The 100,649-nt window shown below is 44.0% G+C and carries 92 protein-coding genes, 2 tRNA genes and 1 pseudogene (1 of these 95 only partly in view); 36 read left to right on the plus strand and 59 right to left on the minus strand.

Annotation, left to right across the window (positions count from 1 at the left end; genetic code table 11):
- The 3 genes from LFX17_RS17515 to LFX17_RS17525 all read right to left on the minus strand — a co-directional run.
- On the minus strand, positions 1-637 hold the 5' portion of the coding sequence (locus tag LFX17_RS17515) for a SpoIIE family protein phosphatase (RefSeq protein ID WP_238747529.1). Its footprint begins 2,531 nt before the window's first position; the window shows 637 of its 3,168 coding nt (coding positions 1-637); its start codon is at positions 635-637; its stop codon lies beyond the left edge, outside the window.
- Between the two features lie 197 nt (positions 638-834).
- Entirely contained in the window at positions 835-2,295 is a 1,461-nt protein-coding gene (locus tag LFX17_RS17520) for an NAD-dependent succinate-semialdehyde dehydrogenase (protein WP_240009266.1), read from the minus strand.
- 104 nt (positions 2,296-2,399) lie between these two features.
- Complete coding sequence (locus tag LFX17_RS17525) at positions 2,400-4,220, minus strand: GMC family oxidoreductase (RefSeq protein WP_238747531.1); 1,821 nt, start codon at positions 4,218-4,220, stop codon at positions 2,400-2,402.
- A 119-nt stretch (positions 4,221-4,339) separates the two neighbouring features.
- On the opposite strand from LFX17_RS17525, the gene LFX17_RS17530 reads away from it, so the two are divergent.
- The 4 genes from LFX17_RS17530 (at position 4,340) to LFX17_RS17545 (ending at position 9,060) form a co-directional block, all read left to right on the plus strand.
- Positions 4,340-5,773 carry a flavin-containing monooxygenase gene (locus tag LFX17_RS17530; RefSeq protein WP_238747533.1) on the plus strand — a complete coding sequence of 478 codons (1,434 nt, stop codon included), beginning with the start codon at positions 4,340-4,342 and terminating at the stop codon, positions 5,771-5,773.
- On the plus strand, positions 5,760-6,791 hold the full coding sequence (locus LFX17_RS17535) for an alpha/beta hydrolase (protein WP_240009267.1): 1,032 nt from the start codon (positions 5,760-5,762) through the stop codon (positions 6,789-6,791). Before LFX17_RS17530 ends, LFX17_RS17535 begins: the two co-directional genes overlap by 14 nt.
- A gap of 104 nt (positions 6,792-6,895) precedes the next feature.
- Positions 6,896-8,224, plus strand: coding sequence for an alkaline phosphatase D family protein (locus LFX17_RS17540; RefSeq protein ID WP_238731384.1), 1,329 nt, complete (start codon positions 6,896-6,898; stop codon positions 8,222-8,224).
- A gap of 11 nt (positions 8,225-8,235) precedes the next feature.
- Complete coding sequence (locus LFX17_RS17545; RefSeq protein WP_238747838.1) at positions 8,236-9,060, plus strand: alpha/beta hydrolase; 825 nt, start codon at positions 8,236-8,238, stop codon at positions 9,058-9,060.
- Between the two features lie 7 nt (positions 9,061-9,067).
- On the opposite strand, the gene mtnP is transcribed toward LFX17_RS17545, so the two are convergent.
- From mtnP to folE, 7 genes are all read right to left on the minus strand, one after another.
- A complete protein-coding gene (gene mtnP, locus LFX17_RS17550; protein WP_118954580.1) occupies positions 9,068-9,931 on the minus strand; it encodes an S-methyl-5'-thioadenosine phosphorylase in 864 nt (287 codons plus the stop codon).
- A gap of 95 nt (positions 9,932-10,026) precedes the next feature.
- The gene (locus tag LFX17_RS17555) at positions 10,027-11,595 is read right to left on the minus strand and encodes a methyl-accepting chemotaxis protein (RefSeq protein ID WP_238747537.1); all 1,569 of its coding nucleotides are present in this window, start codon (positions 11,593-11,595) and stop codon (positions 10,027-10,029) included.
- 135 nt (positions 11,596-11,730) lie between these two features.
- Positions 11,731-12,843, minus strand: coding sequence for a poly(ethylene terephthalate) hydrolase family protein (locus tag LFX17_RS17560; RefSeq protein WP_238747539.1), 1,113 nt, complete (start codon positions 12,841-12,843; stop codon positions 11,731-11,733).
- A 99-nt stretch (positions 12,844-12,942) separates the two neighbouring features.
- On the minus strand, positions 12,943-13,779 hold the full coding sequence (locus LFX17_RS17565; protein WP_238747541.1) for a bifunctional helix-turn-helix domain-containing protein/methylated-DNA--[protein]-cysteine S-methyltransferase: 837 nt from the start codon (positions 13,777-13,779) through the stop codon (positions 12,943-12,945).
- Positions 13,780-13,981: 202 nt separating this feature from the next.
- Entirely contained in the window at positions 13,982-14,755 is a 774-nt protein-coding gene (locus LFX17_RS17570) for a cobalamin-binding protein (RefSeq protein WP_238747543.1), read from the minus strand.
- Positions 14,756-15,065: 310 nt separating this feature from the next.
- A complete protein-coding gene (acs, locus tag LFX17_RS17575; RefSeq protein WP_238731389.1) occupies positions 15,066-17,030 on the minus strand; it encodes an acetate--CoA ligase in 1,965 nt (654 codons plus the stop codon).
- Between the two features lie 236 nt (positions 17,031-17,266).
- Entirely contained in the window at positions 17,267-17,818 is a 552-nt protein-coding gene (gene folE, locus LFX17_RS17580) for a GTP cyclohydrolase I FolE (protein WP_118954575.1), read from the minus strand.
- Between the two features lie 186 nt (positions 17,819-18,004).
- Here folE and LFX17_RS17585 point away from each other — a divergent pair, with 186 nt between their 5' ends.
- A complete protein-coding gene (locus LFX17_RS17585) occupies positions 18,005-19,267 on the plus strand; it encodes a glycosyltransferase family 4 protein (RefSeq protein ID WP_238747840.1) in 1,263 nt (420 codons plus the stop codon).
- A 129-nt stretch (positions 19,268-19,396) separates the two neighbouring features.
- Here LFX17_RS17585 and LFX17_RS17590 read toward each other — a convergent pair whose 3' ends face one another.
- The 4 genes and pseudogenes from LFX17_RS17590 to LFX17_RS17605 all read right to left on the minus strand — a co-directional run bounded on the left by LFX17_RS17590 (position 19,397) and on the right by LFX17_RS17605 (position 22,741).
- A complete protein-coding gene (locus LFX17_RS17590) occupies positions 19,397-19,585 on the minus strand; it encodes a DUF1289 domain-containing protein (protein ID WP_238731390.1) in 189 nt (62 codons plus the stop codon).
- A 5-nt stretch (positions 19,586-19,590) separates the two neighbouring features.
- Positions 19,591-21,378 (minus strand): annotated as a pseudogene (locus tag LFX17_RS17595) (cation:proton antiporter domain-containing protein).
- A 275-nt stretch (positions 21,379-21,653) separates the two neighbouring features.
- Positions 21,654-22,199, minus strand: coding sequence for a hypoxanthine phosphoribosyltransferase (gene hpt, locus LFX17_RS17600; protein ID WP_238747545.1), 546 nt, complete (start codon positions 22,197-22,199; stop codon positions 21,654-21,656).
- On the minus strand, positions 22,196-22,741 hold the full coding sequence (locus LFX17_RS17605; protein ID WP_238747547.1) for a SixA phosphatase family protein: 546 nt from the start codon (positions 22,739-22,741) through the stop codon (positions 22,196-22,198). The genes hpt and LFX17_RS17605 overlap by 4 nt, the downstream gene beginning before the upstream one ends.
- A gap of 47 nt (positions 22,742-22,788) precedes the next feature.
- On the opposite strand from LFX17_RS17605, the gene LFX17_RS17610 reads away from it, so the two are divergent.
- Complete coding sequence (locus LFX17_RS17610) at positions 22,789-23,463, plus strand: hypothetical protein (RefSeq protein WP_238731393.1); 675 nt, start codon at positions 22,789-22,791, stop codon at positions 23,461-23,463.
- 144 nt (positions 23,464-23,607) lie between these two features.
- Here the strand turns inward: LFX17_RS17610 and LFX17_RS17615 are convergent, their stop codons facing one another.
- The 7 genes from LFX17_RS17615 to LFX17_RS17645 all read right to left on the minus strand — a co-directional run bounded on the left by LFX17_RS17615 (position 23,608) and on the right by LFX17_RS17645 (position 30,734).
- Entirely contained in the window at positions 23,608-24,192 is a 585-nt protein-coding gene (locus LFX17_RS17615; RefSeq protein WP_238747549.1) for a hypothetical protein, read from the minus strand.
- A 25-nt stretch (positions 24,193-24,217) separates the two neighbouring features.
- Positions 24,218-25,654 (minus strand): M43 family metalopeptidase leptolysin, encoded by a 1,437-nt coding sequence (locus LFX17_RS17620; RefSeq protein WP_238731395.1) that lies wholly within the window; start codon positions 25,652-25,654, stop codon positions 24,218-24,220.
- A 109-nt stretch (positions 25,655-25,763) separates the two neighbouring features.
- Complete coding sequence (locus tag LFX17_RS17625; protein ID WP_238731396.1) at positions 25,764-26,882, minus strand: quinone-dependent dihydroorotate dehydrogenase; 1,119 nt, start codon at positions 26,880-26,882, stop codon at positions 25,764-25,766.
- A gap of 26 nt (positions 26,883-26,908) precedes the next feature.
- Positions 26,909-28,030, minus strand: a complete 1,122-nt coding sequence (locus LFX17_RS17630) for an ABC transporter permease (RefSeq protein ID WP_238747551.1) — start codon at positions 28,028-28,030, stop codon at positions 26,909-26,911.
- Positions 28,027-28,983 (minus strand): ABC transporter ATP-binding protein, encoded by a 957-nt coding sequence (locus LFX17_RS17635; RefSeq protein WP_238747553.1) that lies wholly within the window; start codon positions 28,981-28,983, stop codon positions 28,027-28,029. The genes LFX17_RS17630 and LFX17_RS17635 overlap by 4 nt, the downstream gene beginning before the upstream one ends.
- 67 nt (positions 28,984-29,050) lie before the next feature.
- Complete coding sequence (locus tag LFX17_RS17640) at positions 29,051-29,782, minus strand: SDR family oxidoreductase (RefSeq protein WP_238731399.1); 732 nt, start codon at positions 29,780-29,782, stop codon at positions 29,051-29,053.
- Between the two features lie 61 nt (positions 29,783-29,843).
- The gene (locus LFX17_RS17645; RefSeq protein ID WP_238731400.1) at positions 29,844-30,734 is read right to left on the minus strand and encodes a fructosamine kinase family protein; all 891 of its coding nucleotides are present in this window, start codon (positions 30,732-30,734) and stop codon (positions 29,844-29,846) included.
- 111 nt (positions 30,735-30,845) lie between these two features.
- On the opposite strand from LFX17_RS17645, the gene LFX17_RS17650 reads away from it, so the two are divergent.
- Both LFX17_RS17650 and LFX17_RS17655 read left to right on the plus strand, forming a co-directional pair.
- A complete protein-coding gene (locus tag LFX17_RS17650; protein ID WP_238747555.1) occupies positions 30,846-31,775 on the plus strand; it encodes a glycosyl hydrolase family 18 protein in 930 nt (309 codons plus the stop codon).
- A gap of 193 nt (positions 31,776-31,968) precedes the next feature.
- Complete coding sequence (locus LFX17_RS17655) at positions 31,969-33,384, plus strand: hypothetical protein (RefSeq protein ID WP_238731402.1); 1,416 nt, start codon at positions 31,969-31,971, stop codon at positions 33,382-33,384.
- On the opposite strand, the gene LFX17_RS17660 is transcribed toward LFX17_RS17655, so the two are convergent.
- Complete coding sequence (locus LFX17_RS17660; protein WP_238731403.1) at positions 33,377-34,360, minus strand: GlxA family transcriptional regulator; 984 nt, start codon at positions 34,358-34,360, stop codon at positions 33,377-33,379. The two genes, LFX17_RS17655 and LFX17_RS17660, sit on opposite strands and share 8 nt — an antisense overlap.
- A gap of 156 nt (positions 34,361-34,516) precedes the next feature.
- Between LFX17_RS17660 and LFX17_RS17665 the strand changes: the two genes are divergently transcribed.
- On the plus strand, positions 34,517-34,906 hold the full coding sequence (locus LFX17_RS17665; RefSeq protein ID WP_238731404.1) for a DUF1304 domain-containing protein: 390 nt from the start codon (positions 34,517-34,519) through the stop codon (positions 34,904-34,906).
- A gap of 135 nt (positions 34,907-35,041) precedes the next feature.
- Here the strand turns inward: LFX17_RS17665 and LFX17_RS17670 are convergent, their stop codons facing one another.
- The 8 genes from LFX17_RS17670 to LFX17_RS17705 all read right to left on the minus strand — a co-directional run bounded on the left by LFX17_RS17670 (position 35,042) and on the right by LFX17_RS17705 (position 44,782).
- Entirely contained in the window at positions 35,042-35,863 is an 822-nt protein-coding gene (locus LFX17_RS17670; protein WP_238747557.1) for an NADH-quinone oxidoreductase subunit B family protein, read from the minus strand.
- Positions 35,860-37,269: a hydrogenase large subunit gene (locus LFX17_RS17675; RefSeq protein WP_238747559.1), complete on the minus strand. Its 1,410-nt coding sequence runs from the start codon at positions 37,267-37,269 to the stop codon at positions 35,860-35,862. Before LFX17_RS17675 ends, LFX17_RS17670 begins: the two co-directional genes overlap by 4 nt.
- Entirely contained in the window at positions 37,270-38,478 is a 1,209-nt protein-coding gene (locus tag LFX17_RS17680; protein WP_238731407.1) for a proton-conducting transporter transmembrane domain-containing protein, read from the minus strand.
- Positions 38,475-39,095, minus strand: coding sequence for a formate hydrogenase (locus tag LFX17_RS17685; protein WP_218739467.1), 621 nt, complete (start codon positions 39,093-39,095; stop codon positions 38,475-38,477). Before LFX17_RS17685 ends, LFX17_RS17680 begins: the two co-directional genes overlap by 4 nt.
- 16 nt (positions 39,096-39,111) lie before the next feature.
- Complete coding sequence (locus LFX17_RS17690; protein ID WP_238731408.1) at positions 39,112-39,999, minus strand: NADH-quinone oxidoreductase subunit H; 888 nt, start codon at positions 39,997-39,999, stop codon at positions 39,112-39,114.
- A complete protein-coding gene (locus LFX17_RS17695; protein WP_238747561.1) occupies positions 39,966-41,687 on the minus strand; it encodes a proton-conducting transporter transmembrane domain-containing protein in 1,722 nt (573 codons plus the stop codon). Before LFX17_RS17695 ends, LFX17_RS17690 begins: the two co-directional genes overlap by 34 nt.
- Before the next feature lie 21 nt (positions 41,688-41,708).
- Positions 41,709-43,652, minus strand: a complete 1,944-nt coding sequence (locus tag LFX17_RS17700; RefSeq protein ID WP_238747563.1) for an alginate export family protein — start codon at positions 43,650-43,652, stop codon at positions 41,709-41,711.
- A gap of 161 nt (positions 43,653-43,813) precedes the next feature.
- A complete protein-coding gene (locus LFX17_RS17705; RefSeq protein WP_238731411.1) occupies positions 43,814-44,782 on the minus strand; it encodes a sodium-dependent bicarbonate transport family permease in 969 nt (322 codons plus the stop codon).
- Positions 44,783-45,461: 679 nt separating this feature from the next.
- Between LFX17_RS17705 and LFX17_RS17710 the strand changes: the two genes are divergently transcribed.
- From LFX17_RS17710 to purT, 3 genes are all read left to right on the plus strand, one after another.
- A complete protein-coding gene (locus LFX17_RS17710; protein ID WP_406600509.1) occupies positions 45,462-47,093 on the plus strand; it encodes a helix-turn-helix domain-containing protein in 1,632 nt (543 codons plus the stop codon).
- Positions 47,094-47,259: 166 nt separating this feature from the next.
- Complete coding sequence (locus LFX17_RS17715) at positions 47,260-48,423, plus strand: FecR family protein (RefSeq protein ID WP_238747566.1); 1,164 nt, start codon at positions 47,260-47,262, stop codon at positions 48,421-48,423.
- A 108-nt stretch (positions 48,424-48,531) separates the two neighbouring features.
- A complete protein-coding gene (purT, locus tag LFX17_RS17720; RefSeq protein ID WP_118964605.1) occupies positions 48,532-49,695 on the plus strand; it encodes a formate-dependent phosphoribosylglycinamide formyltransferase in 1,164 nt (387 codons plus the stop codon).
- On the opposite strand, the gene LFX17_RS17725 is transcribed toward purT, so the two are convergent.
- Positions 49,692-52,115, minus strand: a complete 2,424-nt coding sequence (locus tag LFX17_RS17725) for a 1-acyl-sn-glycerol-3-phosphate acyltransferase (protein ID WP_238747568.1) — start codon at positions 52,113-52,115, stop codon at positions 49,692-49,694. The two genes, purT and LFX17_RS17725, sit on opposite strands and share 4 nt — an antisense overlap.
- A 107-nt stretch (positions 52,116-52,222) precedes the next feature.
- On the opposite strand from LFX17_RS17725, the gene LFX17_RS17730 reads away from it, so the two are divergent.
- Positions 52,223-53,014: an LIC13411 family adhesin gene (locus LFX17_RS17730; RefSeq protein ID WP_118954547.1), complete on the plus strand. Its 792-nt coding sequence runs from the start codon at positions 52,223-52,225 to the stop codon at positions 53,012-53,014.
- Between the two features lie 4 nt (positions 53,015-53,018).
- Here LFX17_RS17730 and LFX17_RS17735 read toward each other — a convergent pair whose 3' ends face one another.
- Positions 53,019-53,390: an LIC13410 family lipoprotein gene (locus LFX17_RS17735; RefSeq protein WP_118954636.1), complete on the minus strand. Its 372-nt coding sequence runs from the start codon at positions 53,388-53,390 to the stop codon at positions 53,019-53,021.
- Positions 53,391-53,518: 128 nt separating this feature from the next.
- Between LFX17_RS17735 and LFX17_RS17740 the strand changes: the two genes are divergently transcribed.
- Positions 53,519-54,493: an NAD-dependent epimerase/dehydratase family protein gene (locus LFX17_RS17740; RefSeq protein WP_238747570.1), complete on the plus strand. Its 975-nt coding sequence runs from the start codon at positions 53,519-53,521 to the stop codon at positions 54,491-54,493.
- On the opposite strand, the gene LFX17_RS17745 is transcribed toward LFX17_RS17740, so the two are convergent.
- Entirely contained in the window at positions 54,490-54,936 is a 447-nt protein-coding gene (locus tag LFX17_RS17745) for a MarR family winged helix-turn-helix transcriptional regulator (protein WP_118954545.1), read from the minus strand. The two genes, LFX17_RS17740 and LFX17_RS17745, sit on opposite strands and share 4 nt — an antisense overlap.
- Before the next feature lie 38 nt (positions 54,937-54,974).
- Positions 54,975-55,460 (minus strand): glutathione peroxidase, encoded by a 486-nt coding sequence (locus tag LFX17_RS17750; protein WP_118964607.1) that lies wholly within the window; start codon positions 55,458-55,460, stop codon positions 54,975-54,977.
- A 177-nt stretch (positions 55,461-55,637) separates the two neighbouring features.
- Here LFX17_RS17750 and LFX17_RS17755 point away from each other — a divergent pair, with 177 nt between their 5' ends.
- The gene (locus tag LFX17_RS17755; protein ID WP_238747572.1) at positions 55,638-56,393 is read left to right on the plus strand and encodes a type 1 glutamine amidotransferase domain-containing protein; all 756 of its coding nucleotides are present in this window, start codon (positions 55,638-55,640) and stop codon (positions 56,391-56,393) included.
- A 47-nt stretch (positions 56,394-56,440) separates the two neighbouring features.
- Positions 56,441-58,237 (plus strand): monovalent cation:proton antiporter-2 (CPA2) family protein, encoded by a 1,797-nt coding sequence (locus tag LFX17_RS17760; protein ID WP_238747574.1) that lies wholly within the window; start codon positions 56,441-56,443, stop codon positions 58,235-58,237.
- A gap of 317 nt (positions 58,238-58,554) precedes the next feature.
- On the opposite strand, the gene LFX17_RS17765 is transcribed toward LFX17_RS17760, so the two are convergent.
- From LFX17_RS17765 to LFX17_RS17790, 6 genes are all read right to left on the minus strand, one after another.
- A complete protein-coding gene (locus LFX17_RS17765) occupies positions 58,555-59,349 on the minus strand; it encodes an LA_1326/LA_4305 family lipoprotein (RefSeq protein WP_238747576.1) in 795 nt (264 codons plus the stop codon).
- 150 nt (positions 59,350-59,499) lie between these two features.
- A complete protein-coding gene (csrA, locus tag LFX17_RS17770; protein ID WP_238731422.1) occupies positions 59,500-59,754 on the minus strand; it encodes a carbon storage regulator CsrA in 255 nt (84 codons plus the stop codon).
- A complete protein-coding gene (gene fliW, locus LFX17_RS17775; protein WP_118954539.1) occupies positions 59,755-60,207 on the minus strand; it encodes a flagellar assembly protein FliW in 453 nt (150 codons plus the stop codon). It abuts the gene before it with no gap.
- 52 nt (positions 60,208-60,259) lie between these two features.
- Positions 60,260-61,525 (minus strand): flagellar hook-associated protein 3, encoded by a 1,266-nt coding sequence (locus LFX17_RS17780; protein ID WP_238731649.1) that lies wholly within the window; start codon positions 61,523-61,525, stop codon positions 60,260-60,262.
- A 39-nt stretch (positions 61,526-61,564) separates the two neighbouring features.
- Positions 61,565-63,475 carry a flagellar hook-associated protein FlgK gene (gene flgK, locus LFX17_RS17785; protein WP_238747578.1) on the minus strand — a complete coding sequence of 637 codons (1,911 nt, stop codon included), beginning with the start codon at positions 63,473-63,475 and terminating at the stop codon, positions 61,565-61,567.
- Positions 63,476-63,506: 31 nt separating this feature from the next.
- On the minus strand, positions 63,507-64,034 hold the full coding sequence (locus LFX17_RS17790) for a flagellar protein FlgN (RefSeq protein ID WP_238747580.1): 528 nt from the start codon (positions 64,032-64,034) through the stop codon (positions 63,507-63,509).
- A 361-nt stretch (positions 64,035-64,395) separates the two neighbouring features.
- Between LFX17_RS17790 and LFX17_RS17795 the strand changes: the two genes are divergently transcribed.
- On the plus strand, positions 64,396-65,445 hold the full coding sequence (locus tag LFX17_RS17795; RefSeq protein WP_238747582.1) for a M23 family metallopeptidase: 1,050 nt from the start codon (positions 64,396-64,398) through the stop codon (positions 65,443-65,445).
- A gap of 73 nt (positions 65,446-65,518) precedes the next feature.
- Here the strand turns inward: LFX17_RS17795 and LFX17_RS17800 are convergent, their stop codons facing one another.
- On the minus strand, positions 65,519-65,815 hold the full coding sequence (locus tag LFX17_RS17800) for a DUF1905 domain-containing protein (protein WP_238747584.1): 297 nt from the start codon (positions 65,813-65,815) through the stop codon (positions 65,519-65,521).
- 83 nt (positions 65,816-65,898) lie between these two features.
- Positions 65,899-66,996: a hypothetical protein gene (locus LFX17_RS17805; protein WP_238731426.1), complete on the minus strand. Its 1,098-nt coding sequence runs from the start codon at positions 66,994-66,996 to the stop codon at positions 65,899-65,901.
- Here LFX17_RS17805 and LFX17_RS17810 point away from each other — a divergent pair.
- Positions 66,995-67,591: a hypothetical protein gene (locus LFX17_RS17810; protein ID WP_238731427.1), complete on the plus strand. Its 597-nt coding sequence runs from the start codon at positions 66,995-66,997 to the stop codon at positions 67,589-67,591. The two genes, LFX17_RS17805 and LFX17_RS17810, sit on opposite strands and share 2 nt — an antisense overlap.
- A 200-nt stretch (positions 67,592-67,791) precedes the next feature.
- On the opposite strand, the gene LFX17_RS17815 is transcribed toward LFX17_RS17810, so the two are convergent.
- Both LFX17_RS17815 and rocD read right to left on the minus strand, forming a co-directional pair.
- Positions 67,792-68,121: a hypothetical protein gene (locus tag LFX17_RS17815; RefSeq protein WP_238731428.1), complete on the minus strand. Its 330-nt coding sequence runs from the start codon at positions 68,119-68,121 to the stop codon at positions 67,792-67,794.
- Positions 68,122-68,150: 29 nt separating this feature from the next.
- On the minus strand, positions 68,151-69,389 hold the full coding sequence (rocD, locus tag LFX17_RS17820; RefSeq protein WP_238747586.1) for an ornithine--oxo-acid transaminase: 1,239 nt from the start codon (positions 69,387-69,389) through the stop codon (positions 68,151-68,153).
- A gap of 164 nt (positions 69,390-69,553) precedes the next feature.
- Here rocD and LFX17_RS17825 point away from each other — a divergent pair, with 164 nt between their 5' ends.
- Genes LFX17_RS17825 through LFX17_RS17835 form a run of 3 tightly spaced genes read left to right on the plus strand, consistent with a single transcriptional unit; the run spans position 69,554 to position 70,927 of the window.
- Positions 69,554-69,928 carry a TRL-like family protein gene (locus LFX17_RS17825; protein ID WP_238731430.1) on the plus strand — a complete coding sequence of 125 codons (375 nt, stop codon included), beginning with the start codon at positions 69,554-69,556 and terminating at the stop codon, positions 69,926-69,928.
- A gap of 6 nt (positions 69,929-69,934) precedes the next feature.
- On the plus strand, positions 69,935-70,522 hold the full coding sequence (locus LFX17_RS17830; protein ID WP_238747588.1) for a hypothetical protein: 588 nt from the start codon (positions 69,935-69,937) through the stop codon (positions 70,520-70,522).
- 18 nt (positions 70,523-70,540) lie between these two features.
- Positions 70,541-70,927 (plus strand): DUF423 domain-containing protein, encoded by a 387-nt coding sequence (locus tag LFX17_RS17835; protein ID WP_238731432.1) that lies wholly within the window; start codon positions 70,541-70,543, stop codon positions 70,925-70,927.
- On the opposite strand, the gene LFX17_RS17840 is transcribed toward LFX17_RS17835, so the two are convergent.
- Together LFX17_RS17840 and LFX17_RS17845 are read right to left on the minus strand one after the other, a co-directional pair.
- Positions 70,924-71,253: a hypothetical protein gene (locus LFX17_RS17840; RefSeq protein ID WP_167450730.1), complete on the minus strand. Its 330-nt coding sequence runs from the start codon at positions 71,251-71,253 to the stop codon at positions 70,924-70,926. The two genes, LFX17_RS17835 and LFX17_RS17840, sit on opposite strands and share 4 nt — an antisense overlap.
- The gene (locus tag LFX17_RS17845) at positions 71,246-72,850 is read right to left on the minus strand and encodes a carboxypeptidase M32 (RefSeq protein ID WP_238747590.1); all 1,605 of its coding nucleotides are present in this window, start codon (positions 72,848-72,850) and stop codon (positions 71,246-71,248) included. The genes LFX17_RS17840 and LFX17_RS17845 overlap by 8 nt, the downstream gene beginning before the upstream one ends.
- 24 nt (positions 72,851-72,874) lie before the next feature.
- Between LFX17_RS17845 and LFX17_RS17850 the strand changes: the two genes are divergently transcribed.
- Both LFX17_RS17850 and LFX17_RS17855 read left to right on the plus strand, forming a co-directional pair.
- Positions 72,875-72,946: transfer RNA gene (locus LFX17_RS17850), tRNA-Gly, on the plus strand.
- Positions 72,947-73,255: 309 nt separating this feature from the next.
- Positions 73,256-73,870, plus strand: coding sequence for a DUF6935 domain-containing protein (locus LFX17_RS17855; RefSeq protein WP_238747592.1), 615 nt, complete (start codon positions 73,256-73,258; stop codon positions 73,868-73,870).
- Positions 73,871-73,984: 114 nt separating this feature from the next.
- Here LFX17_RS17855 and LFX17_RS17860 read toward each other — a convergent pair whose 3' ends face one another.
- Positions 73,985-74,182, minus strand: coding sequence for a hypothetical protein (locus tag LFX17_RS17860; protein WP_135572957.1), 198 nt, complete (start codon positions 74,180-74,182; stop codon positions 73,985-73,987).
- A 60-nt stretch (positions 74,183-74,242) separates the two neighbouring features.
- Positions 74,243-75,301, minus strand: a complete 1,059-nt coding sequence (gene lpxD / locus LFX17_RS17865; RefSeq protein WP_238731435.1) for a UDP-3-O-(3-hydroxymyristoyl)glucosamine N-acyltransferase — start codon at positions 75,299-75,301, stop codon at positions 74,243-74,245.
- 284 nt (positions 75,302-75,585) lie between these two features.
- On the opposite strand from lpxD, the gene LFX17_RS17870 reads away from it, so the two are divergent.
- Together LFX17_RS17870 and LFX17_RS17875 are read left to right on the plus strand one after the other, a co-directional pair.
- Positions 75,586-76,518 carry a ferredoxin reductase domain-containing protein gene (locus LFX17_RS17870; RefSeq protein ID WP_238731436.1) on the plus strand — a complete coding sequence of 311 codons (933 nt, stop codon included), beginning with the start codon at positions 75,586-75,588 and terminating at the stop codon, positions 76,516-76,518.
- 226 nt (positions 76,519-76,744) lie between these two features.
- Positions 76,745-76,960: a transcriptional coactivator p15/PC4 family protein gene (locus LFX17_RS17875; protein WP_118954526.1), complete on the plus strand. Its 216-nt coding sequence runs from the start codon at positions 76,745-76,747 to the stop codon at positions 76,958-76,960.
- 21 nt (positions 76,961-76,981) lie between these two features.
- Here LFX17_RS17875 and LFX17_RS17880 read toward each other — a convergent pair whose 3' ends face one another.
- Positions 76,982-78,601, minus strand: coding sequence for an anti-sigma factor antagonist (locus tag LFX17_RS17880; RefSeq protein ID WP_238731437.1), 1,620 nt, complete (start codon positions 78,599-78,601; stop codon positions 76,982-76,984).
- 187 nt (positions 78,602-78,788) lie between these two features.
- Here LFX17_RS17880 and LFX17_RS17885 point away from each other — a divergent pair, with 187 nt between their 5' ends.
- From LFX17_RS17885 to recR, 5 genes are all read left to right on the plus strand, one after another.
- Positions 78,789-79,208, plus strand: a complete 420-nt coding sequence (locus LFX17_RS17885) for a nucleoside deaminase (RefSeq protein ID WP_406600540.1) — start codon at positions 78,789-78,791, stop codon at positions 79,206-79,208.
- A 35-nt stretch (positions 79,209-79,243) separates the two neighbouring features.
- Positions 79,244-79,327 (plus strand) — tRNA-Ser (locus LFX17_RS17890).
- 10 nt (positions 79,328-79,337) lie between these two features.
- Positions 79,338-80,813 (plus strand): DNA polymerase III subunit gamma/tau, encoded by a 1,476-nt coding sequence (dnaX, locus tag LFX17_RS17895; protein WP_238747594.1) that lies wholly within the window; start codon positions 79,338-79,340, stop codon positions 80,811-80,813.
- A gap of 4 nt (positions 80,814-80,817) precedes the next feature.
- Positions 80,818-81,165 carry a YbaB/EbfC family nucleoid-associated protein gene (locus LFX17_RS17900; protein WP_238731440.1) on the plus strand — a complete coding sequence of 116 codons (348 nt, stop codon included), beginning with the start codon at positions 80,818-80,820 and terminating at the stop codon, positions 81,163-81,165.
- Positions 81,158-81,751 (plus strand): recombination mediator RecR, encoded by a 594-nt coding sequence (gene recR, locus LFX17_RS17905; RefSeq protein ID WP_255717858.1) that lies wholly within the window; start codon positions 81,158-81,160, stop codon positions 81,749-81,751. Before LFX17_RS17900 ends, recR begins: the two co-directional genes overlap by 8 nt.
- Positions 81,752-81,759: 8 nt before the next feature.
- On the opposite strand, the gene LFX17_RS17910 is transcribed toward recR, so the two are convergent.
- The 5 genes from LFX17_RS17910 to LFX17_RS17930 all read right to left on the minus strand — a co-directional run bounded on the left by LFX17_RS17910 (position 81,760) and on the right by LFX17_RS17930 (position 87,790).
- On the minus strand, positions 81,760-83,334 hold the full coding sequence (locus LFX17_RS17910; protein WP_238747596.1) for a hypothetical protein: 1,575 nt from the start codon (positions 83,332-83,334) through the stop codon (positions 81,760-81,762).
- A gap of 3 nt (positions 83,335-83,337) precedes the next feature.
- A complete protein-coding gene (locus LFX17_RS17915; protein WP_238747598.1) occupies positions 83,338-84,186 on the minus strand; it encodes a transporter substrate-binding domain-containing protein in 849 nt (282 codons plus the stop codon).
- A gap of 63 nt (positions 84,187-84,249) precedes the next feature.
- Positions 84,250-85,629 carry an OmpA family protein gene (locus tag LFX17_RS17920; protein ID WP_238747600.1) on the minus strand — a complete coding sequence of 460 codons (1,380 nt, stop codon included), beginning with the start codon at positions 85,627-85,629 and terminating at the stop codon, positions 84,250-84,252.
- Positions 85,630-85,734: 105 nt separating this feature from the next.
- Positions 85,735-86,988, minus strand: a complete 1,254-nt coding sequence (gene serS / locus LFX17_RS17925) for a serine--tRNA ligase (RefSeq protein WP_238731444.1) — start codon at positions 86,986-86,988, stop codon at positions 85,735-85,737.
- Complete coding sequence (locus tag LFX17_RS17930; RefSeq protein WP_238747602.1) at positions 86,981-87,790, minus strand: TatD family hydrolase; 810 nt, start codon at positions 87,788-87,790, stop codon at positions 86,981-86,983. The genes serS and LFX17_RS17930 overlap by 8 nt, the downstream gene beginning before the upstream one ends.
- Before the next feature lie 119 nt (positions 87,791-87,909).
- Here LFX17_RS17930 and LFX17_RS17935 point away from each other — a divergent pair, with 119 nt between their 5' ends.
- Genes LFX17_RS17935 through LFX17_RS17945 form a run of 3 tightly spaced genes read left to right on the plus strand, consistent with a single transcriptional unit; the run spans position 87,910 to position 89,786 of the window.
- Positions 87,910-88,929 (plus strand): M23 family metallopeptidase, encoded by a 1,020-nt coding sequence (locus LFX17_RS17935; RefSeq protein WP_238731446.1) that lies wholly within the window; start codon positions 87,910-87,912, stop codon positions 88,927-88,929.
- Positions 88,930-89,277 (plus strand): bactofilin family protein, encoded by a 348-nt coding sequence (locus LFX17_RS17940; protein ID WP_010573154.1) that lies wholly within the window; start codon positions 88,930-88,932, stop codon positions 89,275-89,277.
- A complete protein-coding gene (locus tag LFX17_RS17945) occupies positions 89,274-89,786 on the plus strand; it encodes a YaaR family protein (protein ID WP_238747604.1) in 513 nt (170 codons plus the stop codon). Before LFX17_RS17940 ends, LFX17_RS17945 begins: the two co-directional genes overlap by 4 nt.
- Before the next feature lie 366 nt (positions 89,787-90,152).
- On the opposite strand, the gene LFX17_RS17950 is transcribed toward LFX17_RS17945, so the two are convergent.
- The 4 genes from LFX17_RS17950 to LFX17_RS17965 all read right to left on the minus strand — a co-directional run bounded on the left by LFX17_RS17950 (position 90,153) and on the right by LFX17_RS17965 (position 94,615).
- Positions 90,153-91,028, minus strand: coding sequence for a ParB/RepB/Spo0J family partition protein (locus tag LFX17_RS17950; protein WP_238731448.1), 876 nt, complete (start codon positions 91,026-91,028; stop codon positions 90,153-90,155).
- 2 nt (positions 91,029-91,030) lie between these two features.
- Complete coding sequence (locus LFX17_RS17955; protein ID WP_118954512.1) at positions 91,031-91,792, minus strand: ParA family protein; 762 nt, start codon at positions 91,790-91,792, stop codon at positions 91,031-91,033.
- Positions 91,770-92,534, minus strand: coding sequence for an RsmG family class I SAM-dependent methyltransferase (locus LFX17_RS17960; protein ID WP_238731449.1), 765 nt, complete (start codon positions 92,532-92,534; stop codon positions 91,770-91,772). Before LFX17_RS17960 ends, LFX17_RS17955 begins: the two co-directional genes overlap by 23 nt.
- 626 nt (positions 92,535-93,160) lie before the next feature.
- Complete coding sequence (locus LFX17_RS17965) at positions 93,161-94,615, minus strand: M20/M25/M40 family metallo-hydrolase (RefSeq protein ID WP_238731450.1); 1,455 nt, start codon at positions 94,613-94,615, stop codon at positions 93,161-93,163.
- A 155-nt stretch (positions 94,616-94,770) separates the two neighbouring features.
- On the opposite strand from LFX17_RS17965, the gene LFX17_RS17970 reads away from it, so the two are divergent.
- The gene (locus LFX17_RS17970) at positions 94,771-95,499 is read left to right on the plus strand and encodes a hypothetical protein (RefSeq protein WP_238731451.1); all 729 of its coding nucleotides are present in this window, start codon (positions 94,771-94,773) and stop codon (positions 95,497-95,499) included.
- Positions 95,500-96,414: 915 nt separating this feature from the next.
- On the opposite strand, the gene mnmG is transcribed toward LFX17_RS17970, so the two are convergent.
- Positions 96,415-98,322, minus strand: a complete 1,908-nt coding sequence (gene mnmG / locus LFX17_RS17975; RefSeq protein WP_238747606.1) for a tRNA uridine-5-carboxymethylaminomethyl(34) synthesis enzyme MnmG — start codon at positions 98,320-98,322, stop codon at positions 96,415-96,417.
- Between the two features lie 141 nt (positions 98,323-98,463).
- On the opposite strand from mnmG, the gene LFX17_RS17980 reads away from it, so the two are divergent.
- Both LFX17_RS17980 and LFX17_RS17985 read left to right on the plus strand, forming a co-directional pair.
- On the plus strand, positions 98,464-99,387 hold the full coding sequence (locus tag LFX17_RS17980) for a branched-chain amino acid transaminase (RefSeq protein WP_238731453.1): 924 nt from the start codon (positions 98,464-98,466) through the stop codon (positions 99,385-99,387).
- Positions 99,388-99,392: 5 nt separating this feature from the next.
- The gene (locus LFX17_RS17985; RefSeq protein ID WP_238731454.1) at positions 99,393-100,331 is read left to right on the plus strand and encodes a hypothetical protein; all 939 of its coding nucleotides are present in this window, start codon (positions 99,393-99,395) and stop codon (positions 100,329-100,331) included.
- The last annotated feature ends 318 nt before the right edge of the window (positions 100,332-100,649 follow it).

A 100,649-nucleotide genomic window follows, 5' to 3' on the forward strand; every position in this document is an offset into this window, starting at 1 on the left:
TATCCAAAACGGTTTGATACAATTCTCTCGAAACCGCTCCGTCTCGACTCATTGCATTCAGAATTCCCGGGAAAAGAGTGACTAACGTCAAAGGAATGAGAATAATACCCGTGATGATTCTTTCCTTACCCTTGAGTTTCACCATTCTCCAGACGCCGATCCCCATAAAGATGAAGGTATAAAGAATGATGACCGCCGAATAAATTTTATAAAAGTAATTGATCTGAAAATCCCAGTAATGCCCCGAAAAGTAGAACACTCTTTTGGCGGGAAAGGATTCATACAAATACCACGCGCAAATGAAAAGAACTCCCACTAATGCGATGGAAAAAACCGGAATCACGATCTTCCTGGAAACCGGTTCCGGATAGTGAAGAAAGAACATGATCAAAAATAGAAATCCGAAAAACGGAGAAGGAATTACGATCCACCGATGGAACACGGACCATGGTCCGTAAAAAGGAAATCCCACCATGTAGCCGAGATGAAATATCCCGAGACAAAGCAAACCGATGCTGACATATATCGTGCCCGATGCCTTTTCCTGGATGGAGAAGAAAAAGAAGGTTGTGAACCCGATAAAGAGGACTCCGATCAACGAAGCCAATGAAAAGTAATTTAAATAAATCAGATCCATAAGACAGGCACTCTAAAAATCGCTTAAAATTATTATCGTCAAGCAAAAAGGAAATTTGAACTCGTATATCGTACGTTATAGATTCCGAATCATCAAAAACTTCTGTACAAAAACGAAAGTTCGGAAGGAAATCATCGAAATCGAATGTTGCTCTGCATAAAGAGATGCCTCACAAACGAACTGTGATTGTTTGCTACTCAAAAACCACCGATACAGACATATTTGACGTTAAGATATTCATGAATTCCGTATTTTGATCCTTCCCTACCGAAACCCGATTCCTTAACTCCTCCGAAAGGAACTTGTTCGCTGGAAATCAACCCTTCGTTGATCCCCAACATACCCGATTCGATCCTTTCCGAGAGAAGACGAATCTTTTTATAATCGTTCGAATACGCGTATGCAGCTAGCCCGGAAGGTGTAGAATTCGCGATTCGAATCGCTTCTTCTAAGGAATCAAAACGATATACCGGCGCAATGGGACCGAAAATCTCTTCCCGCATCGAAAGAGAATCTTTACTCACATCGGAGATAACCGTTGGAGAGAAAAATAATTTACCCGATTCGATTCTATTCCCGCCTAGCAGAAGTTTTGCGCCGGTCGCCTTTGCATGCTCAACGTGATGTCCCATTTTAAGAACCGCCGCTTCGTTGATGAGCGGTCCAACGTTTACGTCCTTTTCCAACCCATTGCCGGTCTTTAATTGTAATACGGCTTCTGAAAACAAACTTATAAACTCGTTATAAATTCCTTTCTGAACCAGAAATCGATTCGCACAAACGCAGGTTTGACCCGAGTTTCTAAATTTGGAAAGAATCGCACCTTTGACCGCCGCTTCCAAATCGGCGTCGTCGAAAATCAAAAACGGGGCATTCCCTCCCAATTCGAGGGATAAACGTTTCAAAGTTTTGGAACTTCTTTCCATGATCAATTTTCCCACTCGAGTCGAGCCGGTAAAACTGATCTTCTTCACATCGGGATGATCGATCAGAGTGTTCGCGATTTCTTCCGGATAACCCGTGAGAACTTGAAAGGCGCCTTCCGGAATTCCGGCTTCCTGCGCAAGCGCCGCTAAAGCTAAAGCGGAGAATGGCGTGAGTTCGGAAGGTTTGCTGATCACCGTACAACCCGCGGCCAACGCCGCCCCGGCTTTGCGCGTGATCATCGAGGAAGGAAAATTCCAAGGAGTTAAAATTCCGCAAACTCCCACGGGAAGTTTTAAGACTTCGATCTTCGTATCGGTTCTATGACTCGGAATAATATCGCCGTATGTTCTCTTCGCTTCTTCGGCAAACCATTCCAAAAAGGAAGAAGCGTAATCGATTTCACCTCTGGATTCGCTCAAAGGTTTTCCCTGTTCCAGAGTCATGAGAAGCGCGAGGTCTTCCCGATTCTTTTTCATCTTATCGGCCCAGTTCCGAATCAGAACCGCACGTTCCTTTGCCGGTCGCGCGGACCAATCGGAAAAAGCCTCCTTGGAAGTTTCGATCGCTTCCAACGTTTCCTTTTGTCCCAAAGAAGGAACGGCGCCTAACATTTCTAAGCTGGCGGGATTTTGGACCTGAATTTTCAGATTCGGATTTCCCTCGTTCCAAGAACCGCGCCAATACGCTTCCTGTTTGAATAATTCTTGTCTATGCAGAAATTCTAAACTCAAAATCGGACCTCGTCTTCATCTTCGTTCTGAAAACGAGGAAATGAAAGAAGAATATACCGCGCATTCGGAATTTTTTGAAACGAACTCGCGATCTTCGAATTGGGTTATTTACGTATCTTGTTTCCTTTCACGCCGTTTGAATTCCGTTTTTGTTTGGCCGTCGATTTCGATTTAGAATTTGGATCGGACCGCGACGCGGTTTGTTTTTTCGAAGCGGACTTCTTTTCGCGAGTACTTAGAATCGAAGAGATTCCGAATTCTTTCTCGAAACGATATTCTATCGGTTGAAATCCTTCCTTCGGAGGAATTAAGGACATCGCTCGTTCGGTGATCGCCGTAATCGAAAGACTCGGATTGACTCCGAGATTGACGGTGATCATCGAGCTGTCGCAGATTCTTAAATTTTGATAACCGAAGACCCTGTTTTGAAAATCGATCACTCCTTCCTTTTCGGAATCTCCCATAATACAACCGCCCATGATATGCCCTGTAATCGGAGCGTTTAACAGAACGTCGTTGATCGAACTTCTCGGAACTCCTCCGGTCTTTTGTGCGATTTTTCGTGCGGTATCGTTCGCGATCGGAATGTAAGAAGGCGTTTTTTCTCCTTCGGTCAAAGCGGAACTCATCGTCTTTTCAAACGGCCAAGCGAATCGTCTGGTCCGAACCAAACGAATCTTGTTATCCAACGTCTGCATCACCAAAAGAATCAAGGATCGTTTTGCAAAACCGAAAGGCCAGGAAGCTTGAAAGAAATACAACGGATTCGTAAATAAGGTGAGAAAGTATTTAAGTGGCCTGGGAAATTTTCCGCCGCCGTCGGTAAGTACGGATGCGATCGTTCCGAAAAAATCCGAACCTTTCGGATAGCGGACCGGCTCCATGTGGGTATGTTCGTCCGGGTGAATGGAAGAAGTGATCGCAACCCCTTTTGAATAATCCACTTCCTTTGTAAAATTAGTAATCGCTAATACGGTTTCGCTATTCGTTCTCACGCTGTCGCCTAAGACATCGGAAATCCTCGGCATCTTTCCCATTTGTTTCATCTTTAAAAGCAGACCGACCGTTCCCATCACGGCCGCGGAAAGAATTACGTTTTTTGCATAGAATTTCTTTTTCGGAAATCCGAAAAGACCCGTCGTAGATCTGGTTTGAATTTGATATCCGAATTCCCCCGTGGCTGCCGGGTCGGGAACGCCGAATCCGTTCAGAGGAATCAGAGAATCGACTTTGGTTTCCGGAAAAATTTTTGCTCCCATCTTTTCGGCAAAGTAGAGATAATTCTTATCGAGCGTATTCTTTGAATTGAATCTGCAGCCCACCATACAACCGCCGCAGTGATTGCAGGTCACACGATCCGGACCTTCCCCTAAGAAATACGGATCTTTCGTAAACTTACCCGGCTTTTCTCCAAAAAAAACTCCGACGGGCGTTGGACGGAATGTTTCCCCTCTTCCCATCTCTTCCGCGATTTCCTTTAAAATAAAATCGGATTCGTAAAGCTGAGGATTTTGAGTGACGCCTAACATGCGTGATGCGACCGAATAAAACGGGAGCATTCCTGACTTTCCGCCCATTTTTTTAAAAGCGGGAGAATCTAGAACCTTATCCCCGGGCACATAAAGAGTATTCGCATATACTAAACTACCGCCGCCGACTCCCGCACCGCTAACAAGAAAGAAATCCTTCAAAAGATTCAAACGTTGAATTCCGTAAAAACCGATACGGGGCATCCAAAGATATTTGTTAAGCGACCAGTTTGATTTCGGAAAATCCTCGGATCTCCATCGTTTTCCCGATTCAATTACAGCAACGGAATAACCTTTCTGACTCAAACGCATCGCCGATACGCTTCCACCGAATCCGCTGCCTACGATCACATAATCGAAATCATAGTGAACATTTGTTCTCTTCTTCTGTTCCATAAGGATTCCTTCCTATTTCCGCGAATTATAAATTCAAAACATTTTTTAATTGACTGCGTTATAATTTAAAAGCTGTATCATAATTCCTAACGTATCATCCGTAAAAAGAGGAGAAGGATATGTCTTCATTGCCGAGTGTTTGTGTGATCGGAGCGGGTTCAAGCGGTATAGCCGTTTGCAAGGCTCTCAAAGAGAAAGGGATTCCGTTTGATTGTTACGAGGCAGGAAGCGAAGTAGGGGGCAACTGGAGATTCAACAACGACAACAAGATGAGCAACATCTACAAATCTCTGCATATCAATACGCATCGTGATCGTATGGAATACAGAGATTATCCGATGCCACGCACATATCCGGATTATCCGGGTCACCAAAAGATTCTGGAATACTTTATCGATTACGTGAATCATTTCGGATTTCGTAAGAACATTCACTTCAAAACTCCCGTTGTTCACGTCGAACGTCAAGAAGACGGGACGTGGTTGGTTCAAACAGGAGACGGAAAACAAAAGTATTACGACGCGCTCGTAGTATCGAACGGCCATCACTGGTCGCAACGATGGCCCAATCCTCCATTCCCAGGCAAGTTTACAGGAAAGATCATTCACTCGCATTCTTACGTTGATCCGGATAATCCGATTAAATTAACCGGAAAACGAGTCGTCGTTCTCGGTATGGGAAACAGTGCGATGGATATCGCCGTGGAGCTTTGTCGTCCCGGCGTGGCATCGAAGGTTTTCTTAGCGGCGAGAAGAGGCGCTTATATTATTCCGAATTACCTTTTTGGAAAACCGCTAGACAAGTCCACCGAACTGATTCCGGTTCATACACCGTTCTGGTTGAAGAGTTTTATCATGGGACTCGTATTACGTTTCGGAGTAGGAAACGTGCAGGACTTCGGTTTACAAAAACCGGATCACAAGCCGGGAGCGGCCCATCCTACGATTTCCCAGGATATTCTCGTTCGATTGGGGAGAGGAGACGTGACTCCGAAACCGAATATAGAATCGTATAACGGCAATAAGGTTCGTTTTGTCGACGGAAGCGAAGAGGAAGTCGACGCGGTCATTTATTGCACAGGATACGACGTGAAGTTTCCTTTCTTCGACGAAAAATTCCTTTCCGCAAAGGACAACCACATTCCGCTCTTTCACAGAATGATAAAACCGGAATACAACAATCTTTTCTTTGTCGGCCTGTATCAGCCTCTGGGTGCGATTATGCCTCTCGCGGAATTTCAGGGAAAATGGATCTCCGAATATTTAACCGGAAACTACGTATTTCCTTCCACGGAGGAAATGAATCAATCCATCGAAAAATACGAATCGGCGATGAAGAAACGTTATGTGGCATCGACAAGGCACACGATGCAGGTGGACTTTGAGGACTTCTTATACGATATGAAATCGGAATTGAAACGAGGAACCAAACGCGCTTCCAAAAACGGAAACAAACTTTCGGTAGAAGCGATCGCACAGCACAAATCCGCTTCCAAAAACGGTGTTTCCTCCAACGGATTCAAAAAGAAAACCCGTGCTCTTGCGAAAGTTTGAACGATTCCTTTTAAAATGGATTCTACGTTTACCGGAAACTTTTCTTCGGAAAATTTCCGGCGGAACGATTACAAAGCGGGGAAGAATTCTCGACGCGAAAATTCAAATCTCCCTTTTTCTCGCTCGTATTAAACCGAAAATCGAAACCCTTGCTCCGAAAGAAGCAAGAATCTTCTTTAAAAATTCCATGTTCCTCTTTGATCTGGAACCGGAACTTGGAGTTCAAACAGAGAATCTCATAATTCCGGTCGGGGCCGAAATTATCAAAGCTCGATCGTATCGATCGAATTCATCCGCCGAAACAAAGCCCGCGATCGTTTATTTTCACGGAGGCGGTTTTGTCATCGGCGACTTAGAAACGCACGATCCCCCGTTGCGTTATATCGCAAAAAATTCCGGAGTTACCGTGATCGCGGTCGATTATCGTTTAGGACCGGAGCATAAATTTCCAACGGCGGTCGAAGATTCCTTTGTCGCTTATCAATGGATCGTGAAAAACGCAAAGACATTGAAAATTCTCCCTAAAAAAATCGCGGTCGGCGGCGACAGTGCGGGAGGAAATTTGGCCGCAAACGTTTGTATACTTTCTAAAAGGAAAAAAATACGATCCCCGTTTTTTCAGCTTTTGATTTATCCGTATTTGGATCTTTTTCGAATGAGCGGAAGCAGATATGAATTCGGAAAAGGGTACGCATTGACCAACGACCTATTGGATTTTTTCAACACGCATTATCTTCATTCGCCTCCGGAAGGAAAAAAAATCGCAGCATCTCCGATTCTTCATAAAAAAATTACGGACTTTCCACGCACGTTCGTTCAGTTAGCCGGCTTCGATCCTCTGCAAGACGAAGCGATCGAGTTTATAGAAACTTTAAAAAAGGCCAAAGTTCCGGTTGAATTTCAGATGTACGAAACATTGGTTCACGGATATTTCAATTTTGCCGGATTGATCCCGGACGCAAAGAAAGCGCTCGACGGCGCGGTTTTGTTAATCCGAAAAGGATTCGGGATCAAATAAAAGCGGATTCTTGTTAAGGCAGAATCGTTTTTCTTTTTATAAAAACTTTATCTTGAATTTTTAAACGGTTCAACAAAGGTAATTGATCCAAGGCAATTCCGTTTATGAAATTTCGAATTCTTAAAAACCCATCCATTCTTCTTTCTTTTTTGATCGCTTGCGTTTTTCCTTTGAGCGCGGAACCCGCAAACATCGTTTCCGGACCGATCCTCGGGTATTCCACTCTCAAAGAAGTTCTCGTTTGGGTGCAGACGGATCGAAAATCCATCGTAACATTAGAATATTCTGAAATTGGAAACCATAAAAACAAATTCATCTCCGAAGAAATTCAAACAAATGCAAAAACTGGTTTTGTCGCAAAGTTGATCGCGGACAAAGTGATTCCGGGTAAAAGGTATCAGTACAATTTACTCGTAGACGGAAAACGAATCGAAGCGAAACATCCGCAAATATTTCAGGCTCAACCCTTTTTTGCAGCCGGACAAGATCCTCCGTCTTTTTCCTTTGCGCTGGGAAGTTGCGCCTATGTCAACGAAACCGAATACGATGTTCCGGGCAAACCTTACGGCGGGGAATATTTTATCTACAATTCCATCCTTTCAAAAAAGCCGGACTTTATGCTTTGGCTCGGAGATAATATTTATCTGCGGGAAACGGATTGGGATTCAAGAACCGGGTTCTTTCATCGGTATCGACATCAGCGCGGAATTGCCGAACTCGCGCCGTTCTTTGCGTCCGTTCATCAATATGCGATCTGGGACGATCACGATTACGGCCCGAACGACGGAGATTCTTCCTTTTGGATGAAGGAGACCGCGGAAGAAATGTTCAAACTTCATTGGGGAAATCCGAATTATGCAAAAGAAGGAATTTACGGCTCCTTTACGTGGGGAGACGTTCAATTTTTTCTTTTGGATGACCGCACGTTTCGAACGGCTAACAATAATAAGGTGGTTGGTCCGAGACAGATTCTGGGGGAAAAACAATTTCAATGGCTCGTCAACTCTTTGGCTTTTTCAAAAGCCTCGTTCAAGTTTGTTGCGATCGGAGGACAGTTCCTCAACCCGAACGCGGTTTATGAAAACTACGCGACATATCCCGAAGAGCGAAATAAAATTCTTTCCGCAATTCGGGATTTGAAAGTGAAGAATCTGATCTTTTTGACGGGCGACCGCCATCATACCGAACTCAATCTTCTTAAGGAAGAAGGTGCGGAACCGATCTATGATTTTACCGTTTCGCCTTTGACGTCGGGCTATTATTCCCCGATCACCGAAAAGAATTCCTTGCGAGTGGAAGGAACTCTTGTGGATCGAAGAAACTTCGGAATGATTTCCGTCTCCGGAAAACGGGGAGAAAGAAAGCTTACATTACAAATTTTTGATGCAATGGGTAAAGAAGTCTGGAAAAGGGAAATTCCTCCGAGTCCTTGACCTTGAGCAGTATGAAACCTTCCATGAATCTGATTTTCTTATTTTTATTCGGTTTTATCTTTTTCGTTTTGTTTCTGATTTGGTGGAATCAGGACAAGCTCGTCTTTTTTCCCGAAAAACTTCCGAACGATTTTACGTTTCGTTTTCCGGAGGCGTCTCAAGAAATCAAACTTCAAACACCGGACGGCGAAACGAGTTACGCCCTTTACTTCGAGGCAAAAAAAAACGACTCGCAAAAAACGATCTTATTCTTTCATGGAAATGCGGGGAGCCTCCGCACTTGGGGCGGAATCTACGAAGACTTTCTTCCTTTGGGATGGAATATTCTGGTTACGGATTATCGGGGCTACGGGAAAAATACCGGAACGATTTCGGAAGCCTCGATGAACGATGACGCCGAACTTTGGTTGCGTTATCTTCTCGAAGAACGAAAAATCCCACGGACTTCGCTTATCATTTACGGACGTTCGATCGGAACGGGAGCGGCTTGCGACCTGGTCTCCAAAAATCCGGATCTTCCTTTGTTTCTGGAAACTCCGTTTACGGATTTACCTTCTCTCGCAAAACAATATTATCCGTTTTTAAAGCCTTGGATGCTTCGGTTTCAATTCAAGAATTTGGAAAAATTGGAATCGGTCCGATCCAGGATTCGGATCTTTCACGGAACGGAAGACGAAATTATTCCGTTCTCAAATTCGGAAATCATATTCAAAAAGTTGAAAGAACAAAATCGGGACGTTTTGTTATATGCGATTCCGAACGGCTCGCACAACGACTTGACCGTTTTTCCGGAATATCACCAGGCTTTGAAAAAAAGCCTGGATGAAATTCGGTAAATCCAGATCAGAAATATTCGGGGAAAAGAACTTTAAGCTTTTTAACGGTTTCCGGATTTCTTTTTTCGGGAGCGGTGATGAGAGAATACTTCGTGCTGTTCTTCAAAGTCAGATCGTCTCCGTTTCCGATCACGTGAATGAGTTCCGCTAAAAGTTTTTTCGCGGTTTCGGCGTTCTTGCTCAAATTCGCGATCACCATTTCAACGGTAACGGATTCCTCCCCTTCTCTCCAACAATCGTAATCGGTGGACATACAGATCATCTGATATGCGATCTCGGCTTCACGCGCCAGTTTCGCTTCGGGAAGAACGGTCATATTGATGATATCCGCTCCCCAAGAACGATATAAATGCGATTCGGCTTTTGTGGAGAATAACGGCCCTTCCATACAAACGAGAGTTTTGCCCGTATGAATTTCCAAACCGATCTTCTTTGCTGTTTGTTCGATTCGTTTGCCGAGGTTGTGGGAAAACGGTTCCGCAAAAGGAGCATGAGCGACGACTCCGTTTCCAAAGTACGTCGAGTTTCTGAAACGAGTGCGATCGATGATCTGAGAAGGAAGAACGAAGTCGAGAGGTTTGATTTCTTCTCTTAAGCTTCCCACGGAACTGAATGCTACGATTTCTTCCACACCGAGTTGTTTGAGCGCGCAGATGTTCGCATGATTCGGAACTTCCGGAGGAGAAAGAAAATGTCCGATTCCGTGTCTCGGTAGGAATGCGATGAGTTTTCCTTTGTATTTACCGATTTTGATTTTATCGGAAGGTTTTCCCCAAGGAGTATCGGGATAAACTTCTTCGATCAACTCCATTCCATCCAGGCTATAGAGTCCCGTTCCGCCTATGATTGCCGCTTTAACATTGTGAGACATGAGTCCGTTCTCCTAAAGAAAGTATAATTTCTTCAAGGACAGTTTCGGAAAACGGACCTAAATTGTAAATCGGAAGTGATTCAAACGAAGCGGATTTAGACCACGCTCAAAGCCTTCAAATCTCTGGATTGCGTTTTGATCTGAAGAACTCCGTCCTGAATCTTACCGGATTCCTGTGTGATTTCGTTCACTTCTTTTTCCAATTCGAGCATCGCCTTCATCATTTCTTTCTGACCGGTCATCTGCTCTTCGGTGGAATAATAAAGTTCGTCCGATAATCGTTTTACCTTTTCCAGATTTCGAACGAAGTTTTGAACGATTTCCGTTCCTTGTCCGTAGAGAATATTCATCTCTTCGATTTTGGAAGCGGTCACGTTGATCTTGACGCTTTGACTTTGGGTCAGCTGTCCCGTATCCGCGGAAGCTCGGTTTGCGTCCTTGATAAAATCAAGAGATTCTTCGACGACCTTGGAAATCATCTTCGCGTTGTTCGCCGTGAACTCGGCGAGCTTGGAAACTTCTTGAGCGACTACGGCAAATCCTCGTCCGGCCGCGCCCGCACGGGCCGCCTCGATCGATGCGTTCAAGGAAAGAAGATTCGTTTTATCCGCAATCTCTCCGAGAATCCGGTTGATCTCGTCGACTCGATGAAACGAGTTCGAAATGTTCTTTAAGAACTCGCTTGTTTTGTCCACGGATTCCTTCACGAAATCCATCTCCGCCTTACTTTCTTTCGCGATCGTATCGAGACCTTTGGAGTGTTCCGAAATCTTCGCGATCAATTCCAAAAGAAGCTGAGAATTCTGATTGAGTTCGATCAAGTTCTCGTTTTGAATTCGGATCGAATCGGCATTGTTTTCGGAAGCCTTCGACAAAGATGCGATCACTGCATTCACTTCCTCCAGTGAAGCGGCCTGCGATTCCATCTTCGCACTGGTTAAACTCGTAAACTCGGAGAAATTACTCACGGAAACTTCCAAGGTTTCAGCGGAAGAATGAATGACTTTCCTGTTGTTCTCCAGCTTGGTAAGAAATTCGCGATTCTCCTTAAAATAAGAAGAAGCCTCTTTATACAGACTGTCAAAAAGATTCATCAGACGATACAGGATGAAACTTACGCTCGACATGAATATGATCTTAGTGATTTCCGCGCTGAGTTTTACATAACCCGGGGTCATGTTGATCGTGTTGTCTTCCGAAAATTTTAAACCGTGTAGAACCGAATTCGTCAAGCCGATCGAATAGCCGATCGAACAGAAAAGACCGACGATGATCACAAAGTTCGGACTTCCGAGTAAACCGGAATAGGCGATGATAAAATAATATACGGAATAAAGAATCGCGTTTTTCAAAACGGGAGCGACGATTTCCGCAGAAACCATTCCGTCCAAAAGAATCGTGGCACTCAATAAAAGAGAATCGAATATAATGAATATCTTATGAACGATAGGATAGATGTTGAACTTTTTGTAGACGATAAAGCCTATGATCGTATAAACGAACATAAACCCTGCCGCGGAAGAATGAATGATTCGAATCGTGGGGTGAAGCGCTTTTAAACTCGAAGCCAAGGAAAGAAGCATCATAATCATAATTCCCATTCTGGAATAATATGTGAGCGCCTCTCCTTTCTTACGAATGGATTCAATGGACTGCTTGGACATAGACCAAACGTGTACAGAATTTGATTAAAGTAAATGAAAACTGAATTCTAACTTCGAAATGAAATCACCGTATTATAAAAGGACAGATTCGTGTTTCCCTTGAATGAACTTCTGACACCGTTTCGAAATTTAGATTTACAATCTAGGATTGTTTGAGCTCGAAAATGGTTGGGAGAAAAAACTTTCTGGGTGCAATGGTGCCGGAGCATCCGTCACAGTCATCGTTTTGACTGCCCGTCCGTCAGGATAAATACCCATATTCTTTTGATTCGCCGAACCGTTCCCTAAGGCTACGTCCTTTGCCGACGCTGAACCCGTATAAGTATATGTAGCGAGTGCGTCGAGTTGTCTCCAAATTCCATAATAATCAAGAACGTCTAACGCGCCCAAACCGATGACCGTATTCTTGATCGGAGTATAATGATCCGCATCGAGAATCGTTCCGTTGTACGTTTCGGAATAAACGATTTCAAAGTCCTTTTCAGCCGCTGCGATTCCGATCTGATTGAAGATGTCGATCGCCATTCGATTGTCGACAACGCTGTCGTTATCGTAAATCTGCACGATCATTTTTGTCGCATTCGTAAACTGCGCGAGCTGCGCGTTCGTGATCGAAAAAGAATACCAAGGCGCTAGAAGAAATACGAACGAGCCGTTCGCGCCCCACCCCTTTTGAACGATTCCCTGATGCGCCAAATAGGGAGTCGCTCCTCCCCCGTAGGAATGCCCCATATAACCGACCCGAGTCGTGTCGATTATATTCGAAAATTGTGAAACTGCAAAATTGATTCCGTCCAACATATATTTATAATTTTCGGTGGGAGGTCTTGTGTCGGATATATAAATCGGAAACACGACGACATATCCTTTTGATACGTATAAATCGATCAACGGATAATACGCTTCCGCGGAAGGAGCGCTAAAACCGTGCATTAAAAATAGAACCGGCGCTTTAGAGGACAGATCTGACGGATAATAAACGCAAACATTTCGTGGAGCGCTCGGATTCGGCAAAGCGGTAACGGAAACAGTATGAGTGCCTCTCGCGCCATACCCTTGCGAAATAGGTGGAATCGGTCCGCTTCGCGAAACTGGAGTGACCGCACACGTATCGATCAAATATGGATAACTCAATATTAGAAGAATTTCCATCCAAGAATCGAGAGCGTCTTTTTTCAGCTTCTCGTTAAAATCGACTTTGCAAAACGTAAAAGTGAGAATGAGAAACGCAACAAACAAACGATTCATAAAAAGTCCTACGAGAGTTCGGTCTTACATCAAAGATTTCGCGATTCCTGTCCTTTGTCCAAAACTATATCCGAATCGTTTCGAAAGAATTCTAAAAATTTAGGAGCGAAGTTTCGTTTGACTCGCTTCCCAGCCGATCATCGCCATTTTCCGTTCGGCACCCCAGCGATATTCTCCGATTCCACCGGTGCTTTTAATCACGCGATGACAAGGAATCAAATAGCCGATCGGATTTTTTCCGATCGCGGTTCCTACCGCCCGGGACGCGCTTTCCTGACCGATCGATTCGGCGACCTCCGCATACGAAACCAATTTTCCTTCGGGGATTTTTAAGAGCGCTTCCCATACCTTGATCTGAAAATCGGTTCCTTTCAGATGAAGTCGGATTTTTTCCTTTTCGAGTAACGTCTGATCGAAAAATCGCACAACCCGATCCTGATTTTCGTCGGTCTGTTCCGTAAGATCGGCTTGTTTCCATTGTTCTTTCAACTCGAAAACTATTTCACTTTTTGGAATATCATAAAAATATAAATTACAAATTCCTTTTTCCGTAGAGGCAACGACATAGTTTCCGAAAGAGCTTTTCTGAAAGCTGTATCGGATTTGAAGTTTCTCTCCGCCGTTCTTGAATTCTCCCGGAGTCATCCCTTCTATCTTTACGAATAAGTCGTGCAACCGACTTGTGCCGGACAACCCGGTTTTAAACGCCGCGTCGAACAAAGTGGATTGCGGTTTGGAAAGAATCGACTTCGCATTTTGCAAGGTCAGGTATTGCAGAAATTGTTTGGGACTCACTCCCGCCCATTCGGTAAATAATCTTTGAAAGTGGAACGGGCTTAAGTTGACGGACTTTGCGATTTCATCCAATTCCGGTTGAGAAGTCGCATGCTTTTGTATAAACTGGATTGCAGTCGCGATTTTTTCGTAGTGATCCATAAACCTAATCGTATTCCAAGTCCTCTATTTTAAAAACCCGATCCTTGCTGTTTTTCTTTTTTGGGGAGAATTTTATTGCCCGTTTTACCCTGATTATTCCGTAAAAACGGATTCGTATGAGTTCCCACATATTTTGTTGAGCAAAATAATTGCCGTTTTACGGACCAAAATTGTAGTTCTCACAAAATTCCGAAAAAATCCATCAAGAATGGATCAGCTTTACCAATTGATCGATCCCTTCTTCAAAAAGAGCCGGTCCCGGTTGAAGTATGATCGAAGGATCAACCTCATACACTTTTCGATTGATAATCGCATTGGTAGTTTGCCATTCGGGATGATTTTGGACCCAATCGAAGTTCATCGGTTTACCGCACCAAGATCCGATATACACGTCGGGATTGGACGCGGCCACGGCCTCCGCCGTGATAATTCTATCCTTTGCCAACGACTTGGTTTGAAGTTCGGCAAAACAATCCTTACCGCCCGCGATTTCAATGAGTTCGCTCACCCAGGAAATTCCGGTGATGATCGGTTCGTCCCATTCTTGAAAAAATACATTCGGCCGATTTTCCGATTTGTTTTCGTTTTTGATTCTTTCCAACTTCGATTTCCAACCGTCTACCAAGGTTTGCGTTTCCTTTCCCTTTCCGACGATCGAGCCGAACAACAACATTGTATTCAAGATTTCGTCTAACGTTCTCTGATTGGTTATAAGAACGTTGAGACCTTCGGCGATCAGATCTTTCGCAAGATTGGCCTGTATATCCGAAAACCCGACGACAAGATCGGGATGAAGATCCTTAATTCGTTTCACGTTTCCGTTGATAAACGCGGAAACTTTCGGCTTTTCTTCTTTAGCTCGAAGAGGTCGAACCGTATACGCAGAAATTCCCACAATACGATCCTCTTCTCCGAGCATATAAAGAAGCTCGGTCGTTTCTTCCGTTAGGCAAATGATTCGTTGAGGGCCGATCAATGGTTTAAACGTTTCCTTATACTGAATTTATTTGATTCGGATTTTCGATCCTGGAAAAGAATCTTTATCGATTGGAGAGTTGAATTTCGGAAAAATGTGGGAACTCCTGCACTTTCTTAAGAGTTTTGTTAGAGTTCCCACAGATTATGTCCTTCAAAAAGATTTTCGATCCTATCCCTTGCGACGCGTTTTTACGAAGGAGTTCCTACAAATTATGTCCGCTCGAACGGATTCGTTGCTAGAACCGTTCTCATCTTTTTCGAAGGAGTTCCTACATTTTCCAAGACAAACGAAAAAATTTTTACGCGCTTCAGCTGTGAAATTTCATTTTGTCTTCGATTAGTTTCTGAACTACGGACGGATCGGCAAGAGTCGAAGTATCACCGAGACCTTCGAATTCTCCCGACGCGATCTTTCTCAAAATTCTCCGCATAATTTTTCCGGAGCGGGTTTTCGGAAGTCCGGGCGCCCAGTGAATCACATCCGGTCTTGCGATCTTGCCGATCATCTTTTCGACCATCGCAATCAGATCTTTTTTCAGAGCGTCATTGGTCGTGACTCCTTCCTTCACCGTAACGTATGCGTAAATTCCCTGACCTTTGATCTCGTGCGGAAATCCCACGACCGCGGCTTCGGCGACGGACTTGTTTTCGACAAGAGCGCTTTCGACTTCCGCGCTTCCAATCCTATGACCCGAAACATTGATCACGTCGTCCACGCGTCCCGTGATCCAATAATAACCGTCCTTGTCCCGTCGCGCTCCGTCTCCGGTAAAATAATATCCTTTGAACTGGGAGAAGTACGTATCAAAGAATCGTTTCGGATCTCCGTAAACTCCGCGCATCATCGAAGGCCAAGGAGCTTTGATACAAAGATTGCCCGAGACTTCTCCCTTTCCGGTGATTTCGATTCCGTCGTTGTCGACGAGTACGGGTTGAACTCCGAAAAAAGGTAAGGTCGCCGAACCGGGTTTTTGCGGGATCGCGCCGGGCAACGCGGTAATCATGATCGAACCCGTTTCCGTTTGCCACCAAGTATCTACGATCGGACATTTTCCTTTTCCGATATTTTTGAAATACCATTCCCAAGCTTCGGGGTTGATCGGTTCTCCAACCGAACCCAAAAGACGCAAAGAACTCAGATTTCTTTTTTGAATCGGCTCGAGACCTTCTCTCATCAAAGCGCGAATCGCGGTCGGAGCGGTATAAAAAATATTCACACCGTATTTATCGATGACATCCCAAAATCTTCCCGCATCGGGATAGGAAGGAACGCCTTCAAACATAACGGAAGAAGCTCCGTTGGAAAGAGGACCGTATACCAAATAGGAATGACCCGTGACCCAACCGATGTCCGCCGTACACCAATACGTGTCTTCCGGTTTAATATCGAATACGTAATGAAACGTTAGATTCGCTCCGAGAAGATAACCTCCCGTAGTATGTAGAACACCTTTCGGTTTTCCCGTGGAACCGGAAGTGTAAAGAATAAACAAAGGATCTTCCGCATCCATCGGCTCAGGTTTACAATACGCGGGAAGTTCCGGATCACCGATCAAAAAATGATACCAGTGATCCTGACCGTCCTTCCAAGTCAGACCGGATTCGTTTCCGGTGCGTCGAACTACGATCACGGTCTTTACGTTTTCTTTGGATTTTTCCAAAGCGAGGTCCACATTCTTTTTAAGTTCTACCTGTTTTCCTCCGCGATAACCTCCGTCCGCCGTGACAATCAACTTCGGTTTGCAATCGTCGATTCGGCTTTGCAACGCTTCGGGAGAGAATCCCCCGAATACGACCGAGTGAATCGCACCGATCCGAGTACATGCAAGAATCGTAATAGCCAATTCGGGAATCATCGGAAGATAAACGAGAACCCGGTCTCCCTTTTTTACTCCGTAATTTTTCAGAACGTTTGCGAGACGATTCACTTCGCGATAAACGTCGTAATACGTTAGAACTCTGGTTTCGGAAGGACTGTCACCTTCCCAAATGAGTGCGGCTTTGTTTTTAAGAGGGGTCTCGATATGGCGATCTAAACAGTTGTAGGAAACGTTCAGTTTTCCGCCTTTAAACCATTCTACTTTTGCGTTTTTAAAATCATGACTGAGAACTTTGGTCCACTTTTTAAACCAAGTCAATCGATTGGCTTCTCTCGCCCAAAACTTGTTGGGATTTTCGATGGATTCTTTATAAAGTTTCTTATAGTCTTTGAGGGAGATGTTCGTATTCTTTTTAAATTCTGCGGATGGCGGAACGACTCTTTCTTTTGCCATGACTTCCTCCGGATTCGGTAAAGAATGTTTCTTTTTTTTTCTCTGTCTACCAAATTGCGGAAAATCGAAGCAACACCGTTGCTCCTCTGCGCTGCGACGGTTACAATCTACCTTTGAAGTCTATTGAGGCCAAAGTCAGTTTATATTGACATCGAAGGACTTCGTGCTTCGCCTTCGCTCTTCACGAGTCCTTAATCTCGCGTTCGGAGCAACACTGTTGCTCCTCTGCGCTGCGATTAGGTTGAACCGGTGCGGATGAGATCCAAGAATTCGGAGCGAGTCACCATATTTTCTTTGAACGCCCCCAACATGCAGGAAGTAAAAAGTTCGGAGTTTTGTTTTTCGACTCCTCGCATCATCATACAAAGATGTTTCGCTTTGATGACGACGGCGACTCCTTGCGGTTCGAGAACGTCTTGAATCGCGTAGGCGATCTGTTCGGTAAGACGTTCCTGAACTTGAAGTCTTCTGGCAAACACGTCCACGATTCTGGGAATTTTACTGATCCCGATGATCTTTTTATTGGGAAGATAAGCCACATGAGCTCTTCCGTAAAAAGGTAAAAGATGATGTTCGCAAAGAGAATACATTTCGATGTCGCGCACGAGAACCATACCGTCGGTGGGTTCTTCAAAGATGGCGCCGTTGACGATCTTAGTGATATCCGCGTGATAACCGGACGTCAGAAAATCGTACGCTTTTTTAACGCGTTTCGGAGTATCGAGAAGACCTTCCCTATTCGGATCTTCTCCGATCGATTTTAGAATGTTTACGATGTTATCTTCCAAGTTAAACTCTCTTCATTCAATTTCCCGTTTTCCGCCGGGAGTCTTTCATTAGATTCCTTTCGGAGAATTTCGGAATTTTTTTTTTCGAATCTCGGATCTATTCCCATTCTCGAAAGTGGCTTCGGAATCATCCATCGGATTTTCATTTTCTTGCAGATTTCCAACACTGGTGAATCCTGTCCGATCATGGGAATCCGAAAAAAAGAAGGAACAATCAACGCCAATTTGGCGATCGGATTGGACGCGCGTATGATCGCACATTCCGGAATCGGAATGAGAATCCGGGGCCTTCTAAAATATCTCGGACCTGCTGCGGCTCAGGAAAATCTGCGGATTTATTTATTCGGGGACGTAGCAAAGATTCGCAACGAAGGAATTCCCTGCCATGAGATTTCGAGTTTGTCCGACTCCAATGAGAATTCAGGGACAAACCAAACCGCAACCGACGCCGCAAAATCGAATGTAAACAAGACGCAAAAAAATTCGGCGACTTCTTCGAAAGCAAAAGAGTTTTCGTATCCGGTCGTATCGTATTCTACTCCTATTTATTCTCTGAAGGAGTTTCTCGGTCATCCTCTTATGGGGAGAATGGATCTTCTGGACATTCCCCACTTCAACGCGCCCTTACCGTATTTGAAAAAGTCGATCGTAACGATTCACGATATCATTCCCTTTCGGATGAAAGAGTTTCACTCGAGCCTCTTTAAGCGGGCTTATATGCAGATCGTATTTCGTTTATTGAAATTCTTTGCAAAAAAGATCGTCTCCGTCTCGGAATATACGGCTCAAGATTTGGAATCCGTTTTTCGTTTTCAGAAACGAGAAATCCGGGTGATTCACAACGGGATCGACGATTCGGTATTTTATCCCGCTTCCGCAGCCGAAAAGAAAACCTTTCTCAAAAAATATAAACTCAAAGAAGGATACCTTCTCAGCGTTGGAATCGGCAAAGGTCACAAGAATTTGAATTTCGTTGCGAACGTTTTAAAACCGTTATGGGATTCAAAACTACTGAAAACCAAATGGGTGTTAGGCGGTGCTTCGGGAAAAATTCCGGATTATCTGCAACAAGACGTAGCCGGTTACGAAGAATTCATTTTTCCCATGGAACGTTTGTCTTTGGACGAACTTCGTTGTCTGTATTCCTGCGCGGGACTTTTGATTTTTCCTTCTAAATACGAAGGCTTCGGCTTTCCTCCATTGGAAGCGCAGGCCTGCGGTTGCCCGGTCGTTTCCTCAAACGCGAGCGTTTTGCCGGAGATATTACAAGAAAGCGTCTCGTATTTTTCCCCCGTCCAACGGCGGGAACTCGAAATTCTTCTGAAGGAATTTTTAAAAGGTCGGAACTACGGCAAAACTTGGGTCGCAAAAGGCAAAAAGAACGCCGCACGATTCTCGTGGAAGAAGGCCGCAAACGAAACGTTAAAGATTTATAAAGAACTTCTTTGAGGCGAGGCAGGAGTTCCTACACTTCGTTTTCGAAAACTGTCCCGACAAAAACATCCGAAAATGATTTACAATTCGACTTCATTCAAAATGAAAACGCCGAAACGACGAACCCCATTCTTCATTTAAAAGTCAGCGAAACTGCTTTTTCTTTGAAAGGATTTCTTCTTTGCGTGCTTTGAGTTTTAAAAAGAGATCGTCCCTTTCCGCATCGGAATAACGCGTCCAATTCCCGATCTCTTCGATGGTTCTGAAGCATCCTTCGCAAAAACCGGTTTCAAAATCCATCGTGCAAATTTTATTACAAGGCGAACGAACCAAAATTCTTACTCCCCTTTCACTTTAGACTTGGAAGCCGCCTTTTTCCCAGCTGGTTTTTTCTTTTTGGATTGGGTCGAGGCGATCGCTTGAATCACGGATTATTCGACTCCGTTCTTCGTATGGTCCACAATCGTTTTCATTTCCTTAAATAAGGACATACCGCTGATTCTTCCCGGAACGATAACGTGAGCCGCACCGCTTTCCACTAAAACTTCGGCCTCTTGCACATCGTCCGTGGTAAGAATGATCGAAGGTTGTGTATGATGACAAATCGACTTGAGAGATTCCAAAAGTCTTCTGTTGGTAGTTCCTTTCAGAATCATATCGGAGATTGTGCAAATCACATAACGTGCGTCTTCGATTCCCAAGTGATGCAGAGTTTCCGGGTTTGCAAGATCTCCGTACGCCCAGCGAATTCCTTTCGCTTCCAAAGACTGGCGAAACACGGGGTTGAAGTCCACGATGAGAATTCGATTCAACCATTCCGGTTTCTCTCGTTCGATTCCTTCCAAAAGTCCTTGTGCGATTCTAAAATAACCGAGAATGACGATATCTCGTTTCGGTTGTCCCGTGATATCCGATTCGGTTCGATCCTCTTCGTCTTTTTCTTTGAGTCCGACGATTGCCAACATCTTCAAAATAAATCTGGAAATCGGATCGTTAAAAAGAATGATATAAGTCGAAACGACGGACGCAAGAATCATCGAAGTTAAAACGGTGGATTCCAATTCTTTGCTGATATGTCCGTAGCCCATTCCCAACGCAAGAATGACCAGAGAGAACTCGCTGATCTGAGCGAGATTCAAGCCGGTTACGATTCCCGCGCGTAGACCCTTTCCGGAAAAATAAACCGGAGTCGCGACCGTGATGACTCTGCTGAAAACCACGAACACGACCGCAATCAATGAAATCGTAATGATCTGAAGAGAAGGAATCGGGATCTTCATACCCAGCGCTACGAAAAACAAAGTGATAAAGAAGTCTCTGATTCCGGAAAGTTTTGCGATGACGTCCGCGCCGTACGGAAACGCAGCGATGCTGACTCCGGCGATCAAGGCGCCCATTTCTTTGGAAAGCCCCGCGCGCTCCGCGAGACCGCAGAGTAAAAAACACCAAGCGATCGAAGTGATCAAGATCAACTCCGGTTTGGAGGCCGCCGCTTGAAACAATTTGGATAAAAAGAATCTACTGATAAGAAACGCGACACAGATTAGAACCAAACCGATCCCGAGCGATCCCGCAATCTTGAGAATCTGCGGATCTTGTAAGTTCGGTTGGACTCCCATAAAGATAATGGCCCAAATATCCTGAAGAACCAAAACTCCGATCGTAAGCCGACCCGCGATCGTACTCACTTCGAATTTATCATGAAGAAGTTTGACCACGATCATCGTGGAACTGATGGCGAGCGCGATCGCAAAGTATAAAAGATCGAACTTTCCCGGCGAACCCGCGAGAATTCCTTTAAAGAATAAAAGACCGAATAATACACAAAAGACGAATTGGCTGATCCCGAGAATGAACATGGATTTTCCCATGCGCGCCAATTCTTTGAGGTCGATTTCAAGACCGATAATGAACAACAAAAGAATCAAACCGATCTCCGAGATCAACTCGATGCTCTCTTCGTTGACCACAAGACCGAAACCCAAGTTCGGCCCGAGCAAAAGTCCCCCGGCCACATAACCCAGAATCAATGGTTGTTTCGTAACTCTGGCAATATGAGAAAAGAATGTAGCGAAGATGATGCTCAACGCAATATCGTTCAAAAGTGAAAGGGAATGATGCTCCATTTACGGGTATCCTAAGGCTGATTTCTTTGTGTTTACTTCTAGTTTCGGAAACAATCTCTCGATAGTTTCTTATAAAACGCCCTATGTACAAAAATAGGAAAGAATCACGGAGCAAAAAACGTTTTTTTTAGCGATTCCTTAAAAACATGAATCGAATCGGAATGATTTCGTGTAATTTTCCGAATCGACATCGACTCGAATCGTTTGCGGAAATGAAAGAAAAGCGTACAAGAATAAATCGGTTCCGTTAAATTTCCGGCATTCTGACTTAAAAATTAAACGGAAATATCGCCCGGTTCTAAAACGTGAATGTCCGGAAGATTTCTGTATTTTCCGTCAAAATCCAAACCATAACCGACGACGAACTCATCCGGGATTCTCCAGCCTACATATTTCACCGGAAATTCTAAGATGTTTTTTCTTTCTTTCAAAAGAAGAGTTACTATTTCAAGACTTGCCGGATTACGCGTAAAGATATGACGTACGAGATATTGAAGCGTAAATCCCGTATCTAAAATATCTTCCACGAGAATGACGTGACGATCGGAGATGTCGACGCTGATGTCTTTTAACAAATCGATTCTTCCCGTGGAAACGGTTCCGGAGTACGACTTCGCTTGAATAAAATCAATCTCTAGAGAAAAAGGAATCGCTCTTGCCAAGTCCGTGAAAAAGAACACTCCGCCGTTCAAAACACAGATCAAAATCGGATTTAGTTTTTTATAATCTTTTTCGATTTCGGAAGCGAGCGCCTTGACTCGTTGCGAAATTTCTTCCTGAGAAAAACGCGTGCGCAGAATATCGGCTCCGGCTCGATTCATCCCGGTACCCAGAAGCGAATGATTTTTCCGGGAACCTTTCCCAATTCTTCCCATGAATCCGTTTCCACTTGTATACTTAGAAAGCCGGAGGTCGGGAACTTATAAAACACGGATTCGGAAAGCGATAAGTCTTCCGTCCCTCGAATGAGTCGATTTGCAATCTCTTCAATCCCTGGATTATGACCTAACAAAACAACATTCTCCAATCGAGAGTCCAACTCTCTAAGTTTCTGGAGAATGTCTTCGCTATCGGATTCGTATAATTCTTCTGTTGCTATCATTTCGGAAGACAGCTTTCTATTCTTAGTTATACTCTTATAAGTGTCCAGAGTCCTTTTAGAATCTGAAACTAAAAATAGATCCGTTTTGAATTCTATCTTTTCCAAATACTTCCGAAGAGCGCGAGCGTTTTTCTTTCCTCGTTCGGAAAGAGGTCTTTCGTGATCGGACTTGAACTCGGTTTCCCAATCCGATTTAGCGTGTCTGATTAAATGAATTTGTTTCAACGAACTTTGTCTCTCGCTTTCCCATTTTCCGGTCAACTTAATTTCATTGACAAGATCCAAAAGAAGACTGTAATTATGGGGCTATGAAACATGTCTTTGCGTTAGCAGGTATTGCTTTGCTCGTTTTACTGCCGGCCGTGTTAGGTGCACAACTAGCTGGTCCTCCCGACGAGGAAAAAGCGAAGAAAGACGTTCAAATTTATTGGCTGAAAAAGAATGCGGGCGATAAAATTCAATCCATCGAGAGCAACGGTGAGCCGGTTCTTATCGAAAACGCAAAACCGAATGTCGATATCTTATACAAATTTCCATTTTTAGTTACCGCAAAACGCAAAGATGGTAGCGTAACGCGTACCGAAGTTGGCGCGAATTACGTTTTTGTTCGCACAAAAGGCTGGCTGTTTTCCGAATTGGGTTTCGGTAAGAATATCGTATTATCCGATCCCGGCAGAGAATCTCCTGATAAAGAAGTCGCGCTGAAATTGATCGAAGAAGGTCTGTTATCCGAGCGATGGAAAGGAAAAATAATCGAAAACCTAAAGATCGGAGATCCGATGGCGGGCAGCGATCTGGAAACGTATTGGTATCGTTATGCGGGTGAATACGAGGTTGCAGACTATAACACCCGTTATACGTGTACCGGAATGATCGTTCGTTTGTTTAAGGAAGAAGCTTCCGCAAACGATTGGAAATTGGATTGGAAAGAAAAGGGAATTTGTAGACAAAGCGCTGGAAATTCAAACGAACCTTCTCCGTGAAAATAGGAATCGGTTCGTTCTAAGAATATTTCTTGATTCGATTTTACGATCGATTTTCAAATCGGTTTCCGCAATTCACCGAAACCGATTTTTTTCGAATTCTTATCAGAGCGCGTTTTACGGATCCTTCACGATCAAATTCTTTTAAGGATTTTTTGTGGAAGGTCCGGACTTTCTGAAATTCTGATTCTCTCTAAGCTTATCCAAGCTTTCCTTTTTCAATCGATCAACAAAACGAATCGAACCGACTTTTCCCAATCGAAGTTCTTTCAACGTATTCTGAATCGAAGATCCGATTCGTTCATGAGTAGAATACTGTTTTAGAAAATTCTCCGTTTGAGCCTTATCCAAAAAATAATACGTTTTACCGTAAGAGAACACGGCCGAATTTCGAATCGAAGGATGTGCGTTTTCGTTCGAAATCGTCGATTCCAAATGATTCTTTGCGGAATTTCCTCCGAAATCGGCGATCAGTTCGTTGATCTGAGAAATCGCATATACTCGCAGGTCCGGATCTTTTGAAATTGCGATCAAGTATTCCTGAGGATTCGGATTGATCGCGAAGATTTCGCGAATCAAAGTTTCTTTGTCGATATGTCCGGTTTGTGTGGCGATCTCTTTGATCTTATTGTATTGAGTTTGATCCAAGGTTTGCGCTTGAACCGCCGAAGAAATCCATAGTAGTAAGAACGTGATTGAAAAAATAACGCCGTTGGTTTTGAGTTTCATAAGCCGATCCGTTAATTCCATTTTCTTAATATACCAGTGGATGAGAACGAAGTACCCATCCTTGTTCCCCGGTTAACTGAGTTTGATTGATCGCCGGATTTCCGGCCCAAAACATAAGATTGAGTCCGCCGCTGTTGAAAAATCCGTCCCCTAAACATTCTCCCAAGCCTACGAGATTATTCCCGTTTTGATCCCTGCATTCCGGGGTTTCTGGTAAAGGGTCCAAAGTGTATCGTCCTTTCACCACGTCCTTTTCCACCGGATGATAAAGACCTAAGAAGTGCGCACCTTCGTGTGCGATCGTTTTTGCGAGAAAAACTTGATCGGCCGAACAAGTTAAATCGGAGCCGACCGCTCCGCAGCCGGAAGCGGTTCTGTGATTTTCGATAAACACGACCATTCCCGATTTCGGAGTTCCGGCCACCGGAATCCCGGGAATACCGGAAGAAATTCCTAAGATGCCTGCAGGAGCGCTGCTGGAAACGGTATAATCTCGGGTGATATAGATGTTTAAAGAATTCGCGTCTTGAACGCCGGAAGGATTGGTTCTATAAAGAGATCCCAATGAATTAGCGACGTCTCCATAATCGTCCGTGATATTCGCAATCGTAAGATACGACGCACCCGCAGCGGCAACGGACGCAGTCACGCTTACGTCGATTTTAACGGTATTCTGTGCGTAAATATCTTTTACGGTTTGAATCATCGTCGTCATAGCGGCCGTAGTCGGGGTTGTAACCGCTCCGGGAATAAAAATCAGATTGATGTTCAACTTCTTACGAGATTGCCAAATCTTACTCAAACCGGAAGCCGCGCTTCCGAAAAGTCCGTTCGGCTCGGCGCGAAATTTATATTCTTCACAGGTTTGAACCGTATTGTTCGTGACTCTTCGAGTTGTGATCGACGGACTCGGAATGCTCGGTAAAATAAAATCGGTTCCTAAGAGATTGGTAGTAAAGTTATTGTACCCCGAACTGGGAGCGTAATATCCAGGCGTCGCGCCGATCGGAAATGCGGTCGTTGCGGACCGATATCCGGCGGATTCGCTTTTCCCGTTGTCTTGGATTAAATTACCGGTTGCCGTTTCCCAAAGAGGATAGATAAAACGATTCGGATTGGACGAGAACGCGTGGTTTTGTTCCGTATAAACGATTCCCATCGGATTATTTTTTCCGATGCCGGGAAATTTAACCGTACCAACCAGATAGGCCGTTCCTCCGTCCGCATAAGCGCCGCTTTCCGTTAATAAGACTTGGCTCAAGGTAGAAGTGGAAACGCTGAAGTTCGGTGCGCTTCCGCTCGTGCGGACGTTTTCCGCGGGATCGCAATAATAAAGAGCTTCGTTGATCGCATAAAGACCTAAAAGAAGTTGTAAGTTTTTGGCGGTATCGTCGTCTTTTGCGGGACAACCCCACATCAAAGAACAGAGAATCGAAACTATAACTAAAGATCTTCCCAACATATTCCTTCTTTCCTACGGTCTTTTAGAAAGCCCTAATATTCTAAAACAATCAATTCGTTTATCGTTCTTTATTTCAATCAAAAGGAAAGAATTCGGGAACGATCACAAACTATTTCGAATCGAAACGGAGTTCTTTTTCCTTTCCTACCAAATCCGACACCGATTTTAGATCCTGTTTTTTTAGGAACTGATCCAAAAATTCGAGAATTCTCAAAGGTAAAAAGGGCCCTTGATAAATATAACCGGTATAAATCTGAATTAGGTCAGCGCCCGCGAGAATTTTTTCAAGCGCCGCTTTTCCCGAGTCGATACCGCCGACTCCGATGATCGGAATTCTTCCTTTTAAAATTTGATAAGCGACTCGAACGAATTCAGTTGATCGCTTTTTTAGAGGAAGGCCGGAAAGCCCGCCTTCCTTTTCCACATTCGGATATCGCTTCAGGGAAGATTTATCGATCGTAGTGTTCGTCAAAATCACGCCGTTCAATTTCAAACTCAAAGAGGTTTCGAGCAACGCTTCCAAATCCTTCGTTTCCATATCGGGCGCGAATTTCACGAACAACGGAATTTTAAAATTCTCACCGAGTCCGTTTCGAATCCCTTGAATCAATGAAACGAAATTCTCCTGTTTTTGAAAATTGCGTAAACCCGGAGTATTGGGAGAACTGATATTGATAACCGCATAATCGCCGTAAGGCGAAAGCTTCTTCAGAGTATAAACGTAATCTTCGATCGCTTTTTCTTCGGGAACGATTTTCGTCTTTCCTGCGTTTATGCCGCGAATCTTTCTTTTTTTCTGGGAAGAAATCGTTTTCTCCGCCAAGTCCGCGCCGGGATTGTTAAATCCCATTCGATTGATGAGAGCTTGATCTTCCGGATAACGGAACACTCTGGGTTTCGGATTTCCGGGTTGGCCTTGGCCGGTGATCGTTCCGATTTCGACGTGACCGAAACCCATGCGAGAAAGAAACGGATACAGTTCTCCCGTTTTATCAAAACCCGCACCCATTCCCAACGGATTTTCAAACTCGATTCCAGCAACCTTCGTTTTTAAACGATCGCTTTTATACGAAGTCGTCAATTCGATCATAGGTAAAATGCCGGGAAGCTTATTGCTGATCCCGAGAAGCGTCTTTGCAAGATCGTGTGCGGTCTCGGGATCCAAAGAATGAAAGAACGGTTTCAGAAACGTCGAATAGGCGGCTTGTCGAAGAAAAGAAGAAAGCATCTCTGAAACTTTTTAATCCGCATTGGTCAAGACCAGCGAAAAATTCTAATTCCCGCAAAAAGAAAAATCACTCCATATACGAATAGCGAAAGCGCGGCCGGCAAGACGAAAGCGAATCCCGCTCCTTCGATAAAAACCGCACGCAACGAATCGGCCATCAACGTTAAAGGAAGATTTCTGATAAACGGCAAAACCGCTTCCGGAAAATTCTGATAGGAGAAGAAGATTCCGGAAAGAACCATCATCGGAAACGTCACAGCGTTCACGAGACCGTTTCCTACTTGAGAACCGGCGGCTCTCGATCCGACAAACATTCCGATACAAGCGAATGCAAAGTTACCCGAAAGATACACCAAAAGCGCGGCACCGATCGATCCTTCCAACGCATTTTCGAACGTGGAAAGCGTGAAGCCGAGCAAAATCGCGGATTCGACCGCAGTCACGATCAAACGCGTAAAAAAGAAAGAGAGAAGAAAATACAACTTGTTCATCGGTGTTGCGGACATTCTTCTCAAAAGCTTTTTCATCCGCATCTCGATCAAATTCCAGCCGACTCCCCAAAGACAAGAGTTCATCACGCCCATCGCGATCATACCGGGAACTAAGTAATCGATGTATCGCGTACCCTTGGATTCCAATCGTTCTATCTTGGAGATGAAACCGGTTTCGTTCGATCGAATCTTGGAAAACAAAAGAAGATAATCCCTCTGTCCGTTCGGATTTTCTCCGTCAAAGGAAAAATGAACCGTTCCATCCTGAGTTCGTTCGACGATTACGTTCAACTTTCCTCGTTTGAGATCGCGGATCGCGTCTTCTTTGGAAAGAATCACGAATTTCAAAGAAGGGAGTGAGCCCGGATTGGAAACGGAAGAATTTTTCTCTTGATTTCGAGTCGGCTCTGAAACCGCTCCGGAAAAACCGTTTTGCGGGTTTTGAACGTCGTTTGCACTCAGCATTTTTTTAAGTTCTTCTAGTTGATAAGAATTTTCTAATACTGCGATTTTAACTTCTTCCGAGCCCTGTCCCGCGAAAGCGACTCCTAAAACTCCGGCCATTGCGATCGGAAATAAAAACGCCCAAAATAAAATTCCGGGTTCTCTGAAGAATTCCTTCAGCTGAATGCCGACCAATTGAAATATCTGTTTCATCCTTCCAACCCTCTTCCGGTCATACTCAAGAAAAGATCGTCCAATGTCTTTTTATGACATTCTAACGTGTTTAATTTTTTACCAGATGAGCCGATCGCCTGCATCAATCCGGGAAGATAATCCGCGATCGCGGAAACATAAATTCGCGCTTCGGACTTCGCTTGATCCCAGAAAAATTTATATCTTCCTTTTTCGGGAATCCAAGATTCGGGGTTAGAACCGTCTTCCATGGAAAACCGGATGATTTCTCCTCCGTCCGTCCTGCCGAGAAGATCGGAAAGCGTTCCCTGATCCAAAATCTTTCCTTTATCCATGATGATGATCCGTTCGCAAAGCGTCTCAGCCTCTTCCATGTAATGTGTGGTGAGAATCATCGTGGTTTTGTTTTCGCGAAGACGATCGAGAATTTTCCAAACGTCCCGTCTCGCTCCGGGATCCAGTCCGGTTGTGGGCTCGTCCAAAAAAAGTATTTCAGGATAATTTAATATGGAAACTCCGAGCGCAAGCCGTTGTCTTTGACCGCCGGAAAGATTGCTGACGTACGCCTTTCGTTTTTCTTCGAGATTGATCAATTCGAGAATCTCGTTGATTCTTTCCTTTTTACTTTTGTAAAAAGTCCCGAAAAGATCGAGGGTTTCCTGGACCGTAATCCGATCCATAAAACGCGTTTCCTGAAGCGCCAAACCGATCTTGGATCGAAGAAATGTTTCGTTTTGTTTCCAAGTCGTTCCGAGAATCGAAATCGAGCCGCCGTCCGGTTTTTGAATTCCTTCCAACATTTCGATCAAGGTCGTTTTACCGGCGCCGTTCGGTCCGAGCAAAGCGACAAATTCTCCCTTAACGATTTGAAGACTTAGATCGTTAACCGCGACCGTGTTTTTAAATCGTTTGACCACGTTTTTGACGTCGATCACGGTTTCCGTAGAACTGTTATGATTTGTATTCCGGTTCAAGAGATGTCCTTTTCATACTACATTCTAAATTTTGAATTCGTTTGTGCGAACTTATGATTACGATTCCTTATGCGTTTTTAATCATTCTATAAATCAAAGAAGGAAAAAGTCGGAGTGCGACTCCTAAATACTTTACGACGCCGATTCCGATATACGTTCGATTCTTTTCAAGTGCGGCGATAAACTCGTCCGCAAGGGCGGAAGTGGTCAGTTTATTTTTTCCCCTGCCCGCTGTCATCGGAGTATCCACCTGTGGCGGAAGCATTTCGATCACTTTGATATTGGTTCCTTCGAGTTGGTAACGGAGCGCTTCGGTGAACATATGTAAGCCGGCCTTGGTTCCGCAATAAAGCGGTGCCGATCGTTTCGGAACGAGCGCCAGCCCCGATGTTACGTTTACGATCGCCGATTCGGAATGCGTTTTTAAAACCGGAATTAAAACCGAAATCAATCGGACCGGAATCGTTAGATTCGTATCGATTTCTTTTTGGATAAACTCCGTTTGATCCGGATCTTTGGAAAAATCCGGATTGTATTGAATGCCCGCGTTGTTGATCAAAATATTAAGCGAAGAATATTTTTTACGGATCGTCGATACGAGTTTTTCGAAGTCCGACGGTTTGGTGAGATCGCATCGAATCGTTTCGATCCCGGGAACGGAGGATAACTTAGAAAGGGAATCCTTGTTTCTTCCCAAAGCAAGAACCGTATTTCCCAAACCCGCAAATCGTTTTGCAAGTTCCAAACCGATTCCGGAAGTCGCGCCGGTGATTAAAATCGTATTTCCAGAAAGTTTCATGATCCGCTTATCTTTGTTTCGCAAACGGATCAAGCAAGCAATTCGCGGTTTTTAAACGGAATTAGCTCTTACCGTAATAACGCAGAATTTGTCGAAGTGAGGAAAGGTAAGAAGGACCGAAAAGATTGATATGAACTAAGATCGGATACATCTGCCAAAAAGGAATTCGATCCTTTAAATGATCCGGGTCGTCGATCCCGCACGAAGAAAGAATCTGCTGCATCTCCTCCAAGTTCAAAGAACTTCCGAAAAGATTCAACATCGCAAGATCCTGTTCGGGATGAGAGAATGCGATCGAAGGATCGATCAAATACGAATGTCCGTTTTTGCCCGTCAGAATATTTCCGGACCAAAGGTCTCCGTGAATCAAACGGGGTTTTGCCTGATTGAGATTCCATTCTTCCGTAAACTTTTCGAATACGTCCCTTACGTTTTCAAAATCCTTCGTCGTAATCAGTTTTCGGGAAGAAGCCAACTCGAGCTGCGTTGTTAAGCGACTTTCCCAAAAGAATTCGGAAAAGGTCGGGTGCCATCGATTCTTTTGCGGAAGGGTTCCTATAAAATTATTCCGTTTCCATCCCCAGGAATTCGAATCCTTGCGGTAGAGAAGTTTTAGACTTCGGATTAAATCCTCGCGGGTTCCCGAGGCAGAACCCGATTCGACGAAATCCATAACCAACAACCAGGCATTCCCCGCTTGTACGATTCCATAACATTCGGGAACTCTTACGCCGATTCTATAAAGTTGTTCCAGGGATTCTTTTTCGGTTTCCGCCATATCGCGGTTTTTGATGACCTTAACCGCAAAGGAGTGATTCGGAACGGTAGCGAGATAGATTTCATTGAGGCTGGAGGAATGAAAGGTCACTCTCGGTTTTTGACCGGAATTTAAAATTCCGAGCCTTTCCAAGCCTTCGCAGATCGCTTCTTCTAAACCCGCTTTGATAACCACAATTTCGCTTCCTCCCGGATGACTCCGGTCCTTTTCATCTGATTAGAAAATCGGTCTGAAAGGTTCCCGGATTGATTGAAATTTACAAAATGGTTTTATAATCCGTAAGACGTGAGCATCTTCAGAATTCTTACCGTACTATCCTTGTTTGTCGGAAACGCACTTTGGGCACAGGAAACATCGAATCATTGGAATTACGTTTTGTTTACAACGATAGAAACGCGTTCATCCTCTTACTGGACGGAGATTCTCTCCAAATCACATACCATTAGTTATACAGGGAATACCATATTATCAGATGGGACGTTGAAAGCGGCGAGGCTGCCGCAAGATTTCGTATCCTTATCGAAGAATTATAAAATTCGACTGATTCCTCTGATCACGGCCGTTTCTAAAAACGGTTCGAGCTTTCTTAAATCGAATGCGACGATAGAAGTTGCGATTCGGAATATCATCGATGTCTTACATTCAAATCCGCATTTGGCGGGAATTCATTTGGACATAGAATCCATTCCTAAATCGGAAATCGCTTCGTATAAACAGTTCCTGAGAATCTTAAAAAAACGTTTCCCCAAGGATCGGGTAATCACAATCGCTGTTTTTCCGCAGATCGACTTTCCAAATCCAAACTATGCGATTCATTCCGATCTCTTTCAAGAAAAAGCGATCGATGAATTTGTACTAATGAGTTACGATTACCATTCTCCGCAAACGTCACCTGGTCCGGTGACTTCCTTATCTCTTACGAAAAAGAATCTGGAATTTTTATCCGAACGAATAGACCCTTCTAAACTCTGGTTAGGGCTTCCTCTATACGGTTATTTTTGGAATCGAAACGGTAAGGTAAGAATTCTCACACAAAAGGATTTACAAAACGGAAACAACGATCTCGAAATCGAAAAGCACGAAGACGGTTTTTTGATTTTAAAGAATTCGTCCGGAACCGGCGCCATCACCGATTTAAAAACATTAGAAAAATATAAAGAACTGGTTCGATCGTTTCGACTCAAAGGGACCGCGTTCTGGAGAATCGGTTTTTAAGTTTGGAATAGAGTCGGCAGGCTCTTCAACCTCGAATTCATCTCGTAGTTTTCTTCCGACTTTCTGTGCTTTCCGAAAACTTCGGGCTCATTTTTAATTTCCGGTTTCTTTCAAATGGATTTACGATTTCCATTCTATTCTTACAATGGAAATCGGGATTCTTTTGAAAGGAATCATTTAAAGAGGTTTTTTCGTGCAGGAAGTTCATCGATATTTGGATCAATATTTGGAAGAGAATATTCTTCAATCGGAAACGATTCATCGAATGAAACACGTCATCCATGAATTCAGCGTTCGAGCGCCCAAGGTTTTAGTGACGAAGTGCATCGATGGACGCGTGCACGGAAGCAAACTCAAAGGTTATCCGGTGACTACGATTCGTTTCGGAAGAACGGACGGAAACATCGTTTCGACGAACCTCAACAACTTCTGGTTTTGGAACCGCATCGATCGACTGATCAACGACGCTGCCTGCAACACTCCGAATACTCCCGCTTTGTTTATCGCATATATGCACCGATCCGATCTCCCCGGACTCGGCTGCGCGGCCCACAATCACGACGACCAAGCCGCGAGAAAAGCGATTCAAGAACAGACGCAAGCGGTTCGGAAAATGTTTCGAAAAGACAGACTTTATGTGATGGAAGGAATCACAAACACGGACTCGATGGCCGAAACTCTCATCTTCGAAGACGGAACCCGTTTGGATACGACCGAGTTCATCGACAACTTCGACTTCAAACATCCTTCCGATATCTTTCATAAGGCTTTCTTAAAATATCCGATCAAAGACCCTGCGACTGCAAGATACGTAGGTTTTAAAACTCCCGAAGAATTGTTCGAGGAACCGGAGTTTCGTTTTTTCAACGATTTTCAAACCGCGCTTTGTATGAAGTCGTATCTCATCCGTGAAACCGCTTCGATCGTCGTTTCGGACGATTTCGAATCGCAAAAGCTGATTCAGCCGGAATTATTCCACGCGTTGATTCAAAAACTTTTTTCAGTAAAAGACCTTCCCCCTCTTTTGATTCCGGCGCTTTTGTATCAATCGATTTGGAATATCACGTATTCTCTAAATCAAAGACGCAAGTTGTCCTTTTTAAACGAAGAGGAAAAATGGAGGATCTTAGACCACGCGGAAGAATTGATCTGCTACGGCGACGGCTTTGAACTCTTGCAAAGAAACAAAGCGATTCTCGTTAAAACCGGAAGAGGAAACGATACGGACGCGCTAAACGTTGCGAGAAGGGTTTTGGAAAAGAATCGTTCGAAACAACCCGCAACCGAACCGATCTTAATTCATCTCAACGTGGAAATTTCGGGAGAACTTTCCGCTTGGGAAGATATCAACGAGAACATCGCTTCTAAGATCAACACCTTGCTGCGAAACTTGGAAGTCGTCTTTCAAGACGTGGAAACGATCGTACTGACTACGTATTCTTATCGGGATCAAAAACGTTTTTATCCCATACGCTCGAAAGACGATCCGAGAATCACATATCCGGTCGATATCCTGGAAGGAATCAATTCCGAAACCCTGTTTTCATCGATGGGTTTGAAATCCAGAGAAGCCATTTATTCGATGGAAAGAATGGGAAAGTTCATTTAAGTCGAGCCGGAAGAAGCTTAAGCGAATGACGTCGCCGATGTTCAAGCGGCGTGGTTCCGATATAACGCTTGAAAAGAACTCGAAAGAAACCCACGTTTTCATAACCCACTGCATAACTTACTTCTTCAATGGAATCTCCCGTTTCCTCCAAACGTCTTCTCGCCCATTCGATGCGAAGGCGTTGTAAATACGTTGAAGGAGGTTCTCCCGTCGCTTCTTTGAATCTTCTTTTTAAACTTCTGGAACTGATACCGACTCTTTGCGCAAGAGATTCCATCGAAATGGCGGTGTTGAATTCGTTCTCGAGAATGTCCTGCGCGGTCGCGATCGGTTGATCGTCATGATGCTTCTGCGTAGCGAAGGTCATAAACGGAGTTTGCGAAATTCGATCCGAATCGAGAAGAAAATGTTTCGCACATTTAAGGGCGACCTCTCTTCCGAGAGATTGTTCTAAAACATGAAGACTTAAATCGTAAAAAGCGTTGCTGCCTCCGGAAGTCAGAAATTTACCTTGGTCGATCACTAACTTATTGATATCCAAGCGAACGGACGGAAACATTCTCCGAAAAAAAGAAGCGAACTGCCAATGAGTCGTCGCGGACAACCCGTCCAACAATCCGGTAGCCGCAAGTAGAAACGCTCCGGAACAAACACTCGCGATTCGATCCGCTTTCGTAGAAGCGTCTTTCAGCCATTCGATTTCGAATCCGCATCGACGTTTGAGATTGAAAACATTCGGCCCAACGGCGGGAACGATCACAAGATCGGTCTTTTCACAACGACCGACTATATCGGGTTTGATCTGGACGTTTCCATGAAGTTGAACCGGTTCCGATTGAATCGCCGCGGTCCGAACACGGCAGATGGGGGGCTTACGCCGATTCTCCAAATCGATTCCTGCGAACTCAAAAAATTCGCAAAGACCGGTAATGACCGAGGCCGGAGCTCCCGGAATTAGCAAAATGACAACGTCCATATTCGTATGGGAACGAGATTCGGCAAAATCGCAACAAAAACTCCGATTCGGATAATAAATGATCGGCCGAATCGCGTCGAAAACTGGCGCGGATACGCCTTTACAAAGAAAAGCCGAACTGTTAAACTACCCCCACAAATTTTAGGAGTTAGACGAATGATTTTAGCCGCAAGGATTTTAGCCGGTATCGTAGGTGCACTTCACGTATGGATTTTTCTTATGGAAAGCGTTCTTTGGATGAAACCGACAATTCACAGACGTTTCGGAGTTACGGATAAAAAGTTAGCGGAAGCGATGAAAGGGGTCTTTTTAAACCAAGGTTTTTACAACCTGTTTCTTGCGATCGGAGCGCTTTACGGGGCGATTTTTTTCGAACTTCACGCAAGCTACGCGCCGGCGATCATGATCTTTTCCTGTCTTTCGGTTTTCGGAGCCGGCACGGTTCTATTCGCTTCTAAACCTTCAATGGCACGGGCTGCGATCATTCAAGGATTACCGCCTTTGATCGCGATCGTTTTGATCGGAATAGCCGTTTCCGGCGGATAAGAAAAAACCGCAAAGAACTTCGAATCTCGAAATCCGGTGCGGCGTCGTATTGGATTTTTCTAATATGCTCGGTGACGAACGAGAAACAGTTTTTTCGATTCGGTTTCGTCGCGGAGCGTATTAAAATTTTTTAAACTACTTTGTTTCTCTTAAATTCTGAACGAACTTGGATAATTCCGCTCGAAAGGAGAATTCTCTCGTTCCCATCAGATAACGGAATGCGGATACGATTACGTCCGGTCTGGGAGGATCACCGCCGATAAATAGATCCGGCTCTTTCGGAAGTTTACCGAGTTTAAAAAGTCCTCCCGAAACCGCTTCCGATCCGGCGGCGACAAGCGCCTTCGGAGAAGGCATCGTTTCCCAAGCGGTGTCCAGCGGCCCTTCCATATTCGGTCCGACCGGTCCGGAATATACGAGCGCGTCCGCGTGTTTCGGAGATGCGACCACTCGAATCTTACTAGCTTCGGCGTCAAAGAGCGCGTTAAAGCTCGCGTTGATTTCCGCTTCGGTCGTGTTATTTCCGCTGGCGGCGACTTCTCTGAATTGAAATCCGGTTTTCTTGGTAGCCTTCCTGAATTGTTTCACCTCTTCGGTTTCAACTTCCTGTCTTTCGTCCGGTATGCCGTTCGTATAAGTGACTTTCAAAGCCTCGCGATCGGTGGAATAAACGTGAACGAAACCGGAGTCGACGATCTTTCCTTCGGAACAAAATTCCGAACATCTTCCGCACTGAAGACAAGCCCCATAATCGAAACTCATCTTATCCTTAGAAATAATCTTGAGGGAATGAGTCGGACAAACCTGTTCGCAGGATTTGCAGGAAAGACAGGACTCGTTGGATGCAAGCACGGGAATCGGAATCCCCCGCGCGTTCGGATTCAAAGGGGATACCTTTTTGTAGTTCATCGTCTTTGCGGGACGAAGAATATTCAATACTTCGAATATAGCTTTCATAGATCGACTCCTACGTAACTCAGGTTGAAGGATTTGTTGTTCAACGGAAAGTCTCCGATGTATTCTCCCCTTACCGCCAATTCGAGTGCGTGCCAGTTTGGAACGGATACTTCGCGAATATACGCTTCTTCAATCGTCCCTTCGGCGTCCAAATCCAGGGAAACGAGAACCGGACCTCTCCAGCCTTCCACCGCGGAATAATACGTTCCTTTTTTGATCGCCGATTTCGCCGCGGACTTAACAGTCTTTACGTCGAGCGCGGCTTCCAATTTAGGAATCGCTTCAACCAACCACTGGGCGCTATTTTTCAATTCTTCATAACGCAGGTAGAATCTCGCCCACGCGTCTCCTCTCATATGATCCCGATTGAGGTCGAGTGAGATCGGTGAACTAAACGCATACGATTTTTCTAAATGACGAAGATCTCTGTTGAGTCCGGTGCATTTTTCCACCATTCCGATAAAGCCGAGATGTCTGACTTGCTTTTGTCGAATCACTCCGCAGGATTGAAGTCTTTCCCGGTTTGTGGAAGCGTCTGCCGCGCGCTCGAAATGTCCCGCAACATCCGCGGTTACCGACCGGATTCTTTCCGCGAGTTCGTTTAATTTTTCCCGGTTCAGATTCTTTCTAAGAAGCACTTTACCCGGAGACAAAGCCCCTCTTCCGAAACGATTTCCGGTCAACGCCTCCATCACTCCGAGAGGAACCCCTCTTTGCAAAGAACAAACCCCCTGCAACGGATAATAGCCGATGTCGCCCGCGATCGCTCCCATGTCTCCGATATGAGTCGCGATTCTTTCCAATTCGAGCAAAACGAGTCTTGCAAAGTCCAACTCTTGCGGAACCGTGATCTTCTGCGCTTCCTCGAAGATTCTAGAGAAAGCGATCGCATACGCGATCGTGCTGTCTCCCGAAACCGCTTCCGCATAAGGCAAAGAATCCTTCGGTCCTTTTCCCTTAATCAAGTCGATCAATCCTCGTTTTTGAAAGCCGAGGCGAATGTCGAGATTGCGGATCTCTTCCCCCTTTACGATAAAACGAAAATGTCCGGGTTCGATCACACCCGCATGAATCGGACCGACCGCGTGCGAATAATGACTCGCGGGAATCGGTACCTTCAATCCCTTATATACTAAATCCTTAATACCTTTTTTGGTTACGAATTTTTCCACGTCCGTCTTGCGATCCGCGGAGATGTATCTTTCGAAATCATAGGAAGAATAATCCTCTTCTCCCTGATCGGTTCCGAGAGAATGTCTGAGAATCCATATCGGATTCGCGGTGTCTTCGTAAGCTTCCTTTTCGGAATATTCGACGACTTCGTGTTCCACTCCGTCGCTCGTAAGCCAGAAGCGGTTGTAACCCTTTTTGCCTTTTCTCGGATACAAACCCGTTACGCTGCGCATTCAAAATTCTCCTTGCAGTAGGTGGTAAAATCCCCAGATACCGAGAGCCAACACCATGATAAAAAGTAAAAGTGAGTTGGTCATACGGATCTGCAACGTACCGGCAAATTCCTTTGCGAAAGGCCGGTCTTCCAAATTGAAAAGAGGAACCGTTTTGTAGAGCAGCACTCCGAAAAAGATCAACCCCAAAAACGGAACGGTAATCACGAACCACTGACCCTGCGTCCAACCCACTTTTAAAAGCAGAAGATCGTTCACGAAAATCGGAGAACCGGGAAGAACAAACGCGACGAACAAAGATGCGGTGTAAAGCGCGAGCGCCTTTTTGTTGATCGAATCCGAAAGAAAGATCTTGCTGAGTTCGCGTTTACCCGCGTCCATTCTCACGATTCCCATCGTTAAAAAGAGAACGGATTTCAGCACGATGTTTCCGGCCATTACGAAGTTGAACACCGGATCCGGAAGATCCATCCAAAGAAAAATTCCGATTGCACCGCTATGAAAGAGAGCCACTTTCGCGGTCATCATTCTCAAATCGTTTCTTTGATACAACGCGACGATACTCTGCAACATCGTGATAACACCGAGGATCAACAAACCGTCCGCCGCGCTGAACGTGGTCGGATACAACTGATGATCCATGTGTATGAACGGTCGGAGCGCGTAACTTACCGCAACCGGAACGAAGGACGCGATCAATGCGGAGATTTGACTCGGACTTTCGCCGTACGTATCGACGACCCAAACGTGATTCGGAAAAAGTCCGAGCTTTGCTGAGTAACCGAAAATCGCCAACCAAAGCCCGATTTCGATCCACAGATTTTCGGGATGTTCGGATAATTTACCCGCCAACACTTCGACGGGATGATCGATACCGTGTAACGTAGCCGTTACGATGATGATCCCTAAAAACGCGATCCCCAATCCGAACGAGTTGATCAGAAGAAATTTCCAAGCGATCGGAAACGATTTGGACGTTCTGCTCGAAGACACGAGCAACGCACCCGTAAACGTGGTCGCTTCGATCAAGACCCACTGAAGCGCAAAACCTTCCAGGTTCCATGCGGCAAACGTTAATCCGACACAGAGGATCATCAAGAAAGACCACATTGCGATCTGTCTTTGTCCCCGAGTCGGCGCCAAAATATATGCGAGCAGAATCAGAAATAAAACGGCGGCTCCGATTCCGTTTAAAACGAGAAGACTCATACGGAAACCTCTTCTTTTTCGTTTTCGGAAGATCCTTCCATGCTGATTCTCAAGGTCGCCGCCGCGCCGATGATAAACACTGCGTCCAAAAAGGAACCGAACTCGATCCCGAGAGGAAGTTCCGTTCTTAAGATTTGAGTCAAAAGAAAGGTTCCGTTTTCAAAGACCGCAAAGGAAGCGATCACACCGACCCAGTGACGTCGAACGACAAATCCCACCATCCCAACGTACAAAAGAAGAAATGTGTAAAGAAAGGACATTTGATTCACTTCACCGAAACGAAGTTTAGTAAATCCTAATATAAAAAACCCCACTACGGCCCCTACCATCAACAGCGCGAAAGTGGGAATATACCCCACCTTCGGAAACGTAGATTCAACCGAGTTCGTTCTTCTTGCGGTCCAAAAAAGAATCCAAGGAGTCAGGACGACCTTGAACAAAAGGATCATTCCCGCCAAAAACAAACTGTGCTTTCCGTAACCGTTGTTTTCAAACAAGGGAACCAAAAGAAAAACGCTTTGAAACGCGAGCAAAAGCACGAGTCGTTTCAAACGGTTCTCGAGCAGGATCACGACTCCCAAAAGAAGTAGAATTAAATAACTGAATTCTGTTCCCATATAATTTTCCTTAGGATCAACCTAACTTGAGAAGAATGCCCAAAAAGAGCATGAAGATAAAATTCAAACCGAGCAACTCGGGAACCCAGAGCCATTTTCTTCGAGTGCTGTTCGCTTCTATATAACCCACACAAACCGAAACGAAAAGCGCTCCCAAGACGGCGACGATATCGAGCCAGAACGGAGCGACCGTCCTATTCAAAAAGAATTCTCCGTGATAAACGCCCATCTTTGCGACAAAGAGAAACAACGCACACGTCTTGAATTGTTGCGCCAATTCGAAAAGGGCTCTCCTGCTGCCAGACGCTTCCAACAACATCGCTTCGTGAACCATCGTTAGTTCCAAGTGAGTTCTAGGATCGTCAAACGGCGGTTTGGCGAGTTCGGCTAAAATCACCAAAGAAGTTCCCAAAAGAAAAAGACCGCCGAAGGCGAGGCTCGCAAAGTTCGCGTTGAATACGAGGTGCGATTCGAAAACGACAAGAACGAGAATCATGATCGGTTCGCAGAAAACGTAGAGAATCACTTCACGCGCAGCTCCCATCCCCGCAAACGAGGTTCCGTTTTCCACGGAATAAGCGAGCAACGCAAATCTCATGATTCCGATTAAGAACGGAATGAGAAGAAAGGAACCCCATTCGAAACTCGCCAAACTCCATACGACTAATCCGGACAAACACGCGATCAACGGAGAAGCTTCCGTAAAGAATCCGGAGAAAGGTCCGTCCACCGGTTTTTTTCGGATCATTCTCCAGGTATCGTACAAAATCTGAAGAACGGGCGCGCCCACTCTTCCCTGAGCGTACGATCTTATCTTTTGGACAAGACCTCCGCAAAGGAACGGAAGTGCGATAAACGATAATACCCGAATTACTGGGTCAAGGTATTTAAGAATAATTTCCATAAATCTCCCTCGGCTAATTTGAGGCCGATAATCACGAACAGAAGAATCACGACGGTTACGGAAGAAAACGCGAGATTGATCGAAATCGATTCTTCGTCCGCTTCGTTGACTCTTGTCTTGAAAGTATTTAAGAATTTTATAATACCGTGAAGTATTCCATCGTCCAATCTGGAGTTCCCGTCTTCGTTAGTGAAATATCTTCCCAAAGAAGGGACCAGAGGATCTGAAATCCCGTCCGAAGGAATCGCGACGTCCGCTCCTCCGTAATTTCCCCCGCAATCCCAGAGTTTTCTTTTGGAAATTTTCGTTCTCCATCCGAAAATTCCTACGAGCGCAATCATCCCGAGACCTAAAAAGTTGACGATCGCAAGTCCGCGATACCATTTCTCATCCAGCCATTCGGTCGTCGGAGAATAATAAACCGCGTAAGCGGAAATTCCCAATGATACGAGAAGAATCAAAATTCCGCTCAAAGAAAGAGAATAAAAAATCGAACGGGAAGGTTTGTTTTCCTGCCAGTTGTTTCTCGGCCTGGACAATACCATTCCCAAAAAAATTCTTAAGTGACCCGCGGCGCCCAGCACCAAACCGGAAGATACCAAGATCAGCAAAGGAAGTACGAGAATCGCGCTTTGTCCCGGAATTTCCAAAACACCGGCGACTAACTTCACGAAGGTGGCTTCGGATAAAAAGCCTGTCGTTCCGGGAATCGCAAGAAAGCTGATCGTCCCCAAACTCAGCAACGAAGAAGGGAGACCGGAAATTCTTCCGACCCCGGTATTCTGATCCACATTCGAAAAACCTGATATTTTAGTGAGATATCCGATGGAAAGAAATTGAAACGTCTTGCTGATGCTGTGATGAATCAAAGAAAGAATAAAGAGAAACGAAAAGGATCGGCTCAACACCCTCAAACTCTCGACTTCGTTGTCCTTCCATAACGCGGAAAGAAGAATGCAGAGAAACAGAAAGTTCATATTCTCCACCGTGCTGTAAGCGATCGCCTTCTTCGCGTCTCTCGAAAACAAAGATGAAAGCCCCGCCCAAAGAACTCCGAAGCCCGCGAGAGGAATCAGAATCTTGATATAAACCGTATTCCCCAGCCAAGGTGCGACGAGTTGATGAAAAAGAATCAAAGGAAGATTGACCAGGATCCCGGAATAAGCGGCGGATGCGTGAGCCGGGGAACCGGAGTGCGCTTCGGGAAGCCAAAAATGAAATCCGAAAAACGCGGCCTTAACCAAAAGACCCGCGACCAAAAACATATTTCCGAATTCGCTTTCAGGGGAATAAATCCAGTACGTAAAACAGAAAGCGCCCACGCCTCCCGCAACGACCAGCGCAATAAAACTTTTGATCGAGTTCGGCGTCCACTTGCCGCCTTGATACAAAAGGAACGCGCTGACCGTGGATAATTCCCAAAAAAGAATCAGCCACAAGGTCTTACCGACCAAATAGCAAAATCCCGTGCTGAGGAAGAACACGGCATACCCTAAAAGAACCGTCGTTCTTCTGCGGTGTTCGTATCCGTAAACGTAGATGGAGGTGATCAGACCCAAGACTGATTGGAGAGTGAGACCAATGAATATGGCCGTGTCTTGTCCGAAAAAATTCTTACCGAGCACCTTTCCAGCAAGGAAAGGTGCGATAAGGGACATTGCGACTATCAGGTAAGATAGAATGATCATCGGCTGATGAGCCTCCTTTTTCTAAAGAGCGGCGTTCACTTGAAAGAAGAACACGCTCGCGTTATTCGCGGAAGTGTGCTGTTTCATAAACGCAGCGGGGTTCAGTTCAAACTGGTTCGTTGTTCCGTTATAGAGCAACGGACTGTTTCTATAGTTCCGAATCGAATTTCCCGCGATCAGGAATCCGGCCCCGGTCCAAATGGACACGTTGTCGTTCACCTGAAACATCCACGTAAAGTCCAATTCGTTATAAATGTTTCTGCCTGTCGAATACGATTGTGTGTAAGCGTTTCCGGTATAATTTTCGGTGGAACCGGCAGTCGCCATCGTTCCGGTCGCGTTAGTCGCCGTTGCAACGGGAGAAGACAAAGCGGAACCCGCGATGGAATTCGCTCCTCCGTTGATCGCGTACCATGCATCGTTCTTTTGAACCTTGTCGTTGATGATATAAGCGACTTGGAACATCCCCCACTTTTCGCTTTTGTAAGTGATGTTTGCGTTCCAAGAACTCAGATTCTTCGTATCGATATTTTCGGAAAGACCTGCGACGTTATTCCAATAAGGTATTACGCCGAATCGGGGATTCACGAGGGTTTGAAAAGTCCCGACGCTGCCGTCCGAGCGATTGTTGTCCCCCGAGGCATACATGTATTGCGCGCCGATCCGCAGTTTATCGAAAGTATAGCCGGTCTGCACAACGTGAAAACGGCCGGAATACTTAACCCGCTCCGTTCTCATATCGGCAAGATTCGCGCCTTCGATGGTACCGGGAAGATCATAACCCATAAACTGTTTATGAATTCTCTGTCCGTTGTAACCGTTCTGCCACGCGCTTTCGATCGTCCAGTCCCAAGACTTTCCTTCGGGAAGATTGTTCTTATTGGTTCTGTTGGTCAGACGAAAGCCGGTCGTGTAAAGCATATCGGTCTGCTTTTTGCGATTCTGCGCTAAAACGTCGTCCGCCGTCGAAGCCGGAGTCGTCTGCGGAATCCATTTCTTAACGACGTCTATATTATAAACATCTAATACCGCTTCGTTTAAGAGTTTAAAACTATTGTATGTTCCGAATAAGGTCGTATCCGATTGAGAAGCCGCGGGGTTGGTATTTCCCGCAGTCGAATTCACTTTCGGATCGTTCGAGGAAAGGACGCCGTTGACGCCGCTCTGAGTCCAATACGGTCTCGCCGCGAAAAAGTGAGAGCTGAAATTCTCATAGTCGAACATCAAACGCGCACCGTCATAAGAAAGACCGTTGATCGTCCAGTTCGCGCCGCCCAACATTCTTTGATCGCCGTAAGCCCAGATTTGTCGACCCACTTGAACCTTCGCATCGAGAGGAAGTTTTTTGATCATTACGAACGCCTCACGGATGCTCGTATTATTCTGAGCGATGGAATTACTCGGTTTTCCGGGAGTGTTCGGATCGGAACTTAGGGTCGGCGTATTATTGAAGAAACCGGAACGAATATCCCCCACGTTTGCCGGCGATTCGCCTCCCCAAACCCTTGTGTCCTGAACCGTAACCTTGAAGGTCACGTAAGGACTCGGATCGACCAGAAAGTAAAATGCGGAAGTCTGCATAATACGATCCGTATACGCGTGATTTGATTTATCGAAGTTTAAGTTGTTTCTGGATTCGTATCTCGGTCTGAGATAAAAACCCAACTTGATCCAATCGTTTATCCAAAGTTTATTCGAGTATTTATTCACCGTCTTGGCGAGATCGGGATCGATAAACATGTGACGATTGTATTCTGCGCCGACGCCGCCCTTCTTCATCGGGGAAACGTAATCAGCGTCGTCCGTTTTCGATTCGGTCGAAGGTTTGGCGGCCTCTCCCGCCGATTTAACCTCGGCCGTTGGCGTCGGGGTTGTTTGGGCCAGTAACGCTCCGCTCTCGAAAGAGAGGAGAAAGAACAGAATGAAACCTATTTTTACAGTGTTTTTTTTTTGATTCGAAGTCATTTGAGTAACTCTTCTTTTTTTATTTAAGAAAACGTTCATCTTCGATTGAATCCTTCCGTTTAAGGAAGGATTCAAATGAGAATTATTGAATGTTTTAGTATTCGTCTTTTCTCGGCGATTTTCCATTCAAATAAACGGTTCGCCGAGAAAAGCAAACCTCCTCAGGTCAAAGTCACAAGGTAATAATAAAGAGGAATTCCTGCGACGATGTTGATCGGAAATACGATCGAAAGCGCAACCGTAAGATAAATGCTCGGGTTCGCTTCCGGAATCATATCCTTCATAGCGGCAGGAACCGCGATATAAGAGGCGGATGCACAAAGAACGACGAACATAAGCGCGTCTCCCACAGGCATTCCGATAACTTTCGTCAGAACAACACCCAAAGCTGCGTTTACGATCATCAAGCCGATCGCAGCCGCTATCAAAAAGAATCCCACGTGAGTGAGTTCTTTAAACCTGCGTGCCGCTGAAATACCCATGTCCAAAAGGAAGAATGTTAGAATTCCCTTGAACAAATCATCTGCAAAGACCTTTTCTGCCTTCCAACCTGAATCCCCGGTAACATAACCGACGATTAAGGCTCCCACAAGAAGATAAATGGAAGAACCGAACAGCGCTTCGTGAAACAGTGCTTTCCAGTTAATCGCTCCGCCACCGTTCATTTTATTTTTATTCAAACGGTCGAGGACGACTGCGATTACGATCGCAGGGGATTCCATCAAAGCCATCCCTGCAACGATAAACCCGCCGTATTCAACGCCGAGATTGTGCAAGAACGCGCCCGCTGTTACGAAAGTTACCGCACTGATCGAACCGAAAGATCCCGCCAAAGCGGCGGCGTTATGTTTATCTAATTTAATCTTCAGAACGAAATACGCGTAAATCGGAACCGCAATCGCCATGATCGAACAAGCGAGCAAAGTAAAGAAATGCTCTTGGCTGAACGCGGTACGGGAAAGCTCATGTCCTCCCTTGAAGCCGATGGCAAAAAGGAGATACATTGAGAAGAATTTAGACAAGGATTCGGGGATTACCAAATCAGATTTGAAAAAGACCACTCCCATACCGAGGAAGAAAAACAACACCGGCGGGTTCAGCACATTTTCTAATATAGCGTGCATGTCCATAGTTAGCTAACTCCATGATTAAAAGACACCGTTACTCGATTTGAATTGAAACCTCAAAGGGAGAAAGCAGTAATCCAAAGTTAAGGGAAGGAAGAAATTGGAACCCTTTCTCAACTCTCCCCTACTGAAGGAATAGACTTTCCAGGATTATAAAATTGGACAATCACTTTTTGGAAAATTAAGTTTTCCAAAAAAATTCGTTCCTGTTCGTTAAAAAACCGTGCGACATAACGTAAAAGGCTGAATGGAAGTTTTTTTACTACGTCATGAATCTTTGGCATTTCTTTATTCTGCCTAAAGTCGAGCCGATTTCGTTAGTTTATAAGAAGTTTGTTTCTATTTTATACCGAATTTTTTGTCTTTTTTCGGATTCAGAAGTGTTTTAAAAGAATCCGGAAATAGTGTCTAACTTTATAAAATTGGAAGATTGGTGAATTTTTCGAATATGCGGGTTGAAAGGAACGATCGAAAAATGAAACCCTTTCTTTTTTAAAGACAGATTGTAAAAAAGTACTGGTGCAAACCGAGTTTTCTAAGAGAATCCAGTTCGGAAAACAAACCGTAAAAATCAGGCATTTCTCTCTGAGAAAAAATAAAAACTCAATTTGCCTCAGAAACCTTTTGAAAAAGAATGATATCATCTCCGATGAATATTATAAGACTAGGAATAAAGAAAAGAATGCAAACGAGTTCAACGTTAAAACCCGAATTTTTTGCGATGATTCTCAGTGTGTTTTTTTCCTTTTCATCGGCTTTTGCCCACCCGGAATCCGTATTATTGAACGAGGATACTTCCTCTAAGGATATCAGCTCCCTTATTGAATATCGATACAGAGGACAACAATTTGCAGGCTGTTCTCCCGAACATATCGAAGGACTCGAAGATTTGGAATGGCATCCTATCTCCGGGAACGTTCTCCGCGTAAAAAGGACACCGTTCGGAAATTGGCTTCGGTTTAGCGTAAAGAATTCGGAAAATACGCTTCAAAGCAGAATCCTTCTTTTAGGCTGGTTGAACGTCCCCGACACGCAGCTTTGTTTTTTTGATAAAAGCGGAAAGTTCATCTCTTCAAGCTCCGGATATTCCAACTCGAACCCGGACGAAAAAATTCTAGCTTCTTTACCTCATTTCAGAATGGATCTGGGACCAAACGAAAGCCGAATCTTTTATCTTTTCATTCAATCCAACGAAGATATCAATTACAGGATTCGGATTATGGGTTTGGAAGAATACGAACTTCACAAAAGAATGAGGTCGATTCTACCGTATTCGATCATTGGCGTCGTCGGAATCGCAGTTCTATACTCACTCTTCGGTTATTTCCGGTTTAAGAACAAAGTGTTTATTACGTTTCCTTTATATACCTTTTCCGTTCTTCTTACGTTCTATTTTCTTCACGGAAGAACCTTCGCGGAAATCGCGGGAAATACGAACAATCTATTCCGTCACAGTTATTTTTTATTTCTCGCGATATCGCACGTTTTTCTTTTCCTTTATCTTTTTACGATCGATCGGGCGAATCAGAAAAAAGTATTTCGCTCCGTGTTTTTTTGGATCGCCGGTGCGTTGGGTTCTTTGTACGCCTTGATACCGCTATTTCAATCCTGGTATGATCATAGAATTCTTCTTTTGGTCGCGACCGTCGGGCTTTCCAGTTATTATTTTATCCGAGTTCATTATCAATTCTTGCGCACGAATTCTCCGATCGGTTTGCTTTACACTGCTTCATGGACCGCTTTCTTATTGTTGGATACGTACAAGACGATTTTCCATTTCGATTTTTATCCGTTTAATTCCTTCTCCGTTTTCGGAGTCGTTCTGTTTCTTCCGTTTCATTCGATCTTAGTCAGTTTTTCGCTGAATGAATTCTTCAATAGAAAATCGGCGGAGGAATCGGAGGAAAAAGAATCCGCTCAAACGAGAAAATCCACGACCTCTTCCTTGAATGTCAGCGAGATCGTTCTCGACATCAAAAACCTTCTCGAAAAGAAAAAGATTTATCTTCAGAAATCCTTAAAGGAAGAAAACGTTGCGAAAGAATTGGGTTTGAGCCTCCATCAGCTTTCCGAAATCATCAACGTCGAATTTGGAAATAATTTTCCATCGTTGATCAATCAATACCGCATCGAGGAATCCAAAAAACTCCTCTTGGATCATCCCGAGGAAACCACTGCGGAAATCGGCGGACGAGCGGGATTCAGCTCCAAGTCAACGTTCTATATGGAATTTAAAAAATTCACGGGAACCAATCCGAACGCTTTCCGCAGAAAGAAAATCAAAAACGAAGCCGCTTTCGAAAAACGCATCTAAGGAAAATTCTTTCGGATTGCTCCCTTTTGTGGAATCAGAAATCCGAAATCGGGTTTGTATGTATCTTTTTCGGAAATAAAATATGATTTAAATCTGAAAAATTCGAATCTCCAGCCTGTTAACATTTAACAGATTTATTATATTTAACCTGGTCTAGGAAATTCCCATGCGAACAAAACTTCTTTCCTTTTTAATTCTATCGTCCTTTATTTTAAGCCTAGATCTCTCCTGCCGTTTTGTTTCTTCGCTTTTCATCAAAGACGAACCCGCTCCTCCTTCCGGGATAATCGTAATTTTTCAAAGCGGCGAAGTCATCATCGAAAGAAACGGCAAAAAACTGAAATCAAAGCCCGGACTGATTCTGCAGGTGAACGATTGGATTCATACTTCCTCCGGATCGATCGACATACAAACCGCTAAAGGCGACGTGATTCGAATCAAATCCTACAGCAAAGTCGCATTAAAAAATATTTCCCATCCCAACCGCAGAGAAACCAATCTTTACGTTCAAGCGGGCGAATTGCTGATTAAAACAAACAAGCTCAAAACGAGCGATGCTTTTACGATTTCCACCCCGACGACGGTCGCTGGAGTTCGAGGAACCGCTTTTTCATTCGAACTGACGAACGGCAAACCTCCGAAAGTGAAAGTATACGAAGGTGCGGTCGCAATCACATTCAAAATTCCTAAAGAGATTCTCGAAGACAGCAAAGCGCTGGATAAGGAGCTTTATAAGGAATTCGTAACCTTTCTGGAAAAAAACGAAGTCGTTTTGGAGAACGGAGAGGCCTCTTACGTGAAGCCGGATTTGGATCACATGATTCAACTCGTTCTGACAAGAATCGAAAAGAACGAAGATATCGCAAAAGAATTCGAATCGCTGAAAAAAATGGAAAATCTGAATCTCGAAAAGAAGGCTTTCGTCGAGACCCCGCAGGAAAAAGCGGAATTGGAAACGCTCGTCCAAGCCGATCAGCAGCTCGTAGAAAAGGCCCTCTTAGAAGAAAATCCCGATCCGACTCAACCGAAGATCGCTTCGATTTCTTCGGAGATAGAAAAGGATCAGACATCCAGACTGGATCTGGCATTGGAAAAAATCGAATCCGACGCGGAAGCGAACGAACTTAAGGATGAGAAAAAAATCCGAGAGTATTACAACGTTCTTGAGATTGTAGTCAAATCGGACGGAACAAAACTTTCCGGTGCGATCGTAACCCAAATCGGAAATCGTCTGATTCTTCATATGCCCTCCGGCGTTATTCGTTTGAACAAGGACGATATCGACTACGTAGATTATCAAACATTTCAGATTAAAACGAAATCGAAGTAAAAGCAAAACGCAAGATGCGGTCGCGAATCTAATTTTGCGAGAAATTGAATCGATCCTCCGATTTTCTTTTTGATCTTTCTAAGAATTCCTGCATTCTGCCGACAGGATATGAAAAAGAAAATTCTTCTCTTAGGCTCCGGGGAACTCGGTAAGGAATTCGTAATCGCAGCGCAGCGATTGGGACAACACGTAATCGCAGTCGACTCTTACGATAACGCGCCCGCGATGCAGGTGGCGCACGAAAAGGAAATCATCAATATGCTCGACGGAGATCTTTTGGATCAGGTCGTCGCAAAGCACAAACCGGACCTCATCGTCCCCGAAATCGAAGCGATCCGAACCGAACGTTTTTACGATTATGAAAAACAAGGATATCAAGTCGTTCCTTCCGCAAAAGCGGCAAACTTCACGATGAACCGAAAAGCGATCCGTGATCTCGCTGCAAAAGACCTCAATCTTCTCACCGCAAAATATTTATACGCGTCTTCGGAAGAAGAACTCAGAAAGGCGGTTGAAACATTAGGAATTCCTTGTGTAGTAAAGCCTCTCATGTCCTCTTCCGGAAAAGGACAATCGGTGATCAAATCCAAAGAAGAAATTTCCAAAGCCTGGGAAGCTTCTCAAACCAAAGGGCGCGCCGGAGCCGCCGAAGTAATCGTAGAAGAGTTCATTCCTTTCGATTCGGAAATCACACTTTTAACCGTAACTCAAAAAAGCGGGAGAACTCTTTTTTGCCCGCCGATCGGTCATAGACAAGAAAGAGGGGATTATCAAGAAAGTTGGCAACCCGCTGAGCTTTCCGAAACACAACTCAAAGAAGCGCAAAAGATGGCGGACGCGGTTACAAAAGCTCTGACCGGAGCGGGAATCTGGGGTGTGGAATTCTTTCTTACAAAAGACAAGGTTTACTTTTCCGAACTTTCTCCGCGACCGCACGATACGGGAATGGTCACGTTAGCCGGAACACAAAACTTCAACGAGTTCGAGCTTCATCTCCGAGCGATTTTGGGAATTCCGATTTTGGAAATCGTTCAGGAAAGAAAAGGAGCAAGCGCCGTGATTCTTGCAAGCACGGACGGAAAAACTCCCGAAGTCAAAGGATTGGATGTCGCTTCCGGAATGGCCGAATCGGATTTCAGAATTTTCGGAAAACCGGTTACAAGACCGTATCGAAGAATGGGTGTTACTCTTTCTTATTCCACAAAAGGAGAAGAAATTTCCTCTCTTCGCAAACGCGCAGCGCTGCTCGCCTCTAAAATCAAAATCGATTAAGTCGATTCGTCCGTACACATATTTGCGTAGTACTGGATCAAATTCCGATCCAGTACTTTCGCGTTTCCGTTTTCGACCGAAATGATCTTTCTTTGTTTTAAGACCTTCAAACCTCGATTTAAAATCTCATCCGAATCTTTCGTAAGATAATTTCCTTTTTTCGTAAGAATCGTTTCCCCAATCAGATTCTTTAAATCTTTGATTGCGACATCGGTTCCCGTTTCGACCATCAAACGCGCGATCAATTGGTTCGGGAGAATTCTTCTGTATTTTCTCCATCCTTGCATGATTTCAAAACCGATGGAACCCGTCGGGTCCTCTTCGTGAATATAACGGGAAACGGGAATCGGCTCGCAAAGATCCATGTAGACTTCCGTTCTCTTATAAAAGAAATCCTTAAATCCGGGCTTTTTATCGCTTCCGCAGAATTCCTCGTCTTCGGGAACGTTTTCATAGGACAACGCGATCGGAACGACGATCACTTCGGATCCTGTATGTTTGTACGCATCCACGGAAGTGGATAAGATTCCGGTTTTGATCGGAATAATTCCGCCCGTTCTTGAACGAGTTCCTTCCGGATAGACCAAGGTCGGAATTCCGGCCTCCAGCATCATCGTGGAATATTGGGTTAAACATTCCAAATAGAGAATATTCCGATTTCGTTTTCGATCGACCATATACGCGCCGAGCGATTTCAAAATGTTCGCGAGTCCCGGTGTCGCCATCACTTTCTTATCCGCCGCGTATCGAGGTACGGGAAGTCCGAGCCATTTTAATCCGAAAGCGACTTCCACGGAATCCAAATGCGATCGATGCGTTGGCGTATAAAGAATATCGTATCTTGAAGCGAGCGCTTTGACTTCCTTAACACAACCGCCGATTTTAGGCAATCCCGCTCCCGGTTTAAAACCGCTCAATACGTATCGAGTCGGCGCGATCAAATGAATGAGAGTATCTCGTAGAAACGGTTTGTAATCATCGGCGATCTCGGAAACATAAAAATCTAATATTCTCGTAAGATCCTTGTTTCCCTTTTCCTGAAAGACCGATTCCACTTCTTTCCAAAGTTGAATTTCTTTCGGAATCTGCAAAAGATCCGTGATATCGTTCGCCTCTTGCGCTTCCGCGTATCGTTTTTCCAAAGCTTTGATCAAAAGCGTAGATTGTTTTACGATTCGGTCCGTCATACCGGGTTGTCCGTTGATATGACGCAGAACATTTTTGCTCAAAGCTTCTTGGAACCTCTTCCCCGAAGCCATTCCCAAGCCGGACCGTTTCGTTGCGGTTTTGGAAATGTGACGCACTTCGTCCGATGTGGACTTGGAAACGAATCGAATCAATTCCGTCGGTGAAACCCTTCGAGTAAGAATTTGAAACAACGTATTGTACAAAGGAATCTCGACATTCTTCTCTTCCGCCAACGCGATAATCGATGCCAACGCAAACGCGCCTTCTACGTGGCTTTCGCTTTGACTCACTTCTTTTTGAATGAATTCGGCGGGATTAAAAAAGAGTTCGATTCTTTCGATGAGGTTCGGTTGATCTTCTCCCGAAATCAACTTGTGGACAAAGCGATGTCCATACGCCTTATTCCGGCTGTAACGCGACGTACAGGACGCGATCAGATCTGCGAGACCGTATTCTTGAACGGGTCTGGTCGGAATTCCGAGCGTTTCCAAAAGGGTGAGAATCTCCGAATAACCGAGGCTGATCAATTCTCCTTCGAAGTTGCTCCCGCATTCCGGAATTCCCGATGCGATACCGCATGCGATCGCGATCGGATTCTTCATCACCCCGAACACTTCCAAGCCGACCAAGTCCTCGTAGGTTTTCGTATGATTTCTCGATCCGGCAAACAAGGATTCGAAAATATCCACCGATCTCGGCCCGGAAGAAGCGAGACAATAAAAGCTGTGATGTCCCCGTTTTAATTCTCCCAAAAGATTGGGGCCGTTTACCGCCGTATATTCGATATTTTTCAATTCGTTTGCGGCGGAGAGTTTTTGGATATATTCAGAATATGTAATGCAATTCGATTTTCTTCTTGTCGAAGCGGACAAAAGTCCTTTCGTAAACGTAAAAATAAAATGAGAAGAATTCTTATCCAAAACCTTTGCAAGCTCGTCCAAAATCCCTTCCATCAATCGGGAAGGAACCGCGATGATTAAAACCCAGGATCCGCTTTTTAAAAAATCGAATTCGCTTTTGACGCGGACGTTTTCGGGAAGAGTGATCGAATCTTCGAGCAAAGAAGTGATCCTTTCCTTCTCGATTTTTTGAGCGCGTTTTCTATCGTCATACCAGAGATAAACTTCTTTTGCCTGCGGTGAAAGATATGTGGAGAGAAAGACACCCATCGGTCCTCCTCCTAAAACGGCGATATTTGCGGAAATAAGTTCGGATGGTTTTGTTTCTTCCATTCTGATTGCTATTGAGAAGCGAAGAATGCCGGAAACAATCAGAAAACGTCGTGTTTCGTTTTCTTTTTCATGGTTGCCTAAGGAACAAATCAAAACAGAGTGGGTTTGTGATTTTCTCGAACACGAAAAAGAACGGCGGTTCATCCTTTCTTTTAATTACGTTCATCCTTTATTTATTGATCAGCGCTACGAACTGCGCGACCTATCTTCAAAACAGAAAAAACGACTTTAAGGACATCTTCACAGCGGGCGTGGAAACTCCCGGTTACGGAGCGGGCGTAAGAATCGGTCCTTTAGCCGCGGGCTTTGTGTTTCAAGGCGGAGAATCCGAACCCGGTAAAAGAGATTTAGGAAAAGGATACGGACTAAGAGGCGGATATTTCGGTTCGTATCGATCACAACAATTGATCTTCGGAATTCTAGGCGGAGATACGTTCTTTCCTTTGGGCGCGGAAGCACAAACTTCGGAAACGGAAGAAGCAAGCGAAGAAATTTCTCCCGAAGTTCAAGAAGAACTCAAAAACCTCGCGAACTCGAAAACTCCCGGAGATAAAGTACCTGAATTTTTAAACGAACGATACAATATCAAAAGTCAGAAACTTCGTTATCTTTCCTTTTATAACATCCCCGTTGCGGAACGAAGAAAAAGAAAAAAGGAAGAATTTTACAGACGATTTATCGAAGAACAGACATTCGACCGCAACGATCCCGCGATTCAAAACGCATTACAGGCTTTGAATAAAAAGAAAGACGGTTATCCGAGAAGTTTTCTCTATCAGATCGAAATTTATTTGGGCGCGTATGTGGGTTTAAGAATCGGATTCAACCCCGCGGAGCTTCTCGACTTTTTAGTCGGACTCGCGGGATTGGATTTAATGGAAGACGACGTGGCGGATTAAACTCTTAGAGTTTATATTCCATTTTCTTAATAACACCTTTCTTATCGATCGTAAGTTTAATGAACTTCGTATCTTCGGTGATGTTCGCCGGTTTTTCCGCCAAGGTCTTGTAAGAATTCTTCTGATAATCGGTGGAAACCAAATACCATTCCAAAACCGCTCCGTCCTGCGTGTTCAATTCCACGGATGGAGTTCCGAGAACCGCTTCCGCTTTGATTCGCTTATCTCCTTCTTTTATCATTCCCACTTCAAAGGTTCTAATATCGGAGTTCGGTTGAAACTCCTGGCGAGGAGGTTGTTTCTTTTCTTCGGACTTGCAAAACGAAAGAGCCATTGCACAGGTTACAATCAAAAGCGCTGAAAAAATCTTTTTCATCGTATTCTTCTCTAAGTTTGGATTTTGAACAACAAGGTTGATTCTTATTTTCACTCTGTCCAGATGAAAAATCGGAACGAAATTTAAAAAATTCTTCATTATCTTTCTATCTCCTTCACGATGGCTGCATGAACGAGAAAGGAGATTCCATCCAAACGATTCTTGTCACCGGAGGAAGCGGTTCCCTCGGTTTGATCCTCGTTCCGAAACTGCTCGAACGATACAGAGTTGTTTGTATCGGAAGAAATCTTTCCTCGTATCCGGATACGATTCGGTTTCACAGGAATTTCGTATTTTATGAAATCGATCTTGAGAAGGATTCGGAAATTTCCATCGGAGAAAAACCCGACTTCATCGTTCATCTCGCCGGAAAAGTAAGCGGAGAAGCGGCGACTCTCGAAGATTACAAACGGGGAAACGAACTCGTTACTCAGAAAGTTCTTCGGTTTGCGTCCAAAAATCGAAAAACAGGAATCTTATTTTCGAGTTCCTCTTCGGTCTACGGATTTTCCGAAAAACCGGTTACGGAAACTTCTCCTTTAAAGGGTGATACGTTTTATGCGATATCGAAAATTGCATGCGAATCGATCCTTCAAAAAGGGAAGAATTCTTTCGTGATTCTCCGCATCGCTTCCGTATACGGACCCACGAATAAAAGTTTTTTGAATAAGCTGTTGAAACTATTCCGATACGGAATACGGCTTTGTTCCGGAAATCCGAACTTTAAAAAGTCGATGGTTCATTCCTCCGATGTGATCGAATGTATTCTTAGCATATTACAGAAATGGAATAAAGCTTCCGGAAAAATCTACAACGTTGCGCATCCGCACGCGTTATCGAGCGAGGACATAGAATCTCTGTTTAAGAAATCGATTCCGGGAAAATTTTTCGTTCGAGTCCGGCTTTCCGGATTGGTTTTATTTTTATTCAACTTGGCGAACTCGATTCTTGCCAAGATCACAAAGAAAAGAATCAATCTCCAATATATCCAGGAATCTTCGATCGTGGTAAGCGATTTGATTCAAAAGGATTTGGGACTGAAGTTTAAAACGGATTTTGAAGAGGGAATCGCAAGTATTCTGCGGCCGGCAAAAGAAAATTAAACTTCGTTTTTTTCGGAAAGAAGAGTCAACAAGCGATCGAGATCGTTCTTTAAATCGGTAAGACTTTTTTTATCCACGTCCAAGTTTTCCAAAAGTTTCGTCGGCACGCAGACGGCTTTGTCCTTCAGCTTCTTTCCTTTGGAGGAAAGGTAGATCTCTACGGAGCGTTCGTCTTCTTCCGAACGTTTTCGAATCACAAGTTCCGAATCTTCCATTCGTTTGAGCAGCGGGGTCAGCGTACCGGAATCGAGATATAACTTTTTTCCGATCTCCTTTACGCTGCATCCGTCCTCTTGCCAAAGAACCAATAGAACAAGGTATTGCGGATAGGTTAAGCCCAATTCTTCCAGGATCGGACGATACAAGGCCGTCACGGCTCTGGAACAAGCGTAGAGAGGAAAGCAAATCTGATTTTCTAAAAGGAGTTCTTTCGCGGAAGTCATAAAAGCAACCCGTCCTTTCTATCGGACGGGAATCGTGTTTATTTTTTTAAAAGATCCTGAATTTCTTTTTCGATCTTTTCAGGAGTCGTCATCGGAGAAAAGCGTTTGATTACGTTTCCTTGTTTATCGACTAAGAACTTTGTGAAATTCCATTTGATCGCGTTTCCGAAAAATCCTGTCGCTTTGTTTCTCAAAAACTGAAACACCGGATGAGCGTTGTCTCCGTTCACGTCGATCTTTTTGAAAATCGGAAATTCCACGCCGTAATTTCTTTGGCAGAAAGCTTTGATCGTTTCGTCCGAGCCCGGCTCCTGATGTTTGAACTGGTCGCAAGGAAATCCCAAAACCTCCAATCCGTCCGTTTTGTATTTGTTATACAGGGTTTGTAAACCCGCGTATTGCGGAGTAAAAGCACATTCACTTGCGGTGTTCACGATCAGAAGAACCTTTCCTTTGTAGTCTTCAAGCTTTTGCTCTTTGCCGCTGTTGAGAGTCGCGGTTAAATCATATAATGTCTGGCTCATTTCAATCTCCATTTAGATTGTGCACAATTTAATTTTACAAAATACAAATTCTCGATTTTAGTCAAGAAATAAATCGCGCCTCGAATCGAATTTCAACGGCTTTTATATTTTTTTTTCGTGACCGTGATCTTTCTTCTTCTGTGTTGATTTTTTAAGAGAACGGATAGAATTCTTCCTATGACCGCAAAGCACAAGATTCTCATCCCGCTCCCATCCGTTGATTTTGATCCTTCCGAAAGCGCGATTCCTTGGAAGATTCTGAAGGAGAACGGCTTTGAAGTTTTCTTTGCGACGCCGAACGGTAAACCCGGAGTTGCCGATTTTAGAATGCTCACAGGGAAAGGGCTCGGAATCTGGAAGCCGCTTTTGATCGCGCATAAAAAAGCAAGAGCCGCTTACGAAGAGATGATCGCGGATTCTAACTTTCAAAATCCTCTTTCGTATCGGGATTTAAAACCGGAGAATTTTTCGGGGTTGATTCTTCCCGGCGGACATGCCCCGGGAATGAAAGAATATCTGGAATCGAAAGAACTTCAGGATTTTGTCGGAGCATTTTTTGCCACGGGAAAACCGGTGGGCGCGATTTGTCACGGAGTGGTTTTGGCCGCTCGAAGTAAATTACCCGGAAGCAATCGTTCCATTCTTTTCGGAAAGAAGACGACCGCGCTTTTAAAATCACAAGAAATGGCCGCGTGGAATCTTACCCGATTGTGGCTCGGAAATTATTATCGGACTTATCCTCAATCCGTGGAAGAGGAAGTAAAAGCGGCGCTTCAAGATCCGAAGGATTTTCATTTCGGACCGAAACCCATTTTCCGAGACAATGATAAGAAGTTGAAACGAGGTCACGCGGTGATCGACGGAAATTACGTTTCTTCAAGATGGCCGGGAGACGCGCACTCGTTCGTAATTTCTTTTATGAAGTTGTTTTGAGGTTCATTCGGATCTCTTAGATCGTCTAAACTTTTCAAGGAAGAAGAATGCAGGATCATAATTTGCTCATTACTCTCATCGTATTTCTTTCCGCGGCCGTAATTTCGGTCCCGCTTTTTAAAAGACTCGGCTTGGGTTCCGTCGTCGGGTATTTGATCGGTGGCACGATCATCGGCCCTTGGGGAATCGGATTGATCACCGATGTTGAAAGTATTCTTCATCTTTCCGAATTCGGGGTCGTTCTTCTTTTATTTTTAATCGGACTTGAATTGAAACCGCAAAGACTTTGGGTTTTACGAAGACCGGTTTTCGGTTTGGGCGGTCTTCAAGTAGTTCTTACATCTCTCGTATTTTTTGCGGCCCTTTCCTTTTTAGGTCTCGAAAATTCACAGGCGATCGTGATCAGTATTAGCATTTCATTATCTTCCACCGCGTTTGCCCTGCAGGTTTTGGGAGAAAAGAACGAACTCAATACGGCCCACGGTAGAACTTCTTTCGCGATTCTTCTTTTTCAAGACTTAGCGGTGATTCCGATTATGGCGATTCTTCCTTTTTTGGGAGAAGCTCACACGGCTCATACTTCGCAAGGAAGCATGAAACCCATTTTGATCGCGATCGGGACGATATCCGCGGTCGTCTTAGCCGGAAGATTTTTAGCGAGACCGTTGTTCCGGCTCGTTGCGTCTACGGGGAATCACGAAATCTTTACCGCACTTTCGTTACTGATCGTGGTAGGACTTTCATTGCTGATGCACCAAGTCGGATTATCGATGGCGCTCGGTTCCTTTTTAGGCGGGGTTATCTTGGCCGATTCGGAATACAGACACGAACTCGAATCCAACCTGGAACCGTTCAAGGGTCTGCTTCTCGGTTTGTTTTTTTTGGCAGTGGGAATGTCGATCAATCTCGGTGAAGTCTTAAAAGACCCGCTTCTTGTCATTGTGCTCGCATTGGCCTTGATGTTTTTGAAGGCAGTAATCCTCTATTTTTTGGGAAGAATTTCCAGACACAGTGAAGAATCATCATTGAACCTTGCCGCTACAATTTCTCAAGGCGGAGAATTTGCGTTCGTAATTTTGGGAGTAGGCGTATCACTTTCCATTCTTCCGAGAGACAGAGCCGATTTGGTAATTGCAGTTGTCACTCTTTCCATGGGTTTAACCCCGATCCTCGGAATCGTTAAGGATAAAGCTGTAGAACTCTTATTCAAAAAAGATTCGGAACTTGAAGAGGATGAAATCGAAGAACAAAACCGCGTCATCATTGCCGGTTTCGGCAGATTCGGTCAAATCATCGCAAGGATGTTGTTCGTCCACCGAATCGGCTTTACCGCTTTGGAACACAATCCGGATCAAGTCAACGTCGCTCGCAAATTCGGTTATAAGATCTACTATGGAGACGCAGCCAAACTCAGTCTTTTGCGTTCGGCCGGAGCGGAACACGCCGATTTATTCATATTAGCGATTCAAGATATAGATGTTTCGGTAAAGGTCGCGGAGCTTGTTAAAAAACACTTTCCGAACCTGACCATCATTGCAAGAGCTCGGAACCGGGAACACGTTTTCAAACTGATGGAACTTGGAATCAAGATCATCCGCAGGGATACCTTCGCCTCCGCGCTCGAGTTAGCTGGAGAAACTTTAAGTAAACTCGGCTTTTTGGATTCGGAAGTGGAGCAAAAAGTCAGAAAATTCCGAGCTCACGATGAACTGACCCTCAAAGGACAGTTCCAAATTCGAGACGATGAAAAGGAGTTTATCAAGTTCTCAAAGAACTCGATGCGTCAATTAGAAGCCGCTTTCGAAGCCGATCGGCAAGAGAAGGAAGGAAAGGCAGCGAGCTAACGCTCTTTGCTTTTTATAAAGTGCTACAAATCACTCTTTTTGATAAAAAAAACGTCAAATCGAATACGACGTACTCAATAAATTATTACGAGTTGAAACTCGATATGTCGATTCGAGCAAAAATCTAACAGCACGAATCGTTTTTCTCTGTCTTTTAGATCCAGTCCAGAGGATATGTTCATTATAGGAAACTTTTCCGCCCCGAACTTCCCATAGAGTTTGGGGGTGGAGAAATCCAATTCTCTTCACTATTCTCTCCGGAGTGGCTCTTCGCAGAGCCGCTCCGATTTTTTGAGGATTTCCTTTTTTCAAGACGATTATAGAGATTTTAAGATTTCTTCCCGCTTCTTCTTGTATTCTTCTTCGGAAATTAATTTCTTATCGAGAAGGTTTTTTAATTCGATCAGACGTTTCTCTACATCTTTCGAAGGAGTTTCTTTCTTTTCTTCTTTAAATTCTATATCCTTCGAAGGATTCGAATTCGTTTTTAATACGACGTGAAATTTCTTCTCATCACCAAGCTCATCCTTATAATAAGACAATGTTCCGATTGCGGAATCGGGAATGAAAATTTCCAAAGAAGATTTCGGTTTTGATTCCGATAGAGAATAGTTCGACCAATCTTGAAACGTATAAGGAGTTTGAAAGTCTATGAACTGATTCAATTCATAAAATAGAAACTGAATCGATTCTGAAGTCGGATACAATAGAAAGACGGTTCGTCGTATTCTTCTTCCCGGATTGATCGGATCTTCTTTCTTTAAAATCCAAAGCTGATACACATGTCGAGGCGAAGCTTCGAATTTATCGAAAGAACGTTGTGCAATTTCCAAACTCAATTCTTTCGGAAAAATCCGCAAAGCGGTATCGTTTACCAAGGAATCGTTTCGATTCCCCATTTGAAATAACGCATCGGAGATTAGATTTTTAAAATTTTGCCTTTGTTCATTTTTGAGATAAGACGCGTTACGATCCAACCAAGCAGGCGTGTTTTGGTCATTCTCAAAAGAATAAAACGCGATTGAATCGGAGGAATAGTTGAGTTCTTTGCGAATTCCCGCAAAGCACGACACGAATAAAAAGGAAAAAATAAGGATCCTGAAACGAGTCATAGAAAAACCAAATATTAATTTCGATTCACATTGGAAGAATCAAACCGCTTTCAGCCTAATCTTAGACTTCAAGTCTTTTCCGATGAGATCGTTTGTCGGAACAATTAAGAAATAATTCTTTTCAAAGCGAAGATTTCTGAAGTACGGCGTTTACTCTTTTTTCTTGGTGTCCTTTTTCTTGAGAATGTTTCCGATCTTACCGAGATCTTCCGGTTTGATCTTGGCTCCGGCGGCTTTTTTATTCTCTTCTTGAATGTCTTTATAAACTTCGGCTCTGTGAACGGAGACGTTTCTCGGAGCCTTAACTCCGATCTTTACCTGATCTCCTTTGATATCGACGATGACGATTTCAATGTCGTCGCCGATCATGATCGATTCGTTGGTCCGCCTTGCAAGAACCAGCACTTATCCCATCTCCACTGCGGCCGATTCGAGAATTTTTTCCCGAACCGAATGAGATTCGTTTCTTGAAATGAATTGTTTTCCTAAAAGCGTTTCCTTATTGATTAGAATCGGTCCCTGCATGTTCGCTGTCATCAAAGAAGGATCCTCACCGGGAATCGTTACGATCACCAATGTTAGGCTTTCTTTTACTTCGGCGATTCCGATTCCTTGCAATTCCTGCTCGGGGATCAACGGTTTGTATTCCTTTTTAAACAGAGAAGGGGGAATCACCACGAATGCTAGATCCACTTCTTCCACCGATTGCAGCCATTTAAAAACGGATTCCTCTTCCTCTTCGATGAGTGCGAATTGTTTGTAATCCTCAAATCCGAGCAAACCGTCCGGAAACGATAGAATTTGTTTTTCGGATATTTGCATTTTTCCGAACGGCTTTGTCTGAATCTCGATTCCCATTTTGTATCTTTACCTTCGAAATTTCCTATACGAACGTTTTATCGATCGGTTTTTATCTCAGAAAATCCATCAATGTCGGTTTAATAATTTTCGATCCTACGTTCAATGCGTATTGATGGACCGTTTCCAACCATTTCATATTCATAATGGTTTCCGGAAAATCCACTCCTTCGTTTTTGGAAAGAAGTTCGGTCATATAAGACTTATCGAAATCGACACGTTGCGCGTGTTCTTCCATTCGATTCATTCTCGCGCCTACGATCGCGCGGTAACGAAGAATGTTTTCCATCGCCAGATCCAAATCCTGAAGATCTCGTCCCGAAATTCTTTCCTGATCTTTTTGGATCAGGTCGTTTCTAAACTGGATCATTACGTCGAAAACGGAAAGGCCGGTCACCGTCGCCGACTTGGAATAGTTGTTCGGCGGTTCCGAAGTTGCGGAATCAACCAGTCCGATATCTCTTAGGATCGTTCCGCCTTCCACGTCTTCCATCCAGATCTGATGCGGCGCGGTGGAACTTAAACTGATGTTATCCTGAGCAAGTTTGTTTGCCTTTACTTCCAACGGAGAATTGTTGATCTTATCGATGATATCGTCGATCGTATCTCCCGCCGAAACGTGAATTTCCACGCCGTCGATTTTGAATTTCTGATCGGAGGAAGCGATATAACCGGAGTTATCGACTTTGCTCGTGATACTCATGTTTGTTCCCCAGAAAACCTTGTTTCCGGGAATCGTTACGGGAATGTATTCTCCCTTTTCGATCTCCCTGAGCTGTTCTCCTATATCGCCGCGATATTCGACTCCGATGTATTGATTCTTCAATTCGATTCCTTGAAGACCTTTGATCTTGGATTCGATCGGTTCGAAAGGAGGCCTTTCGATCACGTGTCCGCCGAATAAAGGACGACCGGTCGCATCTCTTGTGTTTGCGATGTCGACTAACGCTCTTAAAATTTCGTCGATTTCTTTACCGATCGCGACTTCGAGTTCGAAACCTTTGTCTCCTTGATATATACCGTTGGAAGCCTGAACCGCTAGGACTCTCGCTCTTTGAAACAAGGAACCGATCCGATCGAGTTCTCCATCGATCTGCTGAAGACGGGAATTCCCGTCGTCGATATTTCTTTGGAACGTATCCAGTTCGTTCAACCGGGAACGAAAAAACATCTGATTCGTCGCACGGCCCGGTTCGTCGGAAGGAAGACGAATTCTTTGTCCCGTAGAAAGCTGGTTTTGCGTCTCGTCCATCTGAAGCTGATGTCTGTTTAAATTATGAACCAGACTGTTGTTCTGCATCATGTTCGTAATGCGCATCATAAAATTCTCTCCTTACCCGCGGAAATTTTCGCGAGATTAAGCTCCCAATCGATTGATGATCGTATCGAGAATCTCGTTCATCGTATTGATCATTTTTGCGGATGCGTTGTAAGAATGCTGAAACTGGACCATGTTCGCCATTTCTTCGTCCAAGTTCACGCCCATGACCGATTGTCTCATGTTTTCAAGTTCGCTCATAAGATCGTTTTGAATCCCGAATTCCTGCTTCGCTTCTCTTGCTTCCGTTCCCAGCTTGGAAATCAACGTGTTATAGAAATCATCCGTCGTTTTGGAATAATCGACCATCACAGGGCTGTTTCTCAAAGCGGAAGCGACCATCAAAGCGTTGCGCCCGTCTTTATGACCTCCCGGAGAATTGTAATCTCCCGTGCCGCCCACATCCTTACCGCGAGCCGCGGCGATGTTTGCAACGTTATTCGCAATCGAATCCGCAACTCTAAAATGGGAAGAAGGATGAAAGTGCGGAGTAAGAGTAATATCTTCGGAACGAGCCTGAAGTTTGTTGATCTCGCCGAGACGTTTGTAGTCGTACGCGCCCGCCGGACCGGAGGCCATCAAGATCCCCGTCATCCCTACAAGAAGATCTCCCGAGTCTTCTATATGTCTGAGAATAAAATTCTTATTCGGATGATCGTCGGCGACGGTAGCTTTTAGCGCCAATTGATTGTCGTGGTTCATATACGCGACGACGCCGGAGCGAGACGCATTGATCTTCTTAATGATTCCGTTTAACGTGTCGTTTGTCGAATACGGAATCAGAACGGGCGCTTCTTTAGAATCGGATTGATTAAACGTAATCGTTCCGTTGATTCCGATCGGATGATCCGGATCGATCGTGTTTTTACCGGTCACTCGAAAGATCGCGGTAACGTCGTTCTGACCGTCTCCGTTCGAATCATATTCTCCAAAGGTGTTGATCGACAACGAACGAATATTAAAGAAAGCTTGATTCGTGTTTCCGTTGATTCCGAAACCGTCTTTGTGGATTTCATTCACGGCATCCATCACGTTGATGGAGAGAGAATCCACTTGATCGATCTTTTCGCGAATGATCTTGTCGCGAACTTCGATCAATCCTTGCAATCTTCCTTTTCTGAGAAGAACCGGATCCCCCGTTGCGGACCAATAAAGATCCAAAAGTCCGTCCTTGGAAGGATTCCCGAGAATATCGATCTTGTTCGCTTTGTTTCCTTGAACCAAAATCTGCTGACCGATAAAGACCATCAATTCGTCTTCGTCGGAGCGGCCGATCGTAACATCCACTAAGGAAGAAAGTTCCTGTAAAAGAGCGTCTCGTTTGTCGTAGAGATCGTTCGGTCGATCTCCGAGCGCCTCGGATTTCCCGATTCTTTCGTTCAACGTACGGATGTTTTCGGCGATCGTATTCATGTGATACGCTTTCGTCTCGATTTCGCGATTGGCTTGATCTCTCAATTGTGCGAGCTTGCGATAAACGTCCTCGGTTCTACTTCCGAGTCCGTTCGCTTTTTCCAGAACGACGGAACGATGCGCGTTGTCTTCGGGATAATTGGCAAGATCCTCCCAAGAAGACCAGAATTTATCCATCAACGTTCTAAGCGTGGTTCCGTTCGGCTCGTTAAAGACGGTTTCCAGTTGATATAAATATTCGTTACGGGCCGCCCAATAATCCTTATTCCCCGAAGTCTCGATGATACGATCGTCGATAAAGTTGTCTCGGATTCTTTCGATCGATGCGATTTCGACGCCTTGTCCGATTTGACCGGGAAGGTTGGCGCGGTTCAGAGAAGGATCATACAATGGATCCATCGCGGTCATAGTGACTCTCTGTCTCGCATAATGCTTGTTATCCGCATTGGAAATATTATGACCCGTTGTTTGAAGCGCTTGCTGGTGTGCGGTCAAGCCTCGCTTTCCGATTTCAAGTCCTGAAAATGTGGATCCCATGGCTTCCTCCTATTACGAAATATAAGATCGATTACGCCGAAGCGTTGAGCATCAAAGCTTGTCTCTTAGGCTGTTTTCGTTCGGGGTTTTTTCCCGAACCGTACGTATTTACGCCGGATTCCATCGCCTTTTCCTTCATCACATCGATCGTTCTGGAAAGAATTTCCTGGCGGGTAAGAATCAGCTTTTCGTTCGATTTGATTTTTTCTTTTAAACGATGAAGAACGGACTTTAAGGACGAGCCGTATTCTTTTAAACGGAAATTGGAATCGCGGTCCAGTCGGTTTAAAAAATCGGACAACGTAGGAGCACCGCTTTCGGGAAGCGCAAAATTTTTGGACCGGTAGATTTCTTCGATCGAATTCATGCGAACGCGTTCGATCTCGGCGGCCATCACGAGCAGCTCGTATGTCTTTTTAGTAATCGTTTCGAGAGACTTGCCGTCGGCTTGAACGACTGCGGCCGATTTTTGAGTCTCCAATTCCAGAACGTTCGAATAGAGATTGATCTCGTCCTGGAAAAGTTTCGTAAGCTGCTCCAACCATTCCTCTTGTTTCATCTGTGTTATCCGATCCCTGCTATCAAGAATCGGAAGAATCGGAAATTTGCTTAGGTAATTTTCAAAGAAAATGGAGAATTCGATTTTTTTGACAGTCTCCCGATTTCGGGAGAATAAGACATAAGAACCTGTCCCAAAACAGGGACAGAACCTTGCAGCTGATCTTTCTGGTAAAGTAAAATTAGGTTTTGGGACACGCTGTAAGAGAAATAAGCTTCCGGCGAAAGAACAGCCGCAAAAAATCAGTCCGATTTACTGAGACGACTTTGTTGTCGAATTGAGAAAAAATCGGAAAGACAATAAATTTCCAAAACGATTTTGATTGTACGTCCGATCTTCCCGAAAAACATAACAGGATCCAATGCAAAAATATCTTCGAGTTTTTTACCTTCTTCTTTTCCTAACCTCATTTTTAAAAACGGAATCGGTTCTTTCAAAAGACAAATCCGAATCGAAACAAAAGGACGTAAAACTTGCTTCGACCATACCTGCGATTTCCAAAAAAGAAAAAGAACCCAAGGAAAAACCGAAAAAGAACGTAAAAAAAGAGGATCGAGAATCGGAAATCATAAAAAAGAAGGAGCCTCTCTTTTCTTTTTCGATTCAAACCAGGAAGTTTTCCCAAGGAGAACTTCTATTCATGAAACTAACTCCCGAAAAAACGATTCTTTCCAAATTGGATCGAATCAAAATTCTCTGGGAGAAAAAGGAAATTCCGTACTCCCTACGGGACGGCGTACTTTACGCTTGGATTCCCGTATCACCCGAATTTGATAAGAAAAGCGGAATATTAGAAATTCAAGATAAGAATCTATTCCGCAAAAACGATTATAAAGAATACGAAATCCCCGTTCACAAAACGAACTTTTCCGAAACGAAAGTTTCCTCTTTGACGATGGATAAAAAATACACTTCTCAGGAACTTCCGCAGGAAACTTTGGATTTTATCGCGGAATGTTCCAAAGCCAAGGCTGAAGCGTTTCAATCCAAAACCGATTTACAAATCGTTTCCGATTTCGTTTATCCCGTGCAGGAAGTTCACTTTACGAGTCCGTTTTATAAAAGAAGAGTTTATAACAAAATCAAAGGAAAAGCGCACGGCGGTGTCGATTTTAAAGGCGGAGTCGGAACTCCGATCTTTGCGATCAACGACGGAACCGTAATTTTATCCAGACCGATGTATTACGAGGGGAATTTCACCGTAATCGATCACGGCTTGGAAGTTTATTCTTTGTATATGCATCAATCCGAATTGAACGTAAAAGTCGGTGATAAAGTGAAGAAAGGCGACCAAATCGGCAAAGTGGGTTCCACGGGAATGTCGACCGGACCTCATTTGCACTTAGGCTTACGGGTTCAAGGAACGATGGTGGACCCGCTTTCCGTAATCGGCTTTAAACTTTTTGAATAAACGATCGCGACTTCAAAAAGCGTAATTCGATTCCAATTGAACGTGCGCTCTTTGAATTACCTTTTTGATGAAGTCAGAATTCAATCGTGACGGAAGCTTTAATCTTTTGATTGGGTAGGATTTCTTCTTTTTTACGTATATCCGCTTTGAGAGGTAAAACGTATTTGGGAGAATCCTTCTCCGGAAAGATCGACGTTTTCCATTTCGTATCGCCGATCTCGGCTAAAACGGGGATCATACCCCAGGAAGTTCCTTGAACTAAGGATCGAACTTCTTTAGAAGCGGCGGAAGTTAAGGTCAAAAAATGCCAGCCGCCTTTTCCGGGATAAACCCAGACTTCGGCCGAAAAACGGATCGTAACCGAGTTCAAAGTCGGACTCGACTTTATTTCAGTTTGAATTTTGAAATTCCGTTTTGCGGTCATAAATAAGAATATTCAGATATACGAATGTTTTATTCTCGCTTGAAACTCTGGAGAATTTTTTCGACGGCCTCTTCGTGCGGTCTTCCTTTGACTAAACTTTCCGAAATATGAAATAAAAACGAATCGGGAAGTTTGTCTCCGGATGCGATAAAGAATCCGGTCTTAGCGTAGCGAGGTCTGAGATTATCATAGTAAGTCCAAAAGACTCCATCCATTCTCTTTTCGAAATTTTCCTCGCCGAGTTCATGAACTTCGACCATTTCGCCTTGATTGATCGCGAGCTCCAAAAATTTAGAAAATTCCGGTTTGACTTTGTCGATTTCCAAAAACGGCTCGGGAAAATAAAAGATTCGGATGGACGGATAACGATTCGGATCGGTTTCACTGGAGGAGATGATTCCTGCGATTTGACCGGTTCCGGTCTGATCCTTCAAGGTGAGATTTTTCGGATTGTGAAAATAGAAATCTTCGGGCAGGGAAAATCGAACTTGAATATCAGAATTTCTTAATGTTCTCGATTCGGAATCGTAGCTCCAGTTCGTAAGTTCTTTCTGTTCCCAAGTCGGTTTAAAAAGAAGATAGGACGTCAGAATCTCTGCCTGTTGCAGAGCCTTAAAACTGAGAAGCCCTCCCGTCAAAACCATCAATCCGAGCAAAGCGATTCTGTAAAATACGCTACTGTCTAGAAAACGGAGAACAAAACCCACTCCGCAGTAAACCGCGATAAAAATGATGCCGGAACGATTGGAATAAAATTCCGTAAAGAATAACAATAAGATGCAGGAAACAAAGACGCCCGCTTCTACGATAGGGTTCAAAAGAATCCGGATCGCGTCGTATGTCGTCGTCGAATCCGGACCGATCCTGTACTTTTTAACCGATTCTTCCTTAAGAAGTTTTCCGAAAGCGAACGAGATCAGAAAGAAAAAACCTGTGGCAACCGCGTAAGCGCCTAATACCAAAATCAAAATAAAAAAAACGGGAAGATGACTTTCGTGCAGGATCAGAAAGGAAACTCCGATCATCGAATAAACCAGATAAAGCTTCTGTATAAAGGAAAGTTCTTGCAGTTTCTTTAGGAAGAATTGGAGTTTCTTCCAGCCAGGAATTTTTTGGAGCCATTTCATGAGTCAGATTACCGGATTTTTTTCAGATCTGAAAACGAGTTTTGACAGCCTATCTCAGTCTATCCAATCATTTCTTGATACGATCGGAGTAATTACTTCTTTTTTAAAGATCCTTTTTTCCATCGTTCCGTTGGACCTATTTTTAGTTTTGATCTTTTCGTTGGTGCTTGTCTTTTTATTCAACACGATCTCTCCGAGTACGAGCCGATTGAACTATACCTTAGGGGTTTTGATCGTATCGACGATTCGATCTTTCTTTCACCAATCTCTTTCTCAAACCTGGAATCTAGGACCGGTTTTGTTAACCGCCTTCTATCTTTTGATTCCGGCTTATTCGATTTTTCTTCTTCGTTTCGGATTAGGATATTTTCATAAACTCTATCAGCGCAAACGCGCACTCGACCCGAAGAATTTTGAAACCGCACTCGGAGAAATCCAAAAATCATTTCACGGCTTTATGGCAAAAAGTTATGGAGAACTTCATTCCGCGGATGCGAATAATTCTTTGAATAAAAGCGAGTTAAAAGAGTCGTTGGAGAATTTGGAAAAAGCCGTGCAAGGTTTAAAGCGACTTCTCGAAACGAAACCAGAATAAATCCGAGCTCGACTGATTGCAACCGAATCGCTCTTTCGATGCCGATAGGATCAGCGGGAAGGAAATGGGACAAACGGAATGATACGCTCGGAAAAGGTGAAATGCTTTTGCAAGAACAGTTTCCATCAAATGGTTTGTCGGAACAATTTTATAAAGTAATAAAATAGAATTGTAAGGTTGAACGAAGTTACCGCAAAAGCTCACTCGACCGGTTTAAAAAGATCCTTCACTGCGTCCTTAGCTTTGGATTGATTGAAATCTTCGCGATCGATCAAGATCAGATCGAGACCCTCCTTTTCAAGACGATTGAGAATTTTCGCGATCTCTGAAGGTGATTTGGAGTTCGTAGCTAAATAACGAAACTTCGTTTTGCATTCCGGACATGAACTATCCTTCGTATAATTCAAACCGAGGTGCTTGCAGTTTCCGCAAGTTCCATACAGGTCGTCGATCAACAATAACCGGGAAGAAACTTCGGAAACGCTTAACTTATTCCAAACACGGATGTATTTTTTATCGTCGGCTTGCATGACTTCCTTTGGATACTTCGATTTTCTTCTTAGTCAAGACAAAACCGAACCGCTTCGTCGATAATATCGCAGGCGGAATTTATTTCGTCGTGTTGGATAACGAGAGGAGGAGCGAATCGAATCGTATGATCGTGCGTTGTCTTTGCAAGAAGCCCTAATTTCAGAAGTTGATTGCACACGTCTTTCGCCGCCGACTTTCCGTTCTTTTCCTTGAATTGAATCGCGTTCAACAAACCTTTTCCGCGCACCGCTTCGATCGCATTTTCGTATTTGGATTTCAGACGATCCATTCTCTTGCGGAAGACTTCCCCCATTTGAAAAGAATTTTCTGGCATTTTTTCTTCGATCAAAACTTGAACCGCACGTTTTGCAACGGCGCATGCGAGCGGATTTCCTCCGTAAGTGGAACCGTGTTCTCCCGGTCGAATCGTCAACATCACTTCGTCACTGGACAAAACTCCGGATACGGGAAGAATTCCGCCGGACAACGCTTTTCCCAAAACGAGAATGTCCGGCTTTACGTTTTCATAATCCGCCGCGAGAAGTTTTCCCGTTCTTCCTAAACCGGTTTGCACTTCGTCAAGAATTAACAATGCCCCCGCTTCGTTGCAAAGACGTTTGCTTTCCGCGAGATAACCTTCGTTCGGAACGATGATTCCCGCTTCTCCCTGAATCGGCTCGACCATAAAGCCCGCGACATTCTCATCTTGCAAAGCGAGTTTCAACGCATTCAAATCGTTAAACGGAATGATTTCAAAGCCGGGAACAAACGGACCGAATCCTCTCGTGCTCAAAGGATCGGTGGACGCAGAAATTGCTCCGATGCTTCTTCCCCAAAAATTCCCGGAAGCGAAAAGAATCTTCGCTTTGTTTTCAGGAATTCCTTTTACTTTATAACCCCACTTTCTGCAAAGTTTCACCGAGGTTTCGGCGGCTTCGACGCCGGTGTTCATGGGAAGAAGCCTTTGATAACCGAGTAAGTTCGTTAGATATTCCTCATATTCTCCGAGTTGAGAATTATAGAAGGCTCTCGATGTCAGAGTGAGTTTTTGAGATTGTTCGATCAAAGTCCGAACGATTTCAGGATGACAATGTCCTTGATTGACCGCCGAATACGCGGATAAAAAATCAAAATAGCGTTTTCCTTCGACGTCGTATAAATAAATTCTTTCGCCTCGCTCCAATACGACGGGCAACGGTTCGTAATTCGAAGCTCCGAAATTATTTTCCAATCGAATGTAATAGGATGAATCCTTAACGAGAGACATACTTCCTATTGAAGAACAAGATTCGACCGATACAAGGAAATTTTTATCCAGTATTGAAACAGGATTTTTTTCTTTCTAAAAACGATTCTCGATTCTTTTCCCTTGACTTTTACTTTTTACGAAATCAAATTCTCGGAAAGTTTCGGAGCGTTCAGGAATATACAATGAAGATTTCATCGATAAGAATTTATCTCATCCTTTTCGTTACATTTATTACAATCGGGAATTGTATTTACACGAATGTAAAAACCCCCGGCTGGTTCTATTCACAAAGTTATACGGACGTCCGCGGAATGGAACCTGTTGGAAAACTTTCGGGACAATCCTGCGGAGAAAGTTGGCTTTGGCTCGTTTATACGGGCGACGAAAGTTACGAAGCCGCCGTTCAAAACGCGATTCAGGATAAAGCGGATCTTCTCTTCGACGTTCAAACGGATTATTACATCAAATCGATATTCTTTAATCTCTATTTTTATAAATGCACGCGGGTCACGGGAATCGGCGTAAAACTTCCTCAAAGATTGATGAAGAAAGAGTAAAAAGAAATGGGCCTTCGTCTTAAAATTCTCGCCTTATTTTTATTAGGCGCGATTTTGCTTTTAAACTGCGCTCTTCCGATCGGAAGCCGTAGAACGCTCGTAAAACGGAATCCGATGCCTTATCCCACGGAGCCCGTTTTGTCCGTCGAAAATCAGGTTTCGATTGCGGGAACGTATTTCAGAGATCCGTCGATTCATTACGGAAATGCGTCCACAAGGCTGCGTTTGTTCGGATTCGATGGATTCATCCATTCCACTTCTTCTCTTCCGCATAAGGATATGTTTCACGGCTCTCTCGACGATTGGGATTGGTCCAAACATAGAATCATTCGTTTCGAAGGACAAAGTCAAGGTTGTCAAAGAGGGGTTACTTTGATTCTTCCTTTGAGACAAGGTGAACGGGAAGCCTTGGTGCCGGTCTCTTTCGTTTTCGGCAAGACGAGTTTTTATGACGAACTCAAACAAGAGATGGAAAAGAACAGGATCAAAGCTATGTTCGATTCAAGATTGGACATCGAGCAAACCGCGTATCTATTCTTCTTAATCCAAAAAAGATGCATTCGTTTTCGAAGTTATGCTATTCAGGAATTTTAACGGAATTTCATTGAGTCTATGATAGGAAAACAAAAAACGATTCTCATCCTTTCCGCTTTATCCGGATTTTTAGGAGTTGCGTTAGGCGCCTTTGGTGCTCACGCCCTCAAATCCTTTTTAAGCGCACAAATGCTCGTCATCTACGAAACCGGAAACCGTTATCACTTGATTCATAGCATTCCTCCTTTGCTTTTAGCTTTAACCGGATATGCCAGTACGAACCGACTTGCTTGGATTTCCTCGATTTTATTTTTAACGGGAATTCTTATCTTCTCCGGTTCTTTATACATATTGGCGATCACGGAAGTTCGGATTTTAGGAGCGATCACTCCGATCGGAGGCGTTTCCTTTTTGGCGGCGTGGGCCCTTCTCGGATTTTCCGCGTTTACGAAGAAGAACGACTAACGTTTCGTTCCATAATAAAATTTGCCTTTTTTCTCGATCAGTTTTCGCGTAATCAAACCTTCCGCGATGATCAAAAGTCCCTGGACTGCGGATTCTTTTTTGGAAGTTTCCGCGTCCTTTTGTTCGGTCATCAACTGATGAACATATTGTCTTCGATTGTTTTCCAAGACTCCGAGCATAGAGCCGCAAACCTTGCTGTCTCCGATCAAAAAAGCCAACGCTAGGGTTTGTGGAGGCGTTTCGTTGCAAAGATAATAGAGCGCGAGATTGTCAAAGTAAGAAAGTTCTTCAAACGACTTTACCGTGAGTTCTTCTTTTTCATCCATGTTTAATCGATTCCAATTCGACAAGCTTTTGTTCGAGATATTTTACGAGATGGGAAGAATCCGGATCGGAACCGGTCGCTGATCGAACAAGATCCTCCGCGGATTCGTATTTTCCCTTCCAATGGACATTTTTCCTCAGCCAATTGAGGAGAGAAGAAAAGTCTTGGTCCTTCCTTACTTCCGCCGCAAAATTCGGATTCTCTTTGGAGAACGCTTGAAAGAGCTGGGCAGAATAAATATTTCCGAGCGTGTAAGTCGGAAAGTAACCAAAGGCGCCGCCGCTCCAATGAACGTCCTGCAAAACTCCTTCGCGATCGGAAGGAACGTCGATTCCGAATAAATCCTTCATCTTGGAATTCCATATCTCCGGCAGCTCCGCAACTTGTATCTTACAGTTGATGAGTTCCCTTTCAATTTCAAAACGGAGAATGATATGAAGATTGTACGTGATCTGATCCGCTTCCACTCGAATCAAAGACGGGGAAGATTGATTGATATACGAAAAAAGTTTCGAGAAATTCAGTTCGTTTTCTTGGACGTTTAAAGTCTTGAGAAGAATCGGATAATACATCTCCCAGAATTCTTTCGATCTTCCCACTTGATTTTCCCATAGTCTGCTCTGTGATTCGTGAATTCCCAAGGAAACGGAATCGTGCAACGGAGAAGGACCGCCCTCGATTTCGGATATTCCCGCTTCGTAGAGAGAATGCCCGGTTTCATGCAAAATACTGAATATAGAGGAAAGGGGATCTTTCAGATCGTAACGAGTCGTGATCCGTTTGTCCTTACCCCCGAGCGAAGTTGAAAACGGATGCTCGCTCGGGTCGAGACGCGAAATTTTCGTAGACAATCCTAAAATCGAAGGTAGGATTTCTCCGAGTTGTTTTTGAAGAAAGATCGGAATCTCCCTCGGAAACGGATTTGAGAATTTCTTTCCTCTTGCGACCAAAGGTTTTAAGGAATTCTTTAGATTAAAAAATAACTTTTCTAAGTTCGCAGCTCTTTCGCCGGGTTCATAACCTTCCAGCAAAGCGTCATACGCTTCCGTTTGATAACCGTAACACTCGGCTTGTTTTCTGCTGAGTTCCACGATCTTGGAAAGAATCGGAGCGAAATCCGCAAATCGATTCTCCTTTCTTGCTTTAGCCCAAACCGCGTGAGCCTTGCTTGTGGTTACGGAAAATTCCTCCACAAGTTCTTGTGAAAGACGTCGGGAACGATCGAGATCCTTGAACAAGATTTCGAATTCAACCTTACGTTCCTTTTGGCCTGGAAGATTCTTTTGCTCGTTTTCGTTTCTTGCCTTATCAGCAAGTTTGTAAAAACTTTCACCCGCATATTTCGAATGAATCAATCCGGAAAGAAGGCCAATCTGCGATCCTCTCTCGGCTCTTCCTTCCTCGGGTAGCGTGATCTCTGAATCCCAGTGAAGGACGCTTAGAATATTTCTGAGCGTGGAGATCTCTTGATAAACGGATCTGTATTCCGCAAAAGATTTTAGTTCGGTCCGAATCGATTCGGGAAAAAGGTTCTCGTACTCTTTCATCTCAGTGGATAGTAAAAAATCTTCTTTTAGATTGACAAGTACCCTACCCACAAAAAAATGATTTTTGCACGATAAGCGGGCATGGTGTAATGGCTAGCACTGTAGCCTTCCAAGCTTCCAGTGAGGGTTCGAGTCCCTCTGCCCGCACATCTTTCCTTTTCTTAAATCAATACAACGAACATACTGGAAGAACGACTCGAACGCAAGCTTTGGTAAAGCGTTTCAAGCAACCTAAACACGACCCATAGGGAGTGTTTCTGAGTTTGGGAGCGAAGAAACGCTTCCGAGGAACAGGATGTTCCGAGGCCAAAGTGAAGTGCCTCGGAGCAAAGTCGAGCAAGGATGCGAGACTGCGGAGAGGGCGAGTCCCTCTGCCCGCAGATCACTCCTTCCTCTCAGTTTTGACTCGACAATTCACAATTAGTCAATAAATTATAGCGACTTTCGGGAGGAGATATGAACCGTAACCGTTTTTCCATTTTTCTATTATTGACCGTTTTAATTCCGTTTAGCCTTTCTTCTCAAAACGAAACGATCAACGTAACAACTAACTCGTGGCCTAAAGATCTATCGTCTTTTGATACGTTTCGAAACGAACAATCCACGACCCCGCAAGGCGCACTGATTTCGCTCGTTGCGGCTTTGGATCTATATTCAAAAAACAAGGAAGAGGGGATAAAGGCTTTGATTCTTGTGGTGGATTCTTCCCATCTTTCGCAGGATACAAACGGGTACAAAGGATTCTCGTTAAGCAGAAATCTAACGGACCTCGTCAAAAGACAAATCGAACAACATCCGTATTTAATCGGCTCTTACCTTCCCGGATCGTCCGCTTCGAACGGTTATGTTCCCGGCGGCGCGCCCTATTCATTTACGATCACGGCAAACCGCTTCAGTGGAACGGAAGAATCCGGGCAAAGAAAATTATTCATCCCTTCCTCAGGAGCGGACAGCGCAAGACCGGTTACGTTAAAGCGAAATGCAAAGGGCGTGTGGAAGGCGCAGGAATTTTCCAGTCTTTTAGTCGGAATCAAAAAGCCCGTTACTAAAAACGCGGCCGACGATCTTTGATAGATTGTTATATTCAGGAATTCTTATATTTAAATTTCGATCGGGAGCTGCAACCGTAAGACAAGAAATCGGTTCCGACTTTGGAACCGATCCGAGGAATTTGAAAATCCGATTCTATCTCTGAATCGAATTTTCAGATCGATTGTTTTGTATCTCATTCAGGAAAACTATATTGGTCGGGTTGTTTTCCAAAATGCTATCGGCGAGGGTCTCCAACAACTTTCCGATTCTTTTACTTTGGGAAAGATCCGGCTTACGGGAGATTTTATCCGGCTGATTTTCCGGGTTATCTTCGTTCGCTCGGGAATACACGGGAATCCTCCAAAAGGGTGTAAGGGAAAGAATGCGCCGCATTTTTAAGACCTGTCAAGCTCAATCCTTCTCCTCGATTTTAATTCCCGCGTGTTTTTCCAGCTCTTTGACTCGTTTAGCCCATTTTTGAAAGTTCACGAGATTGTGGATGTTTACGCGCACTTTTTGAAATTCCGGAAAGGTTAAACCGTAATCCCAGCCCACGAAGATATCTTTTTTCTTGGGAGAATTTCGCAGCGAGGTTCCGCCCGCGATGATCGTTCCCGCAGGAACATGAAGATGATCGGCAACCGCACAAGCTCCGCCGATGATCACGTCGTCTTCGACGATCGTGCTTCCGGCAACGCCGCTTTGTCCGGCGATGATGATATTCTTTCCCAAGACGCAGTTATGCGCGACGTGAACCATATTATCGAATTTGCATCCGTTTCCGATGACTGTGTCTTCCAACCCGCCTCGATCGACCGCACATAAGGAACCCATCTCCACATCGTCTCCGATGATCACTCCGCCGACTTGAGGAATTTTCGTATGCGTTCCGTTTACGGTAACGAATTTAAAACCGTCTCCGCCGATCGAACAATTTCCCGAACAGATAAAACGTTTCCCGATGATCACTCCGTGCTGAATGGAAGAATTCGGACCGATATGAGAACCTTCTCCGATCGTCACGTTACGCGAAATTTTCACTCCGTCTTCCAAATATGTGTTCGCACCGATCACTGAGTTTTCACCGATCACTACATATTCTCCGACAGTAACTCCCGCTCCCAATTTCGCGCTTGGATGAATCAACGCCGTGGAAGAAATTTTTCCGGAAGGGACATAAGGAGGATAGAGAGCATTTAGGACTTCCGCAAGACTCAGTTCAGGATTCGATACGACAAGGCACGGCAAGGAAATTTCACGTGAGAATTCTTCCGTTGTAAGAACGACGCTGGAAAGAGTCTTCTTCGCGTCGCTTAACATTTTCTTATTGGAAAGAAAGCTGATGGAGCCGTTCGCTCCCGGAGTAAGAGTCGCGACCTTATCGATCAAAATCGATTCCGGTGTTTGCGTATTGACGATCTTAGATCCGCCGATTTTTTTAGCGAGATCCGAAAGATTGATTTGGGGCATGTTTCCCTCGTTTTTAATAGGTGGATACACGGAGAAATCAGCGATTCACGGAGTCACTCAAAAAAAGAAAACTTACCCGCTCCGCAGCTTATCAAGTTATAAGAATTATTAAAGGCTCTATCAAAATGACCGCTTCGTGCGGCATTTGCACATTTTGATCGATGAAAATCCCGATTTTGAAACAGCTTCAAGTTTGCGGAAATATCCCGTTTGACGAAATGCCTTCCCCTAAAACCATGTAGGAAATTTGGAAAATTCTTCATTTTTAGGAATTGTACTCGCTCATGAAACCGATCAGAGAACCTCAAATCAATTTATTCAAAAAATCGAATCCGTATAAAGCAAAAGTAATCAGTAACGTTTTATTAACTCCGGAAACGGGAAAAGGAAAAAGACCCAAAAAAGAAGGAGAATCGCTCGTTCATAGAATCACGCTTGCGATCGATCACTCCGCGTATCCGTACGTAATCGGACAAAGCGGCGGCGTAATTCCTCCGGGAGAAGATCCGGAAAAAAAAGCGAAAGGTCTTGCGGACGTAGGTTACACCGTGCGTCTTTATTCCATCGCTTCTCCAAGTTACTCTTTCGGAATGAAGGAAGACAACATCGAATTCATCATCAAAAGAGACAACGTATATGATGAAAACGGAAACATCCAATTCAAAGGCGTTTGCTCGAACTATATGTGCGATCTGAAACCCGGCGATGAGGTCGTAATGACAGGACCTTCCGGAAAAAAATTCCTTCTTCCCGTTGCGGACTTCGGCGGGGACATTATGTTTCTCGCAACCGGAACCGGAATCGCTCCTTTTATCGGAATGAGCGAAGAACTTCTGGAACACAAGCTCATCAACTTCACGGGAAACATCACTCTCGTTTACGGAGCGCCTTACTCCGACGAACTCGTAATGATGGATTACCTCCGCGGATTGGAAGCAAAGCATAAAAACTTCAAACTCGTTACCGCGATTTCCAGAGAGGAAAAAAATTCTTTCGACGGCGGAAGAATGTATATCTCTCACAGGGTTCGCGAACAAGCGGATGCAGTGAAAAAAATTCTGAACGGCGGCGGACGTTTCTACATCTGCGGCGGACCGAAAGGAATGGAAAAAGGCGTGATCGAAGAAATTCAAAAGATCGCGGGCGACACCGGAACCTACGAAGAATTCAAACACCACTTAGAAGGCGCTCACCAATTGTTCGTTGAAACATACTGATCGTATTCTAAATTCTTAAAATTCGAAGCCGAAGGAAATTTTGATTTCTTTCGGCTTTTTTATTTTGAAATCCTGATCGAATCAAAAAACGGATCGATGAAATTTGCATCCGTTGTTATTACTGGTATAAGAATTACATTTATTTGTGCATTTGTGAATCGTCTCCTGAATGTCGGCTCCACCGGCAGCCTTCCTAAGTTCGGGTGCGGTTCCGGGAGAATTGTGAATGGGAATTATCCGTGACGTAGACAAGGGCAGAGGAGAAGTGATTCGGGTGGAAGTATCCGAATACAAAGGAACTAAATATCTGAACCTTCGAGTTTGGTATACGGACAAAGACGGCGAAAAAAAACCGACTCAAAAAGGAATCGCCATTCCGCCCGAACTCTACGACGAAATCAGAGAAGCGGTAATCGAAGCGGAAAGCGAAGTCAAAGAATAGCTCGGCCGCTTGCGATGTGATTCAAAGGCTTCTTTCCTGGATCACATCGTTGATGACGATCCGGGCAGCTTCTTCCGTATCCGCGACCCGAATGTGACTTTCCAATCTTGTGATCGAGAAAACCTTTTTCACAGAATCTCTTAAATCGGAAACGACCAACTCGCCGCCTCTTCTTTTCAACCAACCTGAAATCTGAATCAAGGTGCCGATCGCCGACGAATCGATATAAGAGGAAGCTTTCAGATTGATGACGATAAACCGAAACCCTTCGTGCATTTTTTCCTGAATGTTGGTTTTCAACTCGGGACATTTATACAAATCGATATCGCCCGTTGATTTATATACGAAGATTTGATCGTGATATTCGATATCCTCCGAAATGGGATCGATGTTTCTATATTGGATGTCCGAAGCGCCGGCCATCAGATGTTTTCCGGCCGTTTTCGAATTCTCCTTAATCTTCGCTTCCAGAGCCTCCAGACGCGATTTCAAAGAACTCATAACTTCGGGGGCGAGATCGATCTGATGATCCACTTCCTTAATCAACGCACTCAGGATTTTAGAAGCTTCTTCCAACGAACCTTCTTTGATCAAGGAACTGGCCTTTTTCAAAGCCTTTCCCGATTTTGCGACGATCGTTTCCACGATCACGTCCGCGTCTTCTTTGACCGATTGGGATTTCCAATCCGGCTTTAACTCGAACTCGACGTTTTCCAATTTCATCTTATCGCTAAGATTGTAAAACGAACTCGATATTTTGATTCCCCCGATTTGATCCGAATTGTGGATCAGATTTTCAGGATGTGTCCTGACCCGAACCACGACGTTTCTAATGTCGTCCGCGCGCATATCTCCGCATTGAAGAACGACCGATTTGATTCTGCTCGGTTGATCCGGATCCATTTCGGTATAAAAGGGAATGTCGCTTATCAATTCTAAGAACTCCACGTCTTTCCCGAACAAAACTTTCGTCTCGATGGATTGCGCGTATAAGGAACCGATATCTCCGAACTCGCGGAAAAAAATATCTCCGGTTCCTTCCGGACTTTCTATGTAATAAAAATTTCCGCCGCCGGCATCGGCAATATCCTTCAAAAGAATCTCGTTGAAGTCGTCTCCGAAACCGATAACGGTGGTTGATATTCCTTTTTTGTAATGATCGGAAGCGATCTGAATCAGATCCACCGGATCCGTAATCCCTTGCGTAGGATTTCCGTCCGTCAATAGAATCGCGCGTTTATAAACGGATGGATCGGAAAACATCTCCAAACCGCGTAACGTGTGCAGCCATCCCCCCGATAAGTTTGTGGAAGTTCCCGGAAGAATCGTATGAATCCGATTGACGATCGAATTTTTTTCGACGAGTTGTACGATCGGTTGAATTACGTGAATGTCTTCCGCGTAAGCGACGATGGAAAGAAAATCTCTTCGAGTCAACCAGTTGACCAAAGAGGAAGCCGCTTGAATGACCGCTTCCAACTTTTCTCCTTTCATCGACCAGCTTCTATCGATCGCCAATCCTAATACGATCGGTCTTCGATCGGGATTAGCCGCTCCGGTGGGGGAATTCAGACGGATTAAGACGGAATTGTTTCTGTTTTCCGAGACTTCGTTATGTAAAAACTTCGCGGAGAGAATCATTCCGTAGAAAAAACCATTTACCGAAGGTCCGATCAAGAAGAATTTGTAGAGTATCTCTATGCGCGGATCTCTAAATGATAAGAATGGAGTTGGAAAAAAACATATTCTTACGAATGCAGGCATTTCTATCGGCGAGAATTTCAATTCTTCGTTAGGCGATGTCATTCTTTCCGACTTTATACAGAGAATGGAGAATCTCGTTTTGCACGCAGGAGAAGAAATTCCCAGCTTTACTAGAATTTATCACAAGCAAGAGCTCGTCAGCGAAACGTTGAACGAAGTGGAGAAGAACAAGGATTCTTCCTTTCATAGCGAAATTCTTTGTATTCGAGACGCGAAGGAAAAACTGAAAACTCGTTATCTCTCGGATTGTATTCTCATCACATCTTTAGAGCCTTGTTTGATGTGCGCGGGAACGATTCTTCTTTCTAGAATTCCGAAAGTAATTTATCTTCTGCCTGCAAAACAGGGAGAAGGAATTTCTTCTCTGAGTATCGAAACGATCTATTCTCGAAATTTTTTCCCCGAACTCATTTGTATTCCGGCTGAGATTTCGAAAAATGCGTTCAAGTCGTTTTTCAAAGCCAGAAGAAAGAAATTCAATTGACGTACAGCCTCTCGACAGAATTCCTGAAAGCAACAGGAGAAGTGTCAGAGTGGTCTATTGTGCATGCTTGGAAAGCATGTGTGCCAAAAGCACCCCGGGTTCGAATCCCGGCTTCTCCGACTCCGTATTATGGCAGGAACTCACGAAGTCCTTTCCCGGAAGTATCGCCCGCAGAGATTTCGGGACGTAATCCATCAAGACCTCGCCATAGGTGCCCTTCAAAACGCTCTTAAATCCGGCAAAATCGGTCACGCTTATATCTTCTTCGGTCCGCGGGGAGTGGGTAAAACTACCATTGCAAGAATTCTCGCAAAACGTTTAAACTGCCAGAACCCAGCCGACAACGAACCTTGCAACGAATGTTCTTCCTGCGTCGAGATCACGCGCGGAATTTCCAGCGACGTTCTCGAGATCGACGCCGCGAGCAACCGAGGCATCGAAAACATCCGCGAACTCAGAGACAACGTCAAGTTCGCGCCGATGGGCGGGAAATATAAGGTTTATATTATAGACGAGGTCCACATGTTGACGGACCAGTCGTTCAACGCTCTATTAAAAACACTCGAAGAACCTCCGTCTCATATAGTCTTCGTTTTAGCAACGACCGAGTTTCATAAAATTCCCGAGACGATTCTTTCCAGATGTCAGGATTTTATTTTTAAAAAAGTTCCTTTGTCCGTTCTGCAGGATTATTCCGAAAAACTCTGTAAGATAGAAAACGTACAGTACGATCAGGAAGGGCTTTTCTGGGTTGCGAAGAAGGGCGACGGCTCCGTCAGAGATATGCTTTCCTTTATGGAACAAGCGATCGTGTTCACCGATTCCAAACTTCTCGGAGCCGGAATCCGAAAGATGATCGGTTATCACGGTATCGAATTCTTGACTTCGTTTATCAAAAGTCTCGTGGACCCCGACAATCATTCCAAGGCTCTTGAAATTCTCGAGTCGCTTTATCAGGAAGGTCAGGACATTTACAAATTCCTATGGGACTCGATCGAATTCACTCATACTTTAAACTTGATCCGCGATTCTCTTGCCGATCCGGAGTCCGTCAACTTTCCGAAAGAAGATCTCGTGAAAATGAAATCCGATTTTGAGAATGTGGATTCTTCCAAACTCAATTTTCTTTCGGGTAAACTTTTCGAAATTTACGAAAGAATCAAAACGATCCGTCTGAGAAACTCTTTCGAGATCAAGGTCTTTACGGAAATCCAAATCAAGAAGCTGGTTGAAGAATTGACTTATCCGAGTTTGGCGGGTTTGGTCGATCGGATCAATCATCTGATTTTGATGGTCCAAGGTTCTAAGAACGCCGCTCCCGAAGCGGAACGTCGCAATCCTGTCGCATCCGCCGAGTCTTCCGTTAAAAACACTCCCCAAAGCGAAGCTTCTAAAAAAAAAGATGACCCGCTTTCTCAAGCGATGGAATCTCATTTCGAGTCTAATGAACAGGATTCAAACATGGAATCGATGTCGGCCGAAAGTTCGAAACCTTCTCTTACTTCCGAAGCGAATCCTCAGAAATTCGATACGAGCACCGAGATAAAGAAAAAATTTCTTGGTACGGAAGTCGATCGAAGTAAAATTCCGAGACTGGATTCTTAACGTTATGTTTGATAAGATCAAAAACTTTTCCGAACTTCTTTCCAACATGGGCGCTTTCCGTGAAAAAATGGAAGAGGTAAAAAAACGTATCGCTGCGATTCGCGTGATCGGCGACGCGGGAGCTGGAATGGTTACCGTTACAGCCACAGGAGAAGGTCAAATCACGAACGTATTCATCAACAAACAACTGTTCGACGCGGACGACAACAAAATGCTCGAAGACCTCGTAATGGCCGCAACAAACGACGCTCTTAAAAAAGCGAGAGAAGCGACCGCATACGAATTTCAATCTGCTTCGGGCGGTTTGGATCTTTCAGAAATTTCTAAAATGTTCGGCGGAAATCTTGGCTAATCATCTTCTTGACGAAATGGTGGAGGCGCTTTCCTCCCTTCCCGGAATCGGCAGAAAGAGCGCGTTTCGAATCAGTTTTCATCTTTTGCGTTTGGAACAAGGACTATTCAATCAATTCGTTCATCAACTTACGGATACCAAAAGCAGAATCAAATTCTGTAAACGATGCGGTTCGTATGCGGAAACGGAAGTTTGCGACATTTGCACTTCCGAAAAAAGAGACACACATACGTTTTGCGTTGTCGAACAACCGGAAGACATCTTCTTTATCGAGAACACGAGAGAATTTCACGGCAAATATCACGTGTTAAACGGAGTCATTTCTCCTTTGGAAGGAGTTGGACCGAGAGACCTTCGCATCAAAGAACTTTTGGAGCGAATCGAACCGGAACAAGTGAAAGAAGTTTTGATCGCGACCAACCCGACTTTGGAAGGCGACGCGACTGCGGACTATTTAGCGAACCAACTCAAACCTCTTTCGGTGAACGTAACTCGGATCGCATACGGCATTACGGTCGGAGGTTCGATCGAATTGTCGGATCAATATACTTTGGGAAGGGCAATCCGCTCCCGACTTCAACTTTAAGTGAATTCTTAAAATCTATGTTCCGCGGTTACGAAAAATTCCCTGAGAATTTTTCCCTGCGTCGTATCCAAGTAAGCCTTTAACCCGTCGCCCGCGACGAAGTAGCCGGATCTCATCAGAATCTGCATATCCCGAAACGCGTTCCATCGTAAGTTGATATTGACTTCGTGTCCGAAAAAAGCGTTGGTCTTATATCCGTTTTCAAAATTGAAGTAACGATTGTTTTCGATGTACGGAGATCGAGTTCCATACAAACGATAATAACCCAAGGTCAAGAGCAAAGGACCGTAGACGACAAAGTCTCCGTTGATTCCATACTCATATAAACCGCTTGAATCCTTTCCCGAAAAAAGCGCGTAACCGCCGGTAAAGTCGTTTGCGATGTTGGATATGGAATACCCGGGCATCAAGGTTTTATAACCGCCGCCTCGAAGGTTGGCTTTGGTTCCGTCCTTATCAAAACCGGGGCGCCCCGTACTTCCGACTCCGATCAAGTTGATAGTAAGATTCTCACTGTAACGATACGAAAATTGAAGATCGGCCATTCCGCCGGAAATTCCGTGTCTGCTGTATCGGTTGTATAATATGTTTCCCGCACTGTCTCGATACGGATCCAACGCATGAACCGTTCCGTGATTGTAAATTCCGTGAACGACAAATCCGAAATTGGACAAGTTGATCTCGTTCATAAAACCGTGCCAAAACAACTGGCCGACTTCGCTATCCAGAGCGATCACGTTTCCTTTCGCGTTCGTCGTCTTATCGATCGAGTTGATCGTATCATCCAAAAAGTAAGAATAGAGTTCGTGCTTTACGTTGTTGAAAAAACTCGTTTTGATTTCGTAAAAGTAAATATTCGTGCCGACGTAATTCTTATCCGCGTACGTATTCTTATCCAAATCAAGCTGTGCGTTTTGCCTTGCAACGAACCAACCCGCTTCGATCGTCGTGTTCCATAAACGAAAGTCTTTGTTGATCGTAACGCCGGTTCCAGGCGTAAACACGACCCTTCCTCTCGGAGAAGAAAAAAGCTGCTGACCGACCCGCAAACTAAACGCGTCTTCCGGAAGTTTAAAGTTCAAATATAAAAACGTGGTTTGAATGTTCACGGGGGCGCTAAAACCTGCTTCTCCCCCTTGTCCGGGACCGGTCGCAGAATTTTGACCGAACCCTTTTCCTCCGAACGTGATGTCCCCGACTTGAACGCCCCAAAGCGCTTCAAAGTATTTCGAAGTGTTGAAGTTCATGTTGACGGTCATTCTCGTATCAAAGTAAGAAATGTCTTCTTTAGGAGGAGACAAGGTGCTTGGATTCCCTTTGAGTCTTTCCGCGACTTCATTGTCGACCGCTGTTTGATTTCTTTGTTGCTCTTCTGTTTTGAACGCTTCTTTGTCGTAAGGAGTCGCGGCGGTTTGGCGCGAAGTGAAAATATCTCGACCGAGATTGAATCCGCGAACCCTGTAATTTCCCTGAAAGTCGAGCTTCGTTTTTTCTTCGATCTCTTGGGAAAAAAGCAAAGAAGGAATTAAAAATAACAAAAGGGAATAGAAGCGATAAGCCTTTTTAAAAAGGTCGATGGACACGGATCATTTTACCCAGTTGTTCTGATTAAAATATCGGCTTCTTAACTCTTCCAAAACACCGGTCCGTTTCAATTCCTTAATGAAGAAGTTCAAATTATCCGCAAAAATAAGATCATTCTGTGGAAGCGCTGCGCTGATATTTTCCTCCTGAACGGTTCCCAGAAGAGGAAGATAATTCGCTCGTAAGGAAGGATTTTTTTGCAATAGGGTGAGAATGAAAAAACTGTCCGCCACAAAGCAAGTCACGTTGTTGCTTACGAGATTGTCGACTGCTATCGAGTCGGAAAGATAACTATAAATCGGAAGTTTGGAATATTTTTTCTGAAGATAAATGTGATTCGTCGTATTGGAGCGAACTGAAAAACTTACGAGTCCGCTCAAGGTGGAAAGATCCGCGAGGCTGATAAAACGTCTCGAAGTGACGATATTTCCTTCCGGTTCGGGGGGAAGAATCTTTTTGCTCACAAGACCGGCCGGAGTCGTTACGAGATACGGATCCGAAAACGTAACTTGTTTTCCCCGGTTTAGGTCCGTAGACATTCCGGCTAACGCGAGATCGATCTTACCGGCTTTGATGTCCTCCGAAAATTGACGAAACGTTTTTAGCGGAACGAGCTTTAAAGAGACGCCGAGATAATCCGCGTAGAGTTTTGCAAGCTCCGCGTCGATTCCCGGATAACCTTCTTTCGGATTTTCGATATAGAACGGTTCGTACTGCTTATTGACGCCGACTACTAGTTCCTTTTTGGAAAGAATCTTTTCCAATCTCGAACCGGCGTATTCCGATTGAGAAAAAAGTGCAAAGGGAAAAACGAGAACCAAGAGCAGACAAAGGATTCTTTTCTCGAACATGAAACAAATGCTGAATCGAACCTTGTTTTTTTCCAGAGCATTTTTAAAACGAAAACACAATTTCTAAGGACCGATGATCTGAAACTCGGTTCTTCTATTCTTGTAATCCGTCTCGGGATTTTTCTGCGGAACGACCGGTTCGGAACTTCCTTTTCCGTCCGTGCTGATTCTTCCGGAATCGATCCCTTTTTTCAGAAGATAATCTTTCACGGCGTTCGCCCGATTGCGGCTTAAGACCATATTGTCCTGAGGATCTCCGTTCAAATCGGTGTGGCCCGTGATTTTGATTTTTACGTTCGGATTGTCTTTTAAGTAAGAATGCAAATTTTCTAATATAGAAAAAGAATTCTCCAGAATCTCGTAAGAACCCAATGCAAAATGAATGTTGTCGAGCGATATGGATTTTCCTTTTTCCAATTGTTGAAACGGATTGGAAAGATTGGAATAGATGTCATAGTCGCGGCCGCTTCTTCTGCAAAAATAAAACGTGCGTCCGTCACCCGCCTCCAAATAAAACGCTTCGTCTCCCGGCGTATTGATTTCCGGTCCAAGATTGATCGGTTCCGAATAATTGCCGTTTGCAAGAATCGAAGATTTGTATAAATCATAACCTCCGTAACCGCCGGGCCGATTGGAAGAGAAGTAAATCGTCTTCCCGTCTTTGCTGATTGTGGCGGCAATTTCGGAATACGGCGAGTTGATCGGTTCGGGTAAACTTGTCGCCTTCTCCCAAGTTTTGTTTCTGTAAATTGAAACGAAAATATCGGCCTCCGCAACTTGAGCAAACGGATAACGCGTAAAATACAAATGATCGTTGTACAAGAACGGATTTTCTTCGATCTCCTCGGTGTTTACGGTTCTCGGAAGCACGACGGGCGCGGCCCAAGAGGAATTCACCTTTTTCGAAAAATAAAGATCGCGGGAAACTCCGATCTTTCCGTTGGAAAGTTGAAATTCGATCGCACCGTCTCGATTCGAAGAGAAGATGATTCCTTCTTCTTTATTTAAGATGAACGGACTTTGATCGTCAAAGTTCGAATTTAAAATTTCGATTTCAGATCCGCTGGTCCATTCTTCGCCCACCCGGGTCGATTTGTAAAGGTCGGTATAATTGGAATTCTCCCTCTTGGAGTAAAAGTAGAGAACGTTTCCGTCGTCCGTTAGACTGATTCCGAATTCGTTCAAACCTGTGTTGATCGAGCCTCTGAGCTTTTCGGGTTTTTGTTTAGCGGACGTTCGGGTTTTTTCCGCGGTTTGGGAAGAAATTTCGAACGGCAAAAGAAATATTAAGAAAATAGAATATATAAAAAACAAGACTCCGAAAAACTTAAAACCGTTCCTTTTGTCCAGCGATGACTGAATCGTTTCGAAAACGGGAACCATTCGATTTTCGATTTCGACCGCAACGAACGATTTTATGATTTGAGAAATAGATAAACGCATAAACGACTCCGGGAATTCTGAAAAGATTCCCTAAGTTCATTATCCGTTTTTTTGAGAAAAACCTGAGCCGAAAAATTCAGAAATCGGACAAAGCTTTCGATTTATTTAGAAATACGGCTTCAGCGCTTCCGGAATCCGAACCGTTCCGTCTTCGTTCTGAAAGTTTTCCAAGATCGCCGCGTAAGTTCTTCCGAGCGCGAGACCGGAACCGTTGATCGTATGAACGTGCTGATTTTTTCCGTCTTTCGATTTATAACGGATCCGTCCTCTTCTCGCTTGAAAGTCGCGGAAGTTGGAAACGGAAGAAATCTCCATAAACCGATTCAAACCGGGCATCCAAACTTCGATGTCATAGGTAATCGAAGAATTCGCGGAAATATCACCGGTGCAAAGAATAATCACTCTATAAGGAAGTTCTAATTTCTTTAGAATGTTTTCCGCGTGGGACAACATCTTTTTATGTTCCTCTTCCGAATCTTCCGGTTTGCAAAACTTAACGAGTTCGACTTTTTGAAATTGATGCACGCGCACAAGACCGCGCGTATCCTTTCCATACGAACCCGCTTCTCTTCTAAAACAGGAAGTATGCGCCGTTACGGAAATCGGCAGTTGATCCTCGGGGATGATTTCATCACGATACAAATTGGTCAGAGGAACTTCCGCCGTCGGAATCAAATTGAGTTCATCCTTTTCGATTCTATAGAATTCGTCTTTGAATTTAGGATATTGTCCGGTAGCGGTCATCGATTCGTCGTTCACCATCACGGGAACCCAAACTTCCGTATAACCGTGTTCTTTCGTGTGAACGTTCAGCATGAAATTCATCAAGGCTCTTTCCAATCTCGCGCCGTCTTTCCAATACGTGTACGCGCGCGCGCCCGAAAGTTTCACACCTTTTTCAAAGTTGATCCAGTTCAGGGATTCTCCGATTTCAAAATGCGGTTTGGGAGCAAAGGAGAATTTCGGAATCGTTCCGATTTCGTATTGAACCACGTTGTCGTGTTCTGATTTCCCCTCCGGAACCTTAGGATCCAGAACATTAGGAAGTCCTAAATTGATATCGTAAAGCGCCTTTTCTTCCAACTCGAGTTTGGTTTCGATCTCTTTGATTTTTTCGCCGACCAGTTTAACCGAAGCGGAAATTTCCGTAATATCCCCGCCGGATTGTTTGATTTTACCGACTTCTTTGCTGACCTTGTTCCTTTCCTCTCGAAGGTTATCGGCTTCTTTCTGATATTCTCGTTTTCTATGGATGATCGACTTGAGTTGATCTATGATTCCGATTTCTTTGAAACCTCTGAGTTCCAAAACTTTTTTGAGGTCTTCCGTGTTCTCAGTTATATAACGCAGATCAAGCATTGTGATGGTACGCCTTACGATTCATAAATTTAATACTGTTTTCAAAAAGTTTACGTTCCACTTCGACATTCGATTCTTGTCTGAGTGAAAACATCTTATCCAAAATAAATTTCATATAAGCGGGTTCGTTTCTTTTTCCGCGGAACGGAGGAGGGGCCAGAAACGGAGCGTCCGTTTCGATCAGCATCGATTCCAACGGAAGTTTTTGGGCGGCTTCTTGAATTTCCGTCGCATTCTTGAAAGCGACAATTCCCGAAAAAGAAATATAATACCCGATGTCGACTAACGCTTTCGCGGTCGGATAGTCGTATGTAAAACAATGAATCACGCCGAAAGCGCGGTCGCGAAAATTCTTAAGAATCGAAACGGTGTCTTCTTTTGCGTCTCTGGAATGAATCACAACCGGTAATTGGGTTTTAGACGAACAATCCAGAAAGGCTTCTAAAATTTCTTCCTGTTGTTTTTTCGTATCCGCAGTGTGATAATAATCGAGACCGATTTCGCCGATCGCTGAAAGTTTTGGATCGCCTAAGTTCTCATATACGAGTTTAAGAATTTCTTCCTTATTTGGAAACTCATGCGTTTCCGTTGGATGACATCCGATCGAATATCGAATCTCTAACGAATCATTCGAATATTCGTTCGCTATCGATTGCGCGCGTAAAGAACTCTCAAGGTCGATCCCGATTTGGACGATCTTTTTTACGCCGGATTCCGAAGCATTTTTTAAAGAATCTGCAATTTGCAGACCTTGGGATTGTATTATATCAAGGTGACAATGTGTATCGGCGATAGAAACCATAGAAATCCGGTTTTAGTGAGTCACTTTTTGTGAATTCGATTGACTGAAAAGAGATTTTTTAGGATCTCTTCAGACAGGTCAAAGCGTTCGGCTCAAAACCAAGTTTCGGGACATAAACCGTGGATATTAAAGCAACTTCCGCACTCATTTACTATAGACTCCGTTACAAGTATCAAGAGTACAAGCTCAAACTAGATCTAAAACTTTCCGAACTCAATCGAAAGGGAAAAGAAAGACTGACCGTAATGGTCATTCCTCACTCCGAACAGAAAACGATCAACTTTCACATCTCTTACAGAGCGATTTCCATCTTCATCGGAACGATTTTTATTCTTCTTATCATCAGTTCCATCAATGTTTTAAGCCATAGCGGATCCGTTCACCAGTTGACCGAACTCAATCTTTCCAACAAAGACTTTATCCGCCAATCCGCGAAGATGAAAGAAGAAATCAATTCTCTTCACGAATACGTGGAATACTATTACGGAAGATTGGCGAGACTTTATGTAAGACTCGGCGGAGATCCTGCAAAAGTCTCCAAAGGAATCGGAGGAGCCGAACACCTTTCCACACAACCCCCGTCCATCATCGAACCGAAATCCTCGACTTCTCCCGCGAACGACCTTCCCGAAGGCGCCGCCGTATTTAGATTGAAAGAAGACGTTCACAATCTAAGAATCAGCAACGAACTCACGCAAGATATCATCTCGATTCTTAAAAAGAGAAAGAACATCTTAAAACAAACTCCTTCCATCTGGCCGGTCAAAGGTTATGTTCTTTATCCATACGGAGCCTACTTCAATCCCATCACCGGAAGAAGAGAATACAACAGCGGTGTGGACATCGGTTCTTTTGCAGGATCGGAAGTTCTCGCCACCGCTCCCGGAACCGTATATGAAATCGGCCATACGAGAAACACCGGCTACTTCGTAAAAGTAGCACACAAATACGGATGGAAAACGATCTATTCGAATATGGACCGCTTAAAAGTAAAACAAGGCCAACAAGTTTCTAAAACCGAAGTGATCGGTTTTGTCGGCAAGACTGAGGCCTCTCCGAACTACATGCTCCACTATGAAATCCACGTTGGAACAAGAGCGATCAATCCGTTTGCTTTCCTCAACCAAATTCAGGACTGAATGGCCACAACAGAAGAACACTTAATCGTAAATAGTATCATCGGCGAAGGCGCCGAGTTCAGCGGTGAGTTTAAACTCTCCGGGCTCTTGAGAATCGACGGAATTTTCCGCGGCTCGATAAAAACCGAAGGAAAAGTCCTAATCGGTAAATCCGGAATCGTCGATACGGATATCAGAGCCCGAATTGTGGTCGCCGGCGGTGAAATCAACGGGAATATTTACGCGAGCGAACGGGTCACTCTACTTGCATCCTGCAGAATGAAAGGAGATATCGTATCTCCTAGAATCGTGATGGAAGAAGGGGTACAATTCGAAGGCAATTGTAAGATTAACCCAGTTGCACATTGAAAGTATTAATACCGCCTTACCAACCTCCTCGAAAAGAAACAGAAACTAAAAACGCTTCGAAAGCTAAGAAGAACGGAGTTTCTTCCTTAAATGGCGGAAGCGCCGCAACTTCTACGGAAACAGTGGAAACCGTTTCTTCTTCATTTCTAGATATTCTCGAAGAAATCGTTCCATCCGGCTCCGATACTACAAAGGATCTAAACTCACTTTGGAGAGAACTCCCGGAAATCGAAAAACGATTTTTGGACCTTCCTTCTCTTGGAAATTTAGAAGCATATCAAAAACACGTTCAAGCGATCACAAAAGCCGTAGTCGATCAGAACATGCGAGTCGAAACTCTTTCCAGAAGAATGAAAGGCGAGGCTAAGAAGATCTATCACGTCGTGAAGATCATCGACGAAAAGATTCAAATTTTAGCCGAACTGATTATGAACGAAGGGAATTCCGCATTTAAACTTTTAAAATCACTTACGGACATACGCGGCTTGTTGTTGGATATTCAAGAATAGAAATTTTTCTTTTCCTTAAGGAAACGGAATATGTTCCGTTTCCTTTTATAGAACCGTTACAAATCAAACAATTCTCCATATTGGAAATATATTCTGGATTGGCGGTTTTTTAGAATTTCGCATTTTTGAAATTTCTCTATGTATCTTTTCAAGCTCGAACGTTTTCCAAGGCTTTGCTCGGACGACTTGGACTTTGACGATCTCTTGAGAATAAGAATCTCACGATGGTATGCGAATGCGAAATCGTGGGTATATTTCGGTTTCCCTCGATCCGCACCGAAATCGATCACGGGTTTAGAATGATTTAATTTGATCTTGATAACCGATCGAAGTGAACAACTTGATCGGATTTTGAAAGTTGATACGCTAGAGGCCCAAAGCGTTTAGAATTTTTTCCATCGCTTCGAGATTCGGATAAGCGATCGTCATCTTTCCTTTGCCGGAACTTTGATTGTGACCGATTTCTATCTTCATCGAATACTTTCTGCGGAATTTATTTTCGAGTTCGACGATGTTGACGTCTTTACGAGGTTTTTTCTTTTCAGGAGCGGAAGAACGTTCTTCCGTGAGATTGGAAACCAAGTCTTCCACTTGTCTCGCGGTCAAACCTTTCTCTGCGATTTGATACGCGAGTTGTTCTATCTTTTTTCGATCGGCCAAAGAAAGAAGAGGTCTTGCGTGACCTTCGGAGATTCTCCCATTCTTAATCAAATCCTGAACGGAATCCGGCAACTGAAGCAAACGAATCAAATTAGAAATTGTGGAACGATTCTTTCCGACACGAGCGGAAATATCCGTGATCTTTAAATTCAATTTTTCGGAAAGAGTTTTGTATGCGATCGCCTCTTCGATTGGATTCAAATCCTCTCTCTGGATATTTTCGATGATCGCCATTTCCATGGATTGATTTTCGGAAACGTTCTTAACGACCGCTGGAATCTTTACGAAACCCGCAAGTTTACATGCTCGATAACGCCGTTCGCCGGATATGATTTCATAACCGGAATCGGATTGTTTTACGACGATCGGTTGAATGACTCCGTGCGCCTTGATCGTTTCCGAAAGTTCACGAAGAGATTCTTCCGAAAATGTTTTCCGAGGTTGACTTGGATTCGGACGGATTTCGCTGATCTTTATTTCACGAAGAGCCCCTTCCGAAGAAGAATCCATCGGCGTTTTGTTTTCGTTAACAGGAATCAGATTTCCAAGCCCTCGACCGAGGGCTTTGGGTTTAACAGCCATTCTTAATTCTTCCCTGCGACTTCCAGAGCTAAACTTCTGTAACTCTGCGCACCCACTCCTTCCGGATCATAACTCATAATCGTTTGTCCGAATGACGGGGCTTCGCTTAATTTTACGTTTCTTGGAATGATGGTCGTATAAACTTTATCTTTGAAATAGGATTTAACGTCTTCGGCGACTTGGTTCGCGAGATTGGTTCTTTTATCGAACATGGTAAGAAGAACTCCTTCCAGTTCCAAGGAAGGATTGAGTTGGTTCTGAACGAGAGAAATAATTTTCATCAGCTGAGTCAAACCTTCGAGAGCGAAATATTCAGTTTGAAGCGTGATCATTACGCTGTCCGCCGCGCAAAGGGCGTTGATCGTTAAGATTCCTAAAGAAGGCGGACAATCGATCAAAATATAATCGTATTCCGTGCGAAGTTCCGAGACTGCGTTTTTTAATCTGTATTCTCTTTGATCCTCGGCAAGAAGGTCGGCCTCGGCGCCGCTCAAGTTGATGTTGGAAGGAATGATATGAAGATTGTTTACGTTCGTTCTTTGAATACATTCGTTCGCGGAAGATTCGCCTAACAGCAACTCATACGATGTTTTACCGAGAGTATTGATTTCGATTCCCAATCCGGAACCGGAATTTCCCTGTGGATCCATATCGATGATCAAAACCTTTTTTCCGATCGAAGCAAGATTGGCCGCGAGATTGATAGAGGTTGTCGTTTTTCCGACACCGCCCTTTTGATTGCTAATCGATACGATCTTTCCCATTTCCGCCCTTACTCTCCTTGCTGATATCCTTCCAAGCTCTTGGATAACCATGCCTCGGGCTAGAAACCTTTTTCAAGAATTTAATATGTCGCATGCCTAAAAATTCAAGAGAAGGCAATTCTTCCGAAGATTCTAAACTAAAACCGGAGTAAGAAAGAACCTTCTCTTCCAACTTTGCATCTATATCATGTTTTCCTAAAAATGGGACATAAGTTCCTCCAACTTTGATGAGATTACAAACTGCCTCAACGCTATACGGATACGGAATAAATCCTCTTGATACGACATAATTCAAAGAAAGTTTTGATTCTTCCGCACGGATGAATTGAAATTTTACATCGGTAATTTGGTTCGAACGAACAAAAGTTTCCGTATGCGAAAGTTTTCTTTTTTGAGAATCGATCAATACGACAACCGGATGATCCTTCAAGCAGCGAAAGAAAAAGCCCGGAATTCCCGGTCCAGTTCCCGCGTCTCCGAGTTGAATTCCCTTCCAAGAGCCGACTTTTTTCGTGATCGCAAAGACGTGATAGATGGATTCCAACACGTGACGATCCAGAATTTCTTCCGAATCTCTTTTGGAAAAAAATCCACCCGCTTCGTTTTTTTCTCTTAGGAAAATCGCAAACTTTAGAATCAACTTCCAATCGAATAAATAAATTATTTCATCAGTTTCTTTCGGAAATCTTTCCTTTAATCTTTCTTGAATCGATTCGATGGAGAATTCTTTCGGATCTTGCATGGAACAAGTGTGGAATTTTGATTCGTAGTGTCTTCACAGAATTTGATCGAATTCGATTTGATTCGACTGGATGGAATGACTTAGTGGTGAATTTGTCGGAAGAGAAAGGGATTCGAAGGCTTGAAATCGAAGAAGAAAAGAAAGAGCGCTGTGACTTGTGGGAACTCTTACGATTCTAGATTACTGAGAGTTTTGTAAGAGTCTATTCACATTGGATGTGACGTAATTTGTGGGAACTCATACAAAATCTGAAGAACAAATTCGTTCGAGTAGATCTAAAGAGAAATAATTTGTAGGAACTCACACATCTTCAATTACGGAAAACTTGAATAAGAATTCAATGAAGAATCATTTGTGGGAACTCCCACAGAACTAAATGTTATTTTTATATTCTGAAAATCTCAAAGTTTTTAAGCGTCTCATTCGATTGAAATTTCACGACAGACCAATTCAGCGGAGATTTGAATTTCAGGACGAACAAATTGAGCGGAAATTTTTCTTAAACAACGATCGCGAATAACAATTTTTAAAATCTAAAAACGAATTTTGAAGACTTACTTTAAGAAATGCGATAAAGAAGGAAGTTCAGAGTGGAACGGCAAATTCTCACCCTGAACTTTATGAAATCAATCGGAGGCGTTGTTGAATTCGATCACCGACTTATGAAGAATTTCGATTCCCGTTTTGAGGTGTTCGATCGTCGTACTTTCATTCTTACCGTGAATCCCATCGATCTCTTCCGAAGTCATCAACGCCGGAATTAAACCGTAACACTGGAAGCCGGCAAGACGCAAGTAAGAAGAGTCTGTCGTTCCCGGTGACAAGAAGGGAGTAATCACCGCGCCCGGCACGACTTGTTGAACGACACCCGATAAGATTTTAAAGTATTTCGAATCAACGGGAGAAGTCGTCCCAGGTTCAAGATGTCTCGCGGTTACTTTCACTCTGTATTTTTCACCGAGCTTCTTTACCTTTTCGTAGATTTCATTCTCATTGAAGCCGGGAAGAATACGGATATCGATCGTTCCGTTCGCTTTCGAAGTGATGACATTGATACCGGCAGGATGCGTATCGACTCCTGTAATACTCACCGAGTTGCTTGTCATCGCTCTTAAATGTTTATTCGAACGAATGACTCCGTTCAAGATCGTTCCCAACAACGGATTGCGAGAACGTTTTAAGACGAAAGAATTCGGAAAGGGACTTACTTCTCCCATTTGATAAAAGAAAGAAGCGGTTTCGTCTTTGATGATAACTACTTCATTCATCTTCTTGAGCTCGGTAAGAAAATCGATCAGACTCAATGCGGCGTATTGAATCGGCGGAGTACTACCGTGACCGGAAATATCTTCCGATTCCAAGTCCAACCATACCGCGCCTTTTTCCGCGTGTTGAATGTTGAAGATCTTACTTCCTTTGATGACGACATCTTTCGTACCGACTCCGCCTTCGTTGTGAACGAATTCATATCCATTGAAAATGTTTCTATGTTTTGCGATTAAGAATCTCATCCCGAACTCGGACCGACTTTCTTCATCGGAAACTGCGAGATACATTAGATTCTTTTTGAGTTTGATTCCGGAATCGTGGATTAGAAAGAACGCATAGAGTTCCATAATGCCGAGACCTTTGACGTCTACTGCGCCTCGACCATAGATACGGTCCCCTTTTCTAATTCCCGAAAAAGGATGTTCCACCCACTCGGCAGGATCGGCTTCCACGACGTCGATATGACTTGTAAGAATCAGACCGCCATGAGGATCGCTTCCTTTCATCTCCGCCATGATGCTCGCGCGCTCGGGTTTACCCGGAACTTCAAAGATCGTAGTTTTGATCCCGCGTTTATCGAAGAGTCCTTTCAAAAACAAGGCCGCTTGCTTTTCGTTTCCGCGAACAGTTTTGATTCTTAGATAAGCCTGTAAATCTTTCGAAGCTTCTTCAGCGAGTTTCCCATAGTCTCGCTTTTCGAACTTAGCCTTCGGTGTTAAGGATTGGATTCCTTTTTCTGTAATAAAGATCGTATAAAGTAAAAACAATGCGACGGCTCCTAAAAAGCCGAGTGCGATCTTCTTCCAATTCATTTGTAATTCTCCTCGGTGCGGAAGAAAATAACGCGTCCCGATTTCCTTTCAAGGCATTTACACAGAAGAATCGAATGCTTTTTCAACCCTCGTCTCCGATTTGCCGGTTAATCTTTTTGATTGTTTTCCGATGATTGTAGTGTAGAGGTTATCGTATGATTCGAGTTTTATTCTCCCTTTTACTTTTTCCGGGAATGATTTTCGCCGTTACTCCAGGCAAGTGGTCTCATATCGATCAGTATGTTTTTGGAAACAATGCGAACGGTCCCGTTAAAGAAATCGTAAAGAACGCAAACGGCAAAGTCGTCTATACCGCGACGTACGAATATGACGCTTCCGGAAAATTGATTAAAGAGTCTTATTTAAATGCGGAAGGGAAAGCGGACGGCTCGACCGTCTTTCAATACAAGGACGGAAGAGTTGTTCGAGAAGAACTCTTTGATAAAGAAAATCTTCTTCTTGAGACGAAAACCTTTCGTTACAATCCGAAAGGCCAGATCGACCTCGTGGAAGTTTTCGATAAAGAGAACAAACTGCTTTTAAAATCCAACATCATCTCTTGGGATAAGAACTTTGCAAAGTCCGGACAAACAAACTGGCCCGACTCGAAAGAAATCGAAACGTTTACTCTGATCCAAGATGCAAAAAATCCGAAAGCCTTGATCCAGAACATCTATAACGAAGAGAAAAAACAAATCGCTTCGACCAAGTTTGAATATGACGAGAAGGGGAAGTTGCTTACGCGACTCAACGTTCAGGGTGAGCAAGAAAGAAAGAATCAAATGAACTACGATTCGAACAGTCAGCTCCAAAGTTTCACGTTTCACGTGAAACAGAACAACAAGTGGGAACTTCAAAAGACTCACGAGTTGATTTACAAGTAATCTCTACTTTTTACGCCGCCCCAATATTGAGGCGGCGGGCAAGCTTTGCCGTTTATCCGATCCGCATTTGGATCTTCCTAATATCCTTTAACTTTTGTCTGTAAAGTAATGTCACTAAATCGATTCTCGTCGATCCAACCTATCTATGGTTTTCCACATATCTGAATGCATCGGCTCTTAGTAAGATCTCCTTCTTAAAACCCAACCACTTCACCTGAATTTTGCTTCGATAAATTCCTTTCCGATTTCGAAGAGGAAAGACTGTTCTCTCAACCGATGTGATTCTTTTGAACTTCAATCGCCTCTAAGATACATCTTCAACTCCGAATAGAAAAGATATGAGGATAAGCAAGCGGAGATTCGGGAAGGGGAGTTGAAGGATGATATTATTTAAATGCGGAACGATCAAGGAGCGCGGAAAAATAAATGATCTTTACCATTCAATGAAGCTCGCTCGTAGCTATTCGAGAAGCTACTTTGAACGTCGGAACCTTAGGCCTACTTGTTTTTTGAATCTTTTCGAACCTAAAGAGAAACAAAAATATTCCACAGATAACTTTCAGAAAATAAGGAGATCCAATCGATTCAGTTTTCGATTTTGTTCCATTGCAAAATAAAAAAAATCTTTGATCTCGGCCCAAGCGAAAGAGGTTAAAAAGAAAAAGCCCGGATATATCCGGGCTGTTGAAAAACGTTTCACATGAAACGTGACTCAAATTCCGAGTTTGGTCGGAGCTATAATCAGCTTATCTGATTCCTTGTCGGTGCTCCTACCGTGCTCGTTCCTTGTTGGAAAAATTTCCTAACGAAGTAAGAGTTCCTACAACCCTTGTCGGAACTCCGACAGCAAATCATAGGAACAGACTTCAAACTTAAGTAGGAGTTCCTACAGATAACATCCTGAATCGACAAAGATCAAGAAGCCTCCGCTTCTTGTTTTCTTTTTCCCTTAATGTGATACAACAACAAGTCGACATCGCTTGGATCCACACCGGAAATCTGACCGGCCTTTTCCAAAGTCATCGGCTTATGAGTTTTCAGTTTTTGAATCGCCTCTTTCTTGAGTCCGGCAATAGACTCGTAGTTTATATCTTCCGGAATCGCAAGATCCAAATATTTATTCTTCCATTGAATCGTTTCGAGTTCCCGTTTGATGTAACCTTCGTATTTGATTTCCATCTCGAGAATATTTTTCTCCGACTCAGACCAAGAACGTACTTCAGGAAGCATAAACTCGACGTCTTCGATCTTAATCTCGGGACGTTTCAAAAAAGAATCCAACTTCATACCGAACTTATAGTTCGTGATCCCTTTTTGATCTAAAAGATCCTGAAATTCCTTTGAAGGTTTGAGCGGAATCTGATAAATCTTTTCACGAACCGAGTTTACTCTTTCGTAACGGTCTTTCATCCGATCGTAACTTTCCTGATCGACAAGACCGAGTTCGTAACCGTACTTCATCAATCTTTGATCGGCGTTGTCTTGTCTAAGAAGAAGTCTGTGTTCCGCCCGGGAAGTAAACATTCTATAAGGATCTTCAACGCCCTTGTGCACTAAGTCGTCAATCAACACGCCGATATACGATTCACTTCTCTTGAACAACAAAGGTTCTAAATTCTTCAGAGAATGTAGAACACTGTAAGCTGCTACGAGTCCTTGAGCGGCCGCTTCTTCGTAACCGGTCGTGCCGTTGATTTGTCCCGCATGATAAAGACCTTTGATCTTTTTTGTTTCGAGCGTAGGCTTTAACTCGGTCGGATCGACATAGTCATACTCGATTGCGTAACCGGGTCTCACGATCTCCGCATTCTCCAAACCTTTGAGAGAACGCACCAACTTCCATTGAACTTCTTCGGGAAGACTTGTAGAAACACCGTTGAGATAGATCTCTGTTGTTTCATACCCTTCGGGTTCGAGAAAGACTTGGTGTCGCTCACGATCCGCGAATCGAACTACCTTGTCTTCGATCGAAGGACAATAACGAGGTCCGGTGCTTTGAATTTGTCCCGAGTACATCGGAGACAAACTTAGATTTTCATGAATGAGTTTATGAGTCTCGGCGTTCGTGTATGTGATATAACATGGAATTTGTCTACGAGTGATCTTCTCCGTTGAAAAAGAAAAGGGAGAAGGATGAAGATCGCCGTCTTGAATCGCAAGCACACTCAAGTCGACCGAGTTCTTATGAATGCGGGGCGGTGTTCCGGTCTTCAATCTTCCCAACTTCAAATTGTATTTCGCCAAAGATTTCGAAAGACCTTTGACGGTCGGTTCGCACATTCTTCCGTTTTCATTTTGATACGTTCCGATATGAACGAGAGAAGATAAAAAAGTCCCAGTGGTTAAGATGACATGGTTCGTATAAATTTCAAAACCGCGGCCTGTTTTTACTCCGACCACTTGATCGTTTTCGATGAGAAGTTCTTCGACCGTATCCTGACGCATCGAAAGATTCTTTTCCGCTTCGAGAGTATGTTTTACTTTCAGTTGATATTCTTTCTTCTCCGCTTGAGCGCGCGGCGCCCAAACGCTCGGACCTTTGGAAGTGTTGAGCATCTTAAATTGAATTCCGGTGTTATCGATCACCTTGCCCATGATGCCGCCGAGTGCGTCGACTTCTCTTACCATATGTCCCTTAGCGATACCGCCGATCGCAGGATTACAAGACATCTGACCGATCGTATCCAAGTTCATCGTGATCAAAAGAGTTTTCGCTCCACCTTTAGAAGCGATGTAAGCGGCTTCCGAACCGGCATGGCCCGCGCCGACAACGACACAATCAAAACGATTCGGGAAAAAAGATTGGTTCTTGGATTCGATCATCGAGATTCAACTTCCTGAAAATAAATTACTAATTTTAGAATGGGATGTTTCGCAACGTTCGAGCTTCGATCGTAAGATGAATCGACAAGAGACCCGATACATTGATTCATGGAATTATATCACTTATCAGGTTCCTGTTCCATGGCAGAATCCATCAAGAAACTATCCTATTTCGAAGGAAAAATCCTTCCTGAATCAGAAGCGAAGATCAGCATTCAAACACACGCGCTTCAATACGGAACCACCGTCTTCGGCGGACTCCGCGGTTACTACGATAAAGACACCGATAACATCTATCTCTTCCGTATCTTAGACCATTATCAAAGACTGATTAACTCGACTCGGATCATGCAGTTGAAGTTGGATAAGACAAAAGAAGAATTGAGAGACATAACCATCGACTTGATTCGTCAGTGCGGTTACAAAGAGAATATTTATCTTCGTCCATTCGTTTATACTTCTGCGCTGCAACTTTCACCTCGCTTTCACGACGTTCCCACCGAACTCGCAATCTATATTCTTCAGTTGAACGACTACTTGGATACGAAACGCGGATTGAAAACGATGGTATCCAGTTGGAGAAGATTCGACGACGCCGTAATTCCGACCTTGTCCAAAGTCTCCGGCGGCTATGTGAACTCGGCGCTTGCAAAATCGGAAGCGGTTCAAAACGGATTCGATGAAGCGATCTTCTTAGATGCGAGAGGATTTGTAAGTGAAGGTTCGGCGGAGAATATCTTCTTAGTCCGAGACGGAAAGATCATCACACCGGGAATCAATTCTTCTCTTCTTGAAGGAATCACAAGAAGAAGCGTTCTTCAGATCGCAAGAGACAACGGAATCGAAGTGGTTGAAAGAGACATATCCAGAAGCGAACTTTATATCGCCGACGAAGTTTTCTTTTCGGGAACGGGAGTTCAAATCGCCTGGGTTTCCGAAATCGATCATAGAAAAGTCGGCAACTCGGAGATGGGACCGATCACCAAAAAGATTCAAAGCCTCTTCTTCAACCTCGTAATCAATAAAGAAGAAAAATACAGACACTGGTTGACCCCGGTTTATTAAGAAGAATGTCATCCTCCGCGTTTCAACTCGACGATATTTTAGGACAAGAAGTCGCATTGACTTTTTTAAAAAGATACACGTCGAAACCGGAGACCATCCCACCGCTTTTGATCTTTCACGGACCGGACGGTACCGGAAAAGAATCCGCATCCGAACGTTTCATTAAGAATGTATTATGCTTTGAAGGAACTTCTTGTGGAGTCTGCGCTTCGTGCAAAGCGTTCATGCACAACTCGCATCCGGATTACATTCGGTTTCCGGAAGAAAGCGGTAAGATCATTCCGATCGGAAGCGAAGACAATCCGGAAGAATTTACGATTCGATGGTTGATTCGGTCCCGCTTAAACTATCGCCCTCATCTTTCCCGATTTCGTTTTATCGTTTTTCCGGATGCATCGTTGATCGGCAACGAAGCGGAAACCGCGTTGCTCAAATCTTTGGAAGAAGCTCCTCCGTTTTCCAGATTCATCTTTATCGTCAACAACATCGACAAATTGAAAGAGACGATCGTGAGTAGAGCGATCTGTGTTCCATTCCAATATTTGAATCAAAACGATTTAAAAAAAATTCAGGCGAACATCGGATCGATCGCGCTACCGTTTCAAGGAGGAAGTTTAGTTTCTTCCGAATGCCCGACCGAAGTAATCGAACTCGTTCAGGAAAAAATCAAAGATCGGCTGGAAACACAACTTGATCTTTTGAAACTCGAGTCGTGGATTCTTTCCTACAAGGACGAACATCCCGAGTGGAAGGACAATTTTTCTTACAAGGAATTCTTAGAACTCGTAAGTCGTGTATTGATCTACGAATACACGCGTACCGGTTACGAAAATAATCTCACAAAAATCGAAGCGATCTTCGAATTTAAGGGAGAACTTCACAAAAGAATCACCGGAATCGATACCATCGCACTTTCCAGATTGTTTTTCCGCCTTTCTCTATAAGATATATTCTAAAATTTGAATATACTTTCGGATAAAAACACACTAACAAACGTTAGTCGAAATACGGGAATCTTCTAATTTCTTCTTTTGCGACATAATTTATTATCCCAAACATAAACATCTTCTTTTTTTGGAGAAGAATTCGGATTCCGGAATTTTCATTTGAGTACAAGAGTTCTTCTAAAAATACTGTATTCTCATTCATAGGTCGTCGGAACGCCGAAGACAAAGTGGAAAATCGTATCATTCAATCGAATTGGAAAAATTTTTTCAATTCGAACCCGTAAAAACCTCTTTGTATAAGGGATTTTTGTTTTA

This window comes from Leptospira sanjuanensis, assembly GCF_022267375.1.
GTDB classification, from domain to species: domain Bacteria; phylum Spirochaetota; class Leptospiria; order Leptospirales; family Leptospiraceae; genus Leptospira; species Leptospira sanjuanensis.

Coding starts and splice junctions, on each gene's coding strand:
- LFX17_RS17525 (WP_238747531.1), bottom strand. CDS start 4,220: ATGGAACAGAAGAAGAGAACAAATGTTCACTATGATTTCGATTATGTG.
- LFX17_RS17530 (WP_238747533.1), top strand. CDS start 4,340: ATGTCTTCATTGCCGAGTGTTTGTGTGATCGGAGCGGGTTCAAGCGGT.
- LFX17_RS17540 (WP_238731384.1), top strand. CDS start 6,896: ATGAAATTTCGAATTCTTAAAAACCCATCCATTCTTCTTTCTTTTTTG.
- LFX17_RS17545 (WP_238747838.1), top strand. CDS start 8,236: ATGAAACCTTCCATGAATCTGATTTTCTTATTTTTATTCGGTTTTATC.
- mtnP (WP_118954580.1), bottom strand. CDS start 9,931: ATGTCTCACAATGTTAAAGCGGCAATCATAGGCGGAACGGGACTCTAT.
- LFX17_RS17555 (WP_238747537.1), bottom strand. CDS start 11,595: ATGTCCAAGCAGTCCATTGAATCCATTCGTAAGAAAGGAGAGGCGCTC.
- LFX17_RS17560 (WP_238747539.1), bottom strand. CDS start 12,843: ATGAATCGTTTGTTTGTTGCGTTTCTCATTCTCACTTTTACGTTTTGC.
- LFX17_RS17565 (WP_238747541.1), bottom strand. CDS start 13,779: ATGGATCACTACGAAAAAATCGCGACTGCAATCCAGTTTATACAAAAG.
- acs (WP_238731389.1), bottom strand. CDS start 17,030: ATGGCAAAAGAAAGAGTCGTTCCGCCATCCGCAGAATTTAAAAAGAAT.
- LFX17_RS17585 (WP_238747840.1), top strand. CDS start 18,005: ATGGGAATCCGAAAAAAAGAAGGAACAATCAACGCCAATTTGGCGATC.
- hpt (WP_238747545.1), bottom strand. CDS start 22,199: ATGAATCGAGCCGGAGCCGATATTCTGCGCACGCGTTTTTCTCAGGAA.
- LFX17_RS17610 (WP_238731393.1), top strand. CDS start 22,789: ATGAAACATGTCTTTGCGTTAGCAGGTATTGCTTTGCTCGTTTTACTG.
- LFX17_RS17615 (WP_238747549.1), bottom strand. CDS start 24,192: ATGAAACTCAAAACCAACGGCGTTATTTTTTCAATCACGTTCTTACTA.
- LFX17_RS17620 (WP_238731395.1), bottom strand. CDS start 25,654: ATGTTGGGAAGATCTTTAGTTATAGTTTCGATTCTCTGTTCTTTGATG.
- LFX17_RS17625 (WP_238731396.1), bottom strand. CDS start 26,882: ATGCTTTCTTCTTTTCTTCGACAAGCCGCCTATTCGACGTTTCTGAAA.
- LFX17_RS17630 (WP_238747551.1), bottom strand. CDS start 28,030: ATGAAACAGATATTTCAATTGGTCGGCATTCAGCTGAAGGAATTCTTC.
- LFX17_RS17640 (WP_238731399.1), bottom strand. CDS start 29,782: ATGAAACTTTCTGGAAATACGATTTTAATCACCGGCGCGACTTCCGGA.
- LFX17_RS17660 (WP_238731403.1), bottom strand. CDS start 34,360: ATGGACGTTGTCATTTTGCTAATTCCGGGAGCTCCGGCCTCGGTCATT.
- LFX17_RS17665 (WP_238731404.1), top strand. CDS start 34,517: ATGATTTTAGCCGCAAGGATTTTAGCCGGTATCGTAGGTGCACTTCAC.
- LFX17_RS17670 (WP_238747557.1), bottom strand. CDS start 35,863: ATGAAAGCTATATTCGAAGTATTGAATATTCTTCGTCCCGCAAAGACG.
- LFX17_RS17675 (WP_238747559.1), bottom strand. CDS start 37,269: ATGCGCAGCGTAACGGGTTTGTATCCGAGAAAAGGCAAAAAGGGTTAC.
- LFX17_RS17680 (WP_238731407.1), bottom strand. CDS start 38,478: ATGAGTCTTCTCGTTTTAAACGGAATCGGAGCCGCCGTTTTATTTCTG.
- LFX17_RS17685 (WP_218739467.1), bottom strand. CDS start 39,095: ATGGGAACAGAATTCAGTTATTTAATTCTACTTCTTTTGGGAGTCGTG.
- LFX17_RS17690 (WP_238731408.1), bottom strand. CDS start 39,999: ATGGAAATTATTCTTAAATACCTTGACCCAGTAATTCGGGTATTATCG.
- LFX17_RS17695 (WP_238747561.1), bottom strand. CDS start 41,687: ATGATCATTCTATCTTACCTGATAGTCGCAATGTCCCTTATCGCACCT.
- LFX17_RS17700 (WP_238747563.1), bottom strand. CDS start 43,652: ATGACTTCGAATCAAAAAAAAAACACTGTAAAAATAGGTTTCATTCTG.
- LFX17_RS17705 (WP_238731411.1), bottom strand. CDS start 44,782: ATGGACATGCACGCTATATTAGAAAATGTGCTGAACCCGCCGGTGTTG.
- LFX17_RS17710 (WP_406600509.1), top strand. CDS start 45,462: ATGCAAACGAGTTCAACGTTAAAACCCGAATTTTTTGCGATGATTCTC.
- LFX17_RS17715 (WP_238747566.1), top strand. CDS start 47,260: ATGCGAACAAAACTTCTTTCCTTTTTAATTCTATCGTCCTTTATTTTA.
- purT (WP_118964605.1), top strand. CDS start 48,532: ATGAAAAAGAAAATTCTTCTCTTAGGCTCCGGGGAACTCGGTAAGGAA.
- LFX17_RS17725 (WP_238747568.1), bottom strand. CDS start 52,115: ATGGAAGAAACAAAACCATCCGAACTTATTTCCGCAAATATCGCCGTT.
- LFX17_RS17735 (WP_118954636.1), bottom strand. CDS start 53,390: ATGAAAAAGATTTTTTCAGCGCTTTTGATTGTAACCTGTGCAATGGCT.
- LFX17_RS17740 (WP_238747570.1), top strand. CDS start 53,519: ATGAACGAGAAAGGAGATTCCATCCAAACGATTCTTGTCACCGGAGGA.
- LFX17_RS17745 (WP_118954545.1), bottom strand. CDS start 54,936: ATGACTTCCGCGAAAGAACTCCTTTTAGAAAATCAGATTTGCTTTCCT.
- LFX17_RS17750 (WP_118964607.1), bottom strand. CDS start 55,460: ATGAGCCAGACATTATATGATTTAACCGCGACTCTCAACAGCGGCAAA.
- LFX17_RS17755 (WP_238747572.1), top strand. CDS start 55,638: ATGACCGCAAAGCACAAGATTCTCATCCCGCTCCCATCCGTTGATTTT.
- LFX17_RS17760 (WP_238747574.1), top strand. CDS start 56,441: ATGCAGGATCATAATTTGCTCATTACTCTCATCGTATTTCTTTCCGCG.
- LFX17_RS17765 (WP_238747576.1), bottom strand. CDS start 59,349: ATGACTCGTTTCAGGATCCTTATTTTTTCCTTTTTATTCGTGTCGTGC.
- fliW (WP_118954539.1), bottom strand. CDS start 60,207: ATGGGAATCGAGATTCAGACAAAGCCGTTCGGAAAAATGCAAATATCC.
- LFX17_RS17780 (WP_238731649.1), bottom strand. CDS start 61,525: ATGCGCATTACGAACATGATGCAGAACAACAGTCTGGTTCATAATTTA.
- flgK (WP_238747578.1), bottom strand. CDS start 63,475: ATGGGATCCACATTTTCAGGACTTGAAATCGGAAAGCGAGGCTTGACC.
- LFX17_RS17790 (WP_238747580.1), bottom strand. CDS start 64,034: ATGAAACAAGAGGAATGGTTGGAGCAGCTTACGAAACTTTTCCAGGAC.
- LFX17_RS17795 (WP_238747582.1), top strand. CDS start 64,396: ATGCAAAAATATCTTCGAGTTTTTTACCTTCTTCTTTTCCTAACCTCA.
- LFX17_RS17810 (WP_238731427.1), top strand. CDS start 66,995: ATGAGTCAGATTACCGGATTTTTTTCAGATCTGAAAACGAGTTTTGAC.
- LFX17_RS17805 (WP_238731426.1), bottom strand. CDS start 66,996: ATGAAATGGCTCCAAAAAATTCCTGGCTGGAAGAAACTCCAATTCTTC.
- LFX17_RS17815 (WP_238731428.1), bottom strand. CDS start 68,121: ATGCAAGCCGACGATAAAAAATACATCCGTGTTTGGAATAAGTTAAGC.
- rocD (WP_238747586.1), bottom strand. CDS start 69,389: ATGTCTCTCGTTAAGGATTCATCCTATTACATTCGATTGGAAAATAAT.
- LFX17_RS17825 (WP_238731430.1), top strand. CDS start 69,554: ATGAAGATTTCATCGATAAGAATTTATCTCATCCTTTTCGTTACATTT.
- LFX17_RS17830 (WP_238747588.1), top strand. CDS start 69,935: ATGGGCCTTCGTCTTAAAATTCTCGCCTTATTTTTATTAGGCGCGATT.
- LFX17_RS17835 (WP_238731432.1), top strand. CDS start 70,541: ATGATAGGAAAACAAAAAACGATTCTCATCCTTTCCGCTTTATCCGGA.
- LFX17_RS17840 (WP_167450730.1), bottom strand. CDS start 71,253: ATGGATGAAAAAGAAGAACTCACGGTAAAGTCGTTTGAAGAACTTTCT.
- LFX17_RS17855 (WP_238747592.1), top strand. CDS start 73,256: ATGAACCGTAACCGTTTTTCCATTTTTCTATTATTGACCGTTTTAATT.
- lpxD (WP_238731435.1), bottom strand. CDS start 75,301: ATGCCCCAAATCAATCTTTCGGATCTCGCTAAAAAAATCGGCGGATCT.
- LFX17_RS17870 (WP_238731436.1), top strand. CDS start 75,586: ATGAAACCGATCAGAGAACCTCAAATCAATTTATTCAAAAAATCGAAT.
- LFX17_RS17875 (WP_118954526.1), top strand. CDS start 76,745: ATGGGAATTATCCGTGACGTAGACAAGGGCAGAGGAGAAGTGATTCGG.
- LFX17_RS17880 (WP_238731437.1), bottom strand. CDS start 78,601: ATGATTCTCTCCGCGAAGTTTTTACATAACGAAGTCTCGGAAAACAGA.
- LFX17_RS17885 (WP_406600540.1), top strand. CDS start 78,789: ATGGAGAATCTCGTTTTGCACGCAGGAGAAGAAATTCCCAGCTTTACT.
- dnaX (WP_238747594.1), top strand. CDS start 79,338: ATGGCAGGAACTCACGAAGTCCTTTCCCGGAAGTATCGCCCGCAGAGA.
- LFX17_RS17900 (WP_238731440.1), top strand. CDS start 80,818: ATGTTTGATAAGATCAAAAACTTTTCCGAACTTCTTTCCAACATGGGC.
- LFX17_RS17915 (WP_238747598.1), bottom strand. CDS start 84,186: ATGTTCGAGAAAAGAATCCTTTGTCTGCTCTTGGTTCTCGTTTTTCCC.
- LFX17_RS17920 (WP_238747600.1), bottom strand. CDS start 85,629: ATGCGTTTATCTATTTCTCAAATCATAAAATCGTTCGTTGCGGTCGAA.
- serS (WP_238731444.1), bottom strand. CDS start 86,988: ATGCTTGATCTGCGTTATATAACTGAGAACACGGAAGACCTCAAAAAA.
- LFX17_RS17930 (WP_238747602.1), bottom strand. CDS start 87,790: ATGGTTTCTATCGCCGATACACATTGTCACCTTGATATAATACAATCC.
- LFX17_RS17940 (WP_010573154.1), top strand. CDS start 88,930: ATGGCCACAACAGAAGAACACTTAATCGTAAATAGTATCATCGGCGAA.
- LFX17_RS17950 (WP_238731448.1), bottom strand. CDS start 91,028: ATGGCTGTTAAACCCAAAGCCCTCGGTCGAGGGCTTGGAAATCTGATT.
- LFX17_RS17955 (WP_118954512.1), bottom strand. CDS start 91,792: ATGGGAAAGATCGTATCGATTAGCAATCAAAAGGGCGGTGTCGGAAAA.
- LFX17_RS17960 (WP_238731449.1), bottom strand. CDS start 92,534: ATGCAAGATCCGAAAGAATTCTCCATCGAATCGATTCAAGAAAGATTA.
- LFX17_RS17965 (WP_238731450.1), bottom strand. CDS start 94,615: ATGAATTGGAAGAAGATCGCACTCGGCTTTTTAGGAGCCGTCGCATTG.
- LFX17_RS17970 (WP_238731451.1), top strand. CDS start 94,771: ATGATTCGAGTTTTATTCTCCCTTTTACTTTTTCCGGGAATGATTTTC.
- mnmG (WP_238747606.1), bottom strand. CDS start 98,322: ATGATCGAATCCAAGAACCAATCTTTTTTCCCGAATCGTTTTGATTGT.
- LFX17_RS17980 (WP_238731453.1), top strand. CDS start 98,464: ATGGCAGAATCCATCAAGAAACTATCCTATTTCGAAGGAAAAATCCTT.
- LFX17_RS17985 (WP_238731454.1), top strand. CDS start 99,393: ATGTCATCCTCCGCGTTTCAACTCGACGATATTTTAGGACAAGAAGTC.